The sequence below is a fragment of the Kribbella sp. NPDC104740 genome, from assembly GCF_055583505.1.
Genome location: NZ_JBVJNV010000001.1, coordinates 1,653,537 through 1,760,735, shown reverse-complemented (window position 1 = coordinate 1,760,735; position 107,199 = coordinate 1,653,537). Strand labels below are relative to the sequence as shown.

The 107,199-nt window shown below is 69.9% G+C and carries 117 protein-coding genes and 1 tRNA gene (2 of these 118 running past the window's edge); 56 read left to right on the top strand and 62 right to left on the bottom strand.

The window, feature by feature from the left end:
- On the bottom strand, positions 1–22 hold the start of the coding sequence (locus ACZ6Z4_RS08265; RefSeq protein WP_465559737.1) for an AlkA N-terminal domain-containing protein. It extends 1,403 nt beyond the left edge of the window; the window shows 22 of its 1,425 coding nt (coding positions 1–22); it begins with the start codon at positions 20–22; its stop codon lies off the left edge, out of view.
- Positions 23–205: 183 nt separating this feature from the next.
- Between ACZ6Z4_RS08265 and ACZ6Z4_RS08260 the strand changes: the two genes are divergently transcribed.
- A complete protein-coding gene (locus tag ACZ6Z4_RS08260; RefSeq protein WP_465559734.1) occupies positions 206–502 on the top strand; it encodes a putative quinol monooxygenase in 297 nt (98 codons plus the stop codon).
- Positions 502–1,296, top strand: a complete 795-nt coding sequence (locus ACZ6Z4_RS08255; protein ID WP_465559731.1) for an isocitrate lyase/PEP mutase family protein — start codon at positions 502–504, stop codon at positions 1,294–1,296. Before ACZ6Z4_RS08260 ends, ACZ6Z4_RS08255 begins: the two co-directional genes overlap by 1 nt.
- On the opposite strand, the gene ACZ6Z4_RS08250 is transcribed toward ACZ6Z4_RS08255, so the two are convergent.
- The 9 genes from ACZ6Z4_RS08250 to ACZ6Z4_RS08210 all read right to left on the bottom strand — a co-directional run bounded on the left by ACZ6Z4_RS08250 (position 1,293) and on the right by ACZ6Z4_RS08210 (position 9,960).
- On the bottom strand, positions 1,293–2,000 hold the full coding sequence (locus ACZ6Z4_RS08250) for a PIG-L deacetylase family protein (protein ID WP_465559728.1): 708 nt from the start codon (positions 1,998–2,000) through the stop codon (positions 1,293–1,295). The genes ACZ6Z4_RS08255 and ACZ6Z4_RS08250 overlap by 4 nt on opposite strands.
- Positions 2,001–2,009: 9 nt before the next feature.
- Entirely contained in the window at positions 2,010–3,311 is a 1,302-nt protein-coding gene (locus ACZ6Z4_RS08245; protein ID WP_465559725.1) for a D-arabinono-1,4-lactone oxidase, read from the bottom strand.
- 19 nt (positions 3,312–3,330) lie between these two features.
- The gene (locus ACZ6Z4_RS08240) at positions 3,331–4,485 is read right to left on the bottom strand and encodes an amino acid deaminase/aldolase (RefSeq protein WP_465559721.1); all 1,155 of its coding nucleotides are present in this window, start codon (positions 4,483–4,485) and stop codon (positions 3,331–3,333) included.
- A 44-nt stretch (positions 4,486–4,529) separates the two neighbouring features.
- Entirely contained in the window at positions 4,530–5,333 is an 804-nt protein-coding gene (locus tag ACZ6Z4_RS08235; protein ID WP_465559718.1) for a hypothetical protein, read from the bottom strand.
- The gene (locus tag ACZ6Z4_RS08230) at positions 5,330–6,712 is read right to left on the bottom strand and encodes a M15 family metallopeptidase (protein ID WP_465559714.1); all 1,383 of its coding nucleotides are present in this window, start codon (positions 6,710–6,712) and stop codon (positions 5,330–5,332) included. The genes ACZ6Z4_RS08235 and ACZ6Z4_RS08230 overlap by 4 nt, the downstream gene beginning before the upstream one ends.
- An 82-nt stretch (positions 6,713–6,794) precedes the next feature.
- On the bottom strand, positions 6,795–7,910 hold the full coding sequence (gene dapC / locus ACZ6Z4_RS08225; protein WP_465559711.1) for a succinyldiaminopimelate transaminase: 1,116 nt from the start codon (positions 7,908–7,910) through the stop codon (positions 6,795–6,797).
- Positions 7,907–8,812, bottom strand: coding sequence for an alpha/beta fold hydrolase (locus ACZ6Z4_RS08220; protein WP_465559708.1), 906 nt, complete (start codon positions 8,810–8,812; stop codon positions 7,907–7,909). The genes dapC and ACZ6Z4_RS08220 overlap by 4 nt, the downstream gene beginning before the upstream one ends.
- A 36-nt stretch (positions 8,813–8,848) precedes the next feature.
- Positions 8,849–9,445, bottom strand: a complete 597-nt coding sequence (locus ACZ6Z4_RS08215; RefSeq protein ID WP_465559705.1) for a TetR/AcrR family transcriptional regulator — start codon at positions 9,443–9,445, stop codon at positions 8,849–8,851.
- Between the two features lie 44 nt (positions 9,446–9,489).
- Positions 9,490–9,960: a MarR family winged helix-turn-helix transcriptional regulator gene (locus tag ACZ6Z4_RS08210; protein ID WP_363672835.1), complete on the bottom strand. Its 471-nt coding sequence runs from the start codon at positions 9,958–9,960 to the stop codon at positions 9,490–9,492.
- Positions 9,961–10,046: 86 nt separating this feature from the next.
- On the opposite strand from ACZ6Z4_RS08210, the gene ACZ6Z4_RS08205 reads away from it, so the two are divergent.
- Positions 10,047–10,424 carry a DoxX family protein gene (locus ACZ6Z4_RS08205; protein WP_465559700.1) on the top strand — a complete coding sequence of 126 codons (378 nt, stop codon included), beginning with the start codon at positions 10,047–10,049 and terminating at the stop codon, positions 10,422–10,424.
- Here the strand turns inward: ACZ6Z4_RS08205 and ACZ6Z4_RS08200 are convergent.
- The 3 genes from ACZ6Z4_RS08200 to ACZ6Z4_RS08190 are packed head-to-tail and all read right to left on the bottom strand — an operon-like array spanning position 10,421 to position 12,107.
- Positions 10,421–10,759, bottom strand: a complete 339-nt coding sequence (locus ACZ6Z4_RS08200) for a GroES family chaperonin (protein WP_425553113.1) — start codon at positions 10,757–10,759, stop codon at positions 10,421–10,423. The two genes, ACZ6Z4_RS08205 and ACZ6Z4_RS08200, sit on opposite strands and share 4 nt — an antisense overlap.
- On the bottom strand, positions 10,756–11,019 hold the full coding sequence (locus ACZ6Z4_RS08195; RefSeq protein ID WP_363672839.1) for a DUF3618 domain-containing protein: 264 nt from the start codon (positions 11,017–11,019) through the stop codon (positions 10,756–10,758). Before ACZ6Z4_RS08195 ends, ACZ6Z4_RS08200 begins: the two co-directional genes overlap by 4 nt.
- A gap of 44 nt (positions 11,020–11,063) precedes the next feature.
- Positions 11,064–12,107, bottom strand: a complete 1,044-nt coding sequence (locus ACZ6Z4_RS08190) for a glucose 1-dehydrogenase (RefSeq protein ID WP_465559695.1) — start codon at positions 12,105–12,107, stop codon at positions 11,064–11,066.
- Between the two features lie 165 nt (positions 12,108–12,272).
- On the opposite strand from ACZ6Z4_RS08190, the gene bcp reads away from it, so the two are divergent.
- The 7 genes from bcp to ACZ6Z4_RS08155 all read left to right on the top strand — a co-directional run bounded on the left by bcp (position 12,273) and on the right by ACZ6Z4_RS08155 (position 19,185).
- The gene (gene bcp / locus ACZ6Z4_RS08185) at positions 12,273–12,740 is read left to right on the top strand and encodes a thioredoxin-dependent thiol peroxidase (protein ID WP_465559692.1); all 468 of its coding nucleotides are present in this window, start codon (positions 12,273–12,275) and stop codon (positions 12,738–12,740) included.
- 330 nt (positions 12,741–13,070) lie between these two features.
- Positions 13,071–14,714 (top strand): VWA domain-containing protein, encoded by a 1,644-nt coding sequence (locus ACZ6Z4_RS08180; protein ID WP_465559689.1) that lies wholly within the window; start codon positions 13,071–13,073, stop codon positions 14,712–14,714.
- A gap of 43 nt (positions 14,715–14,757) precedes the next feature.
- Positions 14,758–14,838 (top strand) — tRNA-Leu (locus tag ACZ6Z4_RS08175).
- Positions 14,839–15,527: 689 nt separating this feature from the next.
- Positions 15,528–15,764 (top strand): hypothetical protein, encoded by a 237-nt coding sequence (locus ACZ6Z4_RS08170; RefSeq protein ID WP_465559686.1) that lies wholly within the window; start codon positions 15,528–15,530, stop codon positions 15,762–15,764.
- Complete coding sequence (locus ACZ6Z4_RS08165) at positions 15,761–16,306, top strand: DUF6879 family protein (RefSeq protein ID WP_465559683.1); 546 nt, start codon at positions 15,761–15,763, stop codon at positions 16,304–16,306. The genes ACZ6Z4_RS08170 and ACZ6Z4_RS08165 overlap by 4 nt, the downstream gene beginning before the upstream one ends.
- 10 nt (positions 16,307–16,316) lie before the next feature.
- The gene (locus tag ACZ6Z4_RS08160; RefSeq protein ID WP_465559679.1) at positions 16,317–17,183 is read left to right on the top strand and encodes a helix-turn-helix domain-containing protein; all 867 of its coding nucleotides are present in this window, start codon (positions 16,317–16,319) and stop codon (positions 17,181–17,183) included.
- A 634-nt stretch (positions 17,184–17,817) separates the two neighbouring features.
- Positions 17,818–19,185: a hypothetical protein gene (locus ACZ6Z4_RS08155; protein WP_465559676.1), complete on the top strand. Its 1,368-nt coding sequence runs from the start codon at positions 17,818–17,820 to the stop codon at positions 19,183–19,185.
- A gap of 115 nt (positions 19,186–19,300) precedes the next feature.
- Here ACZ6Z4_RS08155 and ACZ6Z4_RS08150 read toward each other — a convergent pair whose 3' ends face one another.
- Positions 19,301–20,275 (bottom strand): ArsR/SmtB family transcription factor, encoded by a 975-nt coding sequence (locus tag ACZ6Z4_RS08150; protein WP_465559673.1) that lies wholly within the window; start codon positions 20,273–20,275, stop codon positions 19,301–19,303.
- Between the two features lie 56 nt (positions 20,276–20,331).
- Here ACZ6Z4_RS08150 and ACZ6Z4_RS08145 point away from each other — a divergent pair, with 56 nt between their 5' ends.
- Positions 20,332–21,585: an MFS transporter gene (locus ACZ6Z4_RS08145; protein ID WP_465559670.1), complete on the top strand. Its 1,254-nt coding sequence runs from the start codon at positions 20,332–20,334 to the stop codon at positions 21,583–21,585.
- Here the strand turns inward: ACZ6Z4_RS08145 and ACZ6Z4_RS08140 are convergent.
- Positions 21,582–23,363 carry a sigma-54-dependent Fis family transcriptional regulator gene (locus tag ACZ6Z4_RS08140; protein WP_465559667.1) on the bottom strand — a complete coding sequence of 594 codons (1,782 nt, stop codon included), beginning with the start codon at positions 23,361–23,363 and terminating at the stop codon, positions 21,582–21,584. The two genes, ACZ6Z4_RS08145 and ACZ6Z4_RS08140, sit on opposite strands and share 4 nt — an antisense overlap.
- 113 nt (positions 23,364–23,476) lie before the next feature.
- Here ACZ6Z4_RS08140 and ACZ6Z4_RS08135 point away from each other — a divergent pair, with 113 nt between their 5' ends.
- The 9 genes from ACZ6Z4_RS08135 to groL all read left to right on the top strand — a co-directional run bounded on the left by ACZ6Z4_RS08135 (position 23,477) and on the right by groL (position 32,772).
- Positions 23,477–23,710, top strand: a complete 234-nt coding sequence (locus tag ACZ6Z4_RS08135) for a hypothetical protein (protein ID WP_465559664.1) — start codon at positions 23,477–23,479, stop codon at positions 23,708–23,710.
- A 157-nt stretch (positions 23,711–23,867) separates the two neighbouring features.
- Entirely contained in the window at positions 23,868–25,517 is a 1,650-nt protein-coding gene (locus tag ACZ6Z4_RS08130; RefSeq protein ID WP_465559661.1) for a ferritin family protein, read from the top strand.
- A 96-nt stretch (positions 25,518–25,613) separates the two neighbouring features.
- Positions 25,614–26,684 carry an FAD-binding oxidoreductase gene (locus ACZ6Z4_RS08125; RefSeq protein WP_465559657.1) on the top strand — a complete coding sequence of 357 codons (1,071 nt, stop codon included), beginning with the start codon at positions 25,614–25,616 and terminating at the stop codon, positions 26,682–26,684.
- A complete protein-coding gene (locus ACZ6Z4_RS08120; protein WP_465559653.1) occupies positions 26,681–27,865 on the top strand; it encodes a ferritin family protein in 1,185 nt (394 codons plus the stop codon). The genes ACZ6Z4_RS08125 and ACZ6Z4_RS08120 overlap by 4 nt, the downstream gene beginning before the upstream one ends.
- Positions 27,862–28,233, top strand: coding sequence for a propane 2-monooxygenase effector subunit MimD (mimD, locus tag ACZ6Z4_RS08115; protein WP_363672869.1), 372 nt, complete (start codon positions 27,862–27,864; stop codon positions 28,231–28,233). The genes ACZ6Z4_RS08120 and mimD overlap by 4 nt, the downstream gene beginning before the upstream one ends.
- Positions 28,234–28,252: 19 nt before the next feature.
- Positions 28,253–29,296: an amidohydrolase family protein gene (locus ACZ6Z4_RS08110; protein ID WP_465559648.1), complete on the top strand. Its 1,044-nt coding sequence runs from the start codon at positions 28,253–28,255 to the stop codon at positions 29,294–29,296.
- A gap of 26 nt (positions 29,297–29,322) precedes the next feature.
- A complete protein-coding gene (locus ACZ6Z4_RS08105; protein ID WP_465559644.1) occupies positions 29,323–30,006 on the top strand; it encodes an iron-sulfur cluster assembly protein in 684 nt (227 codons plus the stop codon).
- Entirely contained in the window at positions 30,003–31,028 is a 1,026-nt protein-coding gene (locus tag ACZ6Z4_RS08100) for an NAD(P)-dependent alcohol dehydrogenase (protein WP_465559641.1), read from the top strand. The genes ACZ6Z4_RS08105 and ACZ6Z4_RS08100 overlap by 4 nt, the downstream gene beginning before the upstream one ends.
- A 52-nt stretch (positions 31,029–31,080) precedes the next feature.
- Complete coding sequence (gene groL, locus ACZ6Z4_RS08095) at positions 31,081–32,772, top strand: chaperonin GroEL (RefSeq protein WP_465559638.1); 1,692 nt, start codon at positions 31,081–31,083, stop codon at positions 32,770–32,772.
- Here the strand turns inward: groL and ACZ6Z4_RS08090 are convergent.
- Complete coding sequence (locus tag ACZ6Z4_RS08090; protein WP_465559635.1) at positions 32,769–33,458, bottom strand: hypothetical protein; 690 nt, start codon at positions 33,456–33,458, stop codon at positions 32,769–32,771. The two genes, groL and ACZ6Z4_RS08090, sit on opposite strands and share 4 nt — an antisense overlap.
- A 103-nt stretch (positions 33,459–33,561) precedes the next feature.
- On the opposite strand from ACZ6Z4_RS08090, the gene ACZ6Z4_RS08085 reads away from it, so the two are divergent.
- The 4 genes from ACZ6Z4_RS08085 to ACZ6Z4_RS08070 are packed head-to-tail and all read left to right on the top strand — an operon-like array spanning position 33,562 to position 37,059.
- Positions 33,562–34,467: an ABC transporter ATP-binding protein gene (locus ACZ6Z4_RS08085; protein WP_465559630.1), complete on the top strand. Its 906-nt coding sequence runs from the start codon at positions 33,562–33,564 to the stop codon at positions 34,465–34,467.
- The gene (locus ACZ6Z4_RS08080) at positions 34,464–35,195 is read left to right on the top strand and encodes an ABC transporter permease (RefSeq protein ID WP_465559625.1); all 732 of its coding nucleotides are present in this window, start codon (positions 34,464–34,466) and stop codon (positions 35,193–35,195) included. Before ACZ6Z4_RS08085 ends, ACZ6Z4_RS08080 begins: the two co-directional genes overlap by 4 nt.
- 12 nt (positions 35,196–35,207) lie before the next feature.
- Entirely contained in the window at positions 35,208–36,434 is a 1,227-nt protein-coding gene (locus tag ACZ6Z4_RS08075) for a sensor histidine kinase (RefSeq protein WP_465559622.1), read from the top strand.
- Positions 36,427–37,059 carry a response regulator transcription factor gene (locus ACZ6Z4_RS08070; RefSeq protein ID WP_363672886.1) on the top strand — a complete coding sequence of 211 codons (633 nt, stop codon included), beginning with the start codon at positions 36,427–36,429 and terminating at the stop codon, positions 37,057–37,059. The genes ACZ6Z4_RS08075 and ACZ6Z4_RS08070 overlap by 8 nt, the downstream gene beginning before the upstream one ends.
- Positions 37,060–37,061: 2 nt before the next feature.
- On the opposite strand, the gene ACZ6Z4_RS08065 is transcribed toward ACZ6Z4_RS08070, so the two are convergent.
- The 3 genes from ACZ6Z4_RS08065 to ACZ6Z4_RS08055 are packed head-to-tail and all read right to left on the bottom strand — an operon-like array spanning position 37,062 to position 39,202.
- Positions 37,062–37,538, bottom strand: a complete 477-nt coding sequence (locus ACZ6Z4_RS08065) for a ribonuclease H family protein (protein WP_465559617.1) — start codon at positions 37,536–37,538, stop codon at positions 37,062–37,064.
- Positions 37,539–37,549: 11 nt separating this feature from the next.
- Positions 37,550–37,966, bottom strand: coding sequence for a hypothetical protein (locus tag ACZ6Z4_RS08060; RefSeq protein ID WP_465559614.1), 417 nt, complete (start codon positions 37,964–37,966; stop codon positions 37,550–37,552).
- Between the two features lie 18 nt (positions 37,967–37,984).
- Positions 37,985–39,202: a GNAT family N-acetyltransferase gene (locus ACZ6Z4_RS08055; RefSeq protein ID WP_465559611.1), complete on the bottom strand. Its 1,218-nt coding sequence runs from the start codon at positions 39,200–39,202 to the stop codon at positions 37,985–37,987.
- A 100-nt stretch (positions 39,203–39,302) separates the two neighbouring features.
- Between ACZ6Z4_RS08055 and ACZ6Z4_RS08050 the strand changes: the two genes are divergently transcribed.
- The gene (locus tag ACZ6Z4_RS08050) at positions 39,303–39,617 is read left to right on the top strand and encodes a hypothetical protein (protein WP_465559608.1); all 315 of its coding nucleotides are present in this window, start codon (positions 39,303–39,305) and stop codon (positions 39,615–39,617) included.
- A 3-nt stretch (positions 39,618–39,620) separates the two neighbouring features.
- Here the strand turns inward: ACZ6Z4_RS08050 and ACZ6Z4_RS08045 are convergent, their stop codons facing one another.
- A complete protein-coding gene (locus ACZ6Z4_RS08045; RefSeq protein WP_465559605.1) occupies positions 39,621–40,442 on the bottom strand; it encodes a M55 family metallopeptidase in 822 nt (273 codons plus the stop codon).
- A gap of 94 nt (positions 40,443–40,536) precedes the next feature.
- Between ACZ6Z4_RS08045 and ACZ6Z4_RS08040 the strand changes: the two genes are divergently transcribed.
- The 6 genes from ACZ6Z4_RS08040 (at position 40,537) to ACZ6Z4_RS08015 (ending at position 49,588) form a co-directional block, all read left to right on the top strand.
- Positions 40,537–41,508 carry a YihY/virulence factor BrkB family protein gene (locus ACZ6Z4_RS08040; protein ID WP_363672899.1) on the top strand — a complete coding sequence of 324 codons (972 nt, stop codon included), beginning with the start codon at positions 40,537–40,539 and terminating at the stop codon, positions 41,506–41,508.
- 55 nt (positions 41,509–41,563) lie between these two features.
- Positions 41,564–42,151, top strand: a complete 588-nt coding sequence (locus ACZ6Z4_RS08035; protein ID WP_465559600.1) for a hypothetical protein — start codon at positions 41,564–41,566, stop codon at positions 42,149–42,151.
- Between the two features lie 241 nt (positions 42,152–42,392).
- Positions 42,393–45,737 carry a S8 family serine peptidase gene (locus ACZ6Z4_RS08030; protein ID WP_465559597.1) on the top strand — a complete coding sequence of 1,115 codons (3,345 nt, stop codon included), beginning with the start codon at positions 42,393–42,395 and terminating at the stop codon, positions 45,735–45,737.
- Positions 45,738–45,885: 148 nt separating this feature from the next.
- A complete protein-coding gene (locus ACZ6Z4_RS08025; RefSeq protein WP_465559594.1) occupies positions 45,886–47,466 on the top strand; it encodes a DUF4139 domain-containing protein in 1,581 nt (526 codons plus the stop codon).
- Positions 47,467–47,611: 145 nt separating this feature from the next.
- Positions 47,612–48,505, top strand: a complete 894-nt coding sequence (locus ACZ6Z4_RS08020; RefSeq protein ID WP_465559590.1) for a hypothetical protein — start codon at positions 47,612–47,614, stop codon at positions 48,503–48,505.
- A gap of 57 nt (positions 48,506–48,562) precedes the next feature.
- Complete coding sequence (locus ACZ6Z4_RS08015) at positions 48,563–49,588, top strand: alpha/beta hydrolase (protein WP_465559587.1); 1,026 nt, start codon at positions 48,563–48,565, stop codon at positions 49,586–49,588.
- Here ACZ6Z4_RS08015 and ACZ6Z4_RS08010 read toward each other — a convergent pair.
- From ACZ6Z4_RS08010 to ACZ6Z4_RS07960, 11 genes are read right to left on the bottom strand one after another with little or no spacing between them, the layout of a single operon-like run.
- Positions 49,578–51,014: an NAD-dependent succinate-semialdehyde dehydrogenase gene (locus ACZ6Z4_RS08010; RefSeq protein WP_465559584.1), complete on the bottom strand. Its 1,437-nt coding sequence runs from the start codon at positions 51,012–51,014 to the stop codon at positions 49,578–49,580. The genes ACZ6Z4_RS08015 and ACZ6Z4_RS08010 overlap by 11 nt on opposite strands.
- Before the next feature lie 13 nt (positions 51,015–51,027).
- Positions 51,028–51,750 carry an iron-sulfur cluster assembly protein gene (locus tag ACZ6Z4_RS08005; protein WP_465559581.1) on the bottom strand — a complete coding sequence of 241 codons (723 nt, stop codon included), beginning with the start codon at positions 51,748–51,750 and terminating at the stop codon, positions 51,028–51,030.
- Complete coding sequence (locus ACZ6Z4_RS08000) at positions 51,747–52,994, bottom strand: NAD(P)/FAD-dependent oxidoreductase (RefSeq protein WP_465559578.1); 1,248 nt, start codon at positions 52,992–52,994, stop codon at positions 51,747–51,749. The genes ACZ6Z4_RS08005 and ACZ6Z4_RS08000 overlap by 4 nt, the downstream gene beginning before the upstream one ends.
- Positions 52,991–53,317, bottom strand: a complete 327-nt coding sequence (locus ACZ6Z4_RS07995) for a Rieske 2Fe-2S domain-containing protein (RefSeq protein ID WP_465559574.1) — start codon at positions 53,315–53,317, stop codon at positions 52,991–52,993. The genes ACZ6Z4_RS08000 and ACZ6Z4_RS07995 overlap by 4 nt, the downstream gene beginning before the upstream one ends.
- Before the next feature lie 5 nt (positions 53,318–53,322).
- Entirely contained in the window at positions 53,323–54,330 is a 1,008-nt protein-coding gene (locus ACZ6Z4_RS07990; protein ID WP_465559571.1) for a ferritin family protein, read from the bottom strand.
- Positions 54,327–54,626, bottom strand: a complete 300-nt coding sequence (locus ACZ6Z4_RS07985) for an MmoB/DmpM family protein (protein ID WP_465559567.1) — start codon at positions 54,624–54,626, stop codon at positions 54,327–54,329. Before ACZ6Z4_RS07985 ends, ACZ6Z4_RS07990 begins: the two co-directional genes overlap by 4 nt.
- On the bottom strand, positions 54,623–54,889 hold the full coding sequence (locus ACZ6Z4_RS07980) for a toluene-4-monooxygenase system B family protein (RefSeq protein WP_465559564.1): 267 nt from the start codon (positions 54,887–54,889) through the stop codon (positions 54,623–54,625). Before ACZ6Z4_RS07980 ends, ACZ6Z4_RS07985 begins: the two co-directional genes overlap by 4 nt.
- Complete coding sequence (locus ACZ6Z4_RS07975) at positions 54,889–56,412, bottom strand: ferritin family protein (protein WP_465559561.1); 1,524 nt, start codon at positions 56,410–56,412, stop codon at positions 54,889–54,891. Before ACZ6Z4_RS07975 ends, ACZ6Z4_RS07980 begins: the two co-directional genes overlap by 1 nt.
- A 12-nt stretch (positions 56,413–56,424) precedes the next feature.
- Positions 56,425–56,886 (bottom strand): nuclear transport factor 2 family protein, encoded by a 462-nt coding sequence (locus tag ACZ6Z4_RS07970; protein WP_465559557.1) that lies wholly within the window; start codon positions 56,884–56,886, stop codon positions 56,425–56,427.
- Between the two features lie 12 nt (positions 56,887–56,898).
- On the bottom strand, positions 56,899–57,324 hold the full coding sequence (locus ACZ6Z4_RS07965; protein ID WP_465559554.1) for a nuclear transport factor 2 family protein: 426 nt from the start codon (positions 57,322–57,324) through the stop codon (positions 56,899–56,901).
- On the bottom strand, positions 57,321–58,340 hold the full coding sequence (locus tag ACZ6Z4_RS07960; RefSeq protein ID WP_465559551.1) for a DJ-1/PfpI family protein: 1,020 nt from the start codon (positions 58,338–58,340) through the stop codon (positions 57,321–57,323). The genes ACZ6Z4_RS07965 and ACZ6Z4_RS07960 overlap by 4 nt, the downstream gene beginning before the upstream one ends.
- Positions 58,341–58,593: 253 nt before the next feature.
- Between ACZ6Z4_RS07960 and ACZ6Z4_RS07955 the strand changes: the two genes are divergently transcribed.
- The 5 genes from ACZ6Z4_RS07955 (at position 58,594) to ACZ6Z4_RS07935 (ending at position 62,385) form a co-directional block, all read left to right on the top strand.
- Positions 58,594–59,538 (top strand): AraC family transcriptional regulator, encoded by a 945-nt coding sequence (locus ACZ6Z4_RS07955; RefSeq protein ID WP_465559548.1) that lies wholly within the window; start codon positions 58,594–58,596, stop codon positions 59,536–59,538.
- A gap of 113 nt (positions 59,539–59,651) precedes the next feature.
- A complete protein-coding gene (locus ACZ6Z4_RS07950; RefSeq protein WP_465559545.1) occupies positions 59,652–60,356 on the top strand; it encodes a type 1 glutamine amidotransferase domain-containing protein in 705 nt (234 codons plus the stop codon).
- 84 nt (positions 60,357–60,440) lie between these two features.
- Positions 60,441–61,259, top strand: coding sequence for an ABC transporter substrate-binding protein (locus ACZ6Z4_RS07945; RefSeq protein ID WP_465559542.1), 819 nt, complete (start codon positions 60,441–60,443; stop codon positions 61,257–61,259).
- A gap of 9 nt (positions 61,260–61,268) precedes the next feature.
- On the top strand, positions 61,269–62,039 hold the full coding sequence (locus ACZ6Z4_RS07940) for an alpha/beta fold hydrolase (protein WP_465559539.1): 771 nt from the start codon (positions 61,269–61,271) through the stop codon (positions 62,037–62,039).
- Positions 62,040–62,148: 109 nt separating this feature from the next.
- Positions 62,149–62,385, top strand: coding sequence for a hypothetical protein (locus ACZ6Z4_RS07935; RefSeq protein ID WP_465559536.1), 237 nt, complete (start codon positions 62,149–62,151; stop codon positions 62,383–62,385).
- Positions 62,386–62,406: 21 nt separating this feature from the next.
- Here ACZ6Z4_RS07935 and ACZ6Z4_RS07930 read toward each other — a convergent pair whose 3' ends face one another.
- Positions 62,407–63,063, bottom strand: a complete 657-nt coding sequence (locus ACZ6Z4_RS07930) for a nitroreductase (protein WP_465559533.1) — start codon at positions 63,061–63,063, stop codon at positions 62,407–62,409.
- Positions 63,064–63,154: 91 nt separating this feature from the next.
- On the opposite strand from ACZ6Z4_RS07930, the gene ACZ6Z4_RS07925 reads away from it, so the two are divergent.
- Positions 63,155–63,805, top strand: coding sequence for an FMN-dependent NADH-azoreductase (locus tag ACZ6Z4_RS07925; RefSeq protein ID WP_465559530.1), 651 nt, complete (start codon positions 63,155–63,157; stop codon positions 63,803–63,805).
- Between the two features lie 3 nt (positions 63,806–63,808).
- Here ACZ6Z4_RS07925 and ACZ6Z4_RS07920 read toward each other — a convergent pair whose 3' ends face one another.
- The 3 genes from ACZ6Z4_RS07920 to ACZ6Z4_RS07910 all read right to left on the bottom strand — a co-directional run bounded on the left by ACZ6Z4_RS07920 (position 63,809) and on the right by ACZ6Z4_RS07910 (position 67,356).
- Positions 63,809–64,279 (bottom strand): MarR family winged helix-turn-helix transcriptional regulator, encoded by a 471-nt coding sequence (locus ACZ6Z4_RS07920; protein WP_465559526.1) that lies wholly within the window; start codon positions 64,277–64,279, stop codon positions 63,809–63,811.
- Between the two features lie 23 nt (positions 64,280–64,302).
- Complete coding sequence (locus ACZ6Z4_RS07915) at positions 64,303–67,056, bottom strand: ATP-binding protein (protein WP_465559523.1); 2,754 nt, start codon at positions 67,054–67,056, stop codon at positions 64,303–64,305.
- Between the two features lie 90 nt (positions 67,057–67,146).
- A complete protein-coding gene (locus ACZ6Z4_RS07910) occupies positions 67,147–67,356 on the bottom strand; it encodes a hypothetical protein (protein WP_465559520.1) in 210 nt (69 codons plus the stop codon).
- Positions 67,357–67,445: 89 nt separating this feature from the next.
- Between ACZ6Z4_RS07910 and ACZ6Z4_RS07905 the strand changes: the two genes are divergently transcribed.
- Complete coding sequence (locus tag ACZ6Z4_RS07905; RefSeq protein WP_465559514.1) at positions 67,446–68,006, top strand: TetR/AcrR family transcriptional regulator; 561 nt, start codon at positions 67,446–67,448, stop codon at positions 68,004–68,006.
- Here ACZ6Z4_RS07905 and ACZ6Z4_RS07900 read toward each other — a convergent pair.
- Positions 67,981–68,886: a GTP-binding protein LepA gene (locus tag ACZ6Z4_RS07900; RefSeq protein WP_465559511.1), complete on the bottom strand. Its 906-nt coding sequence runs from the start codon at positions 68,884–68,886 to the stop codon at positions 67,981–67,983. The genes ACZ6Z4_RS07905 and ACZ6Z4_RS07900 overlap by 26 nt on opposite strands.
- Positions 68,887–69,089: 203 nt before the next feature.
- Between ACZ6Z4_RS07900 and ACZ6Z4_RS07895 the strand changes: the two genes are divergently transcribed.
- The 6 genes from ACZ6Z4_RS07895 (at position 69,090) to ACZ6Z4_RS07870 (ending at position 74,345) form a co-directional block, all read left to right on the top strand.
- A complete protein-coding gene (locus ACZ6Z4_RS07895) occupies positions 69,090–70,028 on the top strand; it encodes a patatin-like phospholipase family protein (protein ID WP_465559508.1) in 939 nt (312 codons plus the stop codon).
- Positions 70,025–71,293 carry a macrolide family glycosyltransferase gene (locus ACZ6Z4_RS07890; protein WP_465559505.1) on the top strand — a complete coding sequence of 423 codons (1,269 nt, stop codon included), beginning with the start codon at positions 70,025–70,027 and terminating at the stop codon, positions 71,291–71,293. The genes ACZ6Z4_RS07895 and ACZ6Z4_RS07890 overlap by 4 nt, the downstream gene beginning before the upstream one ends.
- Positions 71,290–71,760 carry a hypothetical protein gene (locus ACZ6Z4_RS07885; RefSeq protein WP_465559502.1) on the top strand — a complete coding sequence of 157 codons (471 nt, stop codon included), beginning with the start codon at positions 71,290–71,292 and terminating at the stop codon, positions 71,758–71,760. Before ACZ6Z4_RS07890 ends, ACZ6Z4_RS07885 begins: the two co-directional genes overlap by 4 nt.
- Positions 71,757–72,701 carry a hypothetical protein gene (locus ACZ6Z4_RS07880; protein WP_465559498.1) on the top strand — a complete coding sequence of 315 codons (945 nt, stop codon included), beginning with the start codon at positions 71,757–71,759 and terminating at the stop codon, positions 72,699–72,701. The genes ACZ6Z4_RS07885 and ACZ6Z4_RS07880 overlap by 4 nt, the downstream gene beginning before the upstream one ends.
- Entirely contained in the window at positions 72,698–73,531 is an 834-nt protein-coding gene (locus ACZ6Z4_RS07875) for an alpha/beta fold hydrolase (RefSeq protein ID WP_465559495.1), read from the top strand. The genes ACZ6Z4_RS07880 and ACZ6Z4_RS07875 overlap by 4 nt, the downstream gene beginning before the upstream one ends.
- 172 nt (positions 73,532–73,703) lie before the next feature.
- Complete coding sequence (locus tag ACZ6Z4_RS07870; protein WP_465559492.1) at positions 73,704–74,345, top strand: sigma-70 family RNA polymerase sigma factor; 642 nt, start codon at positions 73,704–73,706, stop codon at positions 74,343–74,345.
- Here the strand turns inward: ACZ6Z4_RS07870 and ACZ6Z4_RS07865 are convergent.
- Positions 74,308–76,716 (bottom strand): glycosyl hydrolase, encoded by a 2,409-nt coding sequence (locus tag ACZ6Z4_RS07865; RefSeq protein WP_465559489.1) that lies wholly within the window; start codon positions 76,714–76,716, stop codon positions 74,308–74,310. The genes ACZ6Z4_RS07870 and ACZ6Z4_RS07865 overlap by 38 nt on opposite strands.
- Positions 76,717–76,846: 130 nt before the next feature.
- On the opposite strand from ACZ6Z4_RS07865, the gene ACZ6Z4_RS07860 reads away from it, so the two are divergent.
- Positions 76,847–77,431 (top strand): alpha/beta fold hydrolase, encoded by a 585-nt coding sequence (locus ACZ6Z4_RS07860; RefSeq protein ID WP_465559486.1) that lies wholly within the window; start codon positions 76,847–76,849, stop codon positions 77,429–77,431.
- On the opposite strand, the gene ACZ6Z4_RS07855 is transcribed toward ACZ6Z4_RS07860, so the two are convergent.
- Positions 77,432–78,004, bottom strand: coding sequence for a GNAT family N-acetyltransferase (locus ACZ6Z4_RS07855; RefSeq protein WP_465559483.1), 573 nt, complete (start codon positions 78,002–78,004; stop codon positions 77,432–77,434).
- A gap of 102 nt (positions 78,005–78,106) precedes the next feature.
- Here ACZ6Z4_RS07855 and ACZ6Z4_RS07850 point away from each other — a divergent pair, with 102 nt between their 5' ends.
- Positions 78,107–79,456, top strand: a complete 1,350-nt coding sequence (locus ACZ6Z4_RS07850; RefSeq protein WP_465559480.1) for an NAD(P)/FAD-dependent oxidoreductase — start codon at positions 78,107–78,109, stop codon at positions 79,454–79,456.
- Here ACZ6Z4_RS07850 and ACZ6Z4_RS07845 read toward each other — a convergent pair.
- The 4 genes from ACZ6Z4_RS07845 to ACZ6Z4_RS07830 form a co-directional block, all read right to left on the bottom strand.
- Positions 79,401–80,159 (bottom strand): class I SAM-dependent methyltransferase, encoded by a 759-nt coding sequence (locus tag ACZ6Z4_RS07845; RefSeq protein ID WP_465559476.1) that lies wholly within the window; start codon positions 80,157–80,159, stop codon positions 79,401–79,403. The two genes, ACZ6Z4_RS07850 and ACZ6Z4_RS07845, sit on opposite strands and share 56 nt — an antisense overlap.
- 21 nt (positions 80,160–80,180) lie before the next feature.
- Complete coding sequence (locus ACZ6Z4_RS07840) at positions 80,181–80,900, bottom strand: alpha/beta fold hydrolase (RefSeq protein ID WP_465559473.1); 720 nt, start codon at positions 80,898–80,900, stop codon at positions 80,181–80,183.
- 93 nt (positions 80,901–80,993) lie between these two features.
- A complete protein-coding gene (locus tag ACZ6Z4_RS07835; protein ID WP_465559470.1) occupies positions 80,994–81,590 on the bottom strand; it encodes an SDR family NAD(P)-dependent oxidoreductase in 597 nt (198 codons plus the stop codon).
- Complete coding sequence (locus ACZ6Z4_RS07830) at positions 81,590–82,474, bottom strand: TIGR03620 family F420-dependent LLM class oxidoreductase (RefSeq protein ID WP_465559465.1); 885 nt, start codon at positions 82,472–82,474, stop codon at positions 81,590–81,592. The genes ACZ6Z4_RS07835 and ACZ6Z4_RS07830 overlap by 1 nt, the downstream gene beginning before the upstream one ends.
- 124 nt (positions 82,475–82,598) lie before the next feature.
- On the opposite strand from ACZ6Z4_RS07830, the gene ACZ6Z4_RS07825 reads away from it, so the two are divergent.
- Both ACZ6Z4_RS07825 and ACZ6Z4_RS07820 read left to right on the top strand, forming a co-directional pair.
- On the top strand, positions 82,599–83,174 hold the full coding sequence (locus ACZ6Z4_RS07825; protein ID WP_465559462.1) for a TetR/AcrR family transcriptional regulator: 576 nt from the start codon (positions 82,599–82,601) through the stop codon (positions 83,172–83,174).
- A 105-nt stretch (positions 83,175–83,279) separates the two neighbouring features.
- Entirely contained in the window at positions 83,280–84,098 is an 819-nt protein-coding gene (locus ACZ6Z4_RS07820; RefSeq protein WP_465559459.1) for a hypothetical protein, read from the top strand.
- Positions 84,099–84,152: 54 nt separating this feature from the next.
- Here ACZ6Z4_RS07820 and ACZ6Z4_RS07815 read toward each other — a convergent pair whose 3' ends face one another.
- Together ACZ6Z4_RS07815 and ACZ6Z4_RS07810 are read right to left on the bottom strand one after the other, a co-directional pair.
- A complete protein-coding gene (locus tag ACZ6Z4_RS07815; RefSeq protein WP_465559455.1) occupies positions 84,153–86,642 on the bottom strand; it encodes a X2-like carbohydrate binding domain-containing protein in 2,490 nt (829 codons plus the stop codon).
- Positions 86,643–86,763: 121 nt separating this feature from the next.
- A complete protein-coding gene (locus ACZ6Z4_RS07810; protein WP_465559452.1) occupies positions 86,764–87,213 on the bottom strand; it encodes a DinB family protein in 450 nt (149 codons plus the stop codon).
- A 65-nt stretch (positions 87,214–87,278) separates the two neighbouring features.
- Between ACZ6Z4_RS07810 and ACZ6Z4_RS07805 the strand changes: the two genes are divergently transcribed.
- Entirely contained in the window at positions 87,279–87,848 is a 570-nt protein-coding gene (locus tag ACZ6Z4_RS07805; protein ID WP_465559449.1) for a helix-turn-helix domain-containing protein, read from the top strand.
- On the opposite strand, the gene ACZ6Z4_RS07800 is transcribed toward ACZ6Z4_RS07805, so the two are convergent.
- The gene (locus ACZ6Z4_RS07800; protein WP_465559446.1) at positions 87,849–88,505 is read right to left on the bottom strand and encodes a transglycosylase SLT domain-containing protein; all 657 of its coding nucleotides are present in this window, start codon (positions 88,503–88,505) and stop codon (positions 87,849–87,851) included.
- Positions 88,506–88,875: 370 nt separating this feature from the next.
- Positions 88,876–90,216, bottom strand: a complete 1,341-nt coding sequence (locus ACZ6Z4_RS07795) for an FAD-dependent oxidoreductase (protein WP_465559443.1) — start codon at positions 90,214–90,216, stop codon at positions 88,876–88,878.
- A 218-nt stretch (positions 90,217–90,434) separates the two neighbouring features.
- Here ACZ6Z4_RS07795 and ACZ6Z4_RS07790 point away from each other — a divergent pair, with 218 nt between their 5' ends.
- Positions 90,435–90,698 carry a hypothetical protein gene (locus tag ACZ6Z4_RS07790; RefSeq protein WP_465559440.1) on the top strand — a complete coding sequence of 88 codons (264 nt, stop codon included), beginning with the start codon at positions 90,435–90,437 and terminating at the stop codon, positions 90,696–90,698.
- Positions 90,699–91,030: 332 nt separating this feature from the next.
- On the opposite strand, the gene ACZ6Z4_RS07785 is transcribed toward ACZ6Z4_RS07790, so the two are convergent.
- On the bottom strand, positions 91,031–91,885 hold the full coding sequence (locus tag ACZ6Z4_RS07785) for a LysR family transcriptional regulator (protein WP_465559437.1): 855 nt from the start codon (positions 91,883–91,885) through the stop codon (positions 91,031–91,033).
- 74 nt (positions 91,886–91,959) lie between these two features.
- Between ACZ6Z4_RS07785 and ACZ6Z4_RS07780 the strand changes: the two genes are divergently transcribed.
- Together ACZ6Z4_RS07780 and ACZ6Z4_RS07775 are read left to right on the top strand one after the other, a co-directional pair.
- The gene (locus tag ACZ6Z4_RS07780) at positions 91,960–92,589 is read left to right on the top strand and encodes a LysE family translocator (protein WP_465559434.1); all 630 of its coding nucleotides are present in this window, start codon (positions 91,960–91,962) and stop codon (positions 92,587–92,589) included.
- 31 nt (positions 92,590–92,620) lie between these two features.
- Complete coding sequence (locus tag ACZ6Z4_RS07775; protein WP_465559431.1) at positions 92,621–93,106, top strand: GNAT family N-acetyltransferase; 486 nt, start codon at positions 92,621–92,623, stop codon at positions 93,104–93,106.
- Here ACZ6Z4_RS07775 and ACZ6Z4_RS07770 read toward each other — a convergent pair.
- The 4 genes from ACZ6Z4_RS07770 to ACZ6Z4_RS07755 are packed head-to-tail and all read right to left on the bottom strand — an operon-like array spanning position 93,095 to position 95,838.
- Positions 93,095–93,685 (bottom strand): hypothetical protein, encoded by a 591-nt coding sequence (locus ACZ6Z4_RS07770; RefSeq protein WP_465559428.1) that lies wholly within the window; start codon positions 93,683–93,685, stop codon positions 93,095–93,097. The two genes, ACZ6Z4_RS07775 and ACZ6Z4_RS07770, sit on opposite strands and share 12 nt — an antisense overlap.
- Complete coding sequence (rdgB, locus tag ACZ6Z4_RS07765; protein WP_465559425.1) at positions 93,685–94,290, bottom strand: RdgB/HAM1 family non-canonical purine NTP pyrophosphatase; 606 nt, start codon at positions 94,288–94,290, stop codon at positions 93,685–93,687. Before rdgB ends, ACZ6Z4_RS07770 begins: the two co-directional genes overlap by 1 nt.
- Positions 94,287–95,003, bottom strand: a complete 717-nt coding sequence (gene rph, locus ACZ6Z4_RS07760; protein WP_465559422.1) for a ribonuclease PH — start codon at positions 95,001–95,003, stop codon at positions 94,287–94,289. Before rph ends, rdgB begins: the two co-directional genes overlap by 4 nt.
- Positions 95,004–95,013: 10 nt before the next feature.
- Positions 95,014–95,838 carry an SGNH/GDSL hydrolase family protein gene (locus ACZ6Z4_RS07755; RefSeq protein ID WP_465559419.1) on the bottom strand — a complete coding sequence of 275 codons (825 nt, stop codon included), beginning with the start codon at positions 95,836–95,838 and terminating at the stop codon, positions 95,014–95,016.
- Between the two features lie 146 nt (positions 95,839–95,984).
- Here ACZ6Z4_RS07755 and ACZ6Z4_RS07750 point away from each other — a divergent pair, with 146 nt between their 5' ends.
- Entirely contained in the window at positions 95,985–97,157 is a 1,173-nt protein-coding gene (locus ACZ6Z4_RS07750) for a Gfo/Idh/MocA family protein (protein ID WP_465559416.1), read from the top strand.
- On the opposite strand, the gene ACZ6Z4_RS07745 is transcribed toward ACZ6Z4_RS07750, so the two are convergent.
- Genes ACZ6Z4_RS07745 through ACZ6Z4_RS07735 form a run of 3 tightly spaced genes read right to left on the bottom strand, consistent with a single transcriptional unit; the run spans position 97,126 to position 99,612 of the window.
- On the bottom strand, positions 97,126–98,100 hold the full coding sequence (locus tag ACZ6Z4_RS07745; RefSeq protein ID WP_465559413.1) for an alpha/beta fold hydrolase: 975 nt from the start codon (positions 98,098–98,100) through the stop codon (positions 97,126–97,128). The two genes, ACZ6Z4_RS07750 and ACZ6Z4_RS07745, sit on opposite strands and share 32 nt — an antisense overlap.
- Positions 98,100–98,846: an MBL fold metallo-hydrolase gene (locus tag ACZ6Z4_RS07740; RefSeq protein WP_465559410.1), complete on the bottom strand. Its 747-nt coding sequence runs from the start codon at positions 98,844–98,846 to the stop codon at positions 98,100–98,102. The genes ACZ6Z4_RS07745 and ACZ6Z4_RS07740 overlap by 1 nt, the downstream gene beginning before the upstream one ends.
- A gap of 10 nt (positions 98,847–98,856) precedes the next feature.
- Positions 98,857–99,612 carry a TetR/AcrR family transcriptional regulator gene (locus ACZ6Z4_RS07735; RefSeq protein WP_465559407.1) on the bottom strand — a complete coding sequence of 252 codons (756 nt, stop codon included), beginning with the start codon at positions 99,610–99,612 and terminating at the stop codon, positions 98,857–98,859.
- Positions 99,613–99,717: 105 nt separating this feature from the next.
- Between ACZ6Z4_RS07735 and ACZ6Z4_RS07730 the strand changes: the two genes are divergently transcribed.
- Positions 99,718–99,951 carry a hypothetical protein gene (locus tag ACZ6Z4_RS07730; protein ID WP_465559405.1) on the top strand — a complete coding sequence of 78 codons (234 nt, stop codon included), beginning with the start codon at positions 99,718–99,720 and terminating at the stop codon, positions 99,949–99,951.
- A gap of 763 nt (positions 99,952–100,714) precedes the next feature.
- Here the strand turns inward: ACZ6Z4_RS07730 and murI are convergent.
- Positions 100,715–101,518, bottom strand: coding sequence for a glutamate racemase (murI, locus tag ACZ6Z4_RS07725; protein WP_465559403.1), 804 nt, complete (start codon positions 101,516–101,518; stop codon positions 100,715–100,717).
- Between the two features lie 180 nt (positions 101,519–101,698).
- Here murI and ACZ6Z4_RS07720 point away from each other — a divergent pair, with 180 nt between their 5' ends.
- On the top strand, positions 101,699–102,055 hold the full coding sequence (locus ACZ6Z4_RS07720; protein WP_363672985.1) for a hypothetical protein: 357 nt from the start codon (positions 101,699–101,701) through the stop codon (positions 102,053–102,055).
- Positions 102,056–102,142: 87 nt separating this feature from the next.
- Here the strand turns inward: ACZ6Z4_RS07720 and ACZ6Z4_RS07715 are convergent, their stop codons facing one another.
- The 6 genes from ACZ6Z4_RS07715 to clpS all read right to left on the bottom strand — a co-directional run bounded on the left by ACZ6Z4_RS07715 (position 102,143) and on the right by clpS (position 105,778).
- The gene (locus ACZ6Z4_RS07715) at positions 102,143–103,090 is read right to left on the bottom strand and encodes a PLP-dependent cysteine synthase family protein (protein ID WP_465559400.1); all 948 of its coding nucleotides are present in this window, start codon (positions 103,088–103,090) and stop codon (positions 102,143–102,145) included.
- A gap of 2 nt (positions 103,091–103,092) precedes the next feature.
- Positions 103,093–103,371, bottom strand: a complete 279-nt coding sequence (locus ACZ6Z4_RS07710) for a MoaD/ThiS family protein (protein WP_363672989.1) — start codon at positions 103,369–103,371, stop codon at positions 103,093–103,095.
- Position 103,372: 1 nt separating this feature from the next.
- Complete coding sequence (locus tag ACZ6Z4_RS07705) at positions 103,373–103,822, bottom strand: M67 family metallopeptidase (RefSeq protein WP_465559396.1); 450 nt, start codon at positions 103,820–103,822, stop codon at positions 103,373–103,375.
- Positions 103,823–103,886: 64 nt separating this feature from the next.
- Positions 103,887–104,864, bottom strand: coding sequence for an aldo/keto reductase (locus ACZ6Z4_RS07700; protein WP_465559393.1), 978 nt, complete (start codon positions 104,862–104,864; stop codon positions 103,887–103,889).
- Positions 104,865–104,939: 75 nt separating this feature from the next.
- Positions 104,940–105,494 carry a DUF2017 domain-containing protein gene (locus ACZ6Z4_RS07695; RefSeq protein ID WP_363672995.1) on the bottom strand — a complete coding sequence of 185 codons (555 nt, stop codon included), beginning with the start codon at positions 105,492–105,494 and terminating at the stop codon, positions 104,940–104,942.
- Positions 105,491–105,778 (bottom strand): ATP-dependent Clp protease adapter ClpS, encoded by a 288-nt coding sequence (gene clpS, locus ACZ6Z4_RS07690; RefSeq protein WP_363672997.1) that lies wholly within the window; start codon positions 105,776–105,778, stop codon positions 105,491–105,493. Before clpS ends, ACZ6Z4_RS07695 begins: the two co-directional genes overlap by 4 nt.
- Positions 105,779–105,872: 94 nt before the next feature.
- Here clpS and ACZ6Z4_RS07685 point away from each other — a divergent pair, with 94 nt between their 5' ends.
- The gene (locus ACZ6Z4_RS07685) at positions 105,873–107,162 is read left to right on the top strand and encodes a nicotinate phosphoribosyltransferase (RefSeq protein WP_465560612.1); all 1,290 of its coding nucleotides are present in this window, start codon (positions 105,873–105,875) and stop codon (positions 107,160–107,162) included.
- Here the strand turns inward: ACZ6Z4_RS07685 and ACZ6Z4_RS07680 are convergent.
- Positions 107,159–107,199, bottom strand: the 3' end of a protein-coding gene (locus ACZ6Z4_RS07680) for a beta-galactosidase (protein ID WP_465559388.1). 1,882 nt of this gene lie beyond the right edge of the window; only the last 41 of its 1,923 coding nucleotides appear in the window; its start codon lies beyond the right edge, outside the window; the stop codon is at positions 107,159–107,161. The two genes, ACZ6Z4_RS07685 and ACZ6Z4_RS07680, sit on opposite strands and share 4 nt — an antisense overlap.

Below are 107,199 nucleotides of genomic sequence, written 5' to 3'. Positions count from 1 at the left end.
CCACCGCCGAATAGGTCGTCACCCCATCAGGTATAGGTCATCCGCGGACCACCCGACCAGCCAGATCCGGACACGCTCCGACCACCTCAGCGAGGTCAGATGGGTCGGGTGGTCGCAAGGGTCCCTGTCCGAATCTGGCCAGACCTACCCCTCCCGGACGGCCGATGCTTTTCCCGTCAAGTCATCTCCGAAAGGTCGAATCACCATGCTGTGCAAGGTTTTCCCGATCGAGTTGAAGGCCGGAAAGCAGGCCGAGGCCGAGGCGATCGTCGCCGAGTTCGCGCCGCGGGGCCCGGAGCAGGAGGCGGGGACGTTGTCGTTCCGCGTCTACCGCGATCCGGCGCGCGCCGACTACCTGCTGTTCGTCGAGCACTTCGCGGACCAGACGGCGTACGACGCGCACACCGGCTCGGCGGCGTACGAGGAGCTGGTCGCGGGCCGGTTCGGCGAGCTGATCGTCGAGTTCGTGGAGATCGACCACGAGCTGCTGGTCAGCCACTGATGGGCAAGGCCGAGGTGCTGCGCGGGCTCGACCCGCTCGTGCTGCCGAACGTCTGGGATGCCGGCAGCGCCGTGCTCGTCGTCGCGGCGGGCGCGCAGGCGGTCGCCACCACGAGCGGCGGCGTCGCCTGGTCGCTGGGGAAGCCCGATGGACAGGTCGTCACCCGGGACGAGATGGTCGAGCAGGTACGCCGAATCGCCGCGGCTGTCGACGTACCGGTCACGGCGGACATCGAAGGTGGCTATGGCCCAGCGCCCGACGACGTGCGCCGGACCATCGAAGAGATCATCGAGGCCGGCGCGGTCGGGGTGAATCTCGAGGACTCGAAGGCCCCGGGCGGCCCGCTGTTCACACCGGCCGAGCAGGTCGACCGGATCGTCGCAGCACGAAGTGCAGCAGCGGCCGCCGGACTCCCCGAGCTGCTGATCAATGTCCGCACCGATGTCTTCCTCTTCGGCATCGGCCCGGAAGATGGCCGGCTGACCGACGTCCTCGCGAGGGCCAAGCAGTACGCCGAAGCAGGCGCCGACAGCCTCTTCGTCCCCGGCCTCACCGACCTCCCGACCCTCGCCGAACTGACCAGCGCCTCCCCGCTCCCGGTCAACGCGATGGCGGGCCCGGGCGCGCCGTCAGTCGCCGAGCTGCTCGCCCACGGCGTACGCCGGGTCAGCGTCGGTACGGCGATCGCCGAGGCGGCGTACGGCAAGGCCTTCGACGCCGCCCGCCGCCTGCTCGACCAGGGCACCTACGAGGAGAGCAGCCTCGACTTCGGAGCCCTGAACGCTCGCTTCTAGGGCGTGAACACCTCGAAGGACGTCGCGAACGTCGTGCCCAGCCGCGTCCCGCCGGCGCGCGCGACGCCTTCGAGGAACTCCGCCGGGTCGAACCCGCCGAGCCCGTCGATGTACGCCTTGTGCGCGCGCAGCGACGCCAGCCCGGTCTCGTAGGTGTCGGTGGTGTCGACACCGTGCTTGCCCATCGGCGACCCGGCCGCCCACACCTGCCGTACGCCGTTCCAGCGCTCGCCGGCGGTGGGGAAGATCCACCGGTTCGCCGCGTCCCGGACCGCGTCGAGCGACGCGCGCCCGACGGCCATGTGGTCGGCCTGGTTGAGCACGTCGTGCCCGTCCCAGGTCTCGCGGAAGTTGTTGGTGATCACGATCTCCGGCTGGTGCCGGCGGATCACCGCGGTGAGCACCTCGCGCAGCGCGACGCCGTACTCGATCGTGCCGTCCGGCTGGCCGAGGAACTCGACCACGTCGACGCCGACGATCCGCGCCGACTCGATCTGCTCGGCCTCGCGCAGCGGACCGCACTTCGCGGGCTCCAGGCTGTCGATCCCGGCCTCGCCGGAGGTCGCCATCACGTAGACGACCTGCTTGCCCTGCCCGGTCCAGCGCGCGATCGCCGCGGCGGCCCCGAACTCGAGATCGTCGGGGTGCGCCACGATCGCCAGCGCCTTGGTCCAGTCCTCAATTACCGGTTCGAGCGGATTCATGGCGGCAGATTAGTCGCCGAAGACCTTCCGGGAGTAGGGGTTCGCGAACGCGCGGCCCGGATCGAGCCGGTCGCGGACGGCCAGGAAGTCGCCGAAGTGCGGGTACAGCTCGGCGAACCGCTCGGCGCCGAGGGTGTGCAGCTTGCCCCAGTGCGGCCGGCCGCCGTACGCCGCGACGATCTGCTCGAAGGCCGCGAAGTACCGCCCGTGGTCCAGCCGGTGGTACTGGTGGATCGCGATGTACGCCGTCGCGCGGCCCTGCGCGGTGGACAGCCAGATGTCGTCGGCCGCGGCCACCCGGACCTCGATCGGGAACGGGAACCGCTCCCCCGACCGGTCGATCCAGCCGCGCAGCTCGCCGAGCACCTCGACCAGCTTGTCCCGCGGTACGGCGTACTCGGACTCGCGGAAGACCACGTTGCGCTCGGAGCAGAACACCTTGTACGACGCGTCGACGTACTCGCGCGCGGACAGCGCCCGGGAGGCCAGCCGGTTGATCCGCGGCACGATCGCCGGGCGCCGGACCGCGAGCCGGTTGGTCAGCTCGAACACCTTGTTGGACAGCAGTTCGTCGTCGACCCAGCCGCGGATCCGGCTGACCGGTGACGCGCCGACGCCGCCGGAGACCCGGTTGTTGCGTTTGGTCAGCGCGACGTCGGTGTGCGGGAACCAGTAGAACTCGAAATGATCGTTGCCATCAGCAAGCTCATCGAACCCGCTCAGCACCTCGCCGAGCGGCAGCGGCATCTCCTGCGCGCGGAGCAGGAACGCCGGGACGCACTGCAGCGTCATCGCGGTGATCACGCCGAGCGCGCCGACCGACACCCGGGCCGCCGCGAACACGTCAGCGTTCTCGTCGGCCGAGCAGTGCAGCACCGAGCCGTCGGCGGTGACCAGCTCGAGCCCGACGACCTGGGTCGCCAGCCCGCCGAGCTTCGCGCCGGTCCCGTGCGTACCGGTCGAGACGGCGCCGGAGATGGTCTGCTTGTCGATGTCGCCGAGGTTGGCCATCGCGAGGTCGAACGACGCGAGCCCTGCGTTCAGCTTGGCCAGGCCGGTCCCGGCCCCGACGGTCACGCGGCCCGAGGTCCGGTCGGCGGACTGGATCGCGGACAGCCCGTCGAGGCGGACCATCACCTGCTCGGGGACCGAGCAGCCGGTGAACGAGTGGCCGGAGCCGACCGCCTTCAGCTTCTTGCCCTGCTCGGCCGCGGCCTTGACCGCCGCCGCGACCTCGTCGGTCGAGCCCGGACGCAGCACCTCCACGCCGGTCGCCGACTCGGTGCCGGCCCAGTTCCGCCAGGTGTTCATCCGATCCCCTCGCCCGCGCTCATCCGAAGTTCTTCCCTTCGCCGCGGTAGCTCACCAGCTCGCTCAGCTCGTTGCCGTCGATCGCGTACAGCCGGTCGAACCGCTCCAGCATCTCGCCCGCCTTCGCGTAGCGCATCCACACCCGGTCGCCGATCTTCAGCCCGCGCGCGTGCTCGCCCTCGACCGGCGTCTGGACCTCGCCCGCGCCCTCGGTTCCGAGCAGCTTCAGCCCGAGCGGCCACGCCGGCGCGGGCAGCCGTGATTTCTTCGCCGGGCCGGAGGCGACGTACCCGCCGCCGAACAGCGTGGCGATCCGTGGGGTCGGCCGCCGGACGACGCCGAGCGCGTAGGCGACGGCGTGCTCGGGCTGGAAGACGTCGTACTTGTCGAACAGCGTCGGGCCGTAGAGCCCAGACCCGGCCGTCACTTCGGTGACCGCGGGATCGCTGCTGCTCACCTCGATGCTGCCGGTGCCGCCGCTGTTCACCAGCCGCAGCGGCGCGACCTGCTTGACCGCGTCGACCACGAGCCCCCGGCGGTCGGACAGCTCGGCAGCCGAGCGCCGCTTCACCCAGCGGACCGCGGGCGACGTGTCCGGCAGACCCGCGATCTGCGCCTCGTAGAACATCACGCCGACCAGCTCGAACGCGTCGTCGGCGACCACCTGCCGGGCGAGCGCGAGCACCTGGTCGGGCGTGCGCAGCGGCGACCGGCGTACGCCGAGATGCTGGCCGAAGATCCGCAGCGAGGCGTCGACGTCCAGGCAGACCCGGATCCGCTCACCGCCGCCGGTGACCTGCTTGATGAAAGCGAGGTGCTCGATGTCGTCGATCATCAGCGTGATCCGCGCGGCGGCCTCGGCGTCGCCGGCCAGCTCGCGCAGCGCCGCGCGGTGCACGGTCGGGTAGCCCATCAGGATGTCGTCGACGCCGTTGCGCGCGAGCCAGAGCGCCTCGGGCAGTGCGTAGCTCATCACGCCGTGGAACCCGGGCCGCCGCAGCGCCTCCGTGAGCAGCGCGCGGTTGCGCACCGACTTGGACGCGACCCGGATCGGTACGCCGGCTGCCCGGCGGACCAGATCGTCCGCGTTCCGGCGGAAGGCGGCCAGATCCACCACCGCGAACGGTGGGTCCAGCTCGGCGGTCAGCCGTCCGTACCGGTCGAAGTCACCCATGAACGGAGTCTAGGCCCGAAGAAAACTGAAAGGTAGTACATCTTTCATGCCGAATCGATCACAGCCCGGAGCTGCGGGACGACGGAGTGCGCCCAGTCGGCGTTCGGTTGCGGCGCCGGATCGGCCGCCGCGCCTGCGACCAGCGCCACGGTCCGGCCCTGGCGCACGGCGACCTCGGCGTACGCGGAGGCGCCCGCGTAGTTGCGCAACTGAGCGGCGGCGTCCTGCTCGGACCAGAGCGGCTTGACGGAGAGGTCGGCGTCGCTGGACGTGCCGCAGGCCTTCATCCGGGCCTCGTAGCCGCTGTAGTACTGCCGGGCCTGCTGCTCGTTGCTGAACCGCAGCAGCAGAGCTGTAGCCGGCAGGTCAGGGCCGGTCCGGTACGTCGCCTGCAGCGCGTACTGCGGCACCGGGAGCGAGCTGGCCGGCAGCTTGCCCTTGCAGCCGACCGGTAGCGCCTCGAAGGCCGCCTGGTGCGCGTTGCGCTCTCTGGTCCAGTTGTTGTTGCTGATCCAGCCCGCCTCTGCTCCGGCTGGATCGACGTACGTCTTCCAGCCGTTGCCGAGCTTGTCGGCTGGGGGCAGGTTCTTGCTGGAGACCGGGCCAGCTTCTGCAGGAGGGGGTGCGGTGGCCTGGTCCGGCGTGGCAGGGGGCTTGGCTGCGTCGGTGGGCTTGGCTGTGTCGGGTGTGATGGTCGGGACCGGCACGGTGCCGCCGACGATGCTGGGGAAGCCCATCGGCGTCGAGGGGACGTCGACCGGTTGGCCGTCCGCCTCCGGGACGACGCTGGCGCTGCAGCCGGTCAGCAGGGCTGCAGCGGCGAGCAGTACGGCGTACTGGTGTCTCACTTCGGCTCGAAGTGCTGGTAGTCGGGCTTGGCCCAGCGGGCTCCCCAGAAGTAGCCCTGCGCTTCGAGAGCCTTGGTGAGCGTGCTGCCGGCGAACAGCATGCCGGGGCGAGCGGGGGTCCGGGTGCGGTAGGACAGGCCGTTCTTCGGGTACCAGACGCCGTTCGCCGCGAGGTACGGGTTCTCGACGGTGTTGACGTCGATCGCGTAGCCGTAGGAGTGCGGGGACAGCGAGTACGGGTCGCCGGTGACCTGGCGGCAGTTGAACATCGAGGTGTTGTCGGCCTCCATCGCGCGCACGTCGCTGCCGCCGAACACGTCCACCCGGGTCATCCGCCGGATCGGGAACTTGGCGTTCAGGTTCGCCGTCCAGACCGTGATCATCTTCTGCACCGCGGCGTCGCGGACGATCAACTCACCCTTGTGCATCAAGCCGTCGAAGCCCCAGTGGTTCAGCGTCAGCAGCCGCAGCGACGCCGGCCCGACCGGGCAGCCGGCCCGGTAGGTCTTCGGGATCATGCTGGCCGCGACCGCGTAGACCTTCGGGTTCAGCCCGGCCTTGATCACGACGTACGCCGAGGCCGAGACCTCCACGCTGGTGGTCGGCACGCCGCGACTGACCACGCGGACCGAGCGGCTGGACGGGAAGTTGTCCGGGACCAGGAGCCGGAAGTTGCCCTTGGCATCGGTTTTGACGCTGGTCAGCCAGCGCCAGGCGCCGCTGCCGAGCAGGTCCTGGAGCACGACCTCGAGGCCGGGCTCGGCCGGGACCGTCGTCCCGGTGACGGCGACACCGGTCAGCGTGACGTACGACGCGGCCGGTTTGGTGATCACGATCTTCTTGTCCTGCGCGGTGCCGATCCGGGCCGGCGACATCGCCGGGGTGCCGTAGAACTTCGGGCCGACGACGACCCGGAAGGTGGTGTGGATCGGGCCGGTCGGGGTGTAGGTGATCTTGTAGTTCCCGCCGGCCGTCGACTGGGTGGCGCCGCGCAGGGTCCAGCCGCTGGGCAGCGCCTGCCAGAGCGAGAGGTACCAGTTGACGGCGCCGTTGTTGAGCTTGCCTGTGAAGGTGAGCGGCCGGTCTTCCCAGGTGGTCGCCGGCTGGTCGAGCGAGATCGCCAGCGGCTCGGCGGCGGCCTTCGGCGGCTTCGCCGGTGTGGGCGTCGGTGTCGGCGTCGGCGTCGGGTCCGCCGGTGTCGTCGGCGTCTCCTCGGCCGGTGTGGTCGGGTCGGCGACCGGTGGCGTCTCCTCGGCCGGCGTCACCGAGGTCTCCGGCGTACCGGTCGGCACGCTCGGCGTGACCTCGGCGTGCGCCGTGATCGGTAGCAGCGCCAGCAGCGTCACCACCACAACAATGGGCAGAGCTCTCCGAGCCATGGCCGTCCTCCCCAACGGACGGGACCACTCGGCCCCGCCACCCCTCACCAGGAATGACGCCACCAACGGTCGTGAGGTTCGCTCAGTTCTGCAGTCTTTTCACCGCTGCATCGATTCGTTCGTCGGTCCCGGTGAGGGCAACTCGAATGTTCCTCTCCCCAGCCGCGCCGTAGAAGGCCCCGGGCGCCACGAGAATGCCCAGCTCCGACAACGCCTCCACCGACCCGTACGCGTCGTACGCCGGGTGCTCGGCCCACAGGTACAGCCCGCCCTGCGACAGCGTGATCTCCCAACCCGCACCGGTCAGCGCCTCACGCAGCACCGACCGCCGCCGGATGTACCGCTCCCGCTGCTCCTCGACGTGCTGGTCGTCGGCGAACGCCGCCGCCATCGCCGCCTGGATCGGCGACGGCACCATCAGCCCGGCGTGCTTCCGCACCGCCAGCAGCTCGGCCACGATCCGCTCGTCACCAGCGACGAAACCGGCGCGATACCCGGCGAGGTTCGACCGCTTCGACAGCGAGTGCACCGCGAGCAGGTTGTCGAACGAACCCCCGCAGACATCCGGGTGCAGCACCGACACCGGCTGCTCGTCCCAGCCGAACTCGACGTAGCACTCGTCGTTGACGAGCAGCACGTTGTTCGCCCGGGCCCACTCGACCGCGGCCTTCAGCTCCTCCGCCGAGGTGATCTCGCCGGACGGGTTGCGCGGCGAGTTCAGGTAAGCGACCGCGACCGGGCCGTCGTACTGGGTGACTTCGGCGACCGGCACACTCGTCGCGCGCGCCAGCGCCGCCCCTGCCTCGTACGTCGGGTAGGCGAGATCGGGGATCAGCACCGTGTCGCCCGCGCCGACGCCGAGCAGCATCGGCAGCAGCATGATCAGCTCCTTGGTGCCGATCACCGGCAGCACGCCGGTCTGCGGATCCACCCCCGGGACGCCGAGCCGCCGCTCCAGCCAGTCGACCGCCGACTGCCGGGCGCTCGTCGTACCGATCGTGGTCGGGTACGCCGGAGCGTCGGCCGCGTCGGCCAGCGCCTTCTTCACCAGGTCGGGCACCGGGTCCACCGGGCTGCCGATCGACAGGTCGACGATGCCGTCCGGATGGTCGGCCGCCTTCTGCTTGAAGGGCGCGAGCTTGTCCCACGGGAAGTCCGGGAGCCGGCTGGAAGTGGAGCTGGAGAAGAGGTCTGTCACTCCTCCATTCTCTCCCGCGGCGCCGTCGCGCGGGCGGCGGCTTCCCAATCTGTGGATAAGAACTCCGTAGCGCCGGCGATCACCGCGGGGTCGCGCAGGATCCGCCGGTGCCCGAGGCCTTCGGTGAGCTCGACGCTCGCGCCCGGCCAGACCTTCGCGAGCCGGATGCTCCCGTCGGCGTCGGTCTCGCGGTCGTCGCGGTCGTGGATCGCGAGCAGCGGCGGCAGCTCGCGCCGGGTCGCCAGGTCGGTCACGACCCGGACGCCCTCGTAGCTGTCCATCGTGCCGAACCGGCGCGCGAACCGGGCGAGAAACCCGTCGCGGACCCGCGGCCCGAACCCGAACGCCGCCTGGAACGCGTCCAGCGTCACCGTGAAGTCGGTCGCGGCCGCGACGTACACGACCCGCTCCGGCTCGGCGAAGTGCAGCAGCGCGTGCGTGATCGCCGCGGCGCCCAGCGAGTGCGCGATCACGCCGTACGCCGGACCACGCTCGTCGACGACCGCCTGGAACGCGTCCGCCATTTCCGGCATCGTGCCCCGGGCCTTGCCCTCGAGCCCGGGTGCGGAGTCGCCGTGGCTCGGTGCGTCGTACGCGACGACCTGGAAGCCGGCCGCGACGAGCGGCGGGACGAACGAGGCGAGCTGCAGACCCCAGCCGCCCCAGCCGTGCACGAGATAGACGAGCGGACCCTGTACGCCGTACTGGTGGCCGCGGATCAGCCCGCCCTCGAAGGGCAGCTCGAACGCCGTCGCGGGCGGGAGCGGGACCCGCGGCGCGCGCACCTTGGCTGGAACCGGCGGCAGCGTGAACCACAGCCGCTCCAGCAGCCGCGCCGCGAGTGGCGACGGCAGAACCTTGAAGGCTGCCGAATAGAACCGAACGATCGTGCTTTTTTTCACCGAAACGTCTCCCCCACTGTGCTGAACAAAGGTCGGCTAGATCCGCGCGCCGTCGAGCAGCGCTTCGAAGGCGGCCCGCGCCCGCGCCTCGGCGCGGTCGTCGCCGAGCAGCCGGCTGGCGTGATGGAAGGCCATCAGCACGCCCTGGATGTCGAAGGCGTACTGCTCCGGATCGGCGTCCGGCCGGAACTGGCCCTCGGTGATGCCGGTCCGGAAGACCGTCACGATCGCGTCGATGTAGTCGCGGTACGCCTGCAGGAAGCGGTCCCGGACCGGGCCGGACGGCGCGTCGTCGAGCTCGGCGGACACGCTGTAGAAGAAACAACCGCCGGGCAGCGCCAGGTCACCGCTGTCCCAGCGCAGCTTGCGGTCGAAGAACTCGCGCAGCCGGGCCTCACCGCGCGGCGCCTTCAGCGCCGGCCGGACGACCCGCTCGGCGAACAGCTCCGCGGTCCAGTCGATCACGTCGAGCTGGAGCTGCTCCTTGGACCGGAAGTGGGAGAACAGGCCGCTCTTGGACAGCCGGGTCCGCTCGGCGAGCAGGCCGATGCTGAGCCCGCTCAGCCCGATCACGCTGACCTGCGCCGCGGCGACGTCGAGCACCGCCGCCCTGGTCTGCTCACCTTTGCCCACGTCCCGATAAGAGCACGACCGTACGGTTCTCGGCAAGCCCTATTTCAGCACGGGCGCTCGGGGTCGACCTTCGCGGTGATCTGCCGGCTGATCACCTTGAGCTGCTCGAGCTGCTCCGGGGTGAGCGCGTCGATGACGTACTTGCGGACCATCTCGACGTGACCGGGCGCGGCCGCGAGGAGGTAGGCGAACCCCTCGTCGGTCAGCGTGGCGACGGTGATCCGGCCGTCCTCCTCGTACGGACGCCGGTTCACGAAGCCGCGGGACTCGAGCCGCTTCACCACGTGCGAGAGCCGCGAGAGCGTGCCGTTCGCCTCGCCGGCCAGGTCGCTCATCCGGCGCGAGCGGTCCGGGGACTCCGAGAGCGCGGCGAGCACGGAGTACTCGAAGTGATTCAGGCTCGAGTCGCGCTGCAGCTGGAAGTCGAGCGCACCGGGCAGCTTGAACAGCATCCCGGCCAGCGCCATCCAGGCCTGCAACTGGTCGGCGTCCAGCCACCGCACATCGTCCGCCATCCGAGCAGTCTACGCGGCTGGTTGACGCTTCAACTCAAACGGGGTTACCTTGACTTGAAGCATCAACTAACTACCGAGAGTTGGACATGAACGTCTTTCTGTGGATCGTCGCCGGGGTCCTGGCCGCCTTCTTCCTCGCCGCCGGCGCGAGCAAGCTGTCCCAGTCCAAGGCCAAGCTGGGTGCGAACCCGAACATGAAGTGGACCGAGGACTTCTCCGCCGGAACGCTGAAGTTCATCGGCGCGGTCGAGGTCCTGGGCGCGCTCGGCGTGATCCTGCCCGCGCTCCTGGACATCGCGCCGGTCCTGGTCCCGCTGGCCGCGGTCGGCCTCGCGGTGATCATGGCCGGCGCTCTGGTCACTCACCTGCGCCGCAACGAGTACAAGACGCTGCCGATCAACGTCGTCGTACTCGCGCTGGCCGTCGTACTGGCGATCTTCCGCTTCGGCCCGAACAGCTTCTAGAGATAAAGGCCGGTCTGGCCGTCTTCCAGGCGGTTGGCGGCGACTGCGTGCAGGTCTCGCTCGCGGAGCAGCACGTAGTCGTCGCCACGCACCTCGACCTCCGCGCGGTCCTCCGGGTCGAACAGGACCCGGTCGTCGACCTCGACCGTACGCACGTTGGCGCCGATCGCGACCACCTTCGCCCACGCCAGCCGGCGGCCCATCTGGGCGGTCGCCGGGATCAGGATACCCGCCGAGGACTTCCGCTCCCCCTCGACCTCGAGCGAGACCAGGACCCGGTCGTGCAGCATCCGGATCGGCAGCTTGTCGTCGGACAGACGCTTGCGAGGGGTCACCGGCGGCCCACCAGCTTGCGGATCACCAGCAGCATCCCGACCACACCGACCACCGCGGCTCCGACGGCGACCAGCTTCTGCGTGCGCAGCTCGCCGCGCTCGTCGAAGACCTGCGCCTTCGCCTGCTCGACCTGCCGCTTGGCGACGTTCTTCGGGTGCGCGCGGTCGACCAGCTCGTCCACGGTCGAGGCCAGTCGCGCACGGGTGGCGGCGATGTCCGCCTCGATCTGCTCGGTACCACGAGCTTGCGTGTCCGACACCTGTCCTCCTCGTTACGACCAGCAACTGTTCCCATCCTCGCAGGTCACGCCCGCAGGTCCACGACCACCTTGATGTCGTCGGCGTTCTTGGTCAGCGCGCTCGGCCAGTCCGACAGCGGAACGGTCCGCGTGATCAGCCGCTCCAGCCAGCTCCGGTCGGCCGCCAGCAGCACCTCCACCGCGTCCGCGTAGTGCCGCTTCGCAGCGTTGACCGTCCCGACCAGCGCAGCGTTCCGTACGACGAGCTGCCGCACCAGTGCGTCCATCTGCACCTCTACCTTGGCTGGCCCCGGTGAGATCCCAGCCAGACACATGACCCCAGCCGGCGCGAGCAGCTTGGCCGCCTCGACCACTACCGGACCAGCGCCGGTCGCCTCGATCACTACATCCGGCTGCACCTGCAGCTCGCTCAGCTCGGTAATGAACGTCCCGCCGAGGTCCCGGACCAGCTGCGGCTTGGGGCCCTCGTCAGACCGGTCCAGCACGTGTACGTCGTACCCGCGCTGTGCAGCGATCAGTGCAGCCAGCAGACCGATCGGACCAGCACCAGTGACCAGCACCTGCTTCGGCTCGTACCAGGAGCGCCCGCCGACGTGGTCCACCTGCTCCCACGCCTTGGTGAGGATGCTGGCGGGCTCCACGAGTACGCCGAGCCGCCCCAGCTCACCAGGCACCCGTACGGCGAAGTAGGGGTCGACCCGCCACCGCTCAGCGCCGTACCCGTCGTTCCCCTTGATCCCGCGCTCGGTGTAGAGCCCGTTGCGGCAGAAGTCCCACTCGCCACGCGCACAGGCCGGGCAGGGCTCCGGGTCGGGCCGCCTGACGATCCCGGCGACCAGGTCCCCACTGGCGAACCCGGAGCCCACAGGAGCCTCCAGCACCTGGCCCAGCGACTCGTGCCCGAGCACCAGCCGGTCAGCCCCGGCCCGGCCGCTGCCGAACTCTCCGGAGACCAGCTCCAGGTCGGTGCCGCAGATCCCGGCCAGCACCCCCTCGACGAGCATCGTGCCGTCGGACTCGGGCGGTTCGGCGACCTCGCCGACGGACGCTGAGCCAGCCTTGCCCGGAACCACCGTCATCGCCCGCATGCGCCCACTCCACTCCTGCCCGGTCCTCGCGCGCAAGCCCCCTCGCCGTACCGCATCGTTGTCCCAGGTGTCACAGGAGCCCCTCGCGACGCGGCTTCCGGCGTACGGCAGAATGTCGGACAATCACCCAGTTGTGCCGTCGCGTTGCCGAGGAAGGACCCAGTCATGTCCGAGCGCCTGTCCGTCGGAGACGCCGCCCCCGAGTTCACCCTGCCCGACGCCGACGGCAACGAGGTCTCGCTGAGCGACCTGCGCGGCAAGAACGTGATCGTCTACTTCTACCCGGCCGCGATGACCCCGGGCTGCACCAAGCAGGCCTGCGACTTCCGCGACTCGCTCGACTCGCTGGCCGCCGCCGGGTACGCCGTACTGGGGATCTCGCCCGACAAGCCGGCCAAGCTGCAGAAGTTCCGCGAGCACGACGGCGTGACGTTCCCGCTGCTCAGCGACCCGGACAAGGAGGTCTTGTCGGCGTACGGGGCCTTCGGCGAGAAGACCATGTACGGGAAGAAGGTGACCGGGGTGATCCGGTCGACCTTCGTCGTCGACGGCGAGGGCAAGATCGCGGTCGCGCAGTACAACGTGAAGGCCACCGGGCACGTCGCCAAACTGCGCCGCGATCTCGGTCTCTGAGACGCCGCGCTCAGTTCGGCGAAGGGAAACCTTCGAAGCTTTCACGGCGGTGGTCCATGGAACGGTCGTTTGAGCGAATCTGTGTCTGTGATCTGGATCACATCGCGTCCTGAGCGGACCGCGATTTCCGCGCTACCCTCAGTGACCTTTCGCGCTCAACCGGGACCGACCAGTACTCCGGAGCCGCCCGGGGTTCAATAACGGGCTTGTCCCGGTGCGGTCACGGTGGTCGGCGACCTTGGCCCTGACCAGTGCAAACCGGGTAATCTGCGCGCGCAGTCTGCCTCTGGGAGGGAGGGACCTGCCGCGATGGGAAAACATTCCTCTGCGGTGACGCGAAGTAACAACAACCGCCGACCGGTGTACCTGACCGCCGTCGGTCTCTTGGTGCTCTCGCTGGGTGCCGTGTTCGTGGTCCGCTCCTTCGGATCCGAGTCCGGCGCCGACGGTTTGCTGGGTGGCAAGTGTGACGAGCCGACCCAGATCAAACTCAGCACGACGCCCGAGTTCCAGCCGCAACTGGACCAGGCGACCAAGGCGCTGATGGCCAAGGGTGGTGAGGACGGGAACCCGTGCCTGCAGTTCACCATCACCGCGGCCCAGTCCGCGTCGGTGGCCCAGGACATCTCGAGCAGCGATCCGAACAACGGTGAGAGCCGGCCCGACCTGTGGGTGCCGGACTCCTCGCTGTGGGTCGGCCGCGCCGACGACGGCGAGTCGATCCCGAGCATCGCGGTCCCGTCGCTCGCGACGTCGCCGCTGGTCCTGGTCGGACGCTCCGAGAACTTCGCGAACACCTCGTCGTGGCTAGGCCTCTTCGCCGCAACCCAGCCGGCGCTGCTCGACCCCCTGAAGCAGTCGTCGGGCGCGCTCGCGCTGCTCGCCGTACAGGCTGAGCGGGCGAAGACGTCGGCGTCGAACAGCCAGGTCGCCAAGGTGCTGGTCCCGCTCGCGCAGCGGCTCGGCTCGATGCCGAAGCAGTACACCGAGGTGTCCGGGCCGCTCAGCCGGGCGTCCAGCGAGGGCAGCTCCGTCGTCGTACCGATGTCGGAGCAGGCGTTCGTCAAGTACCAGGACGAGAACCCGGCGGCGCAGGTGAAGGCGATCGTGCCGAAGACCGGCACGCTGCTGATGGACTACCCGGTCGTGGTCACCGCCAAGAACAACACCGAGGCGGTCACCCAGGCCGGCCGCGCGCTCGGCGAGCAGATGCTCTCCGACGCCGTCGGCCAGTCCCGCGACGACGCCGGCTTCCGGGACGCGCTGATGAGCCCGCTCGGCGAAGGCCGCGGCGTCGGCGACATCACCCAGCTGACCAAGCCGACCCCGACCGCGATCGAGAAGGCCATCCAGAGCTGGACGACGCTGTCGCTGTCGGCCCACTCGCTGGCCGTCATCGACGTGTCCGGCTCGATGGCCGAGAAGGTCCCGGGCAGCGCCAAGACCCGGATGCAGCTGACCATCGAGGCCGCGGGCAGCGGCCTCACGCTGTTCCCCGACTCGGCCGAACTCGGCCTGTGGGTGTTCTCGACGAAGATCGGCCCCGAACAGGCCGACTTCAAGAAACTGGTCCCGATCGGCAAGCTGACCCCGGGCCACCGGCAGCAGATGATCAACAACCTGAAGTCCCAGTCGGCCCGCGTCGGCGGCGGCACCGGCCTCTACGACACGGCGATCGCCGCGATCAAGGAAGTCCGCAGCCAGTACAACTCCGGCGCCGTCAACACCGTCCTGCTCTTCACCGACGGCAAGAACGACGACCCCGGCAGCGTCAGCCTCGACCGCGCCCTGCAGATCCTCGAAGGCCTGAAGGACCCGGCCCGCCCGGTCCGCATCATCGCCCTCGGCATCGGCCCCGACGCCGACGAGACCGAGCTCAAGCGCCTGGCCCAGGCCACCGGCGGCCAGAGCTACGTCGCCCGCAACCCCACGGACCTCCAGGACGTCTTCATCGACGCCCTGCAGAACCGCTGACCCCGGACTGCTCCCTAGGCTAACCTCCTGGGGAGCAGTCCCAGCCAGAGTGGTGGAACGGCAGACACGCCGGCTTTAGGTGCCGGTGCCCTCGGGCGTGCGGGTTCAAGTCCCGCCTCTGGCACAGGTGGAACAAAGGCAACCCAACGGAGAGCCAAGGAACACCAAAACAAGAACCAAAGAAATAAGAAAAACAGAAAAGAAGCACAAAAGAAAAATATAGTTGGGTGGTCTGTGGCTGAGGCTGTCTCTCGGGTGCGGGTTCACATAACGAGTACCCGAGCGCCAGTCGCCCACTCGAAGAGACGCCGGATGTCGTGCCGCGGACTGTGCACAGCAAAATGCAGCCGACTGGGCACAAGCACCGCAGCATCCCCGGAGTCAACGAGGTACTCCACCAGCGCTCCGAAGGCGGTCGGTCTCCTCACCGCTTCCTCGATAAAGATGCGGCATACGTACAACCCACTCAGTTCTGCGAAGTCGCCGATCCGGCATTCCAGTTCCTGCAGTGCTTGGTCATCGACCAGGAGCTCTCGGCAGACGTACGCGACTGCCGCGGTCCTCGATCGATCCCTCCCACCACTCACAGCCGTCTCCCCTTGCACAAACGATGGATCGGCCAGGACGTCAGGACAGAGGAGTCGCTCGCGCAGAGCATCACCGACGCCCTGACCGTGAGCAGAACGCTAACCATCGATCACCGAGCGTCGAAGAAAGTTGCTTCGAATTTCTCGCGAGGACGTTGACTCGCCCTCTTCCCAGCGGCCAACCTTGAAGGGCCACCTCTTCGACCTCACCCCTCAGGAGACTCGCATGGTCGAGCAACCGAAGCAGCTGAAGCATGTCGGAACGACAAACAGCGGCAAGGACGGAAGCCCGTCGTTCTACGACACCGACGACGGCCGGTACATCGTGCAGGGGTACACACTGACCAGCCCCGAGGCACGCGCCCAGCTCGTCAACTTCCCGCCGTCGGGTGAAGACGCGGTGATCATCACCACGGACCTCGCCGACATGATCGTCGCGCACCACACCGGCCGGACGGCGTGACCAACGAAAGCACCTTCGTCGAGGCCGGACCCGAGTTCGTCCAGTTCGCCCGCAGCTATCAGCACACCGCCTGGCGCCTCGAGGTCCGAGACGCCTACGCCGCGGACGGAGAGGCCGAGCACATCCGCCGATTCCTCGCAGGTGAGCCTGCCGATGACTCGTGGATGGAGGACTGGATGGGCATGGTCCTGCGGCGCACGCTGGAGGGCCAGCAGATCGGCCGGGTTCGTGTCGTCTCAGAACCCTGGTCCGACTACACCCACTTCGGATTGAACCTCTCCCGGCTCAACGTCGCCGCCGGTGAGGACATTCGCTACCTGTCGCGCGATCAAGCCAAGGAACTCGAGCTCCCGGACTACGACTACTGGCTGCTCGACTCGCACAAGATGTGCATCCTTCGCTTCAACGATGATGATGTCCTTCTGGGTGCGGACCTCATCACGGATCCCGCGACGGTGGTCGAGCACGCGTACCACCGTGACGTCGCCCGACGGTTCGCCGTACCGCGGGTCGAGTACCTCCGCCGGCACAACGACCAGTAAGCGAGCGTGGGTGTCCAGTTTCCAACGCGCCAGGGAAGCCCTCGGCAACCGTCTTCGCGACATGCGCCTGGACGCCCAGCTCACCGGCCGAGACCTGGCAGCGCAAGCGGGTTGGACACCGTCGAAGATTTCGAAGCTCGAAGCCGGCCGTCAGACTCCGTCGGATCCCGACCTCAAAGAGTGGGCACGCATCTGCGGCCAGCCAGCCGCAATCGGTGACCTCACGGCCTCCCTCCGCTCCCTCGAACAGCAGTACGTCGAGTTCCGCCGAATGTTCCGCACCGGCCTCCCGTCACGCCAGCGCACCATCGCTGAGATCGAGTCCAAGACAACGATCACCCGCAACTTCGAACCCTGCTTCGTTCCAGGCCTCCTGCAGACCCCCGAGTACGCCCGCTACCGCTTCGCCGAAGGAGACGCCGGCGACACCGACCGCGGCGCGCCGACCAGCGAGGCCGAGGTCGACGAGGCAATCGCCGCCCGCATGTCACGCCAACAGGCCCTGCACCACGGCGACCGCAAGTTCCACTTCGTCATGACCGAAGCCGTCCTCCGCTACCACCTCTGCCCACCCGACGTCATGACCGGACAGCTCGGCCACCTCATCGCGATGACGACGGTCCCGACCATCCGCGTCGGCATCATCCCGTTCGAAACCCCGCTGCCAGTAGCTCCAGCCCACGGCTTCTACCTCTACGACAACGCATTGGTCGTCGTAGAGCTCTTAACCGCCGTACTGAACATCAACCAGTCGGACGAAATCGCCGCCTACGAACGAGTCTTCGGCCACCTAGCGAAGGCCGCGATGTACGGAACCGACGCCCGGTTACTGCTCACCCGCACTCTCGATCACCGGGGCGGTAATCGGCAATCTTGAACTCCACCTCTCTGGCAACAGCGCTGGGAGGCACGCCGTACCACCCACCCGAGCCCGGTAACTCGGAGTAGCGTCGAATCAACGCCTGAAAGGCGCGATTCGCTCTCCGGGGGGGAGACCGCTGTTGACTGGTGAGAAGCTCAAGAAGATGACCTGGGGTTCCCTACGGCCCTACATCTCGGTAGTTGTGCTTGAGTGCACAGGTGAGGATCCTGCCTCCATATTCGCCACAGCCAATGTCAAGTTGCGAGCCGGGGTGCGATCGCGTACGGGCCGCGTCGAGAGGATTGTCAGCGAGGGCACTGCTGATCTGGCCTCCGACCACGATCTTCGCGGGTTAGCCGAATCAGGAATCGATCAACTGTCTGGTTTCGTCCGCGAAGTTCGCAGTCATCCGGGTTGGGCAAAGCCCGACTCAGGGTTCGGAGACACGACCAACTACTTGACCGTTCTACTTCGCCGAGAGCGACTGGTCGCGATCCACGCTGACCCTCTTGTCGTTGATCGACTTCAACGGTGGTTGGACAAAGCACCTCGGCCCGCCGCGCGCCGGATTCCGCCGGAAGTCCTCGAGAGTGCTTTGCTGCGCGGTGAGTCGAAAGGGCTCTGGTTGCGGAACACGCATCAACGTCGCATGACCAAGCCTGACACGAAGACCATCAGCGGAGTTCGTCTTCAGAACGCGCTCAGCCCATTCGAAGATGCGGGCTACGCGATGGGATCTGCGAAGGCACTGCTTGAGGACGATCCTGACCGAACCTCACTTCAGGGAACAGTTGGTACGACGCCGCGACGATCGTCCGTATGGCTCAAGGCGTCGACAGACTTCATCACGTTCGCTTCCGCCGTCAGCGAACTGCTTAGCTTGCTAGAAGGCGAGCTGGCCAGCGGTCTCAGCGCCGGCCACGGCCTACCCCATTTGTCGCGGGCAGCGGATGACCTGACCGGCGTCTTCGGAGCATACGAGGTCACCACGCCGCCACCCGACGATCTGCCGAACCTGCCGGGTGCAGGAGAGGAGTTGATAGCTGCCGCCGAGACTTTGCAGGACTCGGTGATCGGTGTACACGGCAGGAGTGACTCCGCAGATCTCGTTGTCGATGTCGGATTCGACGACTCGATCAGCGGATCGCTCGCCATCGTACCCAAGCCGTCCGACGACGGATTCGACCTCAGCATAGGCTTCGCGGTAAAGCCGAACAATCCGAGCAATCCGCCGGTCGCGCGACAGATCCTCGACGCGCTCGAACATACGGAACTGTTGACGATCTACTACCGATCTGGCCACACCTTCGCGGACGGCCGGATCTGGAGAGACAAAGTCCCGGTCGCTCCATTCGGCAACTGGATGTTCGCGAACTTCGAACGGTTCGATCTCGACCGGGAGAAGCCGACCCCCCGAGGAGAAGATCCCGAGGTGTCAGCACAACAGGAGATCCATGATCTTGTTGCAAAAGACGGCGACGCCTCGTTGTTCAGCTGGGTCGTGGAGCACTTCAATCAAGGCTGGCTCACCTGTGACGACGGGTCTGGAGAAGCTGCGGACTTCCTCCACATCGCCCCCGATGGCATGCTCAGCGCAATCCACGTCAAGGGCGCGAACAGTGCATCATCAACGCGGCGAGTATCGGCGTCAGCCTTCGAAGTCGTAGTGGGGCAAGCGGTGAAAAACCTGATCTTCAACGACGTCGAACGTCTTCGGGCCAAGCTTGGTAGCCCGCCAGTCGACCGCCCCGGCTGCTGGACCGAGGGCGTTCGATCGAAGGACCGTGCCGACTTCCTCGAAGCCTTGGAACTGCGTAACGCGACTGATGGTCACCAAGTTGTGATCGTGCAGCCACATGTCAGTCAGAGCACCTATCACCGGTTGAGATCGGACACGGTTCCAACTGACAACGCTGACCTCATGCGAATGCATCTAGTGGAGAACATGCTGAACTCCGCCCGGGCCTCTGCCGTCGGCATCGGCTCCGACCTCGTCGTGATCGGAAGCCTTGTATAGCGCAAGTCGGTGTATCTAGATGGCTTGTGCTTGCGCACGCTTCACTTTCGTTGGATTCGTTTCTCATGGCAGGCCTCGCCAGTGCGTGGGAGTCGAGGGCGGGTGGGTGCTGTGGTCATCGTGCGGGCGCTGTCCCGCGATGGAGCAGTTGGTCGCCGAGGTCTGAGCGGTAGTAGAGGACTGAGCGGCCGTGGCGGGCCTTCGTGAGGAGGCCGGCGGTGTGGAGGGCTCTGAGGTGTTGGTTGATTGCGGTGGGGGTGACGTTGAGGCGGACGGCTAGTTCTGTTGAGGAGGTGGGGGTTTCGAGGAGGGTTAGTAGGCGGGTTCGGGATTGGCCTATGAGGTTGGTGAGGGCTTTTGGGGTGGGGGTTGGGTGGGTTTCCCACAAGGTGGCCAGGCCTCGGGCTGGATACATGAGGTGGGGTGGTTCTTCCGCCGAGATGGGGGTGGAGGCTCTGCGGCTGAAGAGGCTGGGGACGAGGGTCAGGCCTCGGCCGGCGGCGGAGGTGCGGTAGGTGAGGTCTGTGCGGAGGACTATTTGGAGGGTCAGGCCGGTGAGGCGGACCTGGGGGCTGATGTCGGTGAACATGGCGGCCAGGCCTGATTGGGCGATGACTCGGCCTCGGTAGACGACGTCGGACTCGAGGATGGTGCGCATCCTTGGCCAGTACGGGGTGAAGCAGGTTTCCCAGTACTGCGAGAGGGCGGCGAGGATTCGGGTGAGGACTCGGTCGGGGCGGCCGCGGAGTGCTGGGGGTAGGGAGTCGGGGTGGACGCTCGCCAGGTCGGTTCGGAGTACCGAGGACGGGGTGGCGGACACGGCGGCGAACTCGTCTTCGATTCGGCCCAGTGGGGTGTGGGGGCGTGGGGTGAGGAAGTCGGGGACCCAGAGGTTCTCGTTCGAGAGGGCGAGGAGGAGGTCCAGGTTCAGTTGGGAGCGGGCGGGCTCGGTGGCTCGGAGCCAGGGCAGTTGCAGGGGGAAGCGGCCGGGGTCTCTGAGGGCGCGAAGGGAGAGGACCAGTTCGTTCAGCGGGGAGATCGCGAAGCGGACTTCGCCTAGGTCGTTGGCGGCGAGGTCGTACTCGATCATGAAGTAATACGCTACATCGTTGGCGGTGCGGTGGCGGGTGGTGCGACAACTGCACGGTGGCTCAACTTCTGAAGGATCCTGTCGAGCGGGCGCTTGCGTCTGCTGTTGCCGCCTTGTCGTTGTCGCGGGGGATGTTCTTCGCGGTCAGCGCTCTTTACTTCACGCGGGGCGTCGGGTTGTCGCCGGCCGCGATCGGCATCGGGCTCACCGTCGCGGGTGGGTTCGGGGTGGTGGCGTCGTACGTCGGTGGGCGGTTGAGTGATCGGTGGGGAGCGGATCGCCTGCAGCAGTGGGCGTTGGCGGGCAACGGGGTCTCGTTGCTGGCTTACGCGTTTGCCGGAGACCTCATCACATTCCTAGCCGTGGCCGTGTTCGTGTCGACTACCCGCGGGCTGCAGGGCACCGCGCAGATGACGATGCTCGCTCGCTGGTACGTCGGGCCGGAGCGGGTCGCTGTTCGGGCGAGGCTGCGGGTGGTGATGAATGTGCTGATGGGTGTCGGCACGTTGCTGGCGAGTTTGGCCCTGCTGGTCGACACGGCGACGGCGTACCGGGTCACGATCGTTGTGGTCGGCGTGCTCACGCTGCTCGGGGCGCTTCCGCTGATCGGTCTGCGGCGGAGGGTCGCCGGGCTTGCTGCGCGGATGGATGTCTCGGCCGCGTCCGGCGTACCGCGTGGGCCGTCGCCGATGCGCGACCGGACCTATGTGGCGTCGACGCTGTTGAACGCGGTGGTTGCGATTCACTTCGGGCTGACGTCGGTCGGGATTCCGTTGTGGGTGGCGGACCACACCGAGGCGCCGACGGTGGTCGTGTCGGCGTTGCTGCTGGTCAACACTGCGTATGTGGCGCTGTTCCAGATTCGCGCGTCGCGGGGGACGCAGAACGTTCGCACTGCTGGGCAATCCGTACGCCGGGCAGGGTTGCTCCTCTTGATCGCCTGCCTGCTGTTCGCCACAGCGGGCCAGCTCGGTGCTGTCGCGGCGACCGTCGTGTTGCTGCTTGGTGCGCTTGCCTCCTCCGCGGCGGAGACCAAGGGGGAAGCAGGCAGTTGGGGGATGGCGTTCGAGCTCGCCGATCCTGCGCGGGCTGGTGCGTACCAAGGTCTCAGTCAGACCGGGCATGCGCTGGCGTTGATGCTTGGGCCGGCGGTTGTCACCACGACGGCCGTTGATCAGGGCGTGGGTGGGTGGATCGGGCTCGGGGTGCTGTTCGCAGCCGCAGGTACTGCGACGGGTGTGGTCGCCAACCGCGCCGCTGTCAGCCCAGCAGGAAGAGCCAGAGTGCCCGCAGCGCCTACCAGCGCCTAGCGAATGCCGTAGTCGTGGATCTTTCGGTAGATGGTTGCGCGAGACATCCCCAGCGCCCGCGCCGCCTCGCGGCGGTTGCCGTTGTTGTCCAGGAGGCTGCGCAGGATCGCGTCTCGCTCCAAAGCCTCAAGCGGGCTGAGGCTTCGGCGGCTTACGGACTGGAGGTCGGTGGGGAGGTCGGTGAGGACTACCTGGCCGGTACGCCGCCGGTGGCGGACGATCTGGTTGAGGACTCGGTGGAGTTCGGCGGTGTTGCCGGGCCAGGCGGAGCGGAGGAGTTGGTGGAGGGCCTCGGGAGAGCAGCGGAGGTCGCCGCGGCTCAGTTGGCTCAGGAAGAAAGGGACCAGCTCGCGGATGTCGTCGGCGTGGTGGCGTAGGGGTGGGACCGGGACCGTCAGGGGGAAGAGCGGGAGTAGGTCTCCTAGGTCGGGGTCTGTGGTGGTTGTGGTGGTGAGGGTCAACGCGACCCACGGTGGGTCGGTTCGGCGGGATTCGAGGGCTGTGTAGAAGACCCCGACCAAGTCGTCCAGTTGGGGTGGAGTCAGGTGTTCGGTGTGGCGGATGACCAATGCTTGAACGTTTTCGTCCGAGAGTTCGGCCGCCACATCGGCTGGGGTGTCAGTGGCAGCGTCCAGTACGGCGAGGGCGCCGGCTGGGTTGTTCTGCTGGTGGGCGGCGCGGGCCAGCGCAGCCTTGCCGGTACCGGTTTCGCCGGTGAGGACGATCCACTGGCCGGCGCGGTAGGCGTTGTCGACGTCGCGGCAGCAGGCCAGCCAGGGGCCGCTGCGGCCGACCATGCCGGGGAGCTCGGGGCGTGGGGGTGGGCGGCTGGCGCGGACGGTCATGACGCCCAGGCCTGGAGCTAGGGGTGTGACCTGGAGGACGGCGGCGGTGGTGCGGACGCCTTCTGGGACAGGGCGGCAGGTGATGCGGACTCGGCTGCCGCTGGGGAGTTCCACCGCTACGGCGGTGCGGCCCGCAGACAGGAGATCGGTGCCGTGGGCGAGGATGGCGGCCTGGTCGCTGTTGTCGAGGTTGCGGCGGGCGTTGGTGTTCATCACCAGCAGGTCGCCCTCGAAGGCGAGCACCATGTCCGCCGTACGCCGTCCGGCCTGCAGGTACTGCTCGACGAGCTCCTGCTGGCGGGCCGAGCAGTCGCGCATCAGCGCGGCGCGGATCTGGTCGGCTGTGGTCTTCGCCAGCGCGATCAGCAGCGAGCCGGCGTCCTTGCGCCAGCAGGTCAGGTCGATCGCGCCGACGGTCTTGCCGGTGATCGGGTGCTTGATCGGTACGCCGGCGCAGGCCAGGTCCTCGAGGTCCTCGGCGTAGTGCTCGTGCCCGAACACGTGCATCGGGCCGCCGCGTTCGAGCGCCGTACCGATGCCGTTGGTGCCGGCGAACTGCTCCGAATAGCTGAAGCCCGGGGCGAGATGGACGCGGTCCAGGTGCCGGCTCAGGCCGGTGTCGGCGGTCAGGCGGCGCAGGACGAGACCGTCCCGCTCGGTCAGGATGACGCTGATCGGCTGGCCGTCGAGGTGCTCGTGCAGCCGTAGCAGGACCGGGTCGGCGCTGCGCGCGAGCGGCTGGTCGAGGTCGGGGTCAGAGACGTACGGGAGCTCGATCCGGTCCGCGGGCAGGTTGCGGCGGCGCGAACGGACCCAGGAGGCGAGGACCGGACGGCGGACGTCGCCGACCGGAAAGGCGTCGTAGGTCAGGAAACTGAGCCGGGCCTGCTCGGTCCGGCCGCTGTCTCCGGCAATGGTCTCCAGGTCCTCCATGACGGGGCCTCGCTTCGGGAACGGCACCGATCCCTCCAGCGTAGTCACGTCGGCGCCGATGGCTGTCTCAATTTGAGACAGCCACCGCGACGCCCAGGGTTTCTGATGGACAGATGGCCACCGACGAGAGCTACAACCCGTGGACGGTCGTCAACGCGGTCTTCCACCAGCTCGCCGACGCCGGGCTGCACCCGGTGCTCGGGACGGCCGGCGATCCGGGCGAGGCCGCGGCCGCGCTGCTGGTCGCGCTCGGTATCCGGCCCGCCGTACCGGGTGACTCCCGGAGTCTGCAGGACGCCGCCCCGGAGCTCGCCGAACTCCGGGACGCCGTCTTCGGCAAGGACTGAAACCCACCCGGCAAGCGGAGTCTCAATTTGAGACCTCCCGGCACTCGGCGGCTGCGATGTACTGCAGAAAGCAAGCAGGACGTGGCGCAGCCCACGTCGTACGGCCCCGTGGGGGTGGGGCCCGGCCAGAGGCCACAGCGAGCCACAGAGGAGTGCCATGAGTCGCCAAAGTGTGGCGAAGGCCCACCAGAAGATCCAGGAACTGTCCTGGGAGCCCGCCTACCACGAGCCCGTCTCCCAGTACGGGACCGACTACACGTTCCAGAAGGCGCAGAAGAAGGACCCGCTCAAGCAGGTGCTGCGCTCGTACTTCCCGATGCAGGAGGAGAAGGACCACCGGGTGTACGGCGCGTCCGACGGCGCCATCCGGGGCAACATGTTCCGCCAGGTGCAGGAGCGCTGGCTGGAGTGGCAGAAGCTGTTCCTGAGCATCATCCCGCTGCCCGAGATCTCGGCCGCGCGGGCGATGCCGCTGCTGTTCCGGACCGTCCCGAACCCGGAGCTGCACAACGGTCAGGCGATCCAGATGATCGACGAGGTCCGGCACTCGACGATCCAGCAGAACCTGAAGCGCCTGTACATGAACAACTACATCGACCCGGCGGGCTTCAACTCCAGCCTGCGCAACTTCCAGAGCGACTACTGCGGCACCATCGGCCGGCAGTTCGCGGAGGGCTTCATCACCGGTGACGCGATCACCGCGGCCAGCATCTACCTGACCATCGTGGCCGAGACCGCCTTCACCAACACGCTGTTCGTCGCGATGCCGGCCGAGGCCGCCGCGAACGGCGACTACCTGCTGCCGACGGTCTTCCACTCGGTCCAGTCCGACGAGTCGCGGCACATCAGCAACGGGTACGCCACGCTGCTGATGGCGCTGGCCGACGAGAACAACCACCAGCTGCTGGCCCGCGACCTGCGCTACGCGTGGTGGAACAACCACCGCGTCGTCGACGCCGCGATCGGCACGTTCATCGAGTACGGGACCAAGGACCGCCGCAAGGACCGTGAGTCGTACGCCGAGATGTGGCGGCGCTGGATCTACGACGACTACTACCGCAGCTACCTGGTGCCGCTGGAGAAGTACGGCCTGGAGATCCCGCACGACCTGATCGAGGAGTCCTGGAACCAGATCTGGAACAAGGGCTACGTGCACGAGGTCGCGCAGTTCTTCGCCACCGGCTGGCTGGCCAACTACTGGCGGATCGACCCGATGACCGACAAGGACTTCGAGTGGTTCGAGTTCAAGTACCCGGGCTGGTACGACCGGTACGGCAAGTGGTGGGAGAACTACAACCGGCTGGCCACGCCGAACGGGCACAACCCGATCGTCTTCGAGGACGTCGACTACGAGTACCCGCACCGCTGCTGGACCTGCATGGTGCCGTGCCTGGTCCGTGAGGACATGGTGATGGCCGAGGTCGACGGCCAGTGGCGCACGTACTGCCACGAGATGTGCAGGTGGACCGACGAGACCGCCTTCCGGCCGACGTACCAGGGCCGGCAGACGCCGAACATGGGGCAGCTGATCGGCCACCGCGAGTGGGAGACGCTGTACCACGGCTGGAACTGGGCCGACGTGGTGTCCGACATGGGCTTCGTCCGTGACGACGGCAAGACGATGGTCGCCCAGCCGCACCTCGACCTGAACCCCGACAAGATGTGGACGCTCGACCATCTGCGGCGCTGTCCCCCGCTGCAGAGCCCGAACGTGCTGCTGAACGAGATGACCGACGACCAGCGGACGGCCTTCGCGGCCCGTTACGTACGCGGCGGTCCCGCGGGCCGGGCCCCGGTCGACAACTGACGCACGACCCCTCCACCAGGGAGGGCGAGACCCCCGCTCGCCCTCCCCCAGGTCCGTTTCGCCGGCGCACGAGCAGCTGCGAGGAGCCGAGGAGCCATGGGCGACAAGCACGTCGTACGGTTCGAACCGGTCGGCATCGAGATCGAGGTCGACGAGAACCAGACCATCCTGCGGGCCGCGGCCGAGCAGGGCGTGATGCTGATGCACGGCTGCAAGGAAGGGCAGTGCTCGTCGTGCAAGTCGTTCGTGCTCGACGGTGACGACCTCGAGCTCGACCGGTACTCGACGTTCGCGCTGCCGGACTACGAGCTGTCCGAGGGCTACACGCTGCTGTGCCGGGCGCACGCCTACGAGGACCTCACCATCGAGCTGCTCAACTACGACGCGGACATGATCAGGTCCGGCCTGCCGATCCAGGAGGCCGTCGCCGAGGTGGTCGCGAACACCGCGGTCACCCACGACATGCGGCACCTGGTCCTGCGGCTGCTGGAACCCGGCGAGCTGAAGTACTTCCCGGGCCAGTACGTCGACATCACCGTCCCCGGGACGCGGGCCACCCGGTCGTTCTCGATGGCGAACACGTCCAGCCGCGAGGGCGGCCAGCTCGAGTTCGTGATCAAGATCTACCCGGGCGGGCTGTTCTCGTCGTACCTGGACGAGCGCGTCGCGGTCGGCGACCGGCTGGACCTGACCGGGCCGTTCGGGGTCTTCACCCTGCGCGACAACCCCGGCGCCCGGCTGGTGTTCCTCGGCGGCGGGGCGGGGATGGCCCCGATCCTGTCGCTGCTGCGGTCGATGGCCGAACGGGCGATCGACCGGCCGACGACCTTCTACTACGGCGCGCGCGGGCTGCGCGACCTGTGCTTCGACGAGGAGCTGCGGTCGCTGGCCGCGACCCTTCCCGACTTCCGCTACCTGCCGGCGCTGTCCGAACCGGCCGGTGACGACGAGTGGGACGGCGAGGTCGGCCTGATCACCGACGTCGTCGCCCGGTACGAGGACGACCTCGACGGGGCCGACGCCTACGTCTGCGGCCCGCCGCCGATGGTCGAGGCCGCGCTCCCCCTGCTGGAACGGCTGGGGGTCGCCCAGAAGCGCATCTTCTACGACAAGTTCACCACCACCGGCGACGCCGGTGATCCCGCGCTGGAGGAAGAAGCCAGATGACGACCACACAGGAATCCCCGCAGGCACGCAGCGTGCCGCAGCCGGTCTTCACCGACGCCGAGGCCGGCGCCAAGGTCTTCCCGGACTCGACGGCCCGCCGGTACAACTACTACACCCCGCAGAAGCGCAAGCAGAGCCACTACGAGGACGTCACGGTCGACGTCCAGCCGGACCCGCGGCACTACCTGACGCAGGGCTGGCTGTACGGCTTCGCGGACGGTCGCGGCGGCTACCCGCTGGAGTGGACCCAGCTGAAGGCGTGGGGCTCGGACCAGCCCTCACCGCAGCGCGGGCCGGGCACCGGCGGCATGATCGTGAAGGAGTGGCCGTCGACCGGCTGGCACGAGTTCCGCGATCCCAACGAAGAGTGGGAGATGACGCTCTACCGGTACAACTCCAACGTCGTCCGGCAGGTGACCCAGAACGTCGAGGCGGCCCGGCAGTCCAAGGCCTTCGAGCAGTGGAACCGGAACTGGATCCGCTTCGTCGAGCAGCACGTCGGCGCCTGGATGCACGTCGACCACGGCCTCGGGCTGTACCTGTTCGCGAACGCCAACCGGCGGGCGCCCACCAACATGCACAACAACGCGATCTCGGTGAACAGCATGCACCGGATCCGGGCCGCCCAAGATCTCGCTCTCTACAACCTGACGCTGAGCGAGGAGATCGAGGACTTCGACGGCAAGGCGCACCTGGAGACCTGGAACTCCGACCCGGCCTGGCAGGGAGTCCGCGAAGTGGCCGAGCAGCTGACCGGGATCGACGACTGGTGCGAGGCGATCTTCGCCGCCAACGTCGTGTTCGAGCCACTGGTCGGTGAGCTGTTCCGCAGCCAACTGGTCCAGCACGCGGCCCCCGGCAACGGCGACTTCGTGACGCCGACCGTGGTCGGCGCGGCCGAGTACGACTTCGCCGAGCGCGACCTGCGCTACACGAAGGCGATGTTCGAGCTGCTCACCAACGACAAGGAGTTCGCCGACCACAACAAGGCGCTCCTGCAGGACTGGCTGGCCACCTGGACCGAGCGGTCGATCAGCGCCGCCCGCAAGCTGCAGCCGCTGTGGTCGCAGCCGGACACCAAGCCGCCCCGATTCGAGGACGGGCTGGACCGGGTGAAGAGCCGCTTCAGCGGCATCGTCACCGGGTTGGGCCTCACCGAACCCAAGGAGCTGGGACTGTGAGCACCACCTTCACCACCGCAGAGAGCCCGTTCAAGTCCGACAACACCCCGTCCAATCGGTGCGGTTTCACGCTGATGAACAACCAGGTCGGCGCGGTGGTGGCCGAGGTGATGAGTGCCGAGGACAACGTCACCGTGACGCCGCTGCCGTCGATGATCCGGGTCGACGCGGTCGGCAAGATGGAGGTCGTCTACGACGAGATCTCCGAGGCGCTCGGCGAGGAGCAGGGCTTCTTCGACGCGGCCCAGTTCGAGGAGAACATGTCCACCCACTACGGGCGGATGATCCACCTCGACGACCGCACCATCATGTTCGCCAACCCCGAGGACGCCGCCGAGTACATCGGCTTCGACCTGACCACCCGCTGACCAGCTCAGGAGGGGAACCGTGTACGAGCACAACGGCGAGAAGTACTTCGTGGTCGACAGCCACATGCACATGTGGAAGGCCGGCCCGGACAACTGGGTGCCGGGTGCCGAGCAGTACGCCAAGGGATGGATCGAGTGCTTCCACGCGTACCAGTCGCTCGCCCCGAAGGAGACCCACTGGACCATCGAGAAGTTCATGAGCTACACCCACGACGACCTGATGAAGGACGTCTTCGAGGACGGCTACGTGGACGTCGCGATCTTCCAGCCGACGTACCTGAAGGAGTGGTACACGGAGGGTTTCAACACCACCGAGCAGAACGCCGACCTCGGCGAGAAGCACCCGGGGATGTTCGTGCTGAACACCCGGTTCGACCCACGCGACGGTGACGCCGGCCTGGAGGAGCTGGCGCGCAACGTCGAGCGGTACGGGTCGAAGGGTGTGAAGCTCTACACGGCCGAGTGGAACGCGGGGTCGCGCGGGTACAAGCTCACCGACCCGGCCGCGTACACGTACCTCGCCCGGGCCCAGGAGCTGGGGATCAAGAACATCCACGTCCACAAGGGCCCCACCATCTGGCCGCTGGACAAGGACGCGTTCGACGTCTCCGACATCGACCACGCCGCGACCGACTTCCCCGAGCTCAACTTCATCGTCGAGCACGTCGGCCTGCCGCGGATCGAGGACTTCTGCTTCATGGCCACCCAGGAGCCCAACGTGTACGCCGGGCTGTCAGTGGTGATCGGCGGCCTGATGGCGGCCCGTCCGCACTTCTTCAACAAGGTGATGGGCGAGCTGCTGTTCTGGGTCGGCGAGGACAAGATGACCTTCGGCAGCGACTACGGCATCTGGGAGCCGAAGTGGCAGATCGAGGGCTTCGTGGACTGGGACTTCCCGGACCTCCCGGAGTTCGCCGACTACCCGCGCCTCGGCGTCGAGGGCAAGAAGAAGATCCTCGGGCTGAACGCGGCCAAGCTGTACGACCTCAAGGTGCCCGACGAGCTGCAGCTGCGCGACGCCGAGCCGGCCGCGCAGGACGACGCGAAGCTGGTCACCCAGTAATGACGACGGCCACGCAGAGGTCCAGGGTGCTGAGCGCCCTGGACCTGGTCCGCGACCCCGAGCTGGACGAGCCGGTCACCACGCTCGGGTTCGTCGCGTCCTGCCACGTGTCCGCGGCCGGTGACGTGGTCGTCCGGCTCCGGCTGCCGACGTACTTCTGCGCGCCGAACTTCGCCTTCCTGATGGTCGCCGACGCGTACGACGTACTGGCCGCGCTGCCCGAGGTCCGGACCGTCGACGTGGCGCTCGAGGACCACTTCGCCGCCGACCAGATCAACGCCGGCGTCGCCGCGCGGGCCGGGTTCGTGGCGGCGTTCGACGGCGAGGCGGCGGCGGAGCTGGACGAGCTGCGCCGGGTCTTCGTGACCAAGGCGATGCTGGCCGGCACCGACCAGGTCTGCCGGCCGCTGGTTGCCGCAGGCACCGATCCGGCGGACCTGTCCCGGTTGACGCTCGGCGATGTCCCGCCGTCCGCCGACCTGGACAGGTTGCGCCGCCGCCGCGCCGAGCTCGGGCTGGCCAGCGACGACGGCGCGGCACTGCTCGTCGACCCCGGCACCGGTACGCCGGTGGCCGCGGCCGGCGTACCGAGGCACCTGGGCCTGGCCCGGCTCACCCGGACCGGGATCGAGGCCAACACCGGGATCTGCAGGGGAATGCTCCAGCACCGGTACGCCGGGGCCGGAGCGGGTGAGGAGGGACCAGGATGAGAGCTGTCCGGCTGCACGGCTACCACCAGCAACCAGTGGTCGAGGACGTCCCGGAGCCGAAGATCAGCGGCCCGCTGGACGTGATCGTCAAGATCGGCGGTGCCGGCGTCTGCCGGACCGACCTGCACATCATCGAGGGCCAGTGGGCCGACGCGATGAATCCCACGCTCCCGTACACGATCGGGCACGAGAACGCCGGCTGGGTGCACGAGATCGGCAGCGCGGTGACCAACGTCAAGGTGGGCGACACCGTCATCCTGCACCCGACGCCGACCTGCGGCCTGTGCCAGGCGTGCCGGGCCGGCAACGACATGCACTGCGTGCTGAGCACCTTCCCCGGGCTGGACAGCGACGGCGGGATGGCCGAGTACCTGCTCACCTCCGCGCGGGCCTGCGTCAAGCTCGATCCGGAGACCCAGCCGAAGGACGTCGCGGCGCTCGCCGACGCCGGCATCACGGCGTACCACGCGGTGCGCAAGGCGATCCCCCGGCTCGTCCCCGGTACGACGTGCGTGCTGATCGGGGCCGGCGGCCTCGGGCACATCGGCATCCAGTGCCTGGCCGCGCTGACTGCGACCAGGATCGTCGTGGTCGACCGCAACCCGGACGCGCTGAAGCTCGCCGAGCAGCTCGGCGCCGACAAGACTGTCGTTGCCGATGGCAATCAGGTGGAGGCGGTCAAGGAGCTGACCGGCGGCGCCGGGGCGCACGTCGTCCTGGACTTCGTCGCCGAGCAGGGCGCCGAGCAGGACGGCTTCGCGATGACCGCGGCCGGCGGCTCGTACTTCGTGATCGGGTACGGCGGCGAGCTGCGGGTGCCGACGCTGGACATCATCTCGACCGAGCGCAACGTGATCGGCAACATCGTCGGCACCTACAACGACCTGGCCGAGCTGATGGCCCTCGCCCAGGCCGGCAAGGTCACCCTGCACACCAGGACCTACCCGTTGGAGGCGGCCGCCGAGGCGGTCGCGGATCTCGATGCCGGCCGGGTGCGGGGGCGGGCGATCCTCGTCCCGTAGCGCACTCCGGCAGACCGTTCGCCCGGACCGGGCACGTACTGAGGAGCAAACGATGGCCAAGGAACTGCGGTTCGGTGCCCAGGCGCGCGAGCTGATGCTGGCGGGGGTGGACCAGCTCTCGGAGGCGGTCAGCTCCACGCTCGGGCCGAAGGGACGCAACGTCGTGCTGGAGAAGATCACCGGCTCCCCGGTGGTCACCAACGACGGCGTCACGATCGCCCGCGAGATCCACCTCAAGGACCAGTTCGAGAACATGGGCGCCCAGCTGGTCAAGGAAGCCGCGATCAAGACCAACGACATCGTCGGCGACGGCACCACCACCGCGACCGTGCTGGCGCACGCGATCGTCCGCGAGGGGATGGCCGCGATCGGCTCCGGCGGCAACCCGGTGCTGGTCAAGCGCGGTATCGACATCGCGGTGGCCCGGCTGGTCGAGCGGCTGCGGCAGGTCGCGCACCCGGTCGCCACCGAGCAGGACCTCGGCCGCGTCGCGGCGATCTCGGCCAACGACGACGACGCGGTCGGCGCGGTGATCGCCAAGGCGCTGCACTCGGTCGGCGACGGCGGCATCGTCACCGTCGAGGAGTCGGCGGTGCACGGGATCCGGGTCGACTTCGTCGAGGGGTTCGAGTTCGACAACGGGTACCTGTCGCCGTACATGGTGACGGACCCGGGCAGTCTGCAGGCCGTGATCGACGACCCGTACCTGCTGCTGTGCAGCGAGAAGATCAGCAAGGTGCAGGAGCTGATGCCGCTGCTGGAGAAGGTGATGCGCGACCCGAAGCCGCTCGTCATCATCGCGGAGAACCTCGAAGGTACGGCGCTCAGCATGCTCGTGCACAACCACGTCAACGGGCACTTCCAGTGCGTCGGCGTGCGGGCGCCGGGCTTCGGTGACCGGCGGCTGCACAAGCTGGAGGACATCGCGGCGATCACCGGTGGCGCCGTCCTGAGCCGGCACTCGGGCTTCACGCTGGAGACGATGGGCGTCGACAAGCTCGGCCGGGCCGACCAGGTCCGGGTCACCGCCGACCGGACGGCGATCGTCGCTTCGCCGGGGCACGAGAAGGACGTCGAGTTCCGGCTCGCGCAGCTGCGGGCCGAGCTGGAGCGGGCGACCTTCGGGGTCGACGAGGACGTGCTGACCGAGCGGATCGGGGCGCTGTCCGGCAAGGTCGCGGTGATCTCGGTCGGCGCGCCGACACCCGCCGAGCTGAAGGAGCTGCAGCACCGGGTCGAGGACGCGCTCTCGGCGACCCGCGCGGCGATGGCCGAGGGCATCGTGGCCGGCGGCGGCGTGGCGATCCTGCACGCGGCGTCGGCGCTGGACGACCTGGAGGTGAAGGACGACTACAAGACCGGCGTCGAGATCGTCCGCCGGGCGCTGCGCGAACCGGCGTACCTGATCGCGACGAACGCCGGCTACAACGGCGACGAGATCCTGGCCCAGATCGACCAGCTCGGCCCCGACGACGGCTTCGACGCGCTCGACGGGCGCTACGGCAACATGCTCGAGATGGGCATCGTCGATCCGCTGCGCGTGGCCCGCTCGGCGCTGCAGAACGGCGCGTCGGTGGCCGGGTTGCTGCTCACGACCAACGCGATGATCGCCGAGGAACAGACACCGTGGGGCGGTAGCGCGGCGCTGATGACGGAGTTCGGCCCGCTGGACGAGGGACTGCATCAGCCGTCGCCGGACTCCAGTACGCCGCAGTCGCTGGGCCTGGGGCCGTCGGTGGGTTAGCGGGGAACGATTCCGGTCCGGCCCTGCCAGGAGCCGTGCTCCGACAGCGGCCGGAATCGGAGTGTTGCGAACTCGTGGTGGAAGTCGCGGCGGCGGCGTTCCTTCATCGCGACGGCGTGCCGCGCCGGGTCGGGGACCTCGCTGTGCCCGTGGACCATGGCTTCCATCTCCTGGACCGAACGCCAGACGGAGAACGTGGAGATCGTTCGGGGTGGGCGCATCGCGGCCAGTGCGAGGGTGGTCGCCGGGTCGTCGCGGACCAGGCGTTCTACGGGCTTGCCCCACTTGAGGAATCTGGGGACCTCGGGGAGGCGCATGCGGGCGAGGGTGACGGCGACGACCGGCTCGGTCTGATCCCATTCGCCGGCTCGGGCCGGGAGGTCGGGGAGGGCTGCCAGGCGGGACCAGCGGCGGAGGTACTGCAGGCGGACGTGCCAGGCCGCCGCGAGCTGCCGGCCAAGAGGATCGTCGGCGAGGAACGCCTCCAGCGCGGCCTCGTCCTCCCAGCGGGCGAACATCGCCATCCGGCGGAGCTGCATGCGCGCCGGGGAGATCGTCGGCGCGCCGAGCCGCATCAGCGCCAGGCACTCGGCGTACCGGAGGCCGGGGGCCGACGGCGGCTTCCACAGGGCGCGCGCCGTGGTTGCCGGGCGGAGCTCGGCGAGGTGGAAGGTGAAGATCGTCATCGTCGGGACACTGTCGCACGAGGAGGAGATCAACCGATCGGCTGACGGATCGCGAGCTCGATGGGCGATGTGAGGCAGAGGTGCTCTGGCCGAAGCTCGGGGTATGACAACAGTGGTCGAGGTGAAACAGCTGCGGAAGTCGTACGGCGGCCGCGAGGTCGTCGGCGGTCTGTCGTTCGGGGTCGAGGAAGGCGAGATCTTCGGGATCCTCGGGCCGAACGGCGCCGGGAAGACGACGACGGTGGAGTGTGTGGAGGGGTTGCGCGTCCCGGACGGTGGCCAGGTGCGGGTGGCCGGGCTGGATCCGGTCGCGGATCGGGCCGGCGTACGGCAGGTGCTCGGGGCGCAGCTCCAGGAGAGCGAGTTGCAGGCCAAGCTCACGGTCCGGGAGGCGCTGGAGCTGTACGCCGCGTTCTACCCGCGGCCGGCTGACTGGGGCAAGCTCGCCGAGCGGCTCGGGCTGGTCGAGCACCTGGACAAGCGGTTCGGGACGCTGAGCGGCGGGCAGAAGCAGCGGCTCTTCATCGCGCTGGCGCTGGTCGGGAACCCGCGGGTGGTGGTGCTCGACGAGCTGACCACCGGACTCGATCCCCGGGCCCGGCGCGACACCTGGGAGATCGTCGAGGACGTCCGCCGGCAAGGGGTGACCGTCCTGCTGGTCACGCACTTCATGGAGGAAGCGCAGCGCCTGTGCGACCGCGTGGCCGTGATCGACAAGGGCAGGATCACCGCGCTGGACACCCCGCGCGGCCTGATCAGCCGGGCGACCGGCGCGACCGTCATCTCGTTCACGCCGTCCGAGCCGCTCGCGACCCCGGAGCTGGCGGCGTTGCCCGCGGTGGTGACGGTCGAGGAGAAGGACGGCCGGATCACCCTCAAGGGCGACGACGACACCGTGACGGCGCTGCTGTCGCTGCTGGCCCGCCGGCGGATCACCGCCCGGCAGCTCCGGGTCACCGACGCGACCCTCGACGATGCCTTCCTCGACCTGACAGGAGCAGCGAAATGAGTGCGACGACGGCGGTCTTCAAGGCCGAGGCGCGGTTGTTCCGGCGCGAGCCGGGGGTGCTGTTCTGGGTGATCGGGTTCCCACCGCTGCTGCTGGTGATCCTGGGCTCGATCCCGTCGTTCCGCGACGGCAGCGGCGGGTTCCGGCTGATCGACGTCTACGTGCCGATCCTGGTGCTGGTGGCGCTGGTCGTGGCGGGGTTGCAGACGATGCCGCCGGTGCTGACCGGGTACCGCGAGCGCGGGATCCTGCGCCGGATGTCGGCGACGCCTGTACGCCCGGCGGCGTTGCTGGCCGCACAGATGGGGCTCAACGGCGCCGCGGCCGTGGTGTCGGCCCTGTTGTGCCTGGCGATCGGGAGAGTCGCGTTCGACGTACCGCTGCCGCAGCAGGCTTTCGGATACGTGCTCGCACTCCTCCTCACGGCGGCCGCCGCCCTAGCGCTCGGCGCGCTGGTTTCGGCGTTGGCCCGTACGGCGAAGATCGCGAGCGCGATCGGGTCCGTGGTGTTCTTCCCCAGCCTGTTCTGCGCCGGCCTCTGGATCCCGGTGCGGTCGATGCCGGACCTGATGGCGCACATCGTGCGGCTGACGCCGTTCGGCGCGGCGGCGAGTGCGCTCGACCAGGCGTCGACCGGGCACTGGCCGGACTGGTCGCACCTCGGGGTCCTCGCGGCCTGGGCGGTCGTGCTGACCGCCGTGGCGGCGCGCTGGTTCCGGTGGGAGTAGGAGACTGAGCAGGTGGACACCGAGATCGAGCGCCGGCAGGAGATGTTCCGCAAGTGGCTGCCGTACGGGCTGCTGGTGGTCGGCACCTTCCTGGCGGTCGCGACCGCTGGGCTGATCACGCCGAGCAACGACCTGCAGGTCGCCGCCGCGGTCCTGGTGGTCGCCGCGCTGGCGCTCGAGATCTGGTGGACGCGGACCGAGCGGGTCCGGCCCGGGCCGCACTGGCTGTCGGCGACGTACTACGCCGTCCGGCTGGCGATCGGGTTCGCGCTCACGCTGCTGAACGGCTTCTTCGCCTTCTACGCCGTCGCCGGCTACTTCGACACCAACGAGCAGATCGCCGACCGGCGCTGGCGGCGGATCGCGCTGTTCGGCTGCTCGATCCCGGTCGCCGCCGCCCAGACCAGCGGGATCCCGGTCGGCGACACGATGCGGTGGGTGGTGTTCGGCGGTCTCCTGGTCGCCAACAACGTGCTGCTGACCACCGTGATCCACTTCTCCGAGCAGGAGGACGAGCGGTCCCGGGCCCGGGCCGCGACGATCGTCGAGCTCGAGAAGGCCCAGGCCGAGAACGCCGCGCTGCAGGCGCAGCTCCTGGTCCAGGCCCGGGAGGCCGGCGTCGCCGACGAGCGCCGCCGGCTGGCAGCGGAGATCCACGACACGATCGCGCAGGGTCTGACCGGTATCGTCGCCCAGCTGCAGGTGGTCGCGAACATCACCGACGACCCGGCCGTCCGGGAGCGCGTCACCCGTGCGACCGACCTGGCCCGGCACAGCCTCAGCGAGGCCCGGCGCTCGGTGCAGAACCTGGCCCCACTGGAGCTGTCCTCCGACGACCTGCCGGAGGCGATGCGCAAGACCGTCGACCAGTGGGCCGAGCGCACCGCCGTACGGGCGGACTTCACGCTCGCCGGTACGGCGCAGCCGCTGCACCAGGAGGTCTCGGCGACGCTGCTCCGGATCACCCAGGAGGCGCTGGCGAACGTCGCCAAGCACGCCGCCGCCGAGCGCGTCGGCGTGACCCTGAGCTTCATCGACGACGAGGTGACCGTGGACATCCGCGACGACGGCAAGGGCTTCGACCCGCTGGCCCGCCCGGCCCGCAGCAGCACCGGCGGGTTCGGCCTGGACGGGATGCGGGCGCGGGCCGAGCGGATCGCCGGTTCGCTCACCGTCGAGTCCGAGCCAGGAGCCGGTACGGCGCTGTCGGCCCGCGTACCGTTGGTGCCCCATGGCTGACATCTCGCTCCTCCTCGTCGACGACCACCCCGTCGTCCGCAACGGCCTCCGCGGCCTGTTCGAGTCGGTCCCCGGTTTCACCGTGCTGGCCGAGGCGTCCGACGGCGTCGAGGCGGTCGCGCTGGCGACCGAGCTCGACCCGGACGTGATCCTGATGGACCTGCGGATGCCCGGCGGCAGCGGGCTGGACGCGATCACCGAGCTGACCCGGCGCGGTGCCCGGGCGAAGATCCTGGTCCTCACCACCTGGGACTCCGACACCGACACGCTGCCCGCGATCGAGGCCGGTGCGACGGGCTACCTGCTCAAGGACGCGCCGGCGACCGACCTGTTCACCGGCGTACGGGAGGCTGCGGCCGGGCGGACGGTCCTGTCCCCTGCCGTCGCGTCGCGCCTGGTCTCAGCAGTCCGTACGCCGGCCGCCAGCCCGCTCGCCGCGCGCGAGCGCGAGGTGCTCGCACTGGTTGCCAAGGGCACCTCGAACCGGGAGATCGCCCGCGAGCTGTTCATCAGCGAGGCGACGGTGAAGACGCATCTGAGCCACCTGTTCACCAAGCTCGGCGTCACCGACCGGGCCGCGGCCGTTGCCAAGGGCTACGAACAGGGCATCCTCGGCCGGGACTGACCTCAGCGGTCCGGGAAGCAGGCGGCGACGGCGAGCTCGTCGACGAAGTCGTTCATCTCGTGGCCGGAGTGGCCCTTGACCCACTGGAACGCGATGTCGCCGCGCTCGGTGAACAGCTCGACGAGCGGCTCCCACAGGTCGCGGTTGGCGACCGGCTTCAGCGCCGAGGTCAGCCAGCCGCGCTGCAGCCAGCCCGCGTGCCACCGGTCGCGGAAGCAGTTCACCACGTACGTCGAGTCGGACACGACCAGCAGCGGGCCCTCGTTCGCCCGGACCGCTTCGAGGGCGGCCCGGATCTCCATCCGCTGGTTCGTCGAGGCGGCCTCGTGGCCGGCGGCGAACTCGGTCTTGGACAGCGCCCAGGCCCAGCCGCCCGGACCGGGGTTGACCGAGCAGGCGCCGTCGGTGAAGACGCTCCGGGCGCCGGCGGGGACGGTCATGTCGGCCGGGCGCGGCCGGCGTACGCGGGTTGTCGCCATGGGACCGAAACCTACAAGGAGCTCAGCACCGCGAGCAGGATCGACACCACACTCGCGGTGACGATCAGCCCGACCAGGGCGAGCAGCACACCGAGGCCCTTCCGCTTCACCTGGCTGTGTCCGATGCTGCCCTCGGACGCGAACTGGTGGTACGGCGACGCGTAGAACACCGGTACGCCCTGCCCCGGCAGCACGGTGAACTCGAGCGCGGCCCGGCCGAACTCCCGCATCCACTGCGAGTGGATGTCGACGCGCAGCGGCCCGGCGTACACGGGGATGTCGTTGCGGCCGTACTTCACCCGCACCGGGTAGCCGTTCAGGCGCACGGTCGGCGGGGTGAAGGTGCCGGTCATGGCGCTGCCCTGCAGGGTCAGGTGCAGCATCCCCATCGGCGGCTGCGGCTGGTAGGGCGGCTGCTGGTAGCTCATGCTGCCCAACGATAGGGCTCAGAAGATCTCCAGACTCACCGGACCGAGCGGCCAGCCGAACGCGGCCGTCGCGGCGGCCAGCGCGCCCGGAGTGTTCTCGGTGACGCGCCCGGTCGTGGCGAACTCGGCGAGGCCACGCCCGCCCAGGTACGCCGCCGACAGCTCGTTGATCGACAGCGCCAGGTCGGCGGCGGCGTCGGTGCGTTCGCAGGTCGCCTTCTCGGCGTCGCCGGTCAGGCGGAAGCGGCCGTTGTTCGCCTCCATCAGGTCGTCGGTCACCTCGATCACCACGTCGGTGGCGACGGCGTACCGGCGCTGGGCGAGCGCACGGGGTACGTCGGTGATCCGGATCCACAGCGTCTCCGACAGCCGCCGGCCCAGTGCGACCGGGTTGCTGACCAGCTGCAGCAACGGCTCGTCGACCGCGGCGTGGCCGTACTCCAGCTTGGCGGCCAGGTCGAGCGTCAGCAGGTGCAGCCAGAGCGCGTGGTACGCCGTGGGGTCGAGCGCGGCCAGCTCCTGCACCGACACCTCGTACGCCGGTCCGGTGGGTCCCCAGTTCATCTTGCCGCGCCACAGCACGTACCCGTCGACGGCGCCGGACTCGTCGCGGTGCACGAGGATCTGCCGCGCGGTGCTGCCGCCACGGTGCGCCGGGTCGTCCTGCAGGTGCTGGCGCCAGACCTGCTCGGACCGGCCGGACACCCCCGGACGGGTGGCCTGCAGCGCTTGCAGCAGCGGTGCCAGCAGCGCCGGTGCGTCCTCGGCGGACACCTCCTCGATGCGGCCGGAGTCGCTGGGCAGCGGGCGCGGCTTGACCGACCGCAAGTCGACCTCGTACGACACGCCGAACGCCGCCGCGGCGTACCCGAACCGCCCGTAGATGCCCGCCTCGCTGGCCCAGAGCACCGCCAGCGCCTCCGGTGCCTCACGCAGCTGCCGGCTCATCATCCCGGCGAGGATCCCCCGCCGCCGGTGCGTCGCCCGCACCCCGACCGCCGTCACGTGCGCCGCCGGAACCACCGCTCCGGGGACCGACAGGTCACGGCTCATCGCCTTCGCCGTCCCGACCAGCTGGTCGCCGTCGACCGCGACCAGCGCCCGCTCCGGCTCGAACAGCTCCCGGTCCAGGTCGGTCGGGGTCGCCTCGAACATCATCGCCGCGGCGAACAGTCCCAGGAACTGGTCGTGCTCGTCCGCCGTCGCCGCCCGCAGTACGTACTCGGAGTTCGCCATACGGCATCGTCACACGCCCGGACACCCGCCTGCACGGGAATTCCCGGGCTCTCGCCTCCGCGCCGGGTGCGTCGTAGTCTCGAAGCAGGGAGAGTGCGCGATGGAGAGGCTGCGGACGTCGCTGGGTCAGCTGGCGGGGCGGTTCCGCCGGCAGCCCGTCACGGTCGCGGACCCCTTCGACACGCTCCGCCTCCAGACCCGGCTCGGGTACCTGGCGACCGAGATCCGGCGGGTCGAGAACGCGCCCCGGATCTACGCGCGGGCGCACCGGCTGATGGCGATCGAGGCGGCGTACGACGCGCTGCTGGACGAGGCGTGCAAGCTGGCCGGCGTACCGGACGTGGACGGGCTGGACGGTGAGGACAAGCGCTGGTCGGAGGAGCAGGAGCTGGCCGCCCGCGGCTGGTCCTGGTGAGCCTCAGTCGCTGACCCCGCGGCTGAGCAGCACGGCGGCGATGAACGTCCGGTACAGCCGCAGCGGATCATCGTTGCGAATGGCAACCACCTGGTCGTCGACCTGCTCGACGTCGCGCAGTGCGCAGGCCAGCTCCGCGAACGCGTGGTTGTGGTAGCGAACGGTCAGCTCGGCCGGGGCGATCTCGGGCGGCCGGAAGTCACTCAAACGCTCCAACGCGCGCGTCGCCGCGTCCCGGATCCGCGCCCGTGCAAGATCGGGGTGCACGGTCAGCGCGGCGTTGTGCGAGACCGACTCCTTCACGACGACGCCCTCGACCCCCGGGCAGAACGGCAGCGCCTCGTCGATCGTCACCTGGTCCCCCGAGATCAGCACCACCGGTACGCCGTGAGCACGCGCGACCAGCGCGTTGATCCCCGCCTCGCCCGTGACCACGCCGTTCAGCCGGACCTCGGCGATCGCCTTCGGGTTGTAGGTGTGGTGCAGCACGGACGACGTCGCGCCCGCGGAGCCGTGGTACGAGACGAACATGACCGCGTCGAACGAGTCGTCGAGGCCCTGCATCATGTAGAGCGGCTTGTGCCGGCCGGACAAGTAGCTGGCCTGACCGTGCAGCGCGTCCGGGCGGAGATTCTGCATCGACGAGTGCGAGTCGTTGACCAGGAAGCCGGTCGCGCCGGCGGCGAGCGCGCCGTCGATCGCGGCGTTCACCTCCGCCTGCAGCAGCCCGCGGTAGTACTCGTACTCCGTGGCCGGCCCGCGGACCTGGCCCCAGTCGACGACCCCGGTCGTCCCCTCCATGTCCGTGGACAAGAACACCTTCACGGCCGGCTCCTCTCGGTGATCCTGGTGGCAGCCCAGCCAACCACGGCCCGGCCGCGTGCACGGGATCGAGGGGTCCGGACCGTACGGTGGGGGCGTGAGTACCTTCGGGCAGTGGATCGACGCCGTGCAGCGGCGGCGGAAACGGCTGGGGTTCCCGCTCGCCGTGGTCTACAAGTTCTTCGACGACCAGGGCAGCTACCTGGCCGTGATCGTCACCTACTACGCGTTCGCGGCGATCTTCCCGATGCTGCTGATCTCGTCCTCGGTCCTCGGCTTCGTGCTCCAGGGCAACGAGGACCTGCAGCGCGCCGTCCTGGAGTCGGCACTCAAGGAGTTCCCGATCGTCGGGACCCAGCTGGCCACCCCGCAGGGCCTCCAGGGCAGTACGCCGGCCGTCATCGTCGGTTCCCTGGCCGCCGTGTACGGCGTGATCGGCCTCGGCCAGGCCGTCCAGAACGCCGTGAACGTGACGTGGGGCGTCCCCCGCAACGGCCGGCCGAACCCGTTCCACGGCCGGCTCCGGTCGGGCGCGCTGCTCTCGCTGGCCGGGCTCACCGTGCTGAGCTTCGCGACGCTGACCGTGCTGGCCGGCAGCCAGGCCAGCAACATGGGCTGGCTGGTCTCGGTCGGCTCGGTGCTGGTGCTGACCGCGATGCTGACGCTCTGCCTGCGACCGGGGATCAGGCCGCGGCCGGCCTTCCGCAAGATCGTGCCGGGCGCGTTCTTCACCGCGCTGGGCTGGCACCTGCTCGAGCGGCTGGGCGGGATCTACGTCGAGCACGTGCTCGCCAAGGCCAGCGAGGTGAACGGCGTCTTCGCGCTGACGCTCGGCCTGATCGGGCTCATCTACGCCGCCTCGGTGATCGCCGTGATCGGCGCCGAGCTGAACTCGGTGATCGCCTACAAGCTCTACCCGCGCTCGCTGCTCGCGCTGTTCAACGACTCGGCCGCGAACCTGACCGCGGCCGACCACCGGGCCTACGCGATGTACGCGCAGGCGCAGCGCCACAAGGCCGCCGAGACCATCGAGGTGAGCTTCGGGCCGCACGAACCGACCGGTCCCTGAACACCGTCGCGACCTGGTTTCGCGGCACGCCGGTCGGGCGGTTAAGGTCCTCCGCGTGTCGATTTCTGGTGTGGCCGAGATGACGGATGTCGAGGAGCGGGACTGGCGGGAGGTCTCGGACGTCGGGATCGCCGCCGCCCGGATCGAGTGGGCGGGCGCGGCCCGCGAGATGCTGCTGGTGGCAGCGCGGAAGTACCAGGCTCTGGTGCAGTACAAGGACATCGCCGCCGGGGTCCAGGAGCGGACCGGGATCCGGACCAAGCAGCCGACCCGGCAGTGGATGGGTGGCGTGCTGGCCGAGGTCTCCGGCGAGAGCCTGCGGCAGGGTGAGCCGATGCTGTCGGCGTTCTGCGTGAACGCCGACGAGAGCGTCTTCGACGGGTACGCCGCGATCGTCGGCGCCGCGACCGGGACCACCCCGGCCGACCCGGACGCCTACGCCGCGCAGGAGCGGCTGGCGGCGTACCGGCACTTCGAGGCCGTGGGCCTGCCCGAGGACGGCGGCACCGCGATGATCCCGGCCAAGCTCGCCGCGGCCAAGGCGCGGGCCCGCAAGGCCGCGATCGCCGAGCGCCCGGTGAACGCCTGCTCGCGCTGCAACCTGCAGATGCCGGCCAGCGGTGTCTGTGACACGTGTGACTGAAACACGTTGCTGATGGCAATGGGTTGGGTCATGCGCTTGACCCAGTGCGGAGCTCTGGCCCGCGGCGGGGTTTGGGTCTAGCCTCGGGCCAGGCGGGTGCCGCGGGGGTGTCTGCCGGTACGCCGGAACCCGGGGGGGTTCGGTCAGGGACTTGGGGGCGGTGGCGCCGTACGGCGTCGCCCGGTGTGGCCTGTCCGCCTTCCTTCGGTGACGGCGTCGACTGCCTTCACAGGAGGCCCACATGAGGTCCAGAACCCGGACCCGTTCCACTCGACGTGCTGCCGTCGCCGGCCTGTCCGCCGGTCTGCTGGTCGCCACCACGCTGCCCGCGACAGCGGCCGACCCGTCCCCCACTCCACCGACGAACTGGACCGCCACACCGTTGACGGTCGCCAGCACGATCAGCGGCGCCAAGTCGCCGAGCGGTCAGCTGGCCAAGAGCGACCCGGCTCTGATCAACAGCACGTCCGCCCAGCAGGTCCGTGTCGTCGTCAAGCTCGACTACGACTCGCTGGCGGCGTACCGCGGCGGCGTCAAAGGGCTGCCGGGCACCAGCCCGTCGGTCACCGGCAAGAAGCTGGAGCCGAAGAGCGCCAACGCCGCCAAGTACCTCCAGCACGTGACCGCGGTCGAGGACACCTTCCTCTCCGCGCTCCGCGACAAGGTCCCGAGCGCCCGCGCCGGCCAGAAGCTCCGCACCGTGTACGGCGGTGTCGCGCTCAGCGTCGAGGCGAACAAGGCGCGCGACCTGCTGAAGCTGCCCGGCGTCGCCGCGGTCCAGCAGGACAACCCGCAGAAGCTGCTCACCGACTCCAGTGCCGCCTTCATCGGCGCTCCGACCATCTACAACCAGCTCGGCGGTGCGGCCGGCTCCGGCAAGGGTGTCATCGTCGGCATCCTGGACAGCGGCGCCTGGCCCGAGCACCCGTCGTTCGCCGACCCCGGCACGCTGCCGGCACCGCCCGCGACCGTCGACGGCACGGCGCGGGTCTGCGACTTCGGCGACAACCCGCTGACCCCGGCCGCCGACGTGTTCGCCTGCAACCGCAAGCTGATCGGCGGACAGCCGTTCCTCGACACCTACAACGCGGTCGTCGGTGGCGACATCTACCCCGACTCCGCGCGCGACTCCAACGGCCACGGCACGCACACCGCGACCACGTCGGCCGGCGGACCGGTCGCGAACGCCAACCCGCTGGGCATCAACCGCGGCCCGATCGCCGGGATCGCCCCGGCCGCGGCCGTGTCGGTCTACAAGGTCTGCGGCGCCACCGGCTGCTTCCCGAGCGACTCGGCGGCAGCGGTCGGCCGGGCGATCCTGGACGGCGTCAAGGTGATCAACTTCTCGATCTCCGGCGGCAGCGACCCGTACAGCGACCCGGTCGAGCTCGCCTTCCTGGACGCGTACGCCGCCGGCGTGTTCGTCGCCACCTCGGCCGGCAACTCCGGCCCGGGGGCCGGGACGACCGACCACCGCAGCCCGTGGGTGACCACGGTCGCGGCGTCGACGCAGGCCCGGACCTTCCGCTCGACGGTGACGCTGGCCGGTGGTGGCGCGACCGCCACGATCTCCGGCGCGTCGATCACCGGCGGGGTGGCCACGCCGCGGCAGGTCGTGCTCGCCTCGGCACCGCCGTACAGCAACGCGGCCTGTACGACGCCCGCACCGCCGGGGATCTTCACCAACAAGATCGTCGCCTGCGAGTTCACGCCGGGACGCGTGATGAAGGGCTTCAACGTCCTGCAGGGCGGCGCGGCCGGCATGCTGATGTACAACACCACCGGCCCGTCCGACGTGTTCACCGACAACCACTGGCTGCCCGCCGTCCAGCTGGAGAAGCCGGACGCCGACGCGCTGCTCGCGTTCCTGGCCGCGCACCCGGGGACGACCACGGCGTCGTTCACCCAGGGCGCCAAGACCACCTGGCAGGGCGACGTGATCACGTCGTTCTCGTCGCGCGGTCCCGGCGGTGACTTCCTCAAGCCCGACGTCACCGCACCCGGCCTGCACATCCTGGCCGGCCAGACGCCGACGCCGGAGTCCCCGGCCGAGGGGCCGCCGGGGAACCTGTACCAGGTGATCGCCGGCACCTCGATGTCGTCGCCGCACGTGGCCGGCGCGGCCGCGCTGGTCTTCGCGCTGCACCCGACCTGGACGGCCGGGCAGGTCAAGTCCGCACTCGGTACGACGGCCAAGACCGCGGTCAAGAAGCCGGACCGGGTCACCCAGGCCGACCCGTTCGACACCGGTAGCGGCCGGATCGACCTGACCAAGGCCGGCGACCCCGGTCTGACCCTCGACGAGACCGCCGCCAACTACGCGGCCTCGGCGACCGACGCGCTGAACCGGATCGACCTGAACCTGCCGTCGATCAACGCACCCACGATGCCGGGCCTGATCACCGCCGAGCGGACGGTCAAGAACGTCACCAACCAGACGCTCACCTTCACCGCCACCGGGACCACGGTCAGCGGCGCGAACATCACCGTGCTGCCGCCGGTGTTCCAGGTGAAGCCGGGCAAGACGCAGAAGCTGACCATCGCGATCACCGCGCCCGACGTACCGGACGGCCAGTACTTCGGGCAGGTCAACCTCAAGCAGGTCGGCGGCAGCCGGGCCCTGCACCTGCCGGTCGCGTTCTTCCGCCAGGAAGGCGTCGTACCGGTCGACCAGACCTGTACGCCGTCGACCATCGCGCGCAACACCGGCCAGTCCACCTGCACGGTGACCGTGCAGAACAACAGCCTGCAGACCACGTCGGTGACGGCGGCGAGCACGCTCAGCTCGCAGCTGCGGCTGAACAGCGTCACCGGCGCGACCAAGATCGGCACCCAGATCGCCACCAAGACCGCGACGCTGGCCGGACGCCAGCCGGACGCGCCGGTGATCGCACCGGGCGTTTCGCCGGCCGGCTACATCCCGCTCGACGCGTTCGGGATCGCTCCGGTACCGATCGGTGACGAGCAGTCGATCAACTTCAACGTCCCGGCCTTCCAGTTCGCGGGACGGACCTTCACCAGCCTCGGCGTCACCTCCAACGGCTACTCGGTCGCCGGTGGCACCACCGGGTCGGACGACGTGCAGTTCACGCCGCAGACGCTGCCCGACCCGGCGCGGCCGAACAGCGTGCTGGCGACGTACTGGACCGACCTCGACGGGACCGGGGCGCCGGGCATCTTCGCCGGCACCCTGACCGACGGGGTGAGCGAGTGGCTCGTCGTCGAGTGGCGGGTCAACCTGTTCGGGACCAGCAGCCAGAAGGTGTTCCAGCAGTGGATCGGGCTGAACGGCTCCGAGGACATCTCCTACACCTACGACCCGGGGAACCTGCCGGGTGATCCTGGTCCGTCGTACGGGCTGACGGTCGGTGCGGAGAACTTCGAGGGGACGGCCGGCAGCCAGATCGCCGGTCCGCCGACCCAGGACCTGCGGGTCGTCTCGACGCCGGGGGCGCCCGGTGGGTCGATGAGCTACACGATGAACATCAAGGGCGTGCAGAAGGGGACCGGGACCGTGACGACCGGGACCTCGACGCCGCTCGTCAAGGGCCTCACGATCGAGGTCGACAAGATCACTGTCAACTAGGTGCTCGTCGGACGGGCCGGATTCCTTCGGGGTCCGGCCCGTTCGGCGTTCGCGGCGGCTCTCGCCTCTTCCTTCGGGTCCGGCCCGATCGCGTTGCCTGTGGACGAACCTCGACGCGGAAAGCCCTTGTGCGGCTACTGTCTTGGGCATGAGCGAACTTGTGGTGGACGCCCCGATCGTGGCCGTCGTCGTGTACCCCGACCGCGCGCGGGTGACCCGCCGCGGGCGGATCACCGTGCCTTCGGGCGACCGGACCGTGCACGTCGACGGCCTGCCGCTGGCGTTGCAGGACGACTCCGTCCGCGTCGCCGGCCGCGGGCCGGCGACCGTGCTCGGCGTGGACGTCGCGATGCGGCACCATCCACAGGCGCCCGACGAGACGGTCGCCGAGCTGGAGCGGCAGCGCCGCGCGGCGCAGGCCGAGGTCGACGAGCTGGCCGACGCCGACGAGGTGCAGGCGCAGCTCGATCTTTTCCTGGCCCAGTTGGCCCGGCGGGCCGGTGGGACCTTCGCGCGGACGCTCGCGGGTGGTGAGGCGTCGGCGGATCTGGGCGAGTTCACGGACTCGCTGGCCGGGCGGTTGTCGGCTGTCCGCGGGCAGCGACGGGAGCTGTCTCGCCAACGGTCGGAGGCCGAGGAGCGGCTTGCCGCCGTCGGGCGCCGGTTGGCTGCGGTCGCCGAGCAGCGCGCGCCTGATCGGCGGGTAGCTGCGGTCGGGCTGACGGCGGAGTCCGAGGCCGAGGTGGAGATCGAGCTGTCGTACGTCGTACCGCGCGCCGGGTGGACCAGCTCGTACGACGTCCGCCTGGTCGGGGACCGGCTGACGCTGAGCTGGTACGGGCTGATCACGCAGCACACGGGTGAGGACTGGCCGGAGTGCGAGCTGACGCTGTCGACCGCGCGGCCGACGGTGACCGCGAAGGTGCCGGAGCTCGATCCTTGGTACCTGGATCGGTTCCACCCGCCGGTGCCGGTCGCTGCAGCGCCGGTCGCCGTTTCCGCGCCGGCGGGTGGGGCGCAGATGATGCGGGGCAAGTCGCTCGGTTACGGGTCGGCGGAGGACATGGACATGGTCGAGTTCCGGGAGTCCGCTGCGGTGGTGGAGCAGGGGGTGACCGCAGCGACGTACACGCCGCCGCGGGCGGTCGCCGTACCGGCCGACGGTGCTTCGCACCGGGCGACGATCGCGTCGCTGGAACTGGAGACCGAGCTCGACTACATCACTGCGCCGGTGCGCTCGACGGATGTGCACCTGCGGGCGACGGTGGTGAACTCGTCGGAGCACACGCTGCCGGCGGGGAAGGCTGCCGTCTTCCATGAGGCGGACTTCGTCGGGTCGACCGCGCTGCCGTTGTGGTCGCCGGGCGAGGACGTCGAGCTGGCACTGGGGTTGGACGACCGGATCCGGGTCGAGCGGAAGCTCGTGCGCCGGACCGCGACGAAGGCGACGCTGGGCTCGACGCGGCGGCGCGAGGTCGAGTACGAGACGACGATCGAGAACCACACGCCGCGGGCCGCTCGGGTGACGGTGCTCGATCAGCTGCCGGTCGCGCGGGACCACGAGATCACGGTCAAGCCTGTGAGGGCGGAGCCCGAGCCGGACGAGACGACAGAGCTTGGTGTTGTGACTTGGAAGCTCGAGCTGGGGGCCGGTGCGGAGACCTTGGTGAAGCTCGGGTTCCGTGTGGAGACCGGTAAGTCGGTGGATCTGACGGGGTGGCGCGAGTGAGGACCTGAGCGAGCGGTCTCGGGCTGCGCAGCGGCGGGGCCCAGGCTGCGCGGCGGCGGGGCTGAGGTCTCGCGGTTTCCCTTGCTCCGGCGTACTTTCGGAGGTGGGGCGGCCGCTCTGGAACGGCCGCGGGGGCAGGTGAGCCGTGTTCGGTTTGGAGCTCAGGACCTTCGACCGTGAGTCCGCGCCGGCGGACGATCCGTTCGTGCGGTCGTACCTCGCGATGCGGCGCCGGATCGGGTTGCTCGGGTTCTGGTTGCCGTGGGTGCTGGTGGCGATCGACTGGCTGCTGATCGACGACCTGCGGGTGATCCGTGGCTCGATGAGCGCGTACTACCACTCGTCGGCGCGGGACGTCTTCGTCGGCGGGCTGTTCGTCACCGCCGCGTTCCTGGTCAGCTACCTGCGGGCGAAGCGGAACACCTACGACTACTGGCTTTCGACGCTCGCCGGGTGCGCGCTGTTCGTCGTCGCCGTGGTGCCGACCGCGCGGTCGCTCAAGACCCCGGGCTTCCAGGTCGGCGCGGACAGCTGCGTCGTCTACACCGGTCCACCGAGCTGCAGCGGCGTCCAGGAGTTTCTGCACGAGGACACCGCGCGGCTCGTGCACGGGATCGCGGCGACGGTGTTCGTGCTGCTGCTGGCGGCGCTGTGCTTCGTGTTCGCGCTGCGCGAGTTCGGGTACGGGCCTGCGGCGCGGACGCTGTGCGATCCAGCGACGCCGGACGTTGCGCGGGTTCGCGAGCGGCTGCGCGAGCTCGGGGTCCCGCTCTGGCAGTACCTCTGGTCAGGCGTCCCCAACGGCGGCCCCGCGCCGAAGAAGCGGGTCCGCCTCTACCTGGCGATGGGCGTCCTGATCCTGCTCGCCGGTGTCTGGGCCAAGTTCGGCGTCGCCCTCACGCTCGCCGACCTCCGGCTCGGCAAGACGTACGTCGGCGAGGTCGTCGCCTTTCTCGCGTTCGGGGTCGCCTGGCTGGCGGCCGGGAAGGACCTGCACGCCAACAAGTTCGGCGAGCTGCTGACCAAGCTGAAGACCTGAACTGTCGCAGGCGCGTGAAAGCATGCGAGGGAAGCACCCGATCGCAGAGGAGCCCGCATGTTGCCCTGGCGTGCCGAGTTGGCCGGCCGGTTCGAGGAGACCCAGTTCGAGAGCGAGCTGCTGCAAGGGAACCCGCTGGGTGACCCACACGTGCGCCCGGTGCTCGTCTACCTGCCGCCGGGCTACGACGAGTCCGACCAGCGCTACCCGAGCATCTACGTCGCGATGGGTTTCACCGGGCACCTCGGCATGTGGTTCAACCGCACGCCGTTTCGCCAGCCGTTCCCCGAGCTGCTCGACGCGATGTTCGCCACGGGCGACGTACCGCCGGCGATCGTCGTCTTCGTCGACGCCTGGACGAAGTACGGCGGCTCGCAGTACCTGGACTCGCCCGGGACCGGCCAGTACAACTCCTACCTGTGCGACGAGATCGTCCCCTGGGTCGACGCGACGTACCGGACCGTCCCCGACCGCGACCACCGCGCGATCACCGGCAAGTCCAGCGGCGGCTACGCCGCGATGGTGACACCGCTGCTGCGCCCCGACGTCTTCGGCGCGCTCGCGACCCACGCCGGCGACGCCGCGTTCGACCTCTGCTACCGCCCCGAGTTCCCGGTCCGCGCCAAGCAGCTGCGCGACAAGTACGACGGTTCGTACGACAAGTTCTTCGCCGACATCGAGAAGCGCGCCGGGCAGACGACCTTCCAGGACCTCGGCCCGCTGGAGCTCTACGCCTACGCCTCGGCGTACTCGGCCGAACCCGACGGCACGGTCCTCCTCCCCTTCGACGACCTCGGCGAGATCGTCCCCGAGATCTGGGACCGCTGGCTCGCCCTCGACCCGGTCCTGATGCTCAACCAGCCCCAGTACGCCGACGCACTGCGATCGCTGCGCGCGGTGTGGATCGACGCCGGCAAACAGGACGAGTACCACCTCGACCTCGGCGCCACCGCCTTCGACCGCGCAGTCCGCGCGATCGGCGGCCCAGCGGTCCACTTCGAGCTGTTCGAAGGCACCCACGCCGGCATCGAGTACCGCTACCCGCTGGCGGTTCGCTGGTTGTGCGAGCAGCTCACGGCGTAGGCCAGGCGACGCTGAAGTACTGCGGTTCGGTGTACTCGTCGAGGCCCGCGCGGGCACCCTCGCGCCCGAGCCCGCTGTGCTTCAGCCCGCCGAAAGGCGCGGAAGGATCGGAGAGCAGCCCGCGGTTGATCGCCACCATGCCGATCTCCAGCCGCTCGGCGAGCTGAAGGGCGTGTTGGAGGTCGCGGTCGTACACGTAACCGGCCAAGCCGTAGTCGGTCGCGTTGACGGTGCTGACGAGGTCGTCGAGATCGGTCCAGGTGACGACGGGCGCGAGCGGGCCGAAGATCTCCTCGCGCACGATGGCGGCGTCGGCGGGCACGTCGGTGAGCACGGTGGGCGGATAGAAGTAGCCCGCCAACTCTCCAGAAGTCGCTTGGACAGCCGTGGCCCCCTGCGCGACTGCGTCGGTCACCAGGCGGTGGAGATTGCGAACGGCTCGAGCAGAGATCAGTGGGCTGACGCTCAGCTCCTCCACTTCGCGCACCAGACCGTCGACGAACTCCTCGGCAACGTCGGCGTGCACGTACAGCGTGTTGGCAGCAGTACACGCCTGACCACCGTTGCGGAACTTCGCCACCAGCGCACCCTCGACAGCAGCCTCGACGTCGGCGTTCGCGGTGACGATGAACGGTGCGTTCCCACCGAGCTCCATCGACGCGTTGACCACCCGATCGGCAGCCTGGCGGAGCAGCGTGCGGCCGACGGCGGTCGAGCCGGTGAACGAGATCTTCCGGACCCGCGGGTCCTCGAGCCACGCCGAGACCACCCCCGGCGCGTCAGTCGTCGGGACCACGTTCAGTACGCCGTCCGGCAGCCCCGCCTCCCCCAGCAGGCGAGCGATCGCGAGCGCGGTCAGCGGCGTCTCGGCCGCCGGCTTGAGCACGACGGCGCACCCAGCGGCGAGAGCCGGCGCGAGCTTGCGAGCGGCCATCGCTGCGGGGAAGTTCCACGGCGTCACCAAAGCGGCGACGCCGACCGGGCGGTGGGTGACGATCGTGCGGGTCCCACCGGCGGGTGACGAGCCGTAGTCGCCGTGCGGGCGAACGGCCTCCTCGGCGTACCAGCGGAAGAACTCGGCCGCGTAGGCGACCTCGGCACGGGCGTCGGCGACCGACTTGCCGTTCTCGGCCACGATCAGCGCGGTCAGCCGATCGGTTGCCTGGAGCAACAACTCCCGAGCGCGGTACAGGATCTCGCTGCGCGCCCGCGGGGCGTACGCCGCCCAGCGCGGCTGAGCGGCGCTCGCGGCGTCGACGGCACGGACCGCGTCCACCGGCGTACCGTCGCCGACGAACGCGATGGCGCGCGCGGTCGCGGGGTCGTCGACCGCGAACGGGGTGCCCTTGCCGGGCTCCCAGCGGCCGTCGACGAGGAGTGCGTTGGTGGGGTCGAGCGCGTCGATGGTCTCGGCGACGTCGGTCACGGGTGCGGCCCTTTCAGAAGGCGGTGAAGCCGATGGCGTGCAACTGTTCGCGGCCGTCGGGGCTGATGTCCTGTGGGCGCCACGCGGGCAGCCACTCCCACTCGACGACGGTTGGCCGGTCCAGGACGGCGTGGATGTTGCGCTCCATCACCGCGGTCAGCGGGCAGGCTGCCGAGGTGAGCGTCAGCCGGAGCGTGACGACGCCGGGCGAGATCCGCACGTCGCGCACGAAGCCGAGGTCGACGATGTTGACGCCGAGGTCGGGGTCAACGACGTCGTAGAGCGCCTCCCGCACGGCAAGCTCGGCGGGAGATTCAGAACGAGCCTTTCGCGCCGGTACGACCTGCTTGTCGTCAACAGCAGAAGGGGTTTCAAGAGCCACAAGACCCTTGGGACGAAGTACCACCACCACATCGCTCGTCGGCGAACTGATCCAGTCCGCCAGCCCGTGCGCCTTCCGGCGAATCCGCACGATGTCTTCGGCCGCCACGGCGCTGCCCGCGGCGACCACCAGCACCTCCGGATCCAACTGATGCTCCGCAGCCCGAACCAGCGCCTTGTCCAGCACCCGCGCAAGCTGCTCGCACGTCCTCCCCGGCCCGAACCGCAGCCTCGCCCGCGCCTCCACCGCCGGCTCGCCGAGCACCCGCTCCAGCGCGGCCTGCGCCTCGGGCTCGGCGACCCGCAGCTGCTGCTCGCGGATCGTGATGTCGCTGATCGCCGCGATCGTCGTCATCCCCGCACCTCCACTCGCCTCGCGCCCGCTCGCCGTGGCAGCAGGCTCTTCAGGTCGAACGACTCGTCGGCGAGCTGCTCCGCACTCACCTCGTGCGGTACGCCGATCACCTTGCGGGCCTGCAGGACGTCGCGCGGCCGGTCGAGCGACACGACCCCGCGAACCTGTCCGCCGGCCACGAAGAACACCGAGAACGCCCGCTCCTCCACCGACCCCCGCACGACCGCCCGGGCACCCTCGACCGCATGCGCGCCGACCGACTGCACCCGGTGCTCGTACTGGTGCGACCAGAAGTAGTGCTCCCCCGCGAACGCCTCCGGCTCGCCCAGCAGCGTCCCCGCGAGATGCGCCCCGTGCCGCGACGCCGTGTCGTGGTGCTCGACCCGGATCCGCCGCCCGGACGCCGGGTGCCGGCGCGCGGCCACGTCACCGATCGCGAACACACCCGGCGCACTGGTCCGCCCGAACTCGTCGGTCACCACCCCGCCGTCGACCTCGATGCCCGCGGCAACGGCCAGCTCGGTGTTCGGCACCGAGCCGACCCCGACCAGCAGCTCGTCACACTCCACCCGCAGCCCGTCCGCAGCCTCCAGCACGAGCCCGGACGAGGTCTCCGCCATCCCCGCCACCAGTACGCCGGTCCGCATGGTCACCCCGTGCTCGGCGTGGATCGCCCGCAGCGCCCGGCCGACCTCCGGCGCGGGCAGCCGCCCGAGCACGGTCGGCGCCGGCTCCAGCACCGTCACCTCGACACCGCGCGCGGCGGCGATCGCCGCGACCTCGCACCCGACGAACCCGGCGCCGAGAATCGCCAGCCGCCGCCCGGCGACAAGTCGTTCCCCGAGGCGTTCGGCGTCGGCGATCGTCCGCAGCACGTGCACCCGGTCGCCGGTGAACGCGGGCAGCGTCCGCGCCCGCGCTCCGGTTCCGAGCACCAGCGCGTCGTACGTGAGCCGACCGCCGTCGGACAGCTCGACCCGGCGCTCCCCCGGCGCCAGGTCGACGGCCCGGACGCCGCGGATCAGGGTGACGTCGTGGTCGGCGTACCAGGTCTCGGGATTGACCTCGAAGTCGGCGCGGCCGAACGTACCGGACAGGTACTCCTTCGACAGCGGCGGCCGCTCGTACGGGAGGTGCGGCTCGTCGCCGACGAGCACGATCTCGCCGTCGAAGCCGCGCTCCCGCAGCCCGGTGACGGTGGCCGCAGTGGCGACGCCGGCGCCGACCAGCACGTACCTGGTCATTCGAGACACACCCTCACGGCGCCTTCGGCGTCCACCTCGCACCGGTACGAGACCAGCACGCTCGTGGCCGGGTTGATCCCCTTCGCCGCGCAGACGTCGAACTCCCACAGGTGCTGCGCGCAGGTCAGCTTGCGCCCGTCGAGGTCACCGTCGTCGAGCGGCCAGGCCTGGTGCGGGCACCGGTTGCGGTAGGCGAAGACCTCGCCGTCGACGTTCACCAGGAGCACCGAGGTGCCCGCCACGTCGACGGCGGTCATCTCGCCCTCCCAGAGGTCGTCGAGGTGCGACACCTCGTGCCACTGCAGCGTCTCCGTCTCGCTCATCACGCTCACCCCGCCTTCGCCACCGCGTCGAAGAACCGCCCGTGCAGCTCCTCGCGCGCCGCCCGGGCCTCGCCGACCACGTCCTCGACGGGCCGGCCGAGCAGCGGAGCGAGCCCCGCGGCGGCCGCGTCGGCGAGCACCGACCAGCGGTCGATCCACTTGCGCAGCGGGGCCTCGTTCCCGGGCCGCTGCTCGATGGCGTAGCGGGCCAGCGCGCTGCTCCAGCGGTCACGCCGCCGGCTGTCCTCGGCGAGGTGCCCCGACAGCAGCCACGACAGCTCGTCGCCGTTGGCCCGGCTGACCGCACCGAGCTGCCGAATCAGTACGTCGTCCAGCGTGGGCGCGAGCACCAGGTTCAGCGAGGTGAACGCCTCACCCCAGTCGTAGGCGATCAGCGCGCGCTCGATCGCCTCCCGCGCGGGCTGCCAGGCCGGGTCGTGCTCCCAGAGCGCGCGCTCGTTCGAGCCGATGCCCGACTCCGGGTGGGCGAGCTGCAGCGCGCGGGTGCGGTAGGCAACGACGGTGACCCGGCGCAGGAAGTCGGCGTTCGCGTAACCGGCCGCACTCGTCACATAGGACGAGGGCCCGATGAACCCGACGTACGCCTCGGCCTGCTGGAAACCGTGCACCAGGTAGCGGGACGGAGTGAAGAGCGACCCGAGCATCCGCAGCTGTTCCGGCGCGACCGTGCTCTCGTCGCCGTAGCTCTCCAGTACGCCGTCCAGCTTGGTCTGCGCGGCTGCCTGCAGGTTCACGTACGACCGGTACGCGACCTGGTCGGGGTCGCGGAACCCCTCCCAGTTGCCGGCCTGCAAGGGCGAGTGCTCGCGGTAGGTCAGGAACCACAGGTTGCCCGGCGACGACGGGTTCTGCTCGAACACGCTGCTCTTGCCGCTGCGGGTGTTCCAGTTCTGCGCGTGGGTGACGATCTCGTACTCGCTCGGCAGCCGCCGGACGTCGCCGAAGGCGCTGAACGTCCGCAGCTTGCGCCGCCGCCGCACCGGTTCGCTCATCGTGCCGCTCCTTCCCTGGCGCCGGCCCGCTCCCAGATGATCGAGTCGCTCCCGGTGCGCACCCGCCCGGCGAACGACGACATCACGACCTCCAGCGAGCGGATCCGGTAGTCCGCCCCGAGGTGGTCCTGCAGCGTCGCCTCGGTCAGCACCAGCCGGTCCTCGGCCTGGACCCGGACGTACGCGCCCCGGTCGATCACCTCGATCTCGGTCTCGGGGTTGTCGTCCTCGAGGGCGGCGATGATCTTGTCGACCTCGTCCCCGATCCGGAACACCGGTCCGACGGGATGCTTCATGACGCGCCTCCTGGGATCTCGTACTCGACGGCGACGTGGTCGAGCGGCTGGATGCCGGCCTCGGCCACGGTCATCGCGCCGGGCAGCTGACGGCCGTTGTGCAGCACGACCTTGGGGTACGGCAGCGCGCGCACGCGCCGCCCTTCGGAGTGGTGGGCGACCGCGGCGGCGACCTCGTCCATGGTGTCGTCGGTGGTCACCGGCACCAGGATCGCGACGAAGTCGGTGGCGAAGATCGCGTTCAGCGGTACGAGCTCAGCCATCAGCCGGCCACTCCCGTCGTGATCAGGCCCGAGGCCGGGCGGCCGACGTAGTCACGGGTCCAGGCCTCGTAGTCGGGGTCGTCACCCATCACGTCGGGCGTGATCCCCATGTAGTCGAGCAGCCCGGGCACCGTCATCGGCTGGATCTGGCCGGCCAGGAAGCGGTCGACCAGGGTCAGGTGGTTGACGTTGTCGCGGTCCTTCCACCAGATCTGCCGGCAGCCGAGGCTGCAAAAGTGGTGGGTCTGCCCGTTGTAGTCGAGCTTGTGGTCGCGGATCCGCCACTTCCCGTCCCGGGACTGGGTCGGGTTGCACATCGGCAGGTGGCAGGTCGAGCACAGCCAGGGCAGGGTCTCCGGCAGCGTGGCCTCGACGTTGTTGGCGTTGATGTTGTCGATGATCACGTCCCACTTGTCGCCGTACACGGTCTCCCAGTTCGGGTACTTCTCGCGCAGCCACTCGCGCTCCTCGACCGAGACGCCGGCCTTCGGCTTCCACCACAGCGTCGGGCGCCACCACCACAGGCCCATGTGCAGGCTGTGGTGCCAGGTGTCCAGGCCGCGCATGAACTCGTCCCAGAACCAGGGCTTCTTCAGCCCGTAGTCCTCGATCGTGCGGACGAACTGGTCGACGATCCACTCCTCCATGAACTCCCGGTACGACTGCTTGCGGTGCTCCAGCGGCGTGTAGTAGTCCATCGCCGGGCCGGTCAGCGCCGCGAAGGCGCGGGCGTTGGCCCAGAAGCCCTTGTCGATCACCCACTGCGCGCGGGCCGGGTCGTGCTCGACCAGGATCTCCAGCGTCGCCACGCCCTGCTGGGAGTGCCGGGCCTCGTCGGTCTGGATCGACGAGATCATGCTGGCGAAGTTCACGTCACCGGCCTCGAGCGCGTCGGCCGACAAGGCGACGAACTGCAGGTTGGTGAAACCGGTCTCGAAGGTCAGCGGCAGCATCAGCGCGCAGTCGACGGCGTTCGAGGTGGTCATGAACCCGTCGAACAGCGTGCGCAGCGCGATCGGCACCCAGTCGTTGGTGCTGTAGGTCTTCTGCGTCCAGTCGAACTGCGGGTCCTTGGCGACCAGCTCATGGCCGAAGAACGTGGTCAGCGCGTTGTGCCGCAGCTCGTCGAGCTGGCCGTAGACCGCCATGTTGCGCCAGGCACCGTTCAGCCCGAACCGGGCCATCTTCAGCTCGGCCAGCATCGCCGTGTACTCGACCTGGGCGACACCGCCGAAGTGCATCTTGGTCGACGACTTCCAGCCCTCGTCGAGGTGGTCGAAGGTCGCGGTGCGCTGCAGCGCCGCCTTCACGGCGTACGTCGCCGCCTCCTTCTCGCGCTGGGTGTAGACGTACTCCGGATAGCTGACCTTGTAGCCCTCCTCCCACTTCAGCCAGGCCTCCCGCGGCACCTTGCCGGAGCCGGTCAGCCAGTCCGGGTAGACGGCCTCGTCGTCGACGTACGACAGGGTCCAGTCGACGTCGCGGACGAAGTCCTGCCACTCCTCACGTTTGAGCAATGCCATTGCAGTGTCCTTTCAGTCGACTTCGAGGTGGCCGAGCTGCCGGTTGACGCCCGCGTTGTCCCAGTACGCGCGGATGCTGTCGATCAGCCCGGCCTCGTTGACGTGCAGGATGAACAGGTGCGGCTCGGCGAAGTACCGGCCCTGGGAGCTGATGAACCCCCAGGCCGACTGCTGGGTGCCGGTGATGTCGCAGGTGACCACGACGTCGCCGTGCTCGTTGCCGTCGATCGTGTACACGTCGTTGCCGAGGTTCGGGAACGCGTTGATCAGGCCGCTCCAGATCACCCGGCCGATGGTGCGGACCTTGCCGTCGCCGCGGACCACGCGCTGCTTGGCCCAGACCTCGAACGGGATGTAGGCGAAGTCGGCGTTGTCGGTGCACAGGTCGGTCATCGCGACCACGTCGCGGCGGCGGTAGACGTCGAAGAACTCGGTGACGACGTCGACGGGGGTTCGGGTTGCCAGTTCGGTCATCGGATTCTCCAGTCAGACGATCGTCACGCGGTCCTGCCGCTTCACGGCGAGCCGGCGGTAGAGCTGGTTCTGGCACCAGTAGGCGTCGATGCCGGTGATCTGCCCGTCGGCGACGGTGAACCGCCAGGCGGTGTCCAGGTCGAGGTGCTTCTCCTGGTTGATCGCGTCCAGGAAGTCCGCGGCCTGGGTGCCCTCGATGGTGAACTCGGCGACCACGACCGGGCCGAGCTCGATCACGTTCTTCACCGTCAGCAGCAGGTCGGGGAACGCGGCGACCACGTCGGTCAGCAGCTTGCGGACCACCTTCTTGTCGCCGTTGCGGACCTGCAGCGGGTGCACGGTGACCTGGACCTGCTCGGACACGGTGCCGAGCGCGGCTTCGACGTCGCCGGTACGGAACCCGGTCAGGAAAGCGCTGACCGCCGCGGTGCCGCTCACAGCAGTTCCAGCGACTTGAGGACCGCGTCGGCGGTCGCTTCGGTGGAGTACGGGTTCTGGCCGGTGATCAGGTTCCGGTCCACCACCACGTGCGAGGCCCAGGCGTACGGCGCGTCGTCGAAGATCGCGCCGGCGTTCTGCAGCGCGTCGGCCAGGAACCACGGCATCCCGAGCCGGCCGATCCGGTTCTGGTTCTCCTCGTCGTCGGTGTAGCAGGTCAGCCGGAACCCCTCGAACAGCCACTGGCCGTCCGCGCGGTCGGGCGCCGCGAGCAGCAGCGCCGGGCCGTGGCACAGCGAGGCGATCAGCGCGTCCTTGGCGTGCAGGATCGCGAGCAGCCGCCGTACGTCGGCGTTCTCCGGCAGGTCGACCATCGGGCCGTGCCCGCCGGGCGCGAACACGGCGTCGAACTCCCCCAGCTGCGCGTCGGTCAGCTCCGACAGCGCGACCGGCGACCGGAAGCCCTCGATCGCGTCGAGCTCGGCGCGACGCTGGTCGGCCAGCGCCTGCGCGTCGGCGTCCAGCTCGGCGACCGCCGTACGGAGTACCGCCTCGGGCAGACCGCCGTCCAGGCCCTCGGCGAGCATGACGTCGACCAGCGGCCGGTCCTGCTGCCAGGCGAGCTTCGCGGCCCGGCTGACCAGGTCGTGCGCCTCGGCCGGCGTACGGCCGGCTCCGGCCAGGCGCTGCGCGATCCTGCGGGCGGCGACCAGGTCCAGCTCGGTCGACTGGTGCAGGGTGATCCGGATGTCGTCCGGGTCGTGGTGGAAGGTCCGGTAGACCGAGGCGAAGTAGTCCCGGTCCGGGTCGGGGTGGTGGAAGACCGGTTCCAGCCCGTACGGGTCGGGTACCGGAGGCCGGCCGTCCGGGGTGATCACCACGACCTCGGCACCGGCCGCGACGAAACGCTGGTACGACTTGAGGGCCTCCTCGGCCCAGTAACCGGTCGGGTGACCGGGAGCCTCGACGAGATCGATCTCCCGCGCACCGGACACCAGGAAGGCAATGCGAGCCATGTGAACTCCCGAAAGCGGATTCGACTTTCGAGGAACGTACGGTCGTCCGGGCCGCGCCCACATCACAGAATCCTGCTGGTCAGTAGCGGATTCCGGCACCGCCCGGCACCGATGCCGGGATCCGGTCGGCTGATCCCGGGATCCGGTCGAAACCGGGTCCGGGCCGGTCCGCCGAGCGGTGAACTTGTGCATCATCGGGCGCACGGCGCCCGCCGGAGGTACGCTCCACAACACCCTTCCCTGGGAGACCGCGATGACCGATCCGCTGACCCCGCTCGAGTTCAAGATCACCTCCGGCGACCTGATCGCCGAGCTGAAGTCGCGTGCGCACACCGTCGGCATCAACGAGAGCGACTACCCCGGGCTGACCATCTACCGGTTCGAGTCGCCGGCCGAGCCGCTGTGGGAAGAGGTCCGCGAGCTGCATCTGTGCGTGATCGCGCAGGGCCGCAAGTGCATCCGGATGGACGAGACCGACTACTACTACGACCCGTTCACCTACCTCGCGATCCCGGGCAACCGGCCGTTCCGGACCGAGATCCTGGACGCCAGCCCGGAGAAGCCGTTCCTGTCCTTCGGGCTGCAGATCGACGCCGACCTGGTCCGGCAGGTCTCCGCCGACATCCTGCTCGAACGCGAGACCGCGGTCTTCAGCCCGCCGCGGCCGCCGGCCGACGCGGCGTTCTTCTCGGCGCTGGACAGCAGGATGATGGACGCGATCCTGCGCTTCCTGCGCTCGCTGGCCACCCCGACCGACCGCCGGGTGCTCGCGCCGACGTACCTGAAGGAGATCGTCTACCGGGCGCTGCAGGCCGAGCAGTACTCGCGGCTGGTCGAGCGCGCCGCCAGCGAGAGCGGCAGCAACCCGGTCAGCGCGATCATCGACTACGTCAACGCGCACCTCGCCGAGCCGCTGACCGTGAGCGACCTGGCCGAGCGGGCCTTCATGAGTCCGTCGGCGTTCTCGCACCTGTTCCGCGACGCGACCGGGCGGTCGCCGTACCAGTTCGTCAAGGAGATGCGGCTGAACCGCTCGCGCGAGCTGCTGGCCGAGAACCGGTGCACGATCACGCAGATCTCCAAAGCCGTCGGGTACGGGAGCACCTCGCACTTCATCAACGAGTTCCGGGAACGGTTCGGGGCGACGCCGCGGGCGTTCAGCGACACCCTCGGCGGCGCGCGGGCCGCGGCGCGGTAGCGGATTCCTGCGCGGGTTCTGCGGATTCCTGCGGGGGTTGTCCGGAGGGCTGTCGGGCAGGGTGGCCGGCTTCGTCTAATGGGCCGAGACACCTACCCGAGAGAGGGACTCCCATGACCCGTGCCCTGATCGCTGTCACCGGCGCCGACCACTGGACGCTGGCCGACGGCACCACCCACCCGTGCGGCTACTGGCCGGAAGAGGTCAGTACGCCGTACCGCCTGTTCGCCGAGGCCGGTCTCGAGATCGTGATCGCGACGCCGGGTGGGGTCGTGCCGACCGCTGACGAGGCTGGTTTTCGGGCTGAGTACAACGGCGGGAGTGCCGCGCAGGGCGAGCTGCTGCGGGAGCACCTGCAGTCGATCGCGGAGCTGCGGGCGCCGGCGGTGCTGGAGGACGTCGAGGTCGACGGGTTCGACTTCGTGTTCGTGCCAGGTGGGCACGGGCCGATGGAGGATCTGGCCGAGGCCGCGTTCTTCGGGGCGCTGGTGCAGGACTTCACTGCTGCTGGGAAGCCGGTCGCGGCGGTGTGCCACGGGGTGGCGGCGTTGCTGCCCGCACGTGGCGAGGACGGCGAGTGGTTGTTCGCCGGGCGGAAGGTGACGGCGTTCAGCAACGTCGAGGAGGAGCAGGCGGGCCTCGCCGCGCGGGCGAAGTGGCTGCTGGAGGACCGGCTGAAGGAGTCGGGAGCGGCGTACGTGGCGGGGCCGGAGGCGTGGGGCGAGTTCGTGGTGGTGGACGGGAATCTGTACACCGGGCAGAACCCGGCCTCGTCGGGCGCACTCGCTGAGAGGCTGATCGCCGACAGCGGTCGCTGATCCGAGTGGTGGAACTCATGTTTCCCCGCGTGGCCGGGCGGCGATGATGGTTGCGGACTTTCGCCGCGTGGGAAGGGTGAGTGGATGACGTCGGGTGAGTGGTCGTTCGAGGATGATCTGGGGCAGCGCGTCGGGCTGGCGGCGGTGCCGCGGCGGGTGCTGGCGTACGGGCAGGCGGCGGAGACGCTGGTGGCGCTCGGGGCGCCGGTGGTCGGGTTCTTCGGGTCGCAGCATCAGGCGGACAGCGGAGCGGCGGGAGCTGTTGGTGGGTTGCCGCTGGTGGGAGCCGGCGATGCGGTCGACCTCGAGCAGGTCAAGGCGCTGGAGCCTGACCTGGTCGTGAGCGTCAGCTACGCCGGTGAGGTGTACGGCGTGTCCGAGGCGGTCGCGGCGCAGCTGCGCGAGGTCGCGCCGGTCGTGCTGATCCGGATCGCCGGGGACGTGTCGCTCGCGGGCGTCATCGGCCGGTTCCACGCGCTGGCCGCCGCGCTCGGCGGTTCGGTGGACGACGACGAGGCCGCGCTGACCGCGGCGTTGGAGAAACTCCAGGGCTCGCCGCAGCTCCTGGCGCTCTCCGGCGGTACGCCGACCGACGCGTACGTCGCCAACCCGGCGTACTGGCCGAGCCTGCGGCTGCTCGCCGACGCGGGCGTCCCGTTCGCGCCGACGAGCGCGAAGGGCGGCTGGGAGGTCGTCAAGTGGACCGACCTCGGCACGACCCATCCCGCCGACGTGCTGCTCTACGACCAGCGCGGCAACTCGCTCGGCGCGGAGCAGCTCGCCGAGATCCCGTCGTGGGGCGAGCTGCCCGCCGTACAGGGCGACCGCGTGCAGCCCTGGAATCCCGAGCCGACCTTCACCTTCGCGGCCGCGGCGGCTTTCGTCGACGGGATTCCTCGCTAGCTTGGGGGCATGACTCAGCTGTACGGCGAGACCGGTCCGGTAGTCCTCCTGCTCCCCGGTGGAGCTGAACGGACCGAAGGGTTCTTTCCCGGTCTCGTCGAAGGCCTGCTCGACGACCCCGGCTGCCGGGTGATCGTGCACGACCGGCCCGGCACGGGCCGATCAGTGGCCGAGGGCAACCTCACCACAGCGCCGCTGCACCTGCACCGGCTGCTGCAGGAGTTCGGGCCGGCGGTCGTCGTCGGCCAGAGCCTCGGTGGTGCGGTGGCGACGCTGCTCGCGCGCCAGTACCCCGAGGATGTCGCCGGGCTGGTGCTGATCGACTCGACGCCGGTGATCGACCCGGCGCTGAGCCGCCGGATCGAGACCGTTGCCCGCGTCACCGGTCTGCTCGGCCGAATCCCCGGGGCACGCGAAGGTCTTGCCGCCCTCGTACGCCGATCGCTGGAACGCGCTGCCACCGATCCGAAGACCAGGCCCGACTGCGCGGCGGCGTACCGGGCGACCGAGCTCGACTTCGGGAAACTCGACCGCGCGGTGCACGGCCTGGCCGCGCTGTCGGAGGGCTTCGACCTCGCCGATCTGCCGAATGTCCCCTCCGCCGTGATCACCGCCGATCGCAAACCCACAGCCGCCATCCGTCGTAGCCACGAGCAACTGGCGACGGCGCTCGGCGCCGACCTGCTCACCTGGCCCGGCGCCACTCACTCCGCCCACCTGACGCACCCCGACGAGGTGCTGGCCGCCACCCGCGCCGTCGTACGCCGGACCCTGGGCTGAAAACTCCTGTGTTTCTTGGTGATTAGGGCCGGTGACTGCGGGTACCGACAAGAGCACAGGGCGTAACGATGTTGCGCAGGGCAAACGAGAGCGAAGGGCGGTACCTCTCATGAAGCGGGTTGCTCGAGCAGTTGCGGTCGTCTCCATCGCGGTGGCCGCGTTCGGCGGTACGGCGACGGCGGCGAACGCGCAGACCACCAAGATCCAGGCCCAGGGCGAGGTCGCCTGCGGGTACGACTTCGACAAGTGTCACCTGCAGTGGTTCGACTACGGGTTCGTCAAGAACTACATCGTCAGCAAGATCTACTACAGCGGCGGCGGCTACCACTTCTACTGGTGGAACTGACCCGGCGACCGGCCGAAACACCTACCCGACGTACGTCAGGGTCTCGGTGAGTGGGGCTCGGCCGGTTCGCGGTGCCGGGGTGGACTCGTAGCCGATGGACATGCCGCAGAAGAGGGTCAGGTCGGCGGGCGGGGAGAGGATGTCGGCGACCGTGCGGTGACACTTGGCCCAGGCCATCTGGGTGCAGGTGTGCAGGCCTTCGTCGCGGCAGAGCAGCATGACGGTCTGCAGGTACATGCCGACGTCGGACCACTGGGCGGGGCCCATCGCGCGGTCCAGGTAGCAGAAGAGGGCGGTCGAGGCGCCGAAGCAGTCCCAGTTCGCGATCGCGGCGCGGTGCCGGGCCTCGAGGTCGTCGCGGGGGATGCCGAGCGAGCCGTAGCGCTGCTCACCGAAGGCCGAGCGACGATCCCGGTACGGCGACTTCAGCGCCGGCGGGTACTGCTGGTACTCCGGCTCGTCGAACGGGTCGCCCGCCGCCACCCGTTCGCAGGCGCGCTTCTTGAGCTCCGCCAGCGGCTCACCCGTCACCACGTACGCGTGCCAGGGCTGCAGGTTCGACGCGGACGGCGTCCAGGCCGCCGCGGTCAGGACCCGGTCCAGCGTCCGGCGCGGGACCGGCCGGTCGGTGAACTCGCGGACCGCTCGGCGGCTGGTGACTGCCTCGTAGACGTCCATGACTCCTGTCTCTTTCAATCGACTGATTATGTATCGAATGAGAAGGTATCATTCGATACGATCAAGCAAAGCCGATCTGAGGAGACCCCTGATGCCCACGTTGCTGCACCTCGACTCGTCCGTGTTCCCCGGGGAACGGTCCGCGTCCCGGGCCGTCACCGACACCTTCCGCCGGACCTGGCAGGAGCAGCACCCGGACGGCACGGTCGTCTACCGCGACCTCGCCGCCGCACCGGTGCCGCACATCACCGCCGACGCCTACACCGCCGGCCTCAGCGACCCGGCGAGCCACTCCCCCAAGCAGACGGCCGCGCTCGCGGCGCGGCTGGAGCTGATCGAGGAGCTCGAGCAGGCGGACGCCGTACTGCTCGGTGCGCCGATGTACAACTACGCGATCCCGTCGACGCTCAAGACCTGGCTGGACAGCGTGCTGCTGCCGGGACGGACCTCCGGCGACGCGCCCTCGTCGAAGGGCACGCCTGTGGTCGTGGTCGCCAGCCGCGGCGGCTCGTACCGGCCCGGTACGCCGCGCGAGGACTGGGAGTTCGTGCAGACCTACCTGCGCAAGGTGCTCGGCGAGAGCCTCGGCCTGGACGTCGAGTTCATCGTCCCGGAGCTCACGATGGCACCGAAGATGCCCGCGATGGCCGAGCTGATCCCGCTGTACGAGCGCTCCCGCGAGCAGGCGCTCGAGGACGCGGTCACCAAGGCGAAGGAGCTGGCCGAGCGGCCGGCGTCGTAGCGGCTACCCGGCCGGGTAGGCGAGCTTCGTGAGCAGCCGGACCAGCTGCTCACGCTCGCCGTGGTCGAGCCCGGCGACCAGCCCTTCGGCCGAGGGCTCCGCCGCGACGTGCGCGGCGTCGAACAGCTCGATCCCCGCCGGCGTGATCGCCACCGACCGGGCCCGCCGGTCGCCCGGCACAGCCTGCCGCTCAGCCAGGCCCTTGCGTTCGAGGTCGTCGACGATCCGCATGATCCCCGCCTTGTCCGTCCCGGCGGCGGCGACCAGGTCCCGCTGCAGCGTCGGACCTTGGTTGACCAGCACGATCAGGACGGAGAAGTGCCGCAGCTCGATGCCCAGCGGGCGGAGCGCCTCCGACATCAGCGCACCGGCGCGCGCGTGCGCCTGGCGCAGCAGCAGGCCGAGCGCGAACGGCGAGGCGTCACCGGGACCGTCGGTCGCCCGGCCACCGCCGGTACGACGAGGTGCGGTCATGCGCGCCATCGTACCGACGAGGTTCAGTGCCGCACGGTCGGGCGGAGCTGTTTGCGCGACGTGATGCCGAGCTTGGCGAACACCTTGCGGAGGTGCCATTCGACGGTGTGCTGGCTGAGGAACATCTGGGCGCCGATCTCGGCGTTGGTCAGGCCGGCACCGGCCAGTTCGGCGATGTGGGCCTCCTGGGGGGTCAGGGTGTCGGTGGCGCGGTCGGTGCGGTGTCCGACGGCTTCGCCGGTGGCGACGAGCTCGTGGCCGGCGCGGTCGGCGAAGGCGTCGGCTCCTGAGGTGCTGAACATCTTGTACGCCGTCCGCAAGTGCTCGCGGGCGTCCTGACGACGGCCCTCGCGGCGCAGCCACTCGCCGTACACGAGATGGGCGCGGGCCAGCTCCATCCGCATCCGGGTGCGGCCCAGGCGCTCGATCGCCTCCTCGTAGGAGGATTCATCGGCGTCCGTGCCGAGCAGCGCCTTCGACCGAGCCAGTACGCCGAGCGCCCAGTCGGTGCCGCAGGCCTCGGCCATCGCCCGCAGGCGCTCGAAGGCGTCAGCGGCCAGCTCCGGCCGGCCGCTGCGGGCAGCTGCCTCGATCAGCTCGGGCAGCGCCCAGCTCGCGATGCTCAGCTCCTCCGGGAACGCCGACGCCTCGCGGGCCGACGCGAGCGCCTTCTGGTACTGCGCCAGGCCGTTCTGCAGGACGGCCTGCGCGTAGTGCGCGTTCGCGACGCCGTTGCCCTCACCGCGCGACTCGGCCTCCTGCGCGCTGAGGGCGATCCGCGCCGCGGCCTCCTCCGGGTGCCCGCGCCAGGCCGCCAGACAGACCTCGCCGTACGGCGTCAGCGCGGCCCCGGTCATCTCGTTGATGGTCTGGATCTCGGCGGCCAGCGCCGCGGCCTTGGCGATCTCGCCGGAGAACAGGCTGAGGTTGATCCGGTGGTTCAGCACGTACGGCAGCTCGGTCAGCGAGCCGTTGTCGCGGGCGATGCCGAGGTTCCGTGCGGTCAGCGCCTCCCACTGCTCGTCGTCCCACAGGTGGATGGCCAGCAGCGAACCGTGGCCCAGCCAGCGCATGTCGTCGATGTCCGGCGGCCCGACGGCCTGGGCGAACGCCCGTACGGCGTCCTGCGCCGGCTCGATGCCGGCCGGGTACCCGTCGGTGTAGAGCACCGCGAGACCGTGCAGCACCAGGTCCCGCTTGCGACTCAGGTCCGCCGCGGGCAGCTTCCGGGCCGCGCGGGCGACCGCGGTCAGGCCCGTCGCGCCCGCCATCCGCCCGGCGAACAGCGCGGCGCCGAGCGCGTTCAGGTACGTGTCCCGGGCGAGATCGAGATCGATCGGTTCGAGCCGCCGGGCGGCCTCGACGAGCAGCGGCGGCGCTTCGACGCCGTGACCGGAGAACAGCGTGACCTGGGCGCGGACGAGATTCACCCGCGCGTTGTGCGCGGGGTCCGCCGGCCCTTCGCCGGCCGTGACGAGCAGCCGGAGCGTGGTCTCGAAGTCGCCCGCGCCCATCGTCGCCTGAGCAGCGGCCAGGGCCCGGGTCGCCCGCGTCGCCGGGTCGGGCGTGAGGTCGGTCGCCCGCTGCAGGAACGCCGCCGTCGCGGCCATCCCGCCGCGACGCTGCGCGCGATCGGCGGAACCGGCCAGCTCGGCGGCGATCTCCTCGTCAGGCCCGGCAGCGCCGTGCGCGCGGTGCCAGGCCCGGCGGTCCGGGTTCAGCTCGGGGTCGATCGCCTCCGCGAGCGCTTGGTGAGCGCGACGGCGCGTCGCGGGATCGGCGACGCGGTTCGCCGCGGAGCGCACCAGCGGATGCCGGAACCGCACTGTCGTTCCGATGTCGATCAGCCGGTCCGCCTCGGCCGGAGCGGCGGCGGTCACCGGGATGTTCTGGATCGCCAGCGCACGGATCAGCAGCGGTACGTCGCCGACCGGTTCGACAGCTGCGGTCAGCAGCAGTTGCTGCGTCTCCGGCGGGAGTGCCTGGACCCGGGTCACGAAGCTCTGCTCGATCTGGTTGGGCAGCGGCCGGGTGTCGAGGCGCTGGAAGCCACCGGCCAGCTGACTCGCGGTCAGACTCCGCGGCAGCTCCAGCAGCGCCAGCGGGTTGCCGCGCGTCTCGGCAACGATCCGGTCCCGGACCCGTACGTCGAGCCGCCCGGGGACGACGGAGTCGAGCAGCTCGGCGGCGTCGTGGTCGTGCAGGCCGCCGACCGCCAGCTCGGGGAACGCGTGCCACTCGGGTCCGGCGACCGGCTCGCGCAGCGCGAACACCAGGCCGATCCGGTCCGCGAGCAGCCGCCGTCCGACGAAGGTCAGCGCCTGGACGGACGCCTGGTCGAGCCACTGTGCGTCGTCGACGACGCACAGCAGCGGCGTACTCTCCGAGCCCGACGACAGCAGGCTGAGCGCGGCCGCGCCGACCAGGAAGCGGTCCGGCGGCCCGCCGAACTCGAGCCCGAAGGCGACGCCGAGCGCGTCGCGTTGCGGCTGCGGCAACTGGTCGTCGCGCTCGATCAGGGGTGCGCACAACTGATGCAGCCCGGCGTACGGGAGTTCCATCTCGGACTCGACGCCGGAGGCGCGGACGACGTGGCAGCCCTCGGCGCGCGCGGCCAGGTAGTCGAGCAGGGCGGACTTGCCGATGCCGGCCTCACCGCGGACGACCAGGACCTGCCCGTGGCCGGTGCGCACGCGCGACACCACGTCGTCCAGCCGATCACACTCCGTCCGGCGCCCGCGGAGCTCGGGCTCCGAACCGACGATCGACACGGTCATCACCCCAGCCCTGAGGCTAGCCCCGGAATCCGCAGTCCCGATAGGCGTTGCCGGTCGATCACTGCGCGTCCCATGCCGACCGCAACGAGTTCAGGACTCCGACCGGGTCCAGCCCGGCGCGACCTGTTCCCACTCGCCGGCCCAGTCGCGCAGCCGGCGCCGGTCGACGGAGAGCCGCACCAACCGGTACAGACCCCACAGCGCCGGCCAGGTCACGAGCAGCAGGCCGAAGCCGGCAGCCGTTCCGAGCGCGGAGCTGTCGGCGAGCTTGCCGACCGTCGTACCGAGTGCTGTGCCCACCCTTCTGTGTAAGAGGTTGACGTCCAGCTGCGTGACGGGTGGTACCGAGAGAAGTCAACCAGCGTTGACTTCTCTTGTACGGTGGGAGGATGAAGAAGTCGGAGCGGACCCGGGCGGCGATCCTGGAGGCCGCGCGCGAGCAGTTCGCGGCGTTGCCGTACGGGCAGGTGAGCGTGCGCGCGATCGCGACCCAGGCGCAGATCGACCCGGCGATGGTGGTGCGGTACTTCACCAGCAAGGAGTCGCTGTTCTCGACCGCGATCGACGTCGACCTGCACCTGCCGGACCTGCGCGACGTCGACACGGCGCAGCGCGGCGAGGTGCTGTTGCGGCACTTCCTGGCGATCTGGGAAGGCGACGACAAGCAGACCGCGCTGCCGATCCTGCTGCGGTCCGCTGCCACGCATGAGGCCGCCGCAGCCCGACTGCGCGAGGTGTACGTGAAGCAGCTGCGCGCGATGGTCGCGACGGTCGCGCCCGACCAGGCGGCGCGCCGGGCCGGCCTGATCAGCAGCCAGCTGCTCGGCATCGCCCTCACGCGGTACGTGCTCCGCCTGCCCGACATCACCCGGCGCAAGCCCGACGGCCTGGTCGCGGACCTCGCGCCCGCGATCCAGCGGTACCTCACGGACGACCTTCCGAAGGACTGAGCTCCTCCCGTACGACGCTGAGCTCGATCGCGTCCCGCAACGCGGCCAGGATGTACGCCGGGACGTCGAGTCCCTGCTCCTTCGACCAGAGCAGCTCGCGTTCGACCCGGCTGACCTGGCGCGCGACCTCCAGCAGGTCGCGGTCGAAGTCGAGCGCCCGGGCGACGTCGCCGAAGTCGGCTTGCTGCTTGCGGTTGTTCACCCCGACCAGCCCGAACGACCGGCGGCGCAGGATCCGCACGAGCTGGAGCTGCCAGTCCTTCAGCCCTTCCTCGCCGATCAGCGCCTCGGCCGACAGCCGGTAGAACGCGAAGTGGCCGGGCTCCTGGCGTTTGATCGGCGCGATCACGGTCTCGGCGATCGCCCGCTCGCCCAGGTCCTGCAGGCCGTCGACCAGCCGCGAGTAGGCGATCACGGCGGAGCGTTCGGTGGCGGCGCCGGTCAGGTAGTAGAGCAGCCGGATCACGCCGAGCATGCCGGGCAGGTGCGACAGTACGCCGACCAGCCGCATCTTCGCGCTCAGCCGCAGGTCGGTCGCCTCCGGTTCCAGGCCGAATCCCTGCTGGACGGCGTCGAGCAGGATCCCGTGCTGGAGCTCCTGCGGCGACCAGACGTCGTGGTAGAAGAACCGGTCGACCTCGGTCGCGTCCGGCATCAGCGCGCGCAGCTCGAGCACGTTCCGCTCGACCTCGAGCTCGACCCGGGTCAGGTAGTTGAACACCCCGCCGTACCGGCGGCGGACCGCGGCCGGGTCGTGGATGGTCAGGTCGGCGGCGGCCAAGGTCAGCGGCGGGTGCTCCTCGGCGAACGTCTCGACGAACCGCCGCAGGCCTTCCTGGGTGGCCCGGCCGGGTCGGGCGGGGGCGTGCATCTGCGTCATGGCCGCACCTGACTTTTTGTCAATGGCTGTTGACTTCGACGGTAGGAGGGCGCCGGAAAGAAAGTCAACCCGTGTTGACTTTTTGTGTCCGGACTCTCAGTGGACCGGTCCAGGCCGGCTTCTGTGACACCGGCCGCTCCCTGTCACAGACCGGGGCCGCGCCTGGTCCAAGGGGGTAGGGACGACTCCTCGGGAGGTGCTTCATGACGGTGATCGACCGCCGGCCGGCGACCGCTGACGGCCTGGCCGCGCTCCCCCGTCCGGTCGCCGTCGTGGCCGGTGCCGGCGGTGTTCTGGGGGCCGCGCACGTCGGCGCCGGGTACGCGCTGGAGCGCCGCGGCTTCGTCCCCGACCTGATCGTCGGCACGTCGGTCGGCGCGCTCACCGGAGCGATCGCGGCCGCCCACCCCGACACCGCCGCACCCTGGCTGGACGACGTGTGGCGGCAGTTGCGGCGCCGCGAGGTCTTCCCGCTCGGTCTGTCCGCGCTGGCCGCGAGTGTGTTCACCGATCGCGGACTGCGGCGTCTGATCGCGCGCGCCGGGCTGCCGTCACGGATCGAGGACCTCGCCATTCCGTTCACTGCGGTCGCCACCGATCTGGCCACCGGTGGTGAAGTGCTGCTCGACCACGGCGACCTCGAGTCGGCGTTGCTCGCCAGCGCGGCGATCCCGGGGATCCTGCCGCCGGTGGATCGCGACGGGCGGATGCTGGTCGACGGCGGAGTCGTTGCCTACGTCCCCGTTCTCGCGGCGCAGCGGGCCGGGGCGGCGAGCCTGGTCGTGCTGACGACCGGCCCCGAGAGCTGGCCGCTGCAGCCGACGGTCCCACGTCGCCGCGCGGGCGCGATCGCGGCGCGGGCCGGGTTGTTGCGGTTGCACCACCAGATCGAGTGCGACCTGCACGAGGTCGCCGAGCACCTGCCGACCGTCGTCCTGCCGACCGGGATCGACACCTGGCCGGCCTGGTGGGACTTCGGGCACGCGGACCGGCTGATCGACACCGCCTGCAGCACCGCGGACCGGTTCCTGGACGGTCTGCGGATCGACGGCCCCGGTCTGTACCGGGCCGCCGGCCCCGAGCCGGCTTCGGCCGGCCCGGACGAGGGAGCGCGTTCCTACGAGCGGAGGTCCGGACGATGAGCACGATCGCCTTTCTCAACATCGCGATGCACGGGCGGGTGAACCCGACGCTGCCGCTGGTCGCGGAGCTGGTGCGTCGCGGGCACACCGTCACGTACCACACGTCGCCCGCGTTCCGGGCCGAGATCGAGGCCGCGGGGGCGAGCGTTCGGGTGTACTCCGGCGGGGATCAGCCGTTGCCTGATCCGCCGACACCGTTGGCTTTGCTGGCCGGGCTGGCGGAGACCGCCGTCGAGGTGCTGCCGGCCGTGCTCTCGGATCTGTGCGGGATCCGGCCGGATCTGATCGTGCACGACGCCGCGTGCCCGTGGGGTGCGGTGGCGGCGCGGGAGCTCGACGTACCGGCGGTGTCGTCGTACACCACGTTCGCGTTCAACAGCCGGGTGCCGAGCCCGACCGCGGTCTCCCGGGAATTGTTGTCGTCGGCAACCACCAGTCCGCGGATCCTGCGGCGGTTCGTGAGCGCGCGGCGCAAGCTCAACCGCCAGTACGACGCGAGCGGCCTCCCGGCGGTTGACCTGGGCAACATCCAGCAGCCGCTCAACCTGGTCTACACCTCACCGGAGTTCCAGCCCGGGGTCGAGGAGCTGGACGACTCGTACCGGTTCGTCGGACCGAGCATCGGCGCCCGCCCGGACGACCGGACGTTCCCGCACGACGAGCTGCACGACCCGGTCCTGTACGCCTCCCTCGGCACGGTGTTCAACGCGAACCCGGAGCTGCTCCGCACCTTCGCCGTCGCCCTCGCGCCGCTGGCCGGCACCGCCGTGATCGCCAGCGGGCAGACCGATCCCGCCGCGCTCGGTGAGCTTCCGCCGAACGTCGTCGTCCGCCGCTTCCTGCCGCAACCGGCCGTGCTCGCCCGCGCCGCACTGTTCGTCACCCACGGGGGGATGAACAGCGTCAACGAGGCCCTGTACGCCGGAGTCCCGATGCTCGTCATCCCGCAGGGCGCCGACCAGCCCCTGGTCGCCGCCCGCGTCGTCGAACTCGGCGCGGGACTGTCGATGCCGACGCTGGCGGTCACCGAGGGCTCGGTCCGCGCCGCCGCGCGGCGGTTGCTCGAGGACCCGCGCTTCCACTCAGCCGCGGCGAAGCTTCGGACGTCGCAGCAGCGCGCCGGAGGCTTCCACCGTGCGGCGGACGAGATCGAGCGCTACCTGATCGCGAAGCACCCGCCGATCGCCCCGCTGGCCAAGCAGGCGCCGGCCGCGTCGGCCGCGTCGCCAGTCGCATCACCCCGCCACCGCAAGGCCGCGCGATGACGCCACTGGTCGTCGTACTGCTGCTGCTCGCCGGGCTGTCCGAGGCGGCCGGTCGCGTGCTTCCCCTCGTAGTCCGCGGTCCCAAGCTCTCGCGCCCCTCGGTCATCGGTCTCCTCGCGGCCGGTGCCGTGGTCGAGGGCATCGTCTTCGCCCTCTGGCCCTTGACCGCCTGGACGCTCGCCGAGCTGGTCACCTCACCGGCCGGCAGCGAACTCACCTGGACCCCCGGCCTGGTCGCCCCACTCATCTTCACCGCGGTCCTCGCCTTCCCCCTGCTCGGCCCCTTCCTCCACCTCCTGCTGTTCATCGGAGTCGGCTTCGGCCTCGCCGGTGCACTCGCGACCGACTGGACGACCGCCGCCGTCTGCGTGGCCGTCGCCGGGGTCGGTCTCGGCGCCGCCGTCGAGGTCGTCCGCCGCCTGGTCGTCCGCATCACCGTCCCGACCACCCTGGAGCCGGTGACATGAACGACTTCCTGTTCTGGGTCATCCTGCTCGGCCCGGCGCTGCTCGCCGAGGGTCTGCTCGCCCGGTACGAAGTCCTCGTCTACAGCGCCGGTTGGCGCAGCCCCACCGCCGTACTGCCGGAAGGCGTTCCGTACGCGCGCGGTGCCGCGCCAGACCTCCCACCGCTGGCGTACCTGGTCTACCTCGACGGCATCGGCAAGCGCCGAGCCCGCGACACCCGCGACGGCGGCCAACTGGTCAAGGCCCTGATCGACGGCGCCCCCGAACTGCGCATCCTCGGACAGGTCCAGCCGTACTCACCACTCGCTGCCCCGCTCGCCGACCGACCGGTCTGGTCCTGGCTGCGCAGCCACGCCGGCCTGCTGCTCTTCCTGCACAACGTGATGCAGACCTTCGTCGCCGCCGATCACCGCTACCGCCCGCTCTACAACCGGGCCGTCGGCTCCCAGATCGCGACCCAGCTCCGCCTCGCCGGCTACGAGCCCGACAGCCGCATCCCGGTCGTCCTGCTCAGCTACAGCGGTGGCGCCCAAGTCGCGACCGGCGCTGTCGAGGAGCTGCACCGGCAGCTGCACCCGCCGCTGCTGCTGATCTCGATCGGCGGCTTCCACAACGGCGCGAACGACGTCAGCCAGGCCGACCAGCTGCATCAGCTGACCAGCGCCAGCGACTGGATCGAGCGCGTTGGCACTCTCATCTTCCCGCAACGCTGGCGGCTGTTCCGCTGGAGCGCGTGGAACCGCGCGGTCCGCGAGGGCCGCGTCACGAAACACCCGCTGGACCCGGCCACGCACGTCGGCCCGGCCAGCTACATCAGTCCGACCGCCGCGCTCCCCGACGGCCGCACGTTCCTGGACCGCACCACCGCAACGGTGATCGCGATCGTCCGGGATCGCTACCCGTTGCCATCCGCCGTACAGAACAGGACATCCACACCATGAGGAACTCGCAACGCTCCACCCGGCGGCCGTCGTTGGTCGCGCTGCTCACCGCACTCGTGCTGGTCGTGATCGGCCTCAGCCCGAGCGTCGCCTCGGGCACCGGTCAGGGCAGCCCGAAGCCGACCGTCGTCCTGGTGCACGGCGACTGGGCCGACGCGTCGGGCTGGAACAGCGTCATCAAGCGGCTCCAGAACGACGGCTACCGGGTGGTCGCCCCGCCGAACCCGCTGCGCTCGCTGTCCACCGACGCCGCGTCGGTCCGGGCCTACCTGGACACGATCAGCGGCCCGATCGTGCTGGTCGCGCACTCGTACGGCGGTGCCGTCATCTCCAACGCGGCGACCGGGCACCCGGGGGTGAAGGCGCTGGTCTACGTCAACGCATTCATGCCGGACACCGGTGAGAGCATCGGGCAGCTGGCCGGGCCGGACTCCGCGCTGTCGGCCGACCCGACCACGATCTTCGACTTCGTCCCGGCCACGCTGCCGCCGACGCCGGCCACGGAGGTCTACCTGAAGCGGTCGACGGTGTTCACCGCGTTCGCGACCGGGCTGAGCTTCGAGGACAAGTCCCTGGTCGCGGCCACGCAGCGGCCCGCCACCCTGCTGTCGATCAACGAGCCGTCCGCGACGCCGGCGTGGCGGACGATCCCGTCCTGGGCGCTGGTCGGGACGAAGGACCTGATCATCCCGATCGACGTCCAGCGCTCGATGGCGAACCGGGCGCGGTCGAGCGTCACGACGTACGACGCCGGGCACCTCGGGCTGATGTCGCAGCCGGGTGCGGTGGTGAAGGTGGTCGAGCGCGCGGCGAAGGCGGTCACGCGGTAGTCGGTCACTGTGCGCCGGGCCGAGCTCGACGGCCCGGCGCACGCTGCTGCCCGGGGCGGGACGCGCGTAGTGGCGCCCGTGGGCGCACCACGTGATCACCACGCACTCCCAGGGGCGCGGGACCACGGACCCCACGGCGACGGTGGAACCAGCACCGAGAGGAGCCGGGACCGTGACCATCCAACTGATCGACCGCCCTGTGGAAGACGGCCTGTCCGCCTTCGTCAGCGCCCGCCCCCGGCTGCTGCGGATCGCCTCGAGGGTGCTCTCCAGCCCGACCGACGCCGAGGACGTCGTCCAGGAGATCTGGCTGCGCTGGCAGCGCACCGACCGGTCCGTGGTCGCCGACCCGCACGCTTTCCTCGTCACGATGACCGTCCGCCTGTCGATCAACGTCGCGCAGTCGGCGCGGAGGCGCCGCGAGACGCCGGTCGGCGAGTGGTACCAGGACCAGATCGGCAGCACCGACGACGACCCCGCGACCGAGGCCGAGCTCGCGGAGCAGGTCGAGCACGCGGTCCTCACCCTGCTCGGCAGCCTCCCGCCGCGCGAGCGGGCGGCGTACGTGCTCCGGGAGGCCTTCGACTACCCGTACGCGCGCATCTCCGAGATCCTGCACACCGGCGCCGCCAACACCCGCCAGCTGGTCAGCCGCGCCCGCACCCACCTCAGCGCCGACCGCAACAACCCGGTCTGCCCGGCCGCCCACCACCAGCTCCTGCAGGCGTTCCTCAAGGCCGCCCGCGCCGGCGACCTCACCGATCTCGAGGCCCTGCTCATCGCGGATCTCCCCGCAGAACTACGGGCGGGCTGAGCAACCCCGACGCCAGGTGGTCGGCCGCGTGCTCGACGTCCTGCAGCTCGAACCGGTTCCCGTACTGCTTCGTCACCGCCTCGACCACCGCCCCGAGCTCCTGATCAGCGGCCAGCGCGTTCGCGCCGGTGTTGTGCACGACGATCCGCACCGCGTTCTTCCCGGCCCGTACGGCGTCCGTCACCTCCACCCGGTACGGCGGCGCCCACACGCTCCCGCAGCGCACCTCGTTCACCCACACCTCCGCCGCCACCCCGACCGGCGGCAGCAGCAGCGCCTGGAACGAGTTCTCCGGCAGGTAGTCCGCTCGCTCCACCGGCTTCCCGTCGCCGAAGTCCAAGAAGACCTGGGCCGCCGCGGGCAGCTCGACCTCGGTCAGATAGGCAGCCGACCCCGAGTACGCCGGCCGCGACTCCTCCCAGCGGTGCGGCAGCGTCACCGGCTCAGGCCCGGCACCGAAGTCGACCAGCCACGACCCGTCCATGCGCCCCACGACCTCGACCTCCTGCCCGACCTCGGGCTCGGTCCCCACCTCTCCCGCGGTCGGCACGAGCACCACCGACCCATACGGATGCAACGTCACCCACGACCCGACTACCCGAGTCTCGCCCGTCGCCGCATCCCACCGCTCGAACGCGTCCGCCACCCCGAACCGGAAACTCCGCACCTCGTTCCCGGTGTTCGCCAGGAAGTACACGTCCGCGTCATCCAGCCGCCGACGCACCACGCCGACATCCGGCGCAAGCCCGTCCGGCAGCCGACCGGTCAGATTGCTGACCACCTCACACCGCTCCAGCCAAGCCCGAGTCCGCTCCGGAACGATCGCCCCCTCCGGCACCACCACCAACCCACCCGGCTCCAGCACCTCGACCGCGTCGTCGTCGACCAGATCGAAGTCCAGCCCCGACTCCCTGATCTGCCGCGGAATCTCCGCGCCGATCCGATCGCGAGCAGCCCGGTACAGATTCACCGACCCCCGAGCAGCGGCGTACACATCAGAGGCCGGCACGTAGACCTTCACGTCCCGCACCGGCGTCCCCTGCTGCAGCAACCACGACACCCGGTGCAACGCCCCGAACAACTCACCGGCGACCGGCCACCAGGGATTCCGGTCGTCCAGTGCCCCTGCCGCGTAGAAGATCCACCCGGCACCCGCCGGCGAGTACGGCCACCCGTGCCCGATCAGCTGGTTCACCCCCGCCAGGAAGTGCTCGTGCGCCTCCCCCTGCAGGTCCAGCGGCGTCGCCCGGAACGACGGTGAGTGCACCCAGGTCCACACCTCCGCCGACACCACCTGCCGTCCGTACGCCGCCGCGGCCGACGCCGCCCACCGCGTCTCCGGCACCCGCGTCCATCCCCAGCCCTCACCCTCGAACAGGTCCGCCGACCGGTAGCTGCTCACGGTCGCGCCCGGTTCGCCGTAGCTCTGGATCCGGAACGGCACCCCGTGCCCGGCCGCCCAGCGCTGGAAGACGGCGACGAAGTTCTCCTCGTACAGCTCCGCCAGCGTGCGCTGGAAATCGATCCGCACCTGCTGTGCGCCCGGCGCGTCAACCAGCAGCTCCCACAGCCGTGGCTGCAACGAGTACCCACGCCGGGCCGTGAACTCCTTCAGCAGCTCCGGCGTCCAGTCCGCGCCGTACACCTCGACGCTGTCGCAGAACACCGACCCGACCAGCTCCGGCCCGGCCGCCCGCAGGAACGGCTCCGCGACCGCCGCGATGTGCTTCTCCGCCGCGGCGACGCTGTAGTGGTCGAGCACCGGTCCTTCGGCCCCCGCCGCCGCGCGCTTCACGTTCTGCCCGGTCAGCCGCGAGGTCGCGATCAGCACCTCGCGCGGCCCCTTCCCGGGCGGCACGTGGATCACCCCGCCGTCCACCACCAGCTCCTCGTACGCCGCCGGCGCGGCGCCCTCGCCGACGAACGCGGCCACGACGTCGTCCCCCGGCCAGGCCTCGACCACCGGCACCTGGAGCGCCGCCGCGCCGATCTCCCGGCGGTCCCAGCCGAGCCCGCGCGCGGCGTGCTCCGGACCGATGTGCCCACCGCCGTACGACCAGCCGCTGCCCAGCGTGAGGTCGAACCGCAACCCCAGCTCACGCGCCGTCCGCGCGGCGTACCCGAGATCGGCGAGCAGCGCCTCCGAACCGAACTCCGCGGTCACCGGACCCATCGGGTAGACGAACGCGACCTCGACCCCACCCAGCCCCGCCGCAGCCATCGCCCGCAGCTGCCGCGCGATCTCGCCCCGCTCGACCGAGGGCCCGAACCACCACCAGCGCATCATCGGCCGGCCGTCGGCCGGAGGGTTGCGGAACTGGCGTCGTACGTCGTCCAGGGTCGCCATCAGCCGGCCTTCCCAGTCGCCCACGGTGCTCGTCCTCCCACCCCATCGCGCCCGCCGCGACCACGTCAACGCGGCCCCGGCGCGGTGTCCGGGATCGGCCACCGTCACAACCGCGCCGGGTGGGTGGTCCTACCTGTGCCGATCGGAGGTCACCGTGACAGACAGGCAGGGCGTCGTACTGGTGCTGGGCGACTCCAGCGGCTGGAACAGCGTGGTGGAGCGGCTGCTGGTCCGGTCGATCGAGGTCGTCGCGGTGGCCACGCCGTGGCGCGAGCTCGCGGCCGACGCGGCGGGCGTGCAGGAGGCGATCGCGGGCGTCGGGCGGCCGGTGGTGCTCGTCGGCCACTCGTACGGCGGCACGGTGATCACCGCCGCGGCCGCGGGCGACGCGGCGGAGGGCGTCCACCCCCGCGTGCGCGGGTTGGTCTACGTCTCGGCGTTCGCGCCCGACGTCGGCGAGTGTGCTGCCGACCTGATGTCGCCCGACGGGACACCTCCAGAGGCACCCAGCGAAGCACTGCACGCGCCGCTGACAAGCGTCGTACCAGCCTGGAAATCTCTCCCGTCGTGGTTCGTCTTCGGCGACGAGGACCTCACCATCCCCGTCGCCCAGCACCGCGCAATGGCCCGCCGAGCCGGCGCCCGTGGCATCCGCGAGGTCGCAGGCGCCACCCACACCCTCCACCGCTCCGCACCAGATGTCGTGAGTGCCGCCATCGCCGACGCGTTGAAGGGTTGATCACTCCTCCTCACCGCAGGCCTCGCAGTACGCCAGATCGTCGTGCCGCAACCGGTACAGCTCCAGCCGCGTGTGGTGGTAGTCGTCGGTCTCCCCGATCCACTCCATCCCGATCCGACGCGCCGTCGCCGCCGCCCGCTCGTTCGACGCCCCGACGAGCGCGAACAACTCGTCCACGTTCGCGTGATGCATCGACCACCGCGCCAGCGCCTCACCCGCCTCCGCGGCGTACCCGTGTCCCCAGGCCGGCCGAGCGAGCTGCCAGGCGATCTCGACGTCCTCCCACGGCGCCAGCCGCAGCAGTGCGACGCCGCCGACCAGCCGCTCCGCATCACGCTCGCGGACCGCCCAATGACTCACCGGCTTCACATCACCGGCCTGCCACTCCCGCAGTACGGCGCGCATCGCGTCCTCGTCCGGCACCCGCTTCATCTCGGGCGTCAGCCAGCGCGTCACCTCCTCGTCGCCGTAGATCGCCAGGGCGTCCGGCGCGTCCTCCTCGCGCCACGGCCGCAGTACCAGGCGTTCGGTCTCGATCATCGGGTCCATCACGTCCTCCGGAGTAGTCGGCACCCACTGAGACCGGACAGACTGCTCCCCTGTGACACGGGTCGCGTCACACCTGAGCGGGCTGCGTTGTCTTCTTGGTAGGAGGACAAGAAAGGGGAACCGTCCATGCGCAAGATCGTGGTCGTCGGTGGCGGGTACGCCGGGTTCTACACGGCGTGGAAGCTGGAGAAGAAGCTCCGCCGCGGCGAGGCCGAGGTGGTCGTCATCGACCCGCGGCCGTACCTGACCTACCAGCCGTTCCTGCCCGAGGTCCTGTCCGGCGCCGTCGAGGCCCGGCACGCGGCCGTGTCGCTGCGCCGCAACCTGCGCAAGACCAAGATCGTGTCCGGGTCGGTGACCAGCATCGAGCACGGCCGCAAGACCGTGACCGTGCACCCGGCGCAGGGCGACGACTTCGAGATCCAGTACGACATCCTGGTCGTCACCGCCGGTGCGGTCACCCGGACCTTCGCTGTCCCGGGGCTGACCGAGCAGGCGATCGGGATGAAGCACGTCGAGGAAGCGGTGGCGGTGCGCGACCGGCTGCTGACCGCGTTCGACGAGGCGTCCGTCCTGCCGCCCGGTCCGGAGCGGCGCAAGCTGCTGACCGTCACTTTCGCCGGTGGCGGGTTCGCCGGCGTCGAGGGCTTCGCGGAACTGCTCTCGCTGGCCCGCAAGCTGCTCGACTTCTACCGCGAGCTGAGCGCCGACGACCTCGCGTTCCACCTGGTCGAGCTGAAGAACCGGATCCTGCCCGAGGTCACCGACCGCCCCGGCCAGTGGGTGGTCGAGCAGCTCGAGAAGAAGGGCGCGCACGTCCACCTGAACACCTCGGTGGTCTCCGCCGTCGACGGCCACGTCATCCTGTCCAACGGCGTGGAGTACGACGGCACGCTGATGGTCTGGACCACCGGCAACGCCTCGCCGCACCTGGTCCGCAACCACACCGACCTGCCGGTCAACGCGCAGGGCCGGATCCAGGTCCGGGCCGACCTGCGGATCGGTACCGACGACGAGATCGTGCCGGACGCGTGGGCGGCCGGCGACGACGCCGCCGTACCTGACCTGGCCTCGCCGATGCCCGGCACGTTCACGACGCCGAACGCGCAGCACGCCGTACGGCAGGGCAAACTGCTGGCGAAGAACCTGATCGCCTCGCTGCGCGGGCGGGCGCCGAAGAACTACGAGCACCACAGCCTCGGCGCGGTCGCGACGCTCGGCCTCGGCACCGGGATCTTCCAGTTCCGCAAGATCGTCGTGAAGGGCTTCCTGGCCTGGCTGATGCACCGCGGCTACCACGTGCTGGCGGTGCCGACCTGGGACCGCAAGATCCACGTGCTGGCGGTGTGGATCACCGCGGTGTTCTACGGCCGCGACATCGTGTCGCTGGCGTCGGTGCAGCGGCCGCGCGAGGCCTTCGTCACCGAGGCCGACGAGCCGCGTGCAGCAGTTGCATCGTCAGTCGCCCCTCGCTGAACAAGCGCGTGAGCCGCTCGCCCTGGCGGGCGGCCAGCGCGTACGCCGGCGTCGCGCGGTGCCGCGCGGCGACGGCCCGGGTGACCTCCTCGACCCGGCGCGACCACGACAGTGGTGCTGCGTCGGGTCGTGTCGTCTGTTCGAGCAGCGTGAAGCCGGTGGTGGCGAGCAGACTGTTGAGCTCGTACTGGGTCGGGAAGTGGTTGCCGTCGGGGGTGTTGTGGATTTTGTTGTCTTGGGCAACCACCACCAGGAGGCCCAGGGAGGCGCCTGGTTCGAGGACTCGGTGGATCTCGCTGAGGAGCTTGGGTTTGTCCTCGACGGTGCAGAGGACACCCAGGCACCACGCGGTGTCGATCGACTCGCTGCGGAGCGGGATGGCGGTGCCGTCCGCGGTGACGACCGGCAGGCCGAACAGCCGGGACGCTGCTCGGGCTGCCGACGGCATCGGCTCCAGAAGGATCGGCCGTACTCCGAAGCGCCGCGCGGCCCAGGCTGCCGGGCCGCCGACGCCGGCGCCGACGTCCAGGAGCGTCGTACCGGCCGAGAGCTCGCAGGCCTCGGCCAGCCAGGCCAGCGCGGCCGGGCTCGCGCTGCCGCGGCAGGCGGCCGGTATCGCGTACCGGTCGCCGAGCCGCTCCACCGCATCAGCCGTCCACCCCGCGACGTCGCCGAACTCGGCCGCCATCGCCGGTGCTGTCATCTTCTCTTCGCTGTCTCTCGATCAGTTGGACAGCGCCGCGACGGCCTCGATGATCACCTCGGCGATCGGGCCAGGCTGCGACACGCTCAGCGCGTGCGACCCGCCCGCGATCTCGCGCGTCACCCGCGCCCCCGCCCGCTCCGCGAAGTACCGGTGCGCGGCGACCGGGATGTTCAGGTCCTGGTCGCTGATCACGAACCACGACGGCGCCGTCCGCCATCCCGGCGAGTCCGTCGGCAGCGGGTCGGTCAGCGCCTTCTCCGTCACCGGCCGCTGCGTCGCGGCCATCAACGCCGCCTCCTCCGCCGGTACGTCGGCGCAGAACTGCTGGTGGAACCGATCGTGCCGGATGTACAGCTCGTTGCCACCCGTCGCCACCGGGTAACCGGCCAGCGCCTCCCCCAGCGTGCTGCCCGGGAACTTCGCCGACAGCTCCAGCGCGCTCTCCCCGTGATCAGGCGTGAACGCGTCGACGTACACGAGCCCCACCACCGCGTCGTTGTGCGCCGACGCCTCGGTGATCACCATCCCGCCGTACGAGTGCCCGACGAGCAGCACCGGCCCACCGATCCCCGCGATCACGTCCCGCACGTACGCCGCGTCGCCGGCCAGGCTGCGCAGCTGGTTGCCCGCCGCCACCACCTTCAACCCCTGCTCCAGCAGCCGCGAGACCACCCCGTTCCAGCTGGCCGACTCCGCGAACGCTCCGTGCACCAGCACGACGGTCGGTTTCTCACTCATGACTCTGCTCTCCCCTGACTGACGAATGGCTGTCACGAGCTTGGACCGGACAGCCACCCGCCCTGTGACGGGTGGCAGGGAATTCGTCCGCGCTCAGAGCTGGCGGACACCGCCGTCGACGAAGATCTCACCGCCGGTCATGAAGCTGCTCTCGCTGTTCACCCGAATACCGCGCGGCGCCAGCTCCGCAGCCCAGACGCGGCCGAAGGAGCGGATGGCCGCCTTCGAGGCGGCGTACACGGTGAAGTTCGGCGTACCGTCGGTGGCCGCGCTCGACCCGGGCAGGACGATCGCGGCGCCGTCGTTCAGCACCGGGAGCGCCTTCTGAACGGTGAACAGCGTGCCGCGCACGTTGATCCCGAACGTCCGGTCGAACTGCTCCGGCGTGACCGCCTCCAGCGCGGTGAACTCGCCACCGCCCGCGTTGGCGTGCAGCACATCCAGTCCGCGCCCGAAGCGCTCGATGGTCGCGAACAGCGCGTCCAGGTCGTCGAGGTTGCTGATGTCACTCACCACCCCGGTGACACTTCCGCCCGCCGAGATCTCGGCCACCGCCGCGTCGAGCTCGTCCTTGCGGCGCCCGGTCACGAAGACGTGCGCCCCCTCCACCGCCATCCGCCTGGCCGACGCCAGACCGATCCCGGTCGTGCCTCCGGTCACCAGCGCGACCTTGTTCTCCAGCTGTCCCATCAGATTTTCCTTCCCTCGAGGTTGTTGGTCAGATCCGCCAGCCGCCGCCACTCCGGCCGCGGCAGCGGTGTCGCCGAGAGCAGCTGGACGGCGACGTGGTCGGCGCCCGCGTCGAGGTGCTCCTGCAGCCGACGGCGTACGGCGTCGTCGTCGCCCCAGCCGATCAGCGCGTCGATCAGCCGGTCGCTGCCACCCGGCACGAGGTCCTCGTCGGCCCAGCCGAGCCGGCGGAGGTTGTTGCGGTAGGCCTCGAACCCGATGAACATCCCGAGCTGCTCGCGGGCGATGCCACGCGCTTCCGCCGGGTCGTCGCTGAACACGACCGCCTGGTGCGGCGCGATCAGCGCCTCCACACCGAGACGCTCGCGCATCGCCGCGGTGTACTCCGGGCTGACCAGGAACGGATGGATCCCGGCCGTCCGCTGCGCGGCGAGCGACGCCATCCGCGGGCCAAGCGCACCGATCAGCGTCCGCTGCTTCGCGATGCCGACGCTGTCCAGGTAGTTGCTGACAGCATCTACCGGGTTGCCGAACGCCTGCCCGGCTGCCTGAGCGGCGTTGCGGTCACTGACGCCGAAGCCGACGACCGAGCGTTCGCCGTACCGGGCGTCGAGCTCGTGCAGCCGCGCCGAGACCGTCTCCGCCTGCTGACGCCAGATCCCGAGCACGCCGAGCACGACGTGTGTCTCGGGCGCGGCCGAGAGCAGCGCGCCGGCGTCATCGAAGACGCCGTTGCCGTCTAGACCCGGGATCCAGACCGCCTTCAGCCCACCATCAGCCAGCTCGGCCACCGCATCCGCGACGCCGGGCCGGGCCGCGTCGCGCAGTCCCATGCTCCAGACGCCGATCGGACCCAAGGCCCGGTCCTGCCACCAGCTGCCCACGACATCCTCCTTCGAGTTTTTAACCACTCGGTTCGTAAATCAAGCTAGCAGCGGTTGAGCGTTCATGCAAAATTTCTGACCGCTCGGTTAAGAACTGGTACGCTGGGCCGCGAGGAGGTGTGGCATGCCAGGTGGGCGGCCGCGGACGTTCGATGAGGACGAGGCGCTGGAGCGCGCTGTCGAGGTGTTCTGGCGACAGGGGTACGAGGGCACGTCGATCAGCGACCTGACCTCGGCGATGGGCGTCAACAAACCGAGCCTGTACGCCGTGTACGGCGGCAAGGCCGATCTGTTCAAGCGGGTCGTCGCGCACTACGCCGAGCACGACATGGCGTACGTGGCGGCCGCTCTGCGGGAGCCGACCGCGCTCGGCGTCGTACGGCGGTTTCTGCACGACAACGTGATCGCGCTGACCCGCGAGGGGAAGCCGCCGGGGTGTCTGTCGATTCAGGGCGGGGTCGCGTGCAGTTCGGAGAACCAGGACATCGCCGAGTTCCTGGCCGCGAGCCGTCTGGGTGGTGAGAAGGCGTTCGCGGAGCGCTTTCGCGCGGATTCAGTGCCTGCGCCGGAGACCCTCGCGCGGCTGCTGATGACGATCTCGGAAGGGCAGGCCGTGCATGCGGCGGCCGGGGTCTCGCGGGCCGACCTGCAGCAGTCGGCGGATCTGGCGGTGCGGGCCTTCGAGGGGTTGTTGGGTTAGGTCGCCGGAACCCGCCGGGGTCGCTCGTACGTCGTACTCGCCGACAAGACACACGCCCACCGGTCGTCACGGCCGGATCTTGCGGAGGTAGTGATGGTGGAGAGAGTGAGCAGGCGACGGGCCCTGATGCTCGGGGGTGGTGCGCTGGCCGCGATGGTCGGGTCGGCGCAGGGCGCCTCGGCGCGACGGGAGAAGCCCGCGGCAGCAGCTTCGGAGTGGGTTCGGTTGCCGGTCGTGACGGCGAACATCGGGCGGAAGAACCTCGGCGCCCGCGAGGCCGCGATCCGGGACGTGCGGAACGACGCCGACCCGGGCAACCGGCCGTTCGTCGGCTGGCAGGAGATCCGGGAGGGCGACGAGGGCGAGCCGGCGATGATCTCGCAGTACTTCGGCCCGGCGTACCAGAACGCCTTCCTGCACCACGAGACGGCGTACCGGGTGCCGATCTCGGTGCCGCAGCCCTGGACGGTGGTGAACTCGAACGCGACGTTCGTGCACGGCGGCATCGGCGGGGTCACGCCGCCGCGGTGGATCACCGAGGTCGCCGTGGAGCACTCGGCGCAGCCGGGGCTGAAGTTCGTGCTGATCAACACGCACTACCTGGCCGGCGCCTACAACGGCGAGCAGAACCCGGCGCTGCGCGACGAGTGGGACCTGCACAAGAAGACGCACCGCGAGCGGGTGATGGCGCACCACGAACGCGGGCACCTGGTGATCTGGACGGCGGACACCAACAACCCGGCGTACGAGCAGGCCACCGGGCAGGACGGCGAGCGGAAGGTGTTTGCCAACGGCATCGACCGGATCGACTGGCTGCCGGGTGACGGCTCGGTGCAGCTCGAGCTGACCGGGACGCGGGCGGTGCCGATGAGCGTGGACTCGCACGAAGCCCGGGTCGCACTGTTCCGGATCCGGAAGGCTTGACCGCAGCACAGCGGGGGCCCGGGAACTCCCGGACCCCCGCTGTGTCGTTGGGTGCTACTTGGCCAGCGTGTAGCGCAGCTGGTCGGAGCGGAGCACGTCGCCGGAGACCTTGACGATCTTCAGCGTGTGGTTCGTGTCCTTCAGACCGGACTGCGTGAAGACCGGCTGCAGGGTGACCCGCTCGTCGCTGTGCAGGTTGACCCGGCGGACCAGCTTGCCGTCGAGGTAGACGTCGGCGTCGCCCTGGTCGGGCGCCTTGGCGGTGATCCAGTCCACCGACGTACCGCGGAAGGTGAAGCTGACCGAGGCGCCGTTGGCGGTGGTGGCGTGGATGTCGTCGCGGTAGTCGCCGCGGAAGGTGAAGTCCAGGGCGCTGTCGCCGGTGGCGAGCGTGGCCAGGTACTCCTTCTTCAGCGTGACGTTGCGACCGGCAACCGTGTAGTCCGTGCCCTTGGCAAGGACCTTGCCACCCTGGGCGATCGCGGCCAGCTCGCTGGAGTCGCGGGCGATCTCCATCGTCACGTCGGCCGGCGCCTTCTTGTCGAAGGCAACGGTGTCCGGGTTCAGCAGGCTGACCTGCCGGACGTCGAGCTTGTCGACCAGCATGAACTGACCCGACTTCTTCACGCCACGGATCGTGTGCGTTCCGTTCGGCAGGTCGGAGATGCTGAACACCTTCTGCTGAGCGCCGCGGCCCTCGGCCTGGTGGGTGTCGACGGTCTGCTTGAGCTCGCCGTCGATGTAGATCTCCACCTCGCCCTGGGACTCGTGGGTCTCGGTGAAGAAGTCGACGCCGGTGCCGACGAAGGTGTGCGAGAACGCGTCGCCGTTCGCCTCGGTGTACTGGACGTCGTCCTGGTAGTCCCCCAGTCCACGCCCGGTGCTGCGGCTCCACGACCCGGTGTAGTTGATCTGCGGGTCGTCGTTGTTCAGCGTCACGGTGCGGACGCCGGCGTTGTTCTCCTGCGGCCCCGGCGCCGTACCGGTGTCGGTGACCTTGACGGTCAGCGGCTCGGAGACCGCGGCGACCTCCTTGTTGCCGTTGCGCTGCCAGTCGCCGTCGTACTGGGCCCGCAGGTCGTCGTCGTTGACCCGGATCGTCGCCTTCTTCTGCGGCGTCACCTTGAACAGGCGAGCGCCGTGCGGCGGCACCACCTGCGCGGTGTACGCCGACTTGAAGGTGCCGAGGTTCTTGCCGGCCCACAGGTCGCGCACGGTGGCGGAGCCGTCCAGGCCGAGGTCGGCGAAGTTCGCGGTCATGTCGGCCTCGGTGGTGCCGAGGTTGAACAGCGCGACGGTGTACGAGCTGTCCGCGTTCAGCGAGTACCAGACCTGGCGGTTGGTCTTGGTCGACACCGGCTGCGCGGGGCGGCCGGCCTGGTTCACCGCGACGACCTCACGGTTGGTCAGCAGGTCGAGCCCGTACTGGTCGAGCTTGGTCATGTCGTTGCCGATGTAGAACGGCGCGGCCGAGACCGCCCACAGCGTCGCCGCCGTACGGCGCTCGTCCTTGGTCAGGCCGTCCATCGTTCCGTTGCCGACGTTCAGCGAGTCCAGGTCGTTCCAGCCGCCGGGCCCGCCGTGGCGCCACCAGTCGGCCACCTTCGGGAACAGCCGGGAGATGTTCGGCCAGGCGGTCAGCGCCTCGTTGGTGCAGTAGCACTCGACGTCCCAGTCCAGCCGCCAGCCGTTCGCGACCGACTTCCAGTAGTCGGCGTACCGGATGTCGAGCGCCCAGGACAGCTCGAACCAGATCTTGTGCCGGGCCAGCGCCTTCGACCAGCCGGCCACCTCTTCACGGGCGTCGAGGGACAGGTCGTTCTTGCCCGAGCCCGGGGTGACGCTGTCGAACTTGAGGAAGTCGATGCCCCAGCTCGCGAACAGGTCCGCGAAGGAGTCGATGTACTTCTGCGCGCACGGGTTGTCCATGTCGAGACGCCAGCCGAAGCCCCAGTAGTCGCCCTGCTGCTTCGGCTCCTTGGCCAGGTTGCCGGTGGTGCAGCCGGGGGCGCCGTACACCGGCAGGTTGGCCTTCAGCACCGCGTCGGAGATGCCCGGGATGCTGTAGATGCCGACCTTCTGGCCGTTCTTGTGGATGTGGTCGATGACCTCCTGGAAGCCGTTCGGGTACAGCGTCTTGGACGGCGTCGGCCGGCCGTACGCGTCGATCCCGTCGTTCCAGGCGGCGTCGATGTTGATGTACTTGTACCCGTACGGCTGCAGCTTCTGGTGCATCGCGTCGGACTGGGCCTTGATCTGGGCCGCGGTGATCCACTTGCCGCCGAGCGGCGAGAAGACCTCCATGCTGTAGCTGCTCCACCCCATGTACGGCTTCGCGGCGACCGCGCCGGCCGGGGCCAGCGGGTCGGCGGCCGGCGGGGTCGCGGGGGTCGTCGTGGTGTCCGCCTTGCCCACGGCGGTGGTCGTGCCCGGGGTGATCGGCGCGGCCGACGAAACGGCCGACGCTCCCACCGGGAGGACGACGGCGACGACGAGCCCCGCGATCAGGCCTCGGATCGCCTTCGGCCGACGGGATCTGGTCATGAGCGGTGACCCTCTCTGTGGTCTTCGGGTGAACCGTCCGACCGGGGCGGATCGGATAGGATATTGGAACCTTGAAGGCTGCCCGAGACGATGTCAAGACTTTCTGTCGCTCGTTAAGAAATTACTTCCCGGTCGCGCCGTCGATCCGCTCCCGGAGGATGTCGGCATGGCCGGCGTGGCGGCCGGTCTCCTCGATCAAGTGCACGAGCACCCAGCGCCGCGAGGGCTTCGGGGCTTTCTTCGGAGGCCCTTGAGCGGCCTGGTCCAGATCTGACCATCGGGCGATCTCCTTGTTCGCCTGCCCGATGGCCTGTTGGTAGCCGGCGAGCACGCTCTCGACGGTCTCGTCGTCGGTCGGCTTGAACGTCCGCGGCCAGCTCCGGACCGGCTCCCCCAGCAGGTAGAACCGCTCGACCGCGGTCAGATGCTTGACGAGCCCGAGCAGGTTCGTGCCCGACTGCACGCCGGGCGCCCGGACGTCGGGCTCCGGCACTCCCGCGACCTTCCGCACGATCGCGGCCCGCAGGCCGTTGAGAGCGCCCTGGAGGGTGTCTTTCTCCTGTTCTCCCATGCCGACCAGCATCGGCGGCAGCTTGCTGCATTGCACGAAGAATTGCGGATCTGCAAGATGGGGAGATGAGCGAGAACGATGTCCTGGACGGTGTCGGCGCGCGACTGCGGGAGTTGCGGCGAGCTCGGGGAGCCACGCTGGCGGCCCTCTCGAGCGAGACCGGGCTGACCGCGAGCACGCTCTCGCGGCTGGAGACCGGCAAGCTGCGACCGACGCTCGAGCAGCTCCTGCCTCTCGCGCGCGCGTACGGCGTACCGCTCGACGACCTGGTCGCCGCTCCGCCGACGGGCGATCCGCGGATCCACCTGCGGCCGCTGCGGCGGTTCGGGCTCGCCATCGTGCCGCTGACCCGGCAGGCCGGTGGGGTTCAGGCGTACAAGGTGCTTTATCCGCCGGCCGGTAAGGCGTCGACGAGCAAGCGCCAGACGCATGAGGGGTACGAGTGGTTCTACGTGCTCAGCGGTCGCGTTCGCTTCGTGCTCGGGGACGCCGAGTACGTGCTCGGGGAGGGTGAGGCGGCGGAGTTCGACACGCGGATTCCGCACTGGATCGGGAGTGCCGGGAAGCGGTCGGCGGAGGTGCTCACGCTGTTCGGGCCACAGGGCGAACGGGCACACGTCTCATCACGCACTTAGTTACCCTCGGACGGCCTCGCCGGACTTCTGCCAGTTGTCGTGCAGGCGGTCGAGGTACGACTGAGCTTGGGTCCCCGGCTTGCGGCCGTTCGCGAACAACCGCATGTTGCCCCGACCTGCGTTGTAGCCGAGGGCAACCAGTTCGTCCTTGGTCAGATCGGTCCGCAGCTTGTCGGGCAGCCCTCGCCCGAGATCGCTCAGGTGCCACGCGGCGGCCTCGATGGCCAGCTCGGGATGGTCGGGGAGCTCGTTCCAGGTGCGGCCGCGCATTCGCTTGCCGCGTTGGGTGTCCTCGAACGCGGCCTCGTGCATGTTGGCGATGCCGAGCGCCGGGTTGGAGTCGATCTTCTGCCAGGACCGTTCGAACTCGGGGTCGTGCGGTTTGTACGACTCGTTGTAGAGGATCGCCATCAGCAGCTGCGGGTTCACCTTCGCCGCGGCCGCCGACTTCCGCACCGCGGCGGCGAACTGCGCGGGGTCGTAGTCGACCCACCAGTCCGTTGCCCTGGGCGTCGATTTCGCGCTCGGTTTCGCCGTGGGCGTGGCGGTAGAGGCGCTCGGCGGGCCGGCTTTGGAGTCGTCCGACTCCGGGCCGCGCGCGACACACGCCGCGACGGCGACCGCGCCGACGACGATCAACCACCAGCCCTTGCTCACCACACCTCCCCGCGAGTCAGGCCACCAACCCTACCCACCGAGCAGGCGCTCCCCCGGCAGGTCGCCCTACCGGGACGACACTCCCCGGCAGGTCGCCATTCCGGGACGGCACTCCCCGGCAACTCGTCCTCCAGGCCGGCGCTCCCCCGGCAGTCGCCCCTTGTCCACCGGCGCCCAGCACCCACCAACCCCGCTCCGCGGCGCCGGATCCGTCGCGCCCCCGCTCAGGCCGGCTGCGGGCGACGGGGTTGGTGGGTGCTGGGCGTCGGTACCTGCAGCACTCAGTAACCTCACGCCGACCGGCCGCACCGAGCGAGTCCGCGCTCGACCCGGGCCGGGCGGCGCGAGTTACTGAGTGCTGCAGATCCGCTCAGCCCTGCGAGGCGCGCAGCATCTCCTCGCGCGGGACGACCTTGATCCGCTCGCGGCCCGCCGCCTCACCGAGCGACTGCTCGTGCGCGTCGAGGCGCGTCCAGCCCTCGGCGTCGACGACGGTCGCGCCACGTGCTGCCAGATGCGCGACGATGGCATCCGGGTCGGCGACCTCGGGCCGCGGCAGGTTGTCGAGATCCTCGAGCAGGCACGCGATCGTCTCGGCCGCGTCGGACTTGGTGTGGCCGATCAGCCCGATCGGGCCGCGCTTGATCCAGCCGGTCACGTACAGACCGGGCAGCGGTACGTCGTCGATGTCGAGCACGCGGCCGCGGTCGTTGGTCATCACGCCCGCCTGGTGGTCGAACGGCAGCTCCGGCAGGTGCGACGACAAGTACCCGACGGCGCGGTAGACCGCCTGCACCGGAGTGTCGACGTACTCGCCGGTCCCGCGGACGGTCCCGTCGCCCTGCAGCTCGGTCTTCTCGGTCCGCAGCCCCTCGACCTTGTCGGAGCCGAGCACCTCGACCGGGGCGTGGCACAGGTGGATGTGGATCCGGTGCGCCGCGCCGGTCGGCTCGGCCTCCAGGTACTTGAGCAGGGTGTCGACGACCAGCCGGGTGCCCTTGCTGGCGTTGATCGCCTTCTGGCTGGCCTCGTCGATCTCGAAGCCCTCGGGGTGCACGATCACGTCCACGTTCGGCGAGTGCGACAGCTCGCGCAGCTCCATCGGCGTGAACTTGATCTGCGCCGGGCCGCGGCGCGCGAACACGTGCACGTCGGTCGCCTGGTTCGCCTTCAGCCCCTGGTAGACGTTCTCGGCGATCTCGGTGGTCAGCTGCTCGTCGGCCGGCTTGGCCAGCATCCGGGCGACGTCGAGCGCGACGTTGCCGGCGCCGATCACCGCGACGTGCTTGGCCTCGAGCGGCCACTCCCGCGGTACGTCGGGGTGCCCGGCGTACCAGCTGACGAAGTCGGCGGCGCCGTGGCTGCCGGGGAGGTCGATGCCGGGGATCGCCAGTTCGCGGTCGGCCGTCGCGCCGGTGGAGAAGATCACCGCGTCGTAGTACCGGCGCAGGTCCTCGAGCTTGAGGTCGACACCGAACTCGACGTTGCCGAAGAACCGGATCCGGTCCCGGCCGACGACCCGGTGCAGCGCCTTGATGATCTCCTTGATCCGCGGGTGGTCCGGCGCGACGCCGTACCGGACCAGGCCGAACGGCGCGGGCAGCCGCTCGATCAGGTCGACGTGAGCCCCCTCGTACTCCTTGGTCAGAATGTCGGCGGCGTAAATGCCGGCCGGCCCAGCACCGACAACGGCGACTCGGAGCTCTCGCACGATCTCCCCAGACAATAGGTAAGGCTAACCTAAGCAACTTTACCGGTTCGGGGATCCGTTCCCAACTTTCGAGACCCACTTCACACGGCCTCGACCCGGCCCGGAAATCATCTCCGGGATCGGCGGGCGGTCCGGCCGCTGCCCGTCCTGCGAGACGTGTCGGCGCTCGCCCTTTCGCCTTCTATACTGCGGGATCCGGACAAGGGGAGGCACTGGGGATGAGCGACCAGCAGGCAGTCGAGCAGGCCGTCGACGCGACTTTCGGCACCGACGTACGGCGTACGGTCACCGTGCACTCCTCAGGCGCCGTCTCGATCGTCGTCCGGGGCGCCCGCGTCGTCGTCATCGACGGTACGGCGGACGGTGACGAGTGGGGTTTCTCGATCGACCCCGACGACGCCGCGGCCTTCGCCGGGCACACCGAGACCGCGCCGACGCTCGACGCGGCGCTGCGCGCGGCCCACGCCGCCGTCGCGGGCTGACCTCGCGGTGGCCGACGAACCACGCCTGAGCCTGCCCGACCGGCTCCGGCTGCTCTACGAACGGCTCAGCGCACTGCCGCCGGCGGCCTGCAGGCGACCACCAAGGGCAACCTGATCGAGATCTCGCCCGGCGGGACGACGGACATCTACAGCCGCCACACCAACAACCTGATTTTCCGGCGCCCGGGCATCGACGCCCAGCTGGACCCCGAGCTCCAGAAGCTGCGCGAGCTGAACGCCGCCAACCACGTCTCCGGCTCCCGCGCCGCTTCACCAAGCACAGCCACTCCCGCGGTGCAGCAGCCGTCACGCGAGGACCGTACGCCGGAGCGCTAAGCCTGCTGGAGCGCAGCCAGTACGGCGGCGACCGCGGGCGGGTCAGGCGGGTCGCCGTACGTCGCGGCGTGGATCTGCCTGCGCAGGCCGGTGTCGGTCGTCTCCACATCCGTACGCCGGTACGCCTGCAGCGCGAGCCCAGGCAGCAGCGCGACGCCCAGCCCCGCGGCGACCAGCGCCTGGACGACGACGATGTCGTCGCTGTGCGACCCGATCCGCGGCGTGAAACCGGACCGGTGGCAGACCGCGAGCAGCTCGGCCTCGCAGTGCACGCACCCGCCGATCCACGCGGACTCGTGATGGTTGTCGAGGCTGTCGTCAGCCTGCCGGCTGACCAGGTGGATCGGGTCGTCGGCAAGGTGCACCAGGCGGAACTCCCCCGACTCGGCCGGCGAGTCGACGTACCGGAAGACGAGCGCGACATCGACCTCACCGTGTCGCAGCAGCTGCAGCGACTCGACCGGGTGCTGCTCGATCAGGCTCAGCTCGATCCCCGGGTACGAGCGCGCGAGCGCCGCCGCGGCCTTCGGCACGAGCGTGCTCAGCGCCGACGCGTTGGCCGCCAGCCGGACTCGCCCCGACCGCAGCCCGACCTGCGCCGCCAGCTCACTGCTCGCCGCGTCGACGCGGCCGAGGATCTCGGCGGCCCGGTTCGCGAGCAGCTGCCCTTCGGGTGTGAGCCGGATGCCGCGGCCGACGCGCTGGATCAGCTTCACGCCCGTCGCCGTCTCCAGCCGCGCGAGGTGGTGGCTGACCGACGGCTGCGAGTAGTGCAGCTCGCGCGCTGCCTCGGTCACCGACCCGTGCCTGGCGACCGCTGCGAGCACGCCGAGCTGAGTCAGGTTGAGCATCCATCAACTTTATCAATGTGTTCGCGTCAGTATTGGCATTGGACGTCATACCAGTTTCGCCTGATGCTCGAAACATGAACCCACAACTCTTCGCCGCGTTTCTGCTGGCCGCAGTGATCATCAACCTCACGCCTGGGCCCGGCATGCTGTTCATGCTCGCCCAAGGCCTCACCGGCGGCCCGCGGGCCGGTCGCGCCGCAGCCACCGGTACGGCGACCGGACTGCTCGTCCACACCAGCGCCGTCGCCCTCGGACTGGCCGCCGTGCTCCGCGCCGCGCCGATCGCGATGGACGGCCTCCGCTTCGCCGGCGCCGCCTACCTGCTGTGGATGGCGTTCCAGTCCTTCCGCAGGTCCGAGCTGACCTCGACCGAAGCCGCCGCGGCCGTGTCGGACCGCTTCGCACCCGTCTACGTCCGAGGCGTCGTCAACAGCCTCACCAACCCGAAGATCCTGCTCTTCTACCTGGCGTTCCTCCCCCAGTTCGTCGACCCGGCCCTGGACCGCGAGGGCCTGCAGCTCTTCACCCTCGGCCTCACGATGCTCCTGATCGGCCTGGCCGTCGACCTCACCGTCGGCACTGGCGCCGTCCGCGTCGGCCAGTTCCTCCGCCGCCACCACGCCGCCAACCAGTGGCTCCCCCGCGGCGCGGGCGCGGCGTACGGCATACTGGCGGCCGGCCTGATCATCGGCGCGACCACGTGAACTGTCGGCGCGACCACCTAGATTCACGACCATGATCAAGGTCCGCGAAGCCATCCCCGCCGACGCCACCGCCGTAGGCGAGATCCACGCCGCCTCCTGGGCCGCGGCCTACGCGCCCTTCTTCGACCAGGCCTTCGCCACCGCCCAGATCGAAAGCCGCCGCACCCGTTGGCACGACCGCCTGATCAACCCCGACGGCACGATCCTGATCGCTCTCCTCGACGGCCGCCCGCTCGCGATGGCCTGGCTCGAGGAGTCCGAGATCCTCAGCTTCTACGCCCACCCCGACGGCTGGGGCACCGGCCTCGCCGCCGCCCTGATGACCGGCACCCTCGAAACCCTCCGCACCCAGGGCTTCGACCGAGCCCACCTCTGGACCCTCCGCGACACCCCGCAGTCCCGCCGCTTCTACACCAAGTCCGGCTTCACCGAGACCGGCCGCACCCAACCCAGGGACTTCGGCAACGGCATCCCCCTCGAACAGGTCGAGTACGAACGCGGCCTGCTAGTTGCCTAGGGCATCCAAGTACGCCTTGCCGCGCGGGCTCAGCTCGTAGCCGACCTCGAGGCTGTGGGTGAGGCCCAGGTTCTTCAGTTTGCGGACGTCGATCTTGAAGCCGGGGGTGTCTCGGTCAAGACTCGCGGCGAGGTCGCCCGCGCGGGTGGCCGGGGTGTCGCGGATGATGCGGAGGGTGGCGGACGTCCAGGCGCCGTGGCGGCTGAGTTCGTCGAGGTGGGCGAGCTTGGTGGTGAGCTCCTCGACGTCCGCGGGGGTGAGGTCGGTCGAGTTGGCGAGTTCCTCGCGGGGGTCGGGGCCTTCGACGAGGTGGAAGCGGATCAGCCAGGTGGGGAGGGTTTCGTCGCCGCGGAGGCGGCGGCGGGCGTCCTTGGCGTTCATCCGGCCGGCCAGGTGCAGCATCTCGTCGTAGTCGGAGATCAGGTCGGGGTTGACCTTCTTGATGCTGTCGATCTCGATCCGGCCCGCGTTGGTGCGGTAGACGCGGCCCTCGATCACGCGTGGTTCGGCCCAGCGCCGGTACGCCGCGGTGATGCGGCCCTCGGCGACGCCCTCGGTGTCGGATCCGGCGAACAGCATCAGGCCTCCAGTGCTTTGGCGACGAGCGGCGCCAGGGCGCGCAGCGACTTGCCCCGGTGGCTGATCGCGTCCTTCTCCTCGATCGACAGCTCCGCCGTCGTCCGGTCGTAGCCCTCAGGCACGAACAGCACGTCGTACCCGAAGCCGCCGGTGCCGCGCAGCTCGCGGATCACCGAGCCCGGCATCTCCGCGCGCAGCACCTCCTCGGCACCGCCGGGCTGCACGAACGCGACGGCCGCGACGAACTGCGCGCTGCGGCGCTCGTCCGGGACGTCCTCGAGCTGCCCGAGCAGCAGCACGTTGTTCGCGTGGTTGTCCTTGGCCGGCCCCGACCAGCGCGCCGACAGCACCCCGGGCATCCCGTTCAGCGCGTCGACGCAGATCCCGCTGTCGTCGGCGATCGACGGCAGCCCGGTCGCGGCCACCGCGGCCCGCGCCTTCAGCAGCGCGTTGCCCTCGAAGGTCGGCTCGGTCTCCGCCGGTTCGTCGTACGCCGGTACGTCGGCCAGCCCGAGCACCTCGATCCCGGGCACGATCGGCGCCAGGATCCGGCGCAGCTCGGCGAGCTTCTTCGCGTTGTTCGACGCGAGCAGCACCTTGCTCATGCCAGCGCCTCCAGCTGCAGCTTGGTCAGCTTCTCGCAGCCCGCCGTACCGAGCGAGAGCAGCGCGTCCAGCTCGGCGCGGTCGAACGGCGCGCCCTCGGCGGTGCCCTGCACCTCGATGAACTTCCCGTCGCCGGTCAGCACCAGGTTCATGTCGGTCTCGGCGCGCACGTCCTCCTCGTAGCAGAGGTCGAGCATCGGGGCGCCGTCGATGATCCCGACCGACACGGCGGACACCGAGCCGGTCAGCGGCTCACCCTTGAGCGCCTTGCGGTCGCGCAGGTACGACACGGCGTCGGCGAGCGCGACGTACGCGCCGGTGATCGCCGCGGTCCGCGTGCCGCCGTCGGCCTGCAGCACGTCGCAGTCGAGCAGGATCGTGTTCTCGCCGAGCGCCTTGTAGTCGACGACGGCCCGCAGCGAGCGTCCGATCAGCCGGGAGATCTCGTGCGTCCGGCCGCCGATCCGGCCCTTCACCGACTCGCGGTCCGAGCGGGTGTTGGTCGAGCGCGGCAGCATCGCGTACTCCGCGCTGACCCAGCCCAGGCCGGAGCCCTTGCGCCAGCGCGGAACCCCTTCGGTGACCGACGCCGCGCAGAGCACCCGGGTCCGGCCGAACTCGACCAGCACCGATCCCTCGGCGTGGTCGAGCCATTTCCGGGTCAGCGTCACCGGGCGGAGCTGGTCAGGGGTACGTCCATCGCTACGAGCCATGCCCGAAACTTTATGCCCGAAGGCGCTGCACCCCCGCATCGGCGGGCGGACGGAACTGGCCCAGCACCATCCGAGCGGCCCACGGAGTCAGGTCGCCGGCCCGTCGGCCGAGCCACGGAATCCCTTCGCGAACCATCCAGACCGCGTCCGCCCAGCGGCTCGGCGGCTCCCCCGCACAGGACAGATCAGGCGGTACGTCGATCCGTACGCCGCGCGCGTGCAACTCGTCGGCGAACGCCCGGGCCAGCCGCCGGTGCCCCCGCTCGCCGGGGTGCAGGCGGTCGACCGACCAGAAATCGCGGCGGTAGACCTCCGGGTAGTCGGCCATGTCGAGCCGCACCCCGCCGTACTGGAGGAACAGGTCGTCGTACACCGCGTTGACCTGCTCGATGCGCTGCCAGAGCGGTCGCCGCAGCCAGGTGGGCAGCCCGAAGACCTGTCCGTGGTCGTGGAACCGGACGGTGAGCAGCAGCGCACCGCGCTCGGTGAGCTGCGCCGCGCACTGGTGCAGGCAGTCCCGGATCTGGCCGGCGTCGAACGTCGAGCGCAGCGTGTCGTTGACGCCGACGATCAGCGAGGCCAGGTCGATCGGGCCGTCGCCGGTTTCCGGCAGCTGGTCGGCGGTGACCTGGGGAACGGTCGCACCGCTGGTCGCGTAGTTGGAGAACGTCACACGGTGGGAGCTGCCCAGGGAGTCGGCGAGCAGCGAGGCCCAGCCCCGCCACCCCTCGCCCGGGCGCGCTCCGGCACCGGAAAGGTCGGTCGTGCTGCCGTTCAGCGGGTCCCCGACACCGACGGTGGTCGAGTCCCCGAGTGCCACGTAGTGGAGGCTCACGTTCCGTCATGGTGACGACACCGAACGGGTGCTGGGTGATGGCCAGGTGGCCGGTCGGGCAACACGGCGGGAGCAAACAGGTGTTGAGGACCGCAAGTGTTCGGACATAGGCTCTTACAAACAACTACGTGCAGGAGTAGTGAACGATGACTGATCTACGGTTCGGTGTGGTCGGACTCGGCGCGCGCAGCAGCCTGGCCCGGCACGCGCACAGACCGGGCGAGGGCGCCGAGATCGTGGCCGTCTGCGACCCGGTCGAGAAGCAGCGGCAGGCCGCGCTGACCACCTACCCCGACGCAGGAGCGTACGGCGACCACCGCGAACTGCTCGACCTGAAACTCGACGGCGTCTTCCTGACCACTCCGGACGACCTGCACGAGGACCCGGCGATCGACTTCCTCCGGGCCGGCGTCGCGGTCTTCGTCGAGAAGCCGCTGGCGATCACCACCGACGGCTGCGACCGGGTGCTGCAGGCGGCGTACGAGAGCGGGACGCGGCTGTATGTCGGCCACAACATGCGGCACATGCCGGTCATCCAGACCATGCGCGAGCTGATCCAGTCGGGCGCGATCGGCGAGGTGAAGGCGATCTGGTGCCGGCACTTCGTCGGGCACGGCGGCGACTTCTACTTCAAGGACTGGCACGCCGACCGGCGCCGGTCGACCAGCCTCCTGCTGCAGAAGGGGGCCCACGACATCGACGTGATGCACTGGCTCGCGGGCGGCTACACCACGCACGCGACCGCGCTCGGCGGGCTCGTCCTGTACGGCGGGATCGAGGACCGGCAGGACCGCTCCGACCAGCGCTTCGGCGAGTTCGTGTCGAACGACAACTGGCCGCCGCTGGAGCAGAAGGGCCTGGCGCCGGTGATGGACGTCGAGGACCTGTCGATGGCGAACTTCCAGCTCGACAACGGGGTGTTCCTGAGCTACCAGCAGTGCCACTTCACGCCGGACTACTGGCGCAACTACACGGTGATCGGCACCCACGGGCGGCTCGAGAACTTCGGCGACACGTCCGGGAGCGTCGTGAAGGTATGGAACAGCGGGCGGTCGGGGTATCGGCTGGATGCTGATCAGGTGGTCGAGGTCGCTTCCGAGGACGAAGGCCACGGCGGCGCGGACCCGAAGCTGGTCGACGAGTTCGTGCGGTTCGTGCGGGACGGTGGTGCGACGCTGACGTCGCCGATCGCTGCCCGGGCCGCTGTTGCCGCCGGCTTCGCGGCGACGACGTCGCTGCGCTCGAACGGGACGCCGATCGACATCCCTGCGCTGGATGCCGATCTGGTCAAGTACTTCGACGGTGGTCAGGCTCGCTGAGGATTCCGTTCAGCAGCAGGCGAAACTCCTCCGGCCGCTCGCGCCACGGCGAGTGGCCGGCGCCTTCGATCAGGTGAAAACGCACGGCCGGCGCGAGCGCGCCGGCGCGCGACGGCGGGTCGGCGCGCGAGGTCGGGTCGGCGCGCGACGTCGGGTCAGCGCGGCCGGTCGCGTTCGCCAGTTCCCGTACGGCGCTCGCCGGGCGCGGGTCGCCCTCGCCGTGGACGAAGTCGACGGGCATGGTCAGCGCCGCGGCCTGCTGGAGGAGGCGGTCGTCGCCCCACGCGCGGTTGTCCGCGGACAGCGCGCGGTTGGCGGCGAAGTTGATCGGGTGCGGGACGTCCGCGTCCTCCAGCGCCCAGGCCCAGGCGCGCTCGCGGTCGGCATGGTCGGTAAACCACGAGAGCGCGCGGAACTCGCGCTCCTCCTCGGGGTTTCGGTCGCGCCGATTCCCCAGTGATTCAAGGCGATCGGCCTGTCCTTCGGTCATGCGGCGCCGCGCCTCGGCCTGGGACGGCGTCCGCCAGTCGCCTACGCCGACGCCGCTGAGATAGATGAGCCGCGCGACCCTCGCCGGATGAGCGGCGGCATAGTGCAGCGCCAGCGTCGCGCCGAACGAGTGGCCGAGGACAACGATCCGCTCGTGCCCCCAATGTTTCCTGAGCTCCTCGAGATCAGCGACGGAGCGCGCGATCGACTGCTCGTCGGAGGGGTCGGAGCCGCCACACCCGCGCTGGTCGTACCGATGCACGACCCGGTCGTCGATCAGCTCGGCGACAGGTTCCAAGTAGTCCCACAGCCCAGGCCCACCATGCAGAAGCACCACCGGCGCCCGACCGTCCGACGCCTCATCGTCCGGCGCGGCGCTGCCCGGCGCCCCGCTGCCCGGCGTACCGGATGTCCAGGTCTGCAAGCGAACGCCATCAGCAAGCTCGACCAGCATCAGATCTCGTACACCGCACCCGGCGTCGCCGTCAGCACCTCACCGGGGAACGTCCGCCGCGCGTTCTCGGTCTGCGTCACCCGGTCGTACCACGGCGGCACGTGCGTGATCACCAACCGCTTCGCCCCGGCCCGCTTCGCCTGCTCGCCCGCGTCCGACGGCGTCAGATGCAGATCCCCCGGGTTGTCCGGGTTGTTGTCCTGCAGCGCCGCCTCGGACAACATCAGATCGGTCCCCCGCGCCAGCTCGACCAGCCCCTCGTTCGGCCCGGTGTCGCCGGTGTAGGTGAGCGACTTGTTGCCGTGCTCAACCCGGATCGCGTACGCCGGCACCGGGTGCACCATCGGCGCGGTCCGCACGGTGAAGGGCCCGATCTGCTGGGATTCCTGCCAGGCGTGGAACTCCATCTGCTCCTCCATCCCCGGATCGAGCGGCAGGTCGTACGCGAGCGCCATCCGCTCCGCCGCACCCTCCGGCCCGTACACGGGGATCCGCGGAATCGGGGCGCACGGCGAGTACTTCGTCGCGACGTACAGGCCGCACAGATCCATGCAGTGATCGGGATGCAGGTGCGACAAGGCGATCGCGCCGATCTCCGGCACGCTGATCTCCCGCTGCAGCGCACCGAGCGCTCCGCTCCCGAGATCGAGCACCAGGTGGAACCCGTCCGCCGTGACCAGGTAGCTCGACGCAGGCGAGTCCGGCCCAGGCACAGATCCGGAGCAGCCGAGCACGGTGAGCTTCATACCTTGAACATTACCGGCGAGTTCCCGACTCTGCAGGCAACCCCGGGACGTCGCAGAACAGTTGATCGAGTTGCCTGGCGGCGATTGCGCGCACCTCCCGCGCGGATCTGGTGCCGTGGACAACATCCAGTGCGAGCCCGGTCACACCCGCGACCAGAAGGTCCGCGGTCGAGTCCGGGTCGATCCGCGGCCACAACTGCCCGAGCGCCGCCGCCTGCCGCAGGACCAAGGCAACGAGGTCCTCCAGCGACCGGTCGCCGGTCAGGAACACGGCGGCCAGCGCGGGATCGGTCAAGCTGCGCGCGTAGTACGCCGCGAGCGCGCGCAGGCTGAGCCGGCGCTGCTCGTCGACCGGCAGGAACTCCTCGAAGATCGCCAGCAGCAGCTGCCGCGGCTCGCTCGCGTCGTATTCGATCCGCGCTTGCGCGGCGCGCTCGTTGGTCTCGTGCAACAGGCGGAGCGAGTCGACCAGCAGTTGGCGCTTGGAGCCGAAGTGGTACTGCACGACCCGCACCGAGACCCCAGCTGCGGCCGCGACGGTCCGGAAGCTGACCGCCTCGAGCCCGTGGTCCGCCGCGATCCGCCAAACCGCCCTGGCCACCTGCAACCGCCGCTCCGCGGCGACGCCGGTCGTCCGATCGGGCGCCTGCGCCTTGCGCTGCCGGTACGCCTTGGCCTGGCACGACCGCGAGCAGTACGCCGGACGCCGGCCGCGCGCGGCCGGGCGCAACTCCCGCTTGCACACCCGGCACATTTCGTCACGCATACTCGTCAGCCTATCGGGCCGAATACCGTGCGGGAACAGGCTGAACGAGACCAAAGTCGTACGGCGTGGTTGTTACGTTCGTATCCCCGACGAGAGGAAACGACGATGGACGAAGGTGTCTACCGGCTCGCGATGGTGCTGGTCGCAGTGGCCGGCATCTGGGAAGGCGTGCTCGCGCTGGTCTTCCGCCTGTTCACCGACAAGGGCCCGTCGGTGATGACCGCGGCGAACTACCTCGACGCGCCTTGGTGCTACGTCGTCGCGGGGGCGGTCGTCGTCCTCGCGCTGGTGCTGCTCGATCTGCTGGACAAAGCCCACAAACGCGCGCTAGCCCGATGAGCTGACCCTTGCAGCCCTGCTCGCGTGAGATCGCGTGCGGTGCAGACACCCGGCGCGGGCGGCGTGCGGGGAACAGGTGGTGCGCCGAAGGTTCTCAGACCGCGAGCAGATTGAAGGCGAGCCACACGCCGCGCGGCGCAAGCCGCGTGCAGCGCGTGCAGCGCGTGCAGCGCGTGCAGCGCATGCAGCGCATGCAGCGCGGAGCATGCGGCATGCGGAACGGGCAGCACGAGCAATGCGAGGCGCTACGCGAGTGCCAGTCGAGGGCTGAAGCCGGCAGATTCGTCCGCTGGTTCGAGGCGAGTCACGCGGCGAGGGGATTGCGCCCCTGGCGTCCGATTCCCGCCAACGACTGCGCTCAGCGCACCCAGGCGAACTGGTCGACGGTGGTGATGACCGGGCCGAGGAAGCGGGAGCCGATGCCCGGGGAGACCGCGGAAGCTCCGCGTGAGGGCGGAAGCGTGGGCTGACTGCCTGGCACCTCGAGTACGCGTCGCAGTCCCAGCTCTTCCCGTGGGCGTCGCTCCTGCGGTGCACACGCCGCGCGGCGCAAGCGGCGGACAGCGCGGGGCGCGTACGGAGCGAGGCGTCAGGCGCTGGTGGCGCAACGGAGCAGGGCGAGGCGCGGGCTACGCGAGGCGCCTGCGACGCCGACGCGAGGAACTGCGCGAGTCGCTTGTGGCGTTGGCGGGTTCGTTCGCAGGTTCGAGGTGAGTCCTCGGCGCGAGGAGGCTGCCCCGCTGGATTCCCGCCAGGACTGCGCTCAGCGCACCCAGGCGAACTGGTCGACGGTGGTGATGACCGGGCCGAGGAAGCGGGAGCCGATGGTGGCGAAGTCGGACGGGTTTCCGGTGGTGACGAAGCGGTGCTGGGGTTCGGGGAGGGTGGGGTCGCGGAGGAGGTTGGACTTGGTGAGGACGCCGTAGATGTCCTTGGCGCCTTCCTCGGCGCTGCTGACGAAGGTGACCTCGTCGCCCATCACGTAGGAGATGACGCCGGTGAGGAGGGGGTAGTGGGTGCAGCCGAGGATGAGGGTGTCGACACCGGCTTCGACGAGGGGATCGAGGTACTCGTGGGCGGCGGCCAGGAGCTCGGGGCCCGAGGTGACGCCGGACTCGACGAAGTCGACGAACTTGGGGCAGGCCTGGGTGGTGAGCTCGACCTGGGGGGCGGCGGCGAAGGCGTCGTCGTAGGCGAGGGAGGCCGCGGTGGAGCGGGTGCAGATGACGCCGACGCGGTTGTTGCGGGTCGCCGCGACCGCGCGCCTGGCCGCGGGGAGGATCACCTCGACGACCGGTACGTCGTAGCGTTCGCGGGCGTCGCGGAGCATCGCGGCGCTGGCGGAGTTGCAGGCGATCACCAGGGCTTTGACGCCGGCCTCGACCAGGTGGTCGAGGCACTCCAGCGCGTACTCGCGGACCTCGGCGATCGACTTCGGGCCGTACGGCTGGCGGGCCGTGTCGCCGAGATACAGGATCGGTTCGTGCGGCAGCTGGTCGAGCACCGCGCGGGCCACCGTGAGCCCGCCGAAGCCTGAGTCGAAGATGCCGATCGGTGCGTCTGCCACACCGGAAACCCTAACGCGCAGCACCGACAAGACCGGCAACGGGCAGTTCTGAAGTAACCCTTACCTAAGCCCGCAGAACGACACGCCGGAGTTATCCACATCTTTACTCTCCGGAATTGCAATCTCACGTGACGCGCGCCACTCTGGAGCGATGTATTTCCGACCGCCCCTCGCGACGCCATGAACCTGGCAGTCCACATCGCGGTGGCCTTGGGCTCCACCGCCGCACCAGATCCGCAACCGACGAACGCCGCGCAAGCGGCCGGACAGGTTGCCGACGCCAACGCCGACAGCACCGCCGCCGACATCGCCGGAGCCCTCGGGCCCACCGGCATGCTGATGGTGCTGCTGCTCGCCGCCTTCACGATCTACGTCGTGTCGCTGTCCCTGCACCCGCTCGCCAAGTGCAACCGGTGCAAGGGCATGGGACGCCACAAGGGATCCGTGTTCAACTACGCCACCCGCCCGTGCAACAGCTGCAAGGGCCGTGGCACCCATCCCCGGCTAGGACGCAAAGTGCTGTTCAAACAACCCTGACGCAACAAATCCTGACAACAACCTATAGCCAACCGGCCGGCGCCACCGCCCAGCGCACCGGTTGACCACGGCAACAAACCCAGCCGGTCAGGCCCAGAGCTGTCCTTCGAGGCGGTCCTCGGCCTCGTCGATCGTGCCCTCGTACGCCCCGGTGGACAGGTACTTCCAGCCGCCGTCCGCGACCACGAAGGCGATGTCGGCCTGCTCGCCCTCCCGCACGCACTTGGCCGCCTGGCCGAGCGCGGCGTGCAGAATCGCGCCCGTCGAGATCCCGGCGAAGATCCCTTCGTTGTCGAGCAGTTCCCGCACCCGCCGGACGGCGTCCCGCGGCCCGACCGAGAAGCGGCCGTCGATCAGCGTCGCGTCGTACAGCTCGGGCACGAAGCCCTCGTCGAGGTTGCGCAGGCCGTAGACGAGTTCGCCGTACCGGGGCTCGGCGGCGACGATCTTCACCTCGGGCTTGTGCTCACGGAAGAAGCGGCCGGCGCCCATCAGCGTGCCGGTCGTGCCGAGTCCGGCGACGAAGTGCGTCACCGAGGGCAGGTCGGCGAGGATCTCGCGCGCGGTGCCGTCGTAGTGCGCGGCGGCGTTCGAGGGGTTGCCGTACTGGTAGAGCATCACCCAGTCCGGGTGCTCCTCGGCGACCTGCTTGGCGACCCGGACCGCCTCGTTCGAACCACCCGCGGCGGGCGAGGAGATGATCTCGACGCCCCACATCCGCAGGATCTGCCGGCGCTCCTCGGAGGTGTTCTCCGGCATCACGCAGACCATCCGGTAGCCGCGCAGCTTGGCCGCCATCGCCAGCGAGATGCCGGTGTTGCCCGAGGTCGGTTCGAGGATCGTGTTGCCGGGCCGCAGCCGGCCGTCCTTCTCGGCGTCGAGCAGCATCCGCAGCGCGGCCCGGTCCTTGATCGAGCCGGTCGGGTTGTGGTCCTCGAGCTTGGCCCACAACCGGACGTCGGCCGACGGCGAGAGCTTCGGGAGGCCGACCAGCGGCGTACCGCCGACAGAGTCGAGCAGGCTGTCGAAGCGCACGCTCAGCCGCCGGCGACGGCCGGCAGCACGACGACGACGTCGCCGTCCTTGACGCCGGTGCCGAGGCCGCCGGTGAACCGGACGTCCTCGTCGTTGACGTAGACGTTGACGAACCGGCGCAGTTCCTCCGGCTCACCCTCGACGATCCGCTCCTTGAGCCCGGGGTGGTTGCCGTTCACGTTGTCGATGAACTCGGCCAGCGTGCTGCCGTCGCCGTTCACCGCCTTCTCGCCCCCGGTGTAGGTGCGCAGAATGGTCGGCACGCGAAGCTCGATCGCCATCTCAGTTGTCTCCTGTTTCGTAGGTCGCCACGATCTTCACGTCTTCCTCCGTGACGGCGCCGTCGATGATGCGGTAGGACCGGAACTCGACCGGACCGTCGTACGACGGCTGGTCCGCGCCGTCGCGGGTCGAGACCAGCACGTAGTGCGCCCCCGGCTCCTGGGCCAGGTTGATGTCGGTCCGGGACGGGTAGGCCTGGGTCGCGGTGTGCGAGTGGTAGATCACCACCGGCTCCTCGTCGCGCTCGTCCATCTCCTTGTAGAGCTTGAACAGGTCGCCGGAGTCGAACTCGTAGAAAGTCGGCGACATCGCCGCGTTCAGCATCGGAATCAACCGCTCGGCCCGGTCGGACCCGGCCGGCCCCGCGACCACCCCGCACGCCTCGTCCGGGTGGTCCCGCCGCGCGTGCGCCACGATCGCGTCGTAGGTCGCCTGCTCGATGATCAGCACGGTTCCACGATACGGAGCGCGCCGAGGGACCCCAGCCAACCCGGGATCCCGTCCAGAATGTGGACTACCAGCGGCTGTGGACCTGCGGGCGGATCAGGTCGTCGTACGTCGTACGGACGGCCGTCAGCTGCTCGTCGGTGAGCGGCGCGAGGGCGGCGGCGCCGATGTTGCCGGCGACCTGGGCGACGTTGCGGGCGCCGGGGATGACGACCGACACGCCGGGCTGGTCGAGGATCCAGCGCAGCGCGAACTGGGCCATCGTCGCGCCCGAAGACACGGCCGGGAGGAGGCGCTGGACGGCTTCCAGACCGGTGCCGAAGTCGACGCCGGAGAAGGTCTCGCCGACGTCGAAGGCCTCGCCCTGGCGGTTGTAGTTGCGGTGGTCGTCGGCGCCGAAGGTGGTGCTCGCGTCGTACTTGCCCGAGAGCAGGCCGCTGGCCAGCGGGACGCGGGCGATGATGCCGACGCCGGCCTCGCGGGCGGCGGGCAGGACCTCGTCGAGGGGCTTCAGGCGGAACGCGTTCAGGATGATCTGCACCGACGCGACGTTCGGCCGGGCGATCGCGGTGAGCGCCTCGGCGCAGGTCTCCACGCTGACGCCGTACGCCGCGATCCGCTTCTCCTCGACGAGCGTGTCGAGCGCGTCGAAGACCGCGTCGGTCGAGTAGACCGAGGTCGGCGGGCAGTGCAGCTGGACCAGGTCGATGGTCTCGACGTCGAGGTTCGCCCGCGAGCGGTCGTTCCAGGCGCGGAAGTTGTCGAGGGTGTAGTTCTCGGGCTTCTGCTCGACCCGGCGGCCCATCTTGCTGGCCACGGTCAGCCCGTCGTACTCCTTGAGGACCTGCCCGACGAGCCGCTCGCTGCGCCCGTCGCCGTACACGTCGGCGGTGTCGATGAACGTCACGCCACCGTCGACAGCAGCCCGCAGTACGCCGAGCGCCGCGTCCTCGCCGACCTCACCCCAGTCCGCCCCGAGCTGCCACGCTCCGAGCCCGACCACACCGACATCCCGACCAGTACGCCCAAGGGTCCGCTTCTCCATACAACCAACCCTACGGCGAACCACATGCTGCGCCCGCCACCGGATGAAGGGAAGGAAAGATGGGGGTGGGGGGAATCAGCGCATGTTGTGCAGGAGAGCGGACTGCAGATACCCCAGCCAGTCGTACAAGTCGTACGTCAGCCGCCGCGGGTCGTCGTCCGGGAGCTTCTCCCAGACCGCGTAGTCGTCGTCCTCCTTGATGTCCAGGCGGGTGCCGATCGCCAAACGGAGGTCGTTGAGCGCGCGCAGCCAGGCCAGCTGGTCGTCGGGCTCGAGCGCGATGCCGTCCTCGTCCGACTCCTCCAGCGCGGTCAGCACGCGCTTGGCGTCGTTGGCCTTGCCGTCGCGCAGCCCGCGCTCGGTGAAACGGCGGAACTCCGCCGCGGCCATGTCGTCCCCGGAGTACGCGTTCGGCAGCAGCCGCTGCAGTACGACGTCCTCCGGCGGCGCGGTCGGCCCGTCGGAGTCGAGCAGCGCGGCCAGCGGGTCGTCGCCGGCGGCGGTGGCGCGCGGCGGCATGCCGTCGTACAGGAGCTCGACCAGGTTGCGCAGGAGGTTGGACAGGATGTCCGCCTCGTGCTCGGCGAAGCTGACGACGACGGTCTTGCGGCGCTTGCGGAACCGGGTCACGACTTCTCGCAGGTGGCCCACAGGCCGTAGCTGTGCATGGCTTCGACGTCGCGTTCCATCGCCTCGCGGTTGCCGTTCGACACGGCCGACTTGCCCTCCTCGTGCACCTGCATCATCAGCTTCTCCGACTTCTGCTTGGAGTAGCCGAAGTAGGTCTGGAAGACGAACGTGACGTAGTCCATCAGGTTGACGGGGTCGTTCCAGACGATCGTCGTCCACGGTGGGCTCAGCTCGATCGCCTCGTCGACTTCGGGGCTCTCCAGCTCACTCGGTGCAGTGGTCACTCGCCCATTCTCTCCACTCATCGATCCGGCTTCGCAATAGGCTGCCCCTGTGAACGCTTCCACGGCTCTGCTCACCGACCACTACGAGCTGACCATGCTGCAGGCCGCCTTGGCCGACGGTACGGCGCACCGCCGGTCGGTTTTCGAGTTGTTCGCCCGCCGCCTGCCCGACGGTCGCCGGTACGGCGTGGTCGCGGGCGTGAACCGCCTCCTGGACGCCTTGGAGCGGTTCCGCTTCGACGACGGCACGGTCGCGTTCCTGCGCGAGCGCGGGGTGGTCGACCAGGCAACCTGCGACTGGCTGGCCGATTTCCGGTTCAGCGGCGACATCTCCGGCTACGCCGACGGCGAAATCTTCTTCCCGGGCTCGCCGGTGCTGGTCGTGGAGTCCAGCTTCGCCGAGGCGGTGCTGCTGGAAACCGTGTTCCTGTCGATCCTGAACCACGACTCGGCGGTCGCCTCGGCGGCGTCGCGGATGACCTGGTGGGCCGGCGGCCGGCCGTGCATCGAGATGGGCTCGCGGCGCACCCACGAGGAGGCCGCGGTCGCGTCCGCGCTGGCGGCGTACATCGCGGGCTTCGCCACCACGTCGAACCTGGAGGCCGCGCGCCGCTTCGGCATCCCGAGCGCCGGTACGGCGGCGCACTCGTTCACGCTGCTGCACGACACCGAGCGGGACGCGTTCGTCTCCCAGGTCGACGCGCTCGGCAAGGGGACGACGCTGCTGGTCGACACCTACGACCTGACCGAGGCGGTCAGGACCGCGATCGAGGTGACCGGCACCGAGCTGGGCGCCGTACGGTTGGACTCGGGCGACCTCCCGTCGCTGGCCGGTCAGGTCCGCGAGCAGCTGGACGCGCTCGGCGCGACGAAGACCCGGATCATCGTGACCAGTGACCTCGACGAGTACCAGATCGCCGCGCTGGCCCCGGCCGCCGTCGACGGGTACGGCGTGGGCACGTCGCTGGTCACCGGCAGCGGGTACCCGACCTGCGGTTTCGTCTACAAGCTGGTCGCCCGCGAGGACGCGGACGGCACGATGGTCCCGGTCGCGAAGAAGAGCCCGGACAAGATCTCGATCGGCGGCCGGAAGTACGCACTGCGCCGCCGCAACCGGCTCGGCGTCGCCGAGGCCGAGGTGATCGGCGTCGGCGAGGCCCCGGTCGACGACGGCGACGACCGCGTCCTGCTCAAGTCGCTGGTCGAGGCGGGCAAGGTCGTCGGCCGGACGACGCCCGAGGAGTCGCAGGCCCACCACCTGAAGGTCCGCGACGAGCTTCCCCGCAGCGCGAGCCAGCTGAGCCGCGGCGAGCCGGCCATCCCGACCGACTACACGGGCGACCTGAACAGCCGGAACCCGTACGCTCCGCGGAGCGCGATCTAGGAACGGATCACGGCCCAGCCGCCGGCCGACAACTGAA

What these genes read in the sequence shown, in the direction of transcription:
- ACZ6Z4_RS08260 (WP_465559734.1), top strand. Translation starts at nt 206, where the DNA reads ATGCTGTGCAAGGTTTTCCCGATCGAGTTGAAGGCCGGAAAGCAGGCC.
- ACZ6Z4_RS08255 (WP_465559731.1), top strand. Translation starts at nt 502, where the DNA reads ATGGGCAAGGCCGAGGTGCTGCGCGGGCTCGACCCGCTCGTGCTGCCG.
- ACZ6Z4_RS08250 (WP_465559728.1), bottom strand. Translation starts at nt 2,000, where the DNA reads ATGAATCCGCTCGAACCGGTAATTGAGGACTGGACCAAGGCGCTGGCG.
- ACZ6Z4_RS08245 (WP_465559725.1), bottom strand. Translation starts at nt 3,311, where the DNA reads ATGAACACCTGGCGGAACTGGGCCGGCACCGAGTCGGCGACCGGCGTG.
- ACZ6Z4_RS08240 (WP_465559721.1), bottom strand. Translation starts at nt 4,485, where the DNA reads ATGGGTGACTTCGACCGGTACGGACGGCTGACCGCCGAGCTGGACCCA.
- ACZ6Z4_RS08230 (WP_465559714.1), bottom strand. Translation starts at nt 6,712, where the DNA reads ATGGCTCGGAGAGCTCTGCCCATTGTTGTGGTGGTGACGCTGCTGGCG.
- ACZ6Z4_RS08210 (WP_363672835.1), bottom strand. Translation starts at nt 9,960, where the DNA reads ATGGCGGACGATGTGCGGTGGCTGGACGCCGACCAGTTGCAGGCCTGG.
- ACZ6Z4_RS08205 (WP_465559700.1), top strand. Translation starts at nt 10,047, where the DNA reads ATGAACGTCTTTCTGTGGATCGTCGCCGGGGTCCTGGCCGCCTTCTTC.
- ACZ6Z4_RS08190 (WP_465559695.1), bottom strand. Translation starts at nt 12,107, where the DNA reads ATGCGGGCGATGACGGTGGTTCCGGGCAAGGCTGGCTCAGCGTCCGTC.
- bcp (WP_465559692.1), top strand. Translation starts at nt 12,273, where the DNA reads ATGTCCGAGCGCCTGTCCGTCGGAGACGCCGCCCCCGAGTTCACCCTG.
- ACZ6Z4_RS08170 (WP_465559686.1), top strand. Translation starts at nt 15,528, where the DNA reads ATGGTCGAGCAACCGAAGCAGCTGAAGCATGTCGGAACGACAAACAGC.
- ACZ6Z4_RS08155 (WP_465559676.1), top strand. Translation starts at nt 17,818, where the DNA reads ATGACCAAGCCTGACACGAAGACCATCAGCGGAGTTCGTCTTCAGAAC.
- ACZ6Z4_RS08150 (WP_465559673.1), bottom strand. Translation starts at nt 20,275, where the DNA reads ATGATCGAGTACGACCTCGCCGCCAACGACCTAGGCGAAGTCCGCTTC.
- ACZ6Z4_RS08140 (WP_465559667.1), bottom strand. Translation starts at nt 23,363, where the DNA reads ATGGAGGACCTGGAGACCATTGCCGGAGACAGCGGCCGGACCGAGCAG.
- ACZ6Z4_RS08135 (WP_465559664.1), top strand. Translation starts at nt 23,477, where the DNA reads ATGGCCACCGACGAGAGCTACAACCCGTGGACGGTCGTCAACGCGGTC.
- ACZ6Z4_RS08130 (WP_465559661.1), top strand. Translation starts at nt 23,868, where the DNA reads ATGAGTCGCCAAAGTGTGGCGAAGGCCCACCAGAAGATCCAGGAACTG.
- ACZ6Z4_RS08125 (WP_465559657.1), top strand. Translation starts at nt 25,614, where the DNA reads ATGGGCGACAAGCACGTCGTACGGTTCGAACCGGTCGGCATCGAGATC.
- ACZ6Z4_RS08120 (WP_465559653.1), top strand. Translation starts at nt 26,681, where the DNA reads ATGACGACCACACAGGAATCCCCGCAGGCACGCAGCGTGCCGCAGCCG.
- ACZ6Z4_RS08100 (WP_465559641.1), top strand. Translation starts at nt 30,003, where the DNA reads ATGAGAGCTGTCCGGCTGCACGGCTACCACCAGCAACCAGTGGTCGAG.
- groL (WP_465559638.1), top strand. Translation starts at nt 31,081, where the DNA reads ATGGCCAAGGAACTGCGGTTCGGTGCCCAGGCGCGCGAGCTGATGCTG.
- ACZ6Z4_RS08090 (WP_465559635.1), bottom strand. Translation starts at nt 33,458, where the DNA reads ATGACGATCTTCACCTTCCACCTCGCCGAGCTCCGCCCGGCAACCACG.
- ACZ6Z4_RS08085 (WP_465559630.1), top strand. Translation starts at nt 33,562, where the DNA reads ATGACAACAGTGGTCGAGGTGAAACAGCTGCGGAAGTCGTACGGCGGC.
- ACZ6Z4_RS08080 (WP_465559625.1), top strand. Translation starts at nt 34,464, where the DNA reads ATGAGTGCGACGACGGCGGTCTTCAAGGCCGAGGCGCGGTTGTTCCGG.
- ACZ6Z4_RS08070 (WP_363672886.1), top strand. Translation starts at nt 36,427, where the DNA reads ATGGCTGACATCTCGCTCCTCCTCGTCGACGACCACCCCGTCGTCCGC.
- ACZ6Z4_RS08065 (WP_465559617.1), bottom strand. Translation starts at nt 37,538, where the DNA reads ATGGCGACAACCCGCGTACGCCGGCCGCGCCCGGCCGACATGACCGTC.
- ACZ6Z4_RS08060 (WP_465559614.1), bottom strand. Translation starts at nt 37,966, where the DNA reads ATGAGCTACCAGCAGCCGCCCTACCAGCCGCAGCCGCCGATGGGGATG.
- ACZ6Z4_RS08055 (WP_465559611.1), bottom strand. Translation starts at nt 39,202, where the DNA reads ATGGCGAACTCCGAGTACGTACTGCGGGCGGCGACGGCGGACGAGCAC.
- ACZ6Z4_RS08050 (WP_465559608.1), top strand. Translation starts at nt 39,303, where the DNA reads ATGGAGAGGCTGCGGACGTCGCTGGGTCAGCTGGCGGGGCGGTTCCGC.
- ACZ6Z4_RS08030 (WP_465559597.1), top strand. Translation starts at nt 42,393, where the DNA reads ATGAGGTCCAGAACCCGGACCCGTTCCACTCGACGTGCTGCCGTCGCC.
- ACZ6Z4_RS08025 (WP_465559594.1), top strand. Translation starts at nt 45,886, where the DNA reads ATGAGCGAACTTGTGGTGGACGCCCCGATCGTGGCCGTCGTCGTGTAC.
- ACZ6Z4_RS08015 (WP_465559587.1), top strand. Translation starts at nt 48,563, where the DNA reads ATGTTGCCCTGGCGTGCCGAGTTGGCCGGCCGGTTCGAGGAGACCCAG.
- ACZ6Z4_RS08005 (WP_465559581.1), bottom strand. Translation starts at nt 51,750, where the DNA reads ATGACGACGATCGCGGCGATCAGCGACATCACGATCCGCGAGCAGCAG.
- ACZ6Z4_RS08000 (WP_465559578.1), bottom strand. Translation starts at nt 52,994, where the DNA reads ATGACCAGGTACGTGCTGGTCGGCGCCGGCGTCGCCACTGCGGCCACC.
- ACZ6Z4_RS07995 (WP_465559574.1), bottom strand. Translation starts at nt 53,317, where the DNA reads ATGAGCGAGACGGAGACGCTGCAGTGGCACGAGGTGTCGCACCTCGAC.
- ACZ6Z4_RS07990 (WP_465559571.1), bottom strand. Translation starts at nt 54,330, where the DNA reads ATGAGCGAACCGGTGCGGCGGCGGCGCAAGCTGCGGACGTTCAGCGCC.
- ACZ6Z4_RS07985 (WP_465559567.1), bottom strand. Translation starts at nt 54,626, where the DNA reads ATGAAGCATCCCGTCGGACCGGTGTTCCGGATCGGGGACGAGGTCGAC.
- ACZ6Z4_RS07980 (WP_465559564.1), bottom strand. Translation starts at nt 54,889, where the DNA reads ATGGCTGAGCTCGTACCGCTGAACGCGATCTTCGCCACCGACTTCGTC.
- ACZ6Z4_RS07975 (WP_465559561.1), bottom strand. Translation starts at nt 56,412, where the DNA reads ATGGCATTGCTCAAACGTGAGGAGTGGCAGGACTTCGTCCGCGACGTC.
- ACZ6Z4_RS07970 (WP_465559557.1), bottom strand. Translation starts at nt 56,886, where the DNA reads ATGACCGAACTGGCAACCCGAACCCCCGTCGACGTCGTCACCGAGTTC.
- ACZ6Z4_RS07960 (WP_465559551.1), bottom strand. Translation starts at nt 58,340, where the DNA reads ATGGCTCGCATTGCCTTCCTGGTGTCCGGTGCGCGGGAGATCGATCTC.
- ACZ6Z4_RS07955 (WP_465559548.1), top strand. Translation starts at nt 58,594, where the DNA reads ATGACCGATCCGCTGACCCCGCTCGAGTTCAAGATCACCTCCGGCGAC.
- ACZ6Z4_RS07950 (WP_465559545.1), top strand. Translation starts at nt 59,652, where the DNA reads ATGACCCGTGCCCTGATCGCTGTCACCGGCGCCGACCACTGGACGCTG.
- ACZ6Z4_RS07945 (WP_465559542.1), top strand. Translation starts at nt 60,441, where the DNA reads ATGACGTCGGGTGAGTGGTCGTTCGAGGATGATCTGGGGCAGCGCGTC.
- ACZ6Z4_RS07940 (WP_465559539.1), top strand. Translation starts at nt 61,269, where the DNA reads ATGACTCAGCTGTACGGCGAGACCGGTCCGGTAGTCCTCCTGCTCCCC.
- ACZ6Z4_RS07935 (WP_465559536.1), top strand. Translation starts at nt 62,149, where the DNA reads ATGAAGCGGGTTGCTCGAGCAGTTGCGGTCGTCTCCATCGCGGTGGCC.
- ACZ6Z4_RS07930 (WP_465559533.1), bottom strand. Translation starts at nt 63,063, where the DNA reads ATGGACGTCTACGAGGCAGTCACCAGCCGCCGAGCGGTCCGCGAGTTC.
- ACZ6Z4_RS07925 (WP_465559530.1), top strand. Translation starts at nt 63,155, where the DNA reads ATGCCCACGTTGCTGCACCTCGACTCGTCCGTGTTCCCCGGGGAACGG.
- ACZ6Z4_RS07920 (WP_465559526.1), bottom strand. Translation starts at nt 64,279, where the DNA reads ATGACCGCACCTCGTCGTACCGGCGGTGGCCGGGCGACCGACGGTCCC.
- ACZ6Z4_RS07915 (WP_465559523.1), bottom strand. Translation starts at nt 67,056, where the DNA reads ATGACCGTGTCGATCGTCGGTTCGGAGCCCGAGCTCCGCGGGCGCCGG.
- ACZ6Z4_RS07905 (WP_465559514.1), top strand. Translation starts at nt 67,446, where the DNA reads ATGAAGAAGTCGGAGCGGACCCGGGCGGCGATCCTGGAGGCCGCGCGC.
- ACZ6Z4_RS07900 (WP_465559511.1), bottom strand. Translation starts at nt 68,886, where the DNA reads ATGACGCAGATGCACGCCCCCGCCCGACCCGGCCGGGCCACCCAGGAA.
- ACZ6Z4_RS07895 (WP_465559508.1), top strand. Translation starts at nt 69,090, where the DNA reads ATGACGGTGATCGACCGCCGGCCGGCGACCGCTGACGGCCTGGCCGCG.
- ACZ6Z4_RS07890 (WP_465559505.1), top strand. Translation starts at nt 70,025, where the DNA reads ATGAGCACGATCGCCTTTCTCAACATCGCGATGCACGGGCGGGTGAAC.
- ACZ6Z4_RS07885 (WP_465559502.1), top strand. Translation starts at nt 71,290, where the DNA reads ATGACGCCACTGGTCGTCGTACTGCTGCTGCTCGCCGGGCTGTCCGAG.
- ACZ6Z4_RS07880 (WP_465559498.1), top strand. Translation starts at nt 71,757, where the DNA reads ATGAACGACTTCCTGTTCTGGGTCATCCTGCTCGGCCCGGCGCTGCTC.
- ACZ6Z4_RS07875 (WP_465559495.1), top strand. Translation starts at nt 72,698, where the DNA reads ATGAGGAACTCGCAACGCTCCACCCGGCGGCCGTCGTTGGTCGCGCTG.
- ACZ6Z4_RS07850 (WP_465559480.1), top strand. Translation starts at nt 78,107, where the DNA reads ATGCGCAAGATCGTGGTCGTCGGTGGCGGGTACGCCGGGTTCTACACG.
- ACZ6Z4_RS07845 (WP_465559476.1), bottom strand. Translation starts at nt 80,159, where the DNA reads ATGACAGCACCGGCGATGGCGGCCGAGTTCGGCGACGTCGCGGGGTGG.
- ACZ6Z4_RS07840 (WP_465559473.1), bottom strand. Translation starts at nt 80,900, where the DNA reads ATGAGTGAGAAACCGACCGTCGTGCTGGTGCACGGAGCGTTCGCGGAG.
- ACZ6Z4_RS07835 (WP_465559470.1), bottom strand. Translation starts at nt 81,590, where the DNA reads ATGGGACAGCTGGAGAACAAGGTCGCGCTGGTGACCGGAGGCACGACC.
- ACZ6Z4_RS07825 (WP_465559462.1), top strand. Translation starts at nt 82,599, where the DNA reads ATGCCAGGTGGGCGGCCGCGGACGTTCGATGAGGACGAGGCGCTGGAG.
- ACZ6Z4_RS07815 (WP_465559455.1), bottom strand. Translation starts at nt 86,642, where the DNA reads ATGACCAGATCCCGTCGGCCGAAGGCGATCCGAGGCCTGATCGCGGGG.
- ACZ6Z4_RS07810 (WP_465559452.1), bottom strand. Translation starts at nt 87,213, where the DNA reads ATGGGAGAACAGGAGAAAGACACCCTCCAGGGCGCTCTCAACGGCCTG.
- ACZ6Z4_RS07805 (WP_465559449.1), top strand. Translation starts at nt 87,279, where the DNA reads ATGAGCGAGAACGATGTCCTGGACGGTGTCGGCGCGCGACTGCGGGAG.
- ACZ6Z4_RS07790 (WP_465559440.1), top strand. Translation starts at nt 90,435, where the DNA reads ATGAGCGACCAGCAGGCAGTCGAGCAGGCCGTCGACGCGACTTTCGGC.
- ACZ6Z4_RS07785 (WP_465559437.1), bottom strand. Translation starts at nt 91,885, where the DNA reads ATGCTCAACCTGACTCAGCTCGGCGTGCTCGCAGCGGTCGCCAGGCAC.
- ACZ6Z4_RS07780 (WP_465559434.1), top strand. Translation starts at nt 91,960, where the DNA reads ATGAACCCACAACTCTTCGCCGCGTTTCTGCTGGCCGCAGTGATCATC.
- ACZ6Z4_RS07775 (WP_465559431.1), top strand. Translation starts at nt 92,621, where the DNA reads ATGATCAAGGTCCGCGAAGCCATCCCCGCCGACGCCACCGCCGTAGGC.
- ACZ6Z4_RS07770 (WP_465559428.1), bottom strand. Translation starts at nt 93,685, where the DNA reads ATGCTGTTCGCCGGATCCGACACCGAGGGCGTCGCCGAGGGCCGCATC.
- rdgB (WP_465559425.1), bottom strand. Translation starts at nt 94,290, where the DNA reads ATGAGCAAGGTGCTGCTCGCGTCGAACAACGCGAAGAAGCTCGCCGAG.
- rph (WP_465559422.1), bottom strand. Translation starts at nt 95,003, where the DNA reads ATGGCTCGTAGCGATGGACGTACCCCTGACCAGCTCCGCCCGGTGACG.
- ACZ6Z4_RS07750 (WP_465559416.1), top strand. Translation starts at nt 95,985, where the DNA reads ATGACTGATCTACGGTTCGGTGTGGTCGGACTCGGCGCGCGCAGCAGC.
- ACZ6Z4_RS07745 (WP_465559413.1), bottom strand. Translation starts at nt 98,100, where the DNA reads ATGCTGGTCGAGCTTGCTGATGGCGTTCGCTTGCAGACCTGGACATCC.
- ACZ6Z4_RS07740 (WP_465559410.1), bottom strand. Translation starts at nt 98,846, where the DNA reads ATGAAGCTCACCGTGCTCGGCTGCTCCGGATCTGTGCCTGGGCCGGAC.
- ACZ6Z4_RS07735 (WP_465559407.1), bottom strand. Translation starts at nt 99,612, where the DNA reads ATGCGTGACGAAATGTGCCGGGTGTGCAAGCGGGAGTTGCGCCCGGCC.
- ACZ6Z4_RS07730 (WP_465559405.1), top strand. Translation starts at nt 99,718, where the DNA reads ATGGACGAAGGTGTCTACCGGCTCGCGATGGTGCTGGTCGCAGTGGCC.
- ACZ6Z4_RS07720 (WP_363672985.1), top strand. Translation starts at nt 101,699, where the DNA reads ATGAACCTGGCAGTCCACATCGCGGTGGCCTTGGGCTCCACCGCCGCA.
- ACZ6Z4_RS07710 (WP_363672989.1), bottom strand. Translation starts at nt 103,371, where the DNA reads ATGGCGATCGAGCTTCGCGTGCCGACCATTCTGCGCACCTACACCGGG.
- ACZ6Z4_RS07700 (WP_465559393.1), bottom strand. Translation starts at nt 104,864, where the DNA reads ATGGAGAAGCGGACCCTTGGGCGTACTGGTCGGGATGTCGGTGTGGTC.
- ACZ6Z4_RS07685 (WP_465560612.1), top strand. Translation starts at nt 105,873, where the DNA reads ATGCTGCAGGCCGCCTTGGCCGACGGTACGGCGCACCGCCGGTCGGTT.